Source organism: Pseudomonas sp. VS40 (assembly GCF_018587885.1).
Taxonomy (GTDB): Bacteria; Pseudomonadota; Gammaproteobacteria; order Pseudomonadales; family Pseudomonadaceae; genus Aquipseudomonas; species Aquipseudomonas pergaminensis.
In genome coordinates this window covers 57,672-163,168 of the sequence record NZ_JAGYWD010000012.1, presented here as the reverse complement: position 1 = coordinate 163,168, position 105,497 = coordinate 57,672, and the positions used below count along the sequence as shown (strand labels likewise).

The 105,497-nt window shown below is 59.0% G+C and carries 89 protein-coding genes, 2 tRNA genes, 1 other RNA gene and 2 pseudogenes (1 of these 94 only partly in view); 45 read left to right on the top strand and 49 right to left on the bottom strand.

The features are described from left to right. Positions 1-274: 274 nt before the first annotated feature. The 9 genes from msrQ to mrcB form a co-directional block, all read right to left on the bottom strand. Complete coding sequence (gene msrQ, locus KHP07_RS27125) at positions 275-895, bottom strand: protein-methionine-sulfoxide reductase heme-binding subunit MsrQ (protein ID WP_078050191.1); 621 nt, start codon at positions 893-895, stop codon at positions 275-277. Next, on the bottom strand, positions 895-1,908 hold the full coding sequence (gene msrP / locus KHP07_RS27120) for a protein-methionine-sulfoxide reductase catalytic subunit MsrP (protein WP_078050192.1): 1,014 nt from the start codon (positions 1,906-1,908) through the stop codon (positions 895-897). The genes msrQ and msrP overlap by 1 nt, the downstream gene beginning before the upstream one ends. Positions 1,909-1,971: 63 nt before the next feature. Then, positions 1,972-2,829, bottom strand: a complete 858-nt coding sequence (pssA, locus tag KHP07_RS27115; protein WP_078050193.1) for a CDP-diacylglycerol--serine O-phosphatidyltransferase — start codon at positions 2,827-2,829, stop codon at positions 1,972-1,974. 144 nt (positions 2,830-2,973) lie between these two features. Continuing rightward, positions 2,974-3,990, bottom strand: coding sequence for a ketol-acid reductoisomerase (ilvC, locus tag KHP07_RS27110; RefSeq protein ID WP_003176099.1), 1,017 nt, complete (start codon positions 3,988-3,990; stop codon positions 2,974-2,976). Positions 3,991-4,037: 47 nt separating this feature from the next. Then, a complete protein-coding gene (gene ilvN, locus KHP07_RS27105) occupies positions 4,038-4,529 on the bottom strand; it encodes an acetolactate synthase small subunit (RefSeq protein ID WP_003176102.1) in 492 nt (163 codons plus the stop codon). A gap of 2 nt (positions 4,530-4,531) precedes the next feature. Next, the gene (locus KHP07_RS27100; RefSeq protein ID WP_078050996.1) at positions 4,532-6,256 is read right to left on the bottom strand and encodes an acetolactate synthase 3 large subunit; all 1,725 of its coding nucleotides are present in this window, start codon (positions 6,254-6,256) and stop codon (positions 4,532-4,534) included. Between the two features lie 431 nt (positions 6,257-6,687). Continuing rightward, the gene (locus tag KHP07_RS27095) at positions 6,688-7,017 is read right to left on the bottom strand and encodes a YqcC family protein (protein ID WP_078050194.1); all 330 of its coding nucleotides are present in this window, start codon (positions 7,015-7,017) and stop codon (positions 6,688-6,690) included. Beyond that, complete coding sequence (locus KHP07_RS27090) at positions 7,017-7,751, bottom strand: tetratricopeptide repeat protein (protein ID WP_099490967.1); 735 nt, start codon at positions 7,749-7,751, stop codon at positions 7,017-7,019. The genes KHP07_RS27095 and KHP07_RS27090 overlap by 1 nt, the downstream gene beginning before the upstream one ends. Before the next feature lie 16 nt (positions 7,752-7,767). Next, complete coding sequence (gene mrcB, locus KHP07_RS27085) at positions 7,768-10,092, bottom strand: penicillin-binding protein 1B (RefSeq protein WP_078050196.1); 2,325 nt, start codon at positions 10,090-10,092, stop codon at positions 7,768-7,770. A gap of 118 nt (positions 10,093-10,210) precedes the next feature. Here mrcB and KHP07_RS27080 point away from each other — a divergent pair, with 118 nt between their 5' ends. The 3 genes from KHP07_RS27080 (at position 10,211) to KHP07_RS27070 (ending at position 12,671) form a co-directional block, all read left to right on the top strand. Beyond that, positions 10,211-11,767 (top strand): bifunctional aminoglycoside phosphotransferase/ATP-binding protein, encoded by a 1,557-nt coding sequence (locus KHP07_RS27080; RefSeq protein ID WP_214498357.1) that lies wholly within the window; start codon positions 10,211-10,213, stop codon positions 11,765-11,767. 93 nt (positions 11,768-11,860) lie between these two features. Beyond that, positions 11,861-12,205 carry a pentapeptide repeat-containing protein gene (locus KHP07_RS27075; protein ID WP_078050198.1) on the top strand — a complete coding sequence of 115 codons (345 nt, stop codon included), beginning with the start codon at positions 11,861-11,863 and terminating at the stop codon, positions 12,203-12,205. 193 nt (positions 12,206-12,398) lie between these two features. Further along, the gene (locus tag KHP07_RS27070) at positions 12,399-12,671 is read left to right on the top strand and encodes a TfoX/Sxy family protein (protein WP_071490018.1); all 273 of its coding nucleotides are present in this window, start codon (positions 12,399-12,401) and stop codon (positions 12,669-12,671) included. 259 nt (positions 12,672-12,930) lie between these two features. Here the strand turns inward: KHP07_RS27070 and KHP07_RS27065 are convergent, their stop codons facing one another. The 3 genes from KHP07_RS27065 to KHP07_RS27055 are packed head-to-tail and all read right to left on the bottom strand — an operon-like array spanning position 12,931 to position 15,610. After that, the gene (locus KHP07_RS27065; protein ID WP_078050199.1) at positions 12,931-13,698 is read right to left on the bottom strand and encodes a heme ABC transporter ATP-binding protein; all 768 of its coding nucleotides are present in this window, start codon (positions 13,696-13,698) and stop codon (positions 12,931-12,933) included. Continuing rightward, positions 13,698-14,735 carry a FecCD family ABC transporter permease gene (locus KHP07_RS27060; RefSeq protein WP_078050200.1) on the bottom strand — a complete coding sequence of 346 codons (1,038 nt, stop codon included), beginning with the start codon at positions 14,733-14,735 and terminating at the stop codon, positions 13,698-13,700. The genes KHP07_RS27065 and KHP07_RS27060 overlap by 1 nt, the downstream gene beginning before the upstream one ends. Next, entirely contained in the window at positions 14,732-15,610 is an 879-nt protein-coding gene (locus KHP07_RS27055) for a heme/hemin ABC transporter substrate-binding protein (RefSeq protein WP_214498356.1), read from the bottom strand. The genes KHP07_RS27060 and KHP07_RS27055 overlap by 4 nt, the downstream gene beginning before the upstream one ends. Positions 15,611-15,767: 157 nt before the next feature. Between KHP07_RS27055 and KHP07_RS27050 the strand changes: the two genes are divergently transcribed. Then, complete coding sequence (locus KHP07_RS27050) at positions 15,768-16,085, top strand: Rieske (2Fe-2S) protein (RefSeq protein ID WP_214498355.1); 318 nt, start codon at positions 15,768-15,770, stop codon at positions 16,083-16,085. Here KHP07_RS27050 and sfsA read toward each other — a convergent pair. Both sfsA and KHP07_RS27040 read right to left on the bottom strand, forming a co-directional pair. Further along, complete coding sequence (gene sfsA, locus KHP07_RS27045) at positions 16,082-16,792, bottom strand: DNA/RNA nuclease SfsA (RefSeq protein ID WP_099490971.1); 711 nt, start codon at positions 16,790-16,792, stop codon at positions 16,082-16,084. The two genes, KHP07_RS27050 and sfsA, sit on opposite strands and share 4 nt — an antisense overlap. Beyond that, positions 16,792-17,964 (bottom strand): pyridoxal phosphate-dependent aminotransferase, encoded by a 1,173-nt coding sequence (locus tag KHP07_RS27040; RefSeq protein ID WP_099490972.1) that lies wholly within the window; start codon positions 17,962-17,964, stop codon positions 16,792-16,794. The genes sfsA and KHP07_RS27040 overlap by 1 nt, the downstream gene beginning before the upstream one ends. A 319-nt stretch (positions 17,965-18,283) precedes the next feature. Between KHP07_RS27040 and dksA the strand changes: the two genes are divergently transcribed. The 15 genes from dksA to KHP07_RS26965 all read left to right on the top strand — a co-directional run bounded on the left by dksA (position 18,284) and on the right by KHP07_RS26965 (position 37,841). Continuing rightward, the gene (gene dksA / locus KHP07_RS27035) at positions 18,284-18,727 is read left to right on the top strand and encodes an RNA polymerase-binding protein DksA (protein WP_025857127.1); all 444 of its coding nucleotides are present in this window, start codon (positions 18,284-18,286) and stop codon (positions 18,725-18,727) included. An 83-nt stretch (positions 18,728-18,810) separates the two neighbouring features. Then, positions 18,811-19,698 (top strand): tRNA glutamyl-Q(34) synthetase GluQRS, encoded by an 888-nt coding sequence (gene gluQRS, locus KHP07_RS27030; protein WP_214498354.1) that lies wholly within the window; start codon positions 18,811-18,813, stop codon positions 19,696-19,698. Positions 19,699-19,760: 62 nt separating this feature from the next. Continuing rightward, positions 19,761-19,937, top strand: a complete 177-nt coding sequence (locus KHP07_RS27025) for a hypothetical protein (protein WP_003176118.1) — start codon at positions 19,761-19,763, stop codon at positions 19,935-19,937. After that, positions 19,921-22,875: a sensor histidine kinase gene (locus KHP07_RS27020; RefSeq protein ID WP_177409493.1), complete on the top strand. Its 2,955-nt coding sequence runs from the start codon at positions 19,921-19,923 to the stop codon at positions 22,873-22,875. The genes KHP07_RS27025 and KHP07_RS27020 overlap by 17 nt, the downstream gene beginning before the upstream one ends. 22 nt (positions 22,876-22,897) lie before the next feature. Next, a complete protein-coding gene (locus tag KHP07_RS27015; protein WP_034107044.1) occupies positions 22,898-24,328 on the top strand; it encodes a sigma-54-dependent transcriptional regulator in 1,431 nt (476 codons plus the stop codon). Positions 24,329-24,787: 459 nt separating this feature from the next. After that, the gene (locus tag KHP07_RS27010; RefSeq protein ID WP_157806825.1) at positions 24,788-24,961 is read left to right on the top strand and encodes a hypothetical protein; all 174 of its coding nucleotides are present in this window, start codon (positions 24,788-24,790) and stop codon (positions 24,959-24,961) included. Positions 24,962-25,036: 75 nt separating this feature from the next. Then, a complete protein-coding gene (locus KHP07_RS27005) occupies positions 25,037-26,440 on the top strand; it encodes a polynucleotide adenylyltransferase PcnB (protein ID WP_078050207.1) in 1,404 nt (467 codons plus the stop codon). A gap of 2 nt (positions 26,441-26,442) precedes the next feature. Beyond that, positions 26,443-26,928 carry a 2-amino-4-hydroxy-6-hydroxymethyldihydropteridine diphosphokinase gene (gene folK / locus KHP07_RS27000; protein ID WP_214498353.1) on the top strand — a complete coding sequence of 162 codons (486 nt, stop codon included), beginning with the start codon at positions 26,443-26,445 and terminating at the stop codon, positions 26,926-26,928. A 365-nt stretch (positions 26,929-27,293) separates the two neighbouring features. Further along, entirely contained in the window at positions 27,294-28,094 is an 801-nt protein-coding gene (gene panB / locus KHP07_RS26995; RefSeq protein ID WP_078050209.1) for a 3-methyl-2-oxobutanoate hydroxymethyltransferase, read from the top strand. Beyond that, on the top strand, positions 28,091-28,942 hold the full coding sequence (gene panC, locus KHP07_RS26990) for a pantoate--beta-alanine ligase (RefSeq protein ID WP_214498352.1): 852 nt from the start codon (positions 28,091-28,093) through the stop codon (positions 28,940-28,942). Before panB ends, panC begins: the two co-directional genes overlap by 4 nt. Positions 28,943-29,166: 224 nt before the next feature. Next, entirely contained in the window at positions 29,167-30,831 is a 1,665-nt protein-coding gene (gene pgi, locus KHP07_RS26985; RefSeq protein ID WP_078050211.1) for a glucose-6-phosphate isomerase, read from the top strand. Between the two features lie 105 nt (positions 30,832-30,936). After that, positions 30,937-32,874, top strand: a complete 1,938-nt coding sequence (gene acs, locus KHP07_RS26980; RefSeq protein WP_214498351.1) for an acetate--CoA ligase — start codon at positions 30,937-30,939, stop codon at positions 32,872-32,874. A gap of 16 nt (positions 32,875-32,890) precedes the next feature. Continuing rightward, complete coding sequence (locus tag KHP07_RS26975) at positions 32,891-33,760, top strand: oxygenase MpaB family protein (protein WP_214498350.1); 870 nt, start codon at positions 32,891-32,893, stop codon at positions 33,758-33,760. A 57-nt stretch (positions 33,761-33,817) separates the two neighbouring features. Further along, positions 33,818-34,834 carry a class I SAM-dependent rRNA methyltransferase gene (locus KHP07_RS26970; RefSeq protein WP_214498349.1) on the top strand — a complete coding sequence of 339 codons (1,017 nt, stop codon included), beginning with the start codon at positions 33,818-33,820 and terminating at the stop codon, positions 34,832-34,834. An 88-nt stretch (positions 34,835-34,922) separates the two neighbouring features. Further along, on the top strand, positions 34,923-37,841 hold the full coding sequence (locus tag KHP07_RS26965) for a DUF748 domain-containing protein (protein ID WP_214498348.1): 2,919 nt from the start codon (positions 34,923-34,925) through the stop codon (positions 37,839-37,841). Positions 37,842-38,034: 193 nt separating this feature from the next. On the opposite strand, the gene KHP07_RS26960 is transcribed toward KHP07_RS26965, so the two are convergent. From KHP07_RS26960 to rlmE, 16 genes are all read right to left on the bottom strand, one after another. Further along, on the bottom strand, positions 38,035-38,655 hold the full coding sequence (locus tag KHP07_RS26960) for a BON domain-containing protein (RefSeq protein ID WP_078050215.1): 621 nt from the start codon (positions 38,653-38,655) through the stop codon (positions 38,035-38,037). Between the two features lie 293 nt (positions 38,656-38,948). After that, positions 38,949-41,054, bottom strand: coding sequence for a polyribonucleotide nucleotidyltransferase (pnp, locus tag KHP07_RS26955; protein WP_017528788.1), 2,106 nt, complete (start codon positions 41,052-41,054; stop codon positions 38,949-38,951). 194 nt (positions 41,055-41,248) lie between these two features. Continuing rightward, a complete protein-coding gene (gene rpsO / locus KHP07_RS26950) occupies positions 41,249-41,518 on the bottom strand; it encodes a 30S ribosomal protein S15 (RefSeq protein WP_003177875.1) in 270 nt (89 codons plus the stop codon). 115 nt (positions 41,519-41,633) lie between these two features. Then, positions 41,634-42,551, bottom strand: coding sequence for a tRNA pseudouridine(55) synthase TruB (gene truB, locus KHP07_RS26945; RefSeq protein WP_025857114.1), 918 nt, complete (start codon positions 42,549-42,551; stop codon positions 41,634-41,636). 3 nt (positions 42,552-42,554) lie between these two features. Next, positions 42,555-42,950, bottom strand: a complete 396-nt coding sequence (rbfA, locus tag KHP07_RS26940; protein ID WP_016973761.1) for a 30S ribosome-binding factor RbfA — start codon at positions 42,948-42,950, stop codon at positions 42,555-42,557. A gap of 159 nt (positions 42,951-43,109) precedes the next feature. After that, positions 43,110-45,635 carry a translation initiation factor IF-2 gene (gene infB / locus KHP07_RS26935; RefSeq protein ID WP_078050216.1) on the bottom strand — a complete coding sequence of 842 codons (2,526 nt, stop codon included), beginning with the start codon at positions 45,633-45,635 and terminating at the stop codon, positions 43,110-43,112. A gap of 27 nt (positions 45,636-45,662) precedes the next feature. Beyond that, the gene (gene nusA, locus KHP07_RS26930) at positions 45,663-47,144 is read right to left on the bottom strand and encodes a transcription termination factor NusA (protein ID WP_025857112.1); all 1,482 of its coding nucleotides are present in this window, start codon (positions 47,142-47,144) and stop codon (positions 45,663-45,665) included. Between the two features lie 47 nt (positions 47,145-47,191). Then, on the bottom strand, positions 47,192-47,650 hold the full coding sequence (rimP, locus tag KHP07_RS26925; protein ID WP_003235029.1) for a ribosome maturation factor RimP: 459 nt from the start codon (positions 47,648-47,650) through the stop codon (positions 47,192-47,194). Between the two features lie 140 nt (positions 47,651-47,790). After that, positions 47,791-47,867 (bottom strand) — tRNA-Met (locus tag KHP07_RS26920). Between the two features lie 96 nt (positions 47,868-47,963). Beyond that, positions 47,964-48,049, bottom strand: a tRNA-Leu gene (locus tag KHP07_RS26915). A 21-nt stretch (positions 48,050-48,070) separates the two neighbouring features. Beyond that, entirely contained in the window at positions 48,071-48,454 is a 384-nt protein-coding gene (gene secG, locus KHP07_RS26910; RefSeq protein WP_010206600.1) for a preprotein translocase subunit SecG, read from the bottom strand. 4 nt (positions 48,455-48,458) lie between these two features. Then, on the bottom strand, positions 48,459-49,214 hold the full coding sequence (gene tpiA, locus KHP07_RS26905; RefSeq protein ID WP_078050217.1) for a triose-phosphate isomerase: 756 nt from the start codon (positions 49,212-49,214) through the stop codon (positions 48,459-48,461). Between the two features lie 66 nt (positions 49,215-49,280). Continuing rightward, positions 49,281-50,618: a phosphoglucosamine mutase gene (gene glmM, locus KHP07_RS26900; RefSeq protein ID WP_214498347.1), complete on the bottom strand. Its 1,338-nt coding sequence runs from the start codon at positions 50,616-50,618 to the stop codon at positions 49,281-49,283. Positions 50,619-50,634: 16 nt separating this feature from the next. Then, positions 50,635-51,486, bottom strand: coding sequence for a dihydropteroate synthase (gene folP / locus KHP07_RS26895; RefSeq protein WP_078050219.1), 852 nt, complete (start codon positions 51,484-51,486; stop codon positions 50,635-50,637). 8 nt (positions 51,487-51,494) lie between these two features. Beyond that, positions 51,495-53,405, bottom strand: a complete 1,911-nt coding sequence (gene ftsH / locus KHP07_RS26890; RefSeq protein WP_010562674.1) for an ATP-dependent zinc metalloprotease FtsH — start codon at positions 53,403-53,405, stop codon at positions 51,495-51,497. 200 nt (positions 53,406-53,605) lie between these two features. Then, the gene (gene rlmE, locus KHP07_RS26885) at positions 53,606-54,256 is read right to left on the bottom strand and encodes a 23S rRNA (uridine(2552)-2'-O)-methyltransferase RlmE (protein WP_010206606.1); all 651 of its coding nucleotides are present in this window, start codon (positions 54,254-54,256) and stop codon (positions 53,606-53,608) included. Positions 54,257-54,362: 106 nt separating this feature from the next. Here rlmE and KHP07_RS26880 point away from each other — a divergent pair, with 106 nt between their 5' ends. Further along, on the top strand, positions 54,363-54,671 hold the full coding sequence (locus KHP07_RS26880; protein ID WP_010206607.1) for a YhbY family RNA-binding protein: 309 nt from the start codon (positions 54,363-54,365) through the stop codon (positions 54,669-54,671). A gap of 19 nt (positions 54,672-54,690) precedes the next feature. On the opposite strand, the gene KHP07_RS26875 is transcribed toward KHP07_RS26880, so the two are convergent. The 8 genes from KHP07_RS26875 to grpE form a co-directional block, all read right to left on the bottom strand. Continuing rightward, positions 54,691-55,095, bottom strand: a complete 405-nt coding sequence (locus tag KHP07_RS26875; RefSeq protein ID WP_078050220.1) for an MFS transporter — start codon at positions 55,093-55,095, stop codon at positions 54,691-54,693. A gap of 28 nt (positions 55,096-55,123) precedes the next feature. Beyond that, the gene (gene greA, locus KHP07_RS26870; protein ID WP_003235048.1) at positions 55,124-55,600 is read right to left on the bottom strand and encodes a transcription elongation factor GreA; all 477 of its coding nucleotides are present in this window, start codon (positions 55,598-55,600) and stop codon (positions 55,124-55,126) included. Further along, complete coding sequence (gene carB, locus KHP07_RS26865; protein ID WP_010206612.1) at positions 55,597-58,818, bottom strand: carbamoyl-phosphate synthase large subunit; 3,222 nt, start codon at positions 58,816-58,818, stop codon at positions 55,597-55,599. The genes greA and carB overlap by 4 nt, the downstream gene beginning before the upstream one ends. 105 nt (positions 58,819-58,923) lie before the next feature. After that, on the bottom strand, positions 58,924-60,060 hold the full coding sequence (gene carA / locus KHP07_RS26860; RefSeq protein WP_214498346.1) for a glutamine-hydrolyzing carbamoyl-phosphate synthase small subunit: 1,137 nt from the start codon (positions 60,058-60,060) through the stop codon (positions 58,924-58,926). Between the two features lie 259 nt (positions 60,061-60,319). Continuing rightward, positions 60,320-61,126, bottom strand: coding sequence for a 4-hydroxy-tetrahydrodipicolinate reductase (dapB, locus tag KHP07_RS26855; protein ID WP_078050221.1), 807 nt, complete (start codon positions 61,124-61,126; stop codon positions 60,320-60,322). 10 nt (positions 61,127-61,136) lie between these two features. Beyond that, the gene (gene dnaJ, locus KHP07_RS26850; RefSeq protein ID WP_071489991.1) at positions 61,137-62,261 is read right to left on the bottom strand and encodes a molecular chaperone DnaJ; all 1,125 of its coding nucleotides are present in this window, start codon (positions 62,259-62,261) and stop codon (positions 61,137-61,139) included. Positions 62,262-62,577: 316 nt separating this feature from the next. Continuing rightward, entirely contained in the window at positions 62,578-64,494 is a 1,917-nt protein-coding gene (dnaK, locus tag KHP07_RS26845) for a molecular chaperone DnaK (RefSeq protein ID WP_015885931.1), read from the bottom strand. 102 nt (positions 64,495-64,596) lie between these two features. Then, positions 64,597-65,157 carry a nucleotide exchange factor GrpE gene (gene grpE, locus KHP07_RS26840; RefSeq protein ID WP_025857103.1) on the bottom strand — a complete coding sequence of 187 codons (561 nt, stop codon included), beginning with the start codon at positions 65,155-65,157 and terminating at the stop codon, positions 64,597-64,599. A 254-nt stretch (positions 65,158-65,411) separates the two neighbouring features. Here grpE and recN point away from each other — a divergent pair, with 254 nt between their 5' ends. Then, on the top strand, positions 65,412-67,085 hold the full coding sequence (gene recN, locus KHP07_RS26835; protein ID WP_214498345.1) for a DNA repair protein RecN: 1,674 nt from the start codon (positions 65,412-65,414) through the stop codon (positions 67,083-67,085). Between the two features lie 85 nt (positions 67,086-67,170). Here recN and fur read toward each other — a convergent pair whose 3' ends face one another. After that, positions 67,171-67,575, bottom strand: coding sequence for a ferric iron uptake transcriptional regulator (gene fur, locus KHP07_RS26830; RefSeq protein ID WP_003194220.1), 405 nt, complete (start codon positions 67,573-67,575; stop codon positions 67,171-67,173). A gap of 98 nt (positions 67,576-67,673) precedes the next feature. Here fur and KHP07_RS26825 point away from each other — a divergent pair, with 98 nt between their 5' ends. Further along, positions 67,674-68,201, top strand: coding sequence for an outer membrane protein assembly factor BamE (locus KHP07_RS26825; RefSeq protein ID WP_078050224.1), 528 nt, complete (start codon positions 67,674-67,676; stop codon positions 68,199-68,201). Between the two features lie 64 nt (positions 68,202-68,265). Here KHP07_RS26825 and KHP07_RS26820 read toward each other — a convergent pair whose 3' ends face one another. Then, positions 68,266-68,565: an RnfH family protein gene (locus KHP07_RS26820; RefSeq protein ID WP_078050225.1), complete on the bottom strand. Its 300-nt coding sequence runs from the start codon at positions 68,563-68,565 to the stop codon at positions 68,266-68,268. Continuing rightward, positions 68,558-68,992, bottom strand: coding sequence for a type II toxin-antitoxin system RatA family toxin (locus tag KHP07_RS26815; protein WP_025857099.1), 435 nt, complete (start codon positions 68,990-68,992; stop codon positions 68,558-68,560). Before KHP07_RS26815 ends, KHP07_RS26820 begins: the two co-directional genes overlap by 8 nt. Before the next feature lie 168 nt (positions 68,993-69,160). Here KHP07_RS26815 and smpB point away from each other — a divergent pair, with 168 nt between their 5' ends. Further along, complete coding sequence (gene smpB, locus KHP07_RS26810) at positions 69,161-69,643, top strand: SsrA-binding protein SmpB (protein WP_025857098.1); 483 nt, start codon at positions 69,161-69,163, stop codon at positions 69,641-69,643. 36 nt (positions 69,644-69,679) lie between these two features. Here the strand turns inward: smpB and KHP07_RS26805 are convergent, their stop codons facing one another. Further along, the gene (locus KHP07_RS26805; protein ID WP_078050226.1) at positions 69,680-70,447 is read right to left on the bottom strand and encodes a GntR family transcriptional regulator; all 768 of its coding nucleotides are present in this window, start codon (positions 70,445-70,447) and stop codon (positions 69,680-69,682) included. Positions 70,448-70,697: 250 nt separating this feature from the next. Between KHP07_RS26805 and KHP07_RS26800 the strand changes: the two genes are divergently transcribed. The 8 genes and pseudogenes from KHP07_RS26800 to KHP07_RS26765 all read left to right on the top strand — a co-directional run bounded on the left by KHP07_RS26800 (position 70,698) and on the right by KHP07_RS26765 (position 82,899). Further along, positions 70,698-72,392, top strand: coding sequence for a lactate permease LctP family transporter (locus tag KHP07_RS26800; RefSeq protein WP_214498344.1), 1,695 nt, complete (start codon positions 70,698-70,700; stop codon positions 72,390-72,392). 69 nt (positions 72,393-72,461) lie between these two features. Next, positions 72,462-75,272, top strand: coding sequence for an FAD-binding and (Fe-S)-binding domain-containing protein (locus KHP07_RS26795; RefSeq protein WP_214498343.1), 2,811 nt, complete (start codon positions 72,462-72,464; stop codon positions 75,270-75,272). 138 nt (positions 75,273-75,410) lie between these two features. Further along, positions 75,411-75,689, top strand: coding sequence for a PA2433 domain-containing protein (locus tag KHP07_RS26790; RefSeq protein WP_010206635.1), 279 nt, complete (start codon positions 75,411-75,413; stop codon positions 75,687-75,689). A 105-nt stretch (positions 75,690-75,794) separates the two neighbouring features. Next, positions 75,795-76,191: a transfer-messenger RNA gene (gene ssrA, locus KHP07_RS26785) on the top strand. Positions 76,192-76,365: 174 nt separating this feature from the next. Beyond that, positions 76,366-77,635 (top strand): annotated as a pseudogene (locus KHP07_RS26780) (integrase domain-containing protein). 775 nt (positions 77,636-78,410) lie between these two features. Continuing rightward, positions 78,411-81,098: a phosphoenolpyruvate carboxylase gene (locus KHP07_RS26775; protein WP_214498342.1), complete on the top strand. Its 2,688-nt coding sequence runs from the start codon at positions 78,411-78,413 to the stop codon at positions 81,096-81,098. 64 nt (positions 81,099-81,162) lie between these two features. Then, complete coding sequence (locus KHP07_RS26770) at positions 81,163-82,218, top strand: NAD(P)-dependent oxidoreductase (RefSeq protein WP_214498341.1); 1,056 nt, start codon at positions 81,163-81,165, stop codon at positions 82,216-82,218. Between the two features lie 27 nt (positions 82,219-82,245). Further along, a complete protein-coding gene (locus tag KHP07_RS26765; protein WP_099490988.1) occupies positions 82,246-82,899 on the top strand; it encodes an RraA family protein in 654 nt (217 codons plus the stop codon). A 433-nt stretch (positions 82,900-83,332) separates the two neighbouring features. Here the strand turns inward: KHP07_RS26765 and KHP07_RS26760 are convergent, their stop codons facing one another. Then, positions 83,333-83,905: a TetR/AcrR family transcriptional regulator gene (locus tag KHP07_RS26760; RefSeq protein ID WP_214498340.1), complete on the bottom strand. Its 573-nt coding sequence runs from the start codon at positions 83,903-83,905 to the stop codon at positions 83,333-83,335. Between the two features lie 138 nt (positions 83,906-84,043). Then, entirely contained in the window at positions 84,044-84,346 is a 303-nt protein-coding gene (locus KHP07_RS26755; RefSeq protein ID WP_177409492.1) for a hypothetical protein, read from the bottom strand. Positions 84,347-84,660: 314 nt separating this feature from the next. Between KHP07_RS26755 and KHP07_RS26750 the strand changes: the two genes are divergently transcribed. The 8 genes and pseudogenes from KHP07_RS26750 (at position 84,661) to KHP07_RS26715 (ending at position 92,704) form a co-directional block, all read left to right on the top strand. Beyond that, positions 84,661-85,647, top strand: coding sequence for an aldo/keto reductase (locus KHP07_RS26750; RefSeq protein WP_214498339.1), 987 nt, complete (start codon positions 84,661-84,663; stop codon positions 85,645-85,647). Positions 85,648-85,668: 21 nt separating this feature from the next. After that, positions 85,669-86,826 carry a hypothetical protein gene (locus KHP07_RS26745; RefSeq protein ID WP_214498338.1) on the top strand — a complete coding sequence of 386 codons (1,158 nt, stop codon included), beginning with the start codon at positions 85,669-85,671 and terminating at the stop codon, positions 86,824-86,826. Positions 86,827-86,836: 10 nt separating this feature from the next. Continuing rightward, positions 86,837-88,216 carry an MFS transporter gene (locus KHP07_RS26740; protein ID WP_078050243.1) on the top strand — a complete coding sequence of 460 codons (1,380 nt, stop codon included), beginning with the start codon at positions 86,837-86,839 and terminating at the stop codon, positions 88,214-88,216. Positions 88,217-88,256: 40 nt separating this feature from the next. Then, positions 88,257-89,087, top strand: a complete 831-nt coding sequence (locus KHP07_RS26735; protein WP_056858256.1) for a phytanoyl-CoA dioxygenase family protein — start codon at positions 88,257-88,259, stop codon at positions 89,085-89,087. A gap of 62 nt (positions 89,088-89,149) precedes the next feature. Continuing rightward, complete coding sequence (locus tag KHP07_RS26730) at positions 89,150-89,533, top strand: tautomerase family protein (protein ID WP_058419938.1); 384 nt, start codon at positions 89,150-89,152, stop codon at positions 89,531-89,533. Between the two features lie 222 nt (positions 89,534-89,755). Continuing rightward, positions 89,756-90,008: pseudogene (locus tag KHP07_RS26725) on the top strand (DUF6124 family protein). A 112-nt stretch (positions 90,009-90,120) separates the two neighbouring features. Further along, positions 90,121-91,146 (top strand): hypothetical protein, encoded by a 1,026-nt coding sequence (locus tag KHP07_RS26720; RefSeq protein ID WP_100492131.1) that lies wholly within the window; start codon positions 90,121-90,123, stop codon positions 91,144-91,146. Between the two features lie 124 nt (positions 91,147-91,270). Continuing rightward, positions 91,271-92,704: an ArnT family glycosyltransferase gene (locus tag KHP07_RS26715; RefSeq protein WP_214498337.1), complete on the top strand. Its 1,434-nt coding sequence runs from the start codon at positions 91,271-91,273 to the stop codon at positions 92,702-92,704. Positions 92,705-92,719: 15 nt separating this feature from the next. On the opposite strand, the gene KHP07_RS26710 is transcribed toward KHP07_RS26715, so the two are convergent. Beyond that, the gene (locus KHP07_RS26710; RefSeq protein ID WP_010206662.1) at positions 92,720-93,208 is read right to left on the bottom strand and encodes a TIGR00645 family protein; all 489 of its coding nucleotides are present in this window, start codon (positions 93,206-93,208) and stop codon (positions 92,720-92,722) included. 163 nt (positions 93,209-93,371) lie between these two features. On the opposite strand from KHP07_RS26710, the gene KHP07_RS26705 reads away from it, so the two are divergent. Then, a complete protein-coding gene (locus tag KHP07_RS26705) occupies positions 93,372-95,195 on the top strand; it encodes a hypothetical protein (RefSeq protein ID WP_099490995.1) in 1,824 nt (607 codons plus the stop codon). Between the two features lie 8 nt (positions 95,196-95,203). Here KHP07_RS26705 and KHP07_RS26700 read toward each other — a convergent pair whose 3' ends face one another. Both KHP07_RS26700 and KHP07_RS26695 read right to left on the bottom strand, forming a co-directional pair. Beyond that, positions 95,204-95,521, bottom strand: coding sequence for a PA4575 family protein (locus tag KHP07_RS26700; RefSeq protein ID WP_025859221.1), 318 nt, complete (start codon positions 95,519-95,521; stop codon positions 95,204-95,206). 318 nt (positions 95,522-95,839) lie between these two features. Continuing rightward, positions 95,840-98,278 (bottom strand): Lon protease family protein, encoded by a 2,439-nt coding sequence (locus KHP07_RS26695; RefSeq protein ID WP_078050248.1) that lies wholly within the window; start codon positions 98,276-98,278, stop codon positions 95,840-95,842. A gap of 267 nt (positions 98,279-98,545) precedes the next feature. Between KHP07_RS26695 and KHP07_RS26690 the strand changes: the two genes are divergently transcribed. From KHP07_RS26690 to KHP07_RS26670, 5 genes are all read left to right on the top strand, one after another. Then, positions 98,546-99,034 carry a DUF3015 domain-containing protein gene (locus KHP07_RS26690; protein ID WP_015885974.1) on the top strand — a complete coding sequence of 163 codons (489 nt, stop codon included), beginning with the start codon at positions 98,546-98,548 and terminating at the stop codon, positions 99,032-99,034. Between the two features lie 92 nt (positions 99,035-99,126). Further along, on the top strand, positions 99,127-100,980 hold the full coding sequence (locus tag KHP07_RS26685; protein WP_214498336.1) for an Lnb N-terminal periplasmic domain-containing protein: 1,854 nt from the start codon (positions 99,127-99,129) through the stop codon (positions 100,978-100,980). Between the two features lie 171 nt (positions 100,981-101,151). Further along, the gene (locus tag KHP07_RS26680) at positions 101,152-101,451 is read left to right on the top strand and encodes a chorismate mutase (protein ID WP_099490998.1); all 300 of its coding nucleotides are present in this window, start codon (positions 101,152-101,154) and stop codon (positions 101,449-101,451) included. Between the two features lie 126 nt (positions 101,452-101,577). Then, on the top strand, positions 101,578-101,934 hold the full coding sequence (locus KHP07_RS26675; RefSeq protein WP_214498335.1) for a hypothetical protein: 357 nt from the start codon (positions 101,578-101,580) through the stop codon (positions 101,932-101,934). A 70-nt stretch (positions 101,935-102,004) separates the two neighbouring features. Continuing rightward, complete coding sequence (locus tag KHP07_RS26670) at positions 102,005-102,502, top strand: GreA/GreB family elongation factor (protein WP_214498334.1); 498 nt, start codon at positions 102,005-102,007, stop codon at positions 102,500-102,502. On the opposite strand, the gene gdhA is transcribed toward KHP07_RS26670, so the two are convergent. Together gdhA and ettA are read right to left on the bottom strand one after the other, a co-directional pair. Next, entirely contained in the window at positions 102,499-103,836 is a 1,338-nt protein-coding gene (gdhA, locus tag KHP07_RS26665) for an NADP-specific glutamate dehydrogenase (RefSeq protein ID WP_214498333.1), read from the bottom strand. The genes KHP07_RS26670 and gdhA overlap by 4 nt on opposite strands. A 344-nt stretch (positions 103,837-104,180) precedes the next feature. Beyond that, on the bottom strand, positions 104,181-105,497 hold the 3' portion of the coding sequence (ettA, locus tag KHP07_RS26660; protein WP_025859215.1) for an energy-dependent translational throttle protein EttA. 348 nt of this gene lie beyond the right edge of the window; only the last 1,317 of its 1,665 coding nucleotides appear in the window; the start codon falls outside the window, past its right edge; the stop codon is at positions 104,181-104,183.

Sequence of the window (105,497 nt, the reverse complement as noted above, 5' to 3'; positions counted from 1 at the left end):
CACTTGCGCTTCCGATCTCTCGTTAGCGGGAGGCGAATTCTACAGCGTTACACGCTGCTGTCAACACCTCTTTTTCTCCGCTTTCGACCGAGAAGATCGAAACGTTAATAGAGCCAAACAACACTGCTCTACCAACTCCTTCTGGGCTTCGATGATCTGAAGCAAATCGCTGTCGAATTCTGCGTAACTCTTTGTTTAACAAGGAGTTTTCCGTTTCGACTGCGCCGGAAGTGGGGCGAATTATAGACTTCCAGAATCTGCCGTCAACCCCTAATTACACTTTTGTTGCAGAAAGTGGTTTTTTCGCAATAAGCCTTGGGATTCGCCGCATCACAGCGGGTATCCGCAACACCAAGAGCAACGCACCTATAGAAGCATAGATAGCCCACTCCTTCAGATCAGCTCGCACGATCCACAGCATATGCAGCAAGCCAAGCCCAAGAATCGCATACACCAGGCGGTGAAGCTTCTTCCAACGACTTCCCATACGACGCTGACTGTAACGATTCGACGTCACCGCCAATACCAACAGCAACAGGAAAGCCAACGCGCCGACAATAATGTAGGGCCGCTTGCGCAACTCCACACCCAGTTGTGACCAGTCCAAGCCAAGCACAAACACGCAATATGCAGCCAGGTGCAGCACAACATAGGCAAAGCACCACAACCCCAGTTGCCGCCGCACCGCGATCCACCCCGCCCAACCACTGAGCTTCTGCAGCGGCGTCATTGCTAGGGTGATCAGCAAAAGAATAAGAGTACCGAGCCCCAGCCGATCGACCAGCACCTTGCCCGGATCCGGCCCCAGAGCAGAACTCCACGCCTCATAGAGCCAAAACAGTGGCCATACCGCCGCCGTTATAAAGACGCCAATGCGCCAGATCGGGTAACGCATCAGTAGTTTTTCCGCAGATCGAGATCGGTATAAAGAGAGGCCACCTCATCCGAGTAACCATTGAACATCTGCGTCTCACGCACATTGGGACTGAACAAGCCGCTCGGCAGGCGACGCTCCCGGGCCTGGGTCCAGCGTGGGTGATCGACCGTCGGGTTCACATTTGCATAGAACCCATACTCATTGGCAGCAATGCTTTGCCAGGTGGTTTTCGGCTGCTCGCTCACGAGGCTGATGCGCACAATGGACTTCACACTCTTGAAGCCATACTTCCACGGCACCACCAAGCGCAGCGGTGCGCCATTCTGGTTAGGCAATTCGCGCCCATACATACCTACCGCCAGGATCGCCAAAGGGTTCATCGCCTCATCCAGACGCAAGCCCTCTACATAAGGCCAGTCGATCAAACCAAAACTCGAACGCTGCCCTGGCATGCTCTTCGGGTCCTGAAGGGTTTCAAAACGGATGTATTTGGCTTTGGAGGTCGGCTCGACCTGCTTGAGCAACGCTGAGATCGGGAAACCTATCCAGGGGATCACCATGGACCACGCCTCAACACAGCGTAGACGGTAGATGCGCTCTTCCAACTGATAAGGCTTCATGAAGTCTTCCAGGGCATAACGGCCTGGCTTCGCAACCTCGCCATCAATGACCACACTCCAAGGCTCGGTCTTGAGTGAGCCCGCATTGGCTGCCGGGTCGCCCTTGTCGGTACCGAACTCATAGAAATTGTTGTAGTGCGTTGCGTCCTTGAAGGGCGTGATGGCCTCGTCCTTAACGGTGACGGCCTGCCATTTGGTGCCTGGCAGCTTCTCGGCAAACCAGCCCGGCGCCCTGCCCGACTCAACATCGGCATAACGCGAGGCCTCGTCAGCACCGGCCCAACGCGGCAAGCTGCTGGCTGCAATACCGGCAAGCGCACCACCGAGCAGGCTGCGGCGAGAGAGGTAGAAGGATTCAGGCGTGACATCCGATTCGTGGCAATCGGACGCTTTAGGCAATTTGATTAACATGGCAACTCCGCAGCATTGGAGAACTGATGCACCAATAGACTGCGGAGTATGGGGGAAATTACATTAAGGCAATGTTTTGTCGCGGCGCAGATGCAGCAAGTACTGAACCGGCCCCGACGCGGCGTAAACCAGGAACGCCAGCAACAGGATTCGCGGCGGATCACTGAACACCACGGCGAATACCAGCACCACCGCCAGAATCGCCACGAAAGGCACACGCCCTTTCAGGTCCAGCTCCTTGAAGCTGTTGTACTTAATGTTGCTGACCATCAGCATGCCGGCGGCAGCCACCATCAAGGCAACCAGGAACGACATCTTCGAGCCCTGGATGCCGTAATCACTGAACGCCCAGACGATACCCGCCACCACACCTGCAGCAGCAGGGCTGGCCAAACCGATGAAGTAACGCTTGTCGGCGGTCCCCACCTGGGTGTTGAAGCGCGCTAGACGCAAAGCAGCGCCCGCGACATAGATGAAGGCAACCATCCAGCCGACCTTGCCCATATCACCCAGCGCCCAGGCAAATGCCAGCAACGCGGGGGCGACGCCAAACGCAACCATGTCGGACAACGAGTCGTACTCGGCACCGAAGGCACTTTGCGTATTGGTCATGCGTGCAACTCGACCATCCAGGCCATCGAGCACCATGGCGACGAAGATGGCGATTGCAGCAAAGCCAAAATACTTGCTGGCGTTCGCCGCATCGCCTGCCGCCAGCGCACTTTGGGCGCTCATGGAGTTGATGATGGAGTAGAACCCGGCAAACAGGTTCGCCGTGGTGAACAGGTTGGGCAGCAGATAGATGCCACGATGCCGGACCTTGCGGCCTTCAGCGTCATGCCCTTCTTCGACATGCTCATCGATCGGTAGCAGGCTTTCGGCGTCAGGAGCCTGGTTTGGCTCTTCGGGACGTTCGCTCATGGACTTTACCTTGCAACGGTGTGAAAAAATTCGACAAATACTTGCGGCGAGTGTTCGCCCGCAAACGATGCAGCTTTATACCAGAACCCGCCTCCCAAACGAAAAAACGCGGCCTAAGCCGCGTTTTTTCTTGATACGTACGACTTAGTTCTTGGCTTTGTCGACGATCTTGTTGGCACCGATCCACGGCATCATGGAGCGCAGTTGCTCGCCGATGACTTCGATACCGTGAGCGGCGTTGTTACGACGCTTGGCGGTCATCGAAGGGTAGCCGGTAGCGCCTTCGCTGATGAACATTTTGGCGTATTCGCCGTCCTGAATACGTTTCAGGGCGTTGCGCATGGCCTGACGGGACTCGGCGTTGATCACTTCCGGGCCAGTCACGTACTCGCCGTATTCGGCGTTGTTGGAGATCGAGTAGTTCATGTTGGCGATACCGCCTTCGTACATGAGGTCAACGATCAGCTTCAGTTCGTGCAGGCATTCGAAGTAGGCCATTTCTGGCGCGTAGCCCGCTTCAACCAGGGTTTCGAAACCGGCTTTAACCAGTTCGACGGTACCGCCGCACAGTACGGCTTGTTCGCCGAACAGGTCGGTTTCAGTCTCGTCCTTGAAGGTGGTTTCGATGATGCCGGTACGACCGCCACCGACGCCAGCAGCGTAGGACAGTGCCACGTTCTTGGCGTTGCCCGATGCGTCCTGGTAGATCGCGATCAAGTCAGGGATACCGCCGCCTTTGACGAACTCGGAACGTACAGTGTGACCCGGCGCTTTTGGCGCGATCATGATCACGTCCAGGTCAGCGCGTGGCACTACCTGGTTGTAGTGAATCGCGAAGCCGTGGGAGAAGGCCAGGGTGGCGCCCTTCTTGATGTTCGGCTCGATTTCGTTCTTGTACAGCGCGGACTGGAACTCGTCCGGGGTCAAGATCATGACCAGGTCGGCAGCAGCAACGGCGGAAGCAACGTCAGTCACTTTCAAGCCGTGGGCTTCAGCCTTGGCAACAGTGGCCGAGCCTTTACGCAGGCCAACGGTCACGTCAACGCCGGAATCTTTCAGGTTGCACGCTTGAGCGTGGCCCTGGGAACCGTAGCCAATGATGGCGACTTTCTTGCCCTGGATGATCGACAGGTCACAATCTTTATCGTAATAAACTTTCATGAGGTTCCTCTATATATCCAGGCCGTAAGGCCATTCGCTAATTTGGGTTAGATGCTGAGTACTTTGTCGCCACGGGCAATCCCGGTGACACCACTGCGTACGGTTTCCAGAATCGAGGCCGTCCCGATCGACTGGATGAAGCTGTCCAGCTTGTCGCTTGTACCGGTCAGTTGAACGGTATAAACGCTGGCGCTCACATCGACGATCTGCCCGCGATAAATGTCGGTAGTGCGTTTGATCTCGGCACGTTGGGCGCCCGTGGCCTTGACCTTCACCAACATCAGCTCGCGCTCGATGTGGGCACTTTCCGACAGGTCGACCAGCTTGACCACTTCGATCAGCTTGTTGAGGTTCTTGGTGATCTGCTCGATCACCTCATCGTGGCCAACAGTCGTCAACGTCAGGCGCGACAGTGTCGGGTCTTCGGTCGGAGCCACGGTCAGGCTTTCGATGTTGTAGTTACGTTGCGAAAACAGGCCGACAACACGAGACAGAGCGCCGGGTTCGTTCTCCAGAAGCAGGGAGATAATGTGCCGCATGATTAAGTACGCTCCGTCTTGTTCAGCCACATGTCGCGCATAGAGCCGTCTTTGATCTGCATCGGGTAGACGTGCTCGCTGGTATCCACCTGAATATCGATGAACACCAGGCGGTCCTTCATGGCGAACGCCTCTTCCATCTTCGGCTTCAGATCTTTCAAATCGGTGATGCGAATGCCGACGTGGCCATAGGCTTCAACCAATTTTACGAAATCCGGCAGCGACTCCATGTAGGAATGGGAGTGACGGCTGTTGTAGCTCATGTCCTGCCATTGACGCACCATGCCCAGCACGCCGTTGTTCAGGCAGACAATCTTCACCGGAAGGCCGTACTGCAGGCATGTCGACAGTTCCTGGATGTTCATCTGGATGCTGCCCTCACCGGTGACGCACGCGACGTCGGTGTCCGGGAAGCTCAGCTTCACGCCCATGGCCGCAGGGAAACCAAAGCCCATCGTGCCCAGGCCACCGGAGTTGATCCAGCGGTTAGGCTTGTCGAACTTGTAGTACTGCGCGGCGAACATCTGGTGCTGGCCCACGTCGGAGGTCACAAAGGCGTCGCCCTTGGTCACTTCGCACAGGGTCTCGATCACGGTTTGTGGCTTGATGATGCTGCCGTCACCCTTGTCGTAAGGGAACAGGCCGCGATCACCGCGCCATTCGTCGATCTGCTTCCACCAGCTGGCCACGGAATCCTTGTTTGGCGTCTCGCCGATGTCCTTGAGTGCAGCGACCATTTCGGTCAATACGCTTTCAACAGGACCTACAATCGGCACGTCGGCCTTGATGGTCTTGGAGATGGACGCCGGGTCAATGTCGATATGGATGATCTTGGCATTCGGGCAGAATTTGCTCGCGCCGTTGATCACGCGGTCATCGAAACGCGCGCCCACTGCCAGGATCACATCGGCGTGGTGCATCGCCAGGTTGGCGGTGTAGCTGCCGTGCATGCCGAGCATACCGACGAACTGACGGTCCGAACCCGGGAAGGCACCGAGGCCCATCAAGGTATTGGTCACCGGCAGGTTGAGCAGCTTGGCGAGCTCGGTCAACGGTGCAGAACCACCGCCCAGAATCACGCCACCACCCGAGTACAGCACTGGACGCTTGGCCGCCAGGAGCATTTCTGCGGCCTTGCGGATTTGCCCCGAGTGCCCACGGACGGCTGGGCTGTAGGAACGCAGCTTGGCTTTCTTCGGGAAGACGTATTCGAATTTTTCCGCCGGGTTGGTCATGTCTTTCGGGATATCGACCACCACAGGACCCGGGCGACCGGACTGTGCGAGGTAGAAAGCCTTTTTCATGACTTCCGGGATTTCCGACGCATGCTTGATCATGAAGCTGTGTTTCACGATCGGCCGGGAGATACCGATCATGTCGGTTTCCTGGAATGCATCGGTACCAACCATGGTGCTAGCCACCTGGCCGGAAATGATCACCATCGGGATGGAGTCCATATACGCAGTCGCGATGCCGGTAATGGCATTGGTTGCGCCTGGGCCGGACGTTACCAGTACTACACCGGCTTTACCGGTGGCACGGGCATAACCGTCAGCCATATGGGTCGCGGCCTGTTCGTGGCGAACCAGGATGTGGGTAACAGCCGGTTCCTTGAACAGTGCGTCGTAGACATGCAGCAGAGCACCACCTGGGTACCCATAGATATAGTCGACGCCTTCGTCACGCAAAAAGCGGACGAGCATCTCACCGCCAGATAAAAGCTCCACGTTGTTCACCTCTAAAACGCCAGAATACCGTCCGTTGAAAACCGACGGGTCTTAATAGGTTTACTTCTCAACAGAGCATGAGCGACGGTGGTCGCCGACTACGTCAGCACTGACTGAGCAAGTATTGGGATCGTCCCAAGTGTTGCGGGCTTTTCCCACCCAGCGCGAGGTAACGCGTTGCGGGTGTTACAGGTCGGCGCGGATGTGCGCCTCATGATCTGCTGAGCGGGCCTGCTTCTGGCAGTCCCGATACAGCGGACTTTGGATTCTTCTGTTTCAGGCCCTTCAAGTCAAGCAATAATTGCGCTTTTTTCCAACTAAGCGCATGAGAACGTAGAAGAAAGGGCTCTGAGGAGGGATAAAACTCGCCTGAATGTCGTCAAGCGGTAGAAATGTGCGCAAGACTGCCGGAAAAACCGGCAGTCAGGCAATTAACGAGCGTCGACGATCAATTGGTCGAACTTTTTCAGCGCATTACGCAAGCCAAGGCTTTCCAACGGGCGGTCGGCGTAGACCATCTCGGCCATTTCCAGGATGCCCGACGCATTGGGCAGCGGCAGGTCCTGTTCGAGGATCTGCTTCATGCGCACCAGGAATATCCATTGCAGCCACTGGTGAAAATCCAGGGTATCCACCGAAAACGGCTCGACACTGCTGAGCGCCTCGACGCTGGGGGACACATCGTCCCACCAGCCCTGCACGCGCAACTCTCGCTCAATCAGCAATAACTGTTCGGCAATGGCGGGAAAACGTGCATCCATCAGAGGCTGACCTTGGCTTTCTGGCGTGCCTGGGCAGCACCGGCAGCATCACCTTGTGCGGCACGCGCGTCGCCAATCAGCGCCCACAAGCTGGCTTGCAGGTCGGGACGACCGCTGGCCAGGGTCAAGCCACGACGAGCGAACTGCTCGGCCTGGGGCGCATCACCCTGGGCCATGCGTACCTGGGCCAGGCGATACAACACTTGCGGCTCACGCGGAGCAACACGCTGGGCACGTTCGAGACTCGACGATGCACCGTTCAGATCACCACCCGCCTGCTGTTGCTGGGCAGTGGTCAACAGGGCCAGCACCGGCCCGTCCAATTGCTCGTCAGCCGACAGGCCGCCGCCGCTGGAGGACGAGGGAATGCCACTCGGCGTCGATGGCATGTTGTAGGTTCCCTGGGTGACCGGTGCCGTCTGAATCGGCGTGGTATCGATCGGGGCGGAGTTGCTCGGCCCAGGGGTCCACGGCTCGGCGCTGATTGGCGCCGATGTGGCCGCACCACCGCCAGGCACCATCACCACTACGCCCGAATCCTGCGGCATGGCTTGTGGCTTGGCTTGGGCGGGACGATTGGTCACGGTCTGGCGGAAACCGCCATTGGCCGAGATCCGGTCGTTATTGGACACGGCCGTGCTCGAGTCCACCACGGGAATGGAGCCGCGCTGCACACTGGCGCAACCATTGAGCAAAGCCAGAGCTGTAATAGCTGGAATCCACCACTTGTTCACTTGAAACCCTCTTTGCTTAATTCATCCAGCCCTTGACCCAATCCATCACCGATTCCGCGTCAGCAGGGGCACTGCCACCGCATGCGGCGCCGGGTGGCGGTTCGCTGCCGCGAATATACGGCATCTGCACCGCGCCCGGACAGTTGGCATCAGAGCCCTGCCCGGTGTGCGGATCAATCCACGCCTGCACGATGTTATCCGGCTGCGGCATGTTCAACGGCAGCGGGTCGGCCTTGCGCATGAAGCTGGTCCAGACCTGCAGCGCACCGGTGGCACCGGTGAACGGCGTCTTGCCGTTATCGTCGCGCCCCAGCCACACCACCGCCAGCACATCCTGGCCGAAACCTGCAAACCAGCTGTCACGCGAATCGTTACTGGTACCGGTCTTGCCCGCCAATGTCAGGTTCGCCGGCAGCACGCTGTAGACCGAACGCCCGGTACCTTCACGCATCACGCGTTGCATGGCGTTCTGGATCAGGTAGATGGAGCCGGCGTCAAAACGCTGCTGAATCTGGAACGGATAGCGCTTGAGCGGCTCGCCCTCGGCGGTCAACACACTGCGGATCCCGCGCATGGGGGTGTTGAAACCACCGTTGGCGAGGGTCTGGTACATGGTCGCGACTTCCATCGGCGTCATCGCGCCAGCGCCCAGCAGGATCGACGGGAAAGCTGGGAACTCACGATTGACACCCAGCCGCGCTATCGTCTTGAGGACGTTCGGCACGCCCACTTCAAGGCCCAGTCGCGACGTAGAGATATTGTAGGAATGCGCAATCCCCTGATACAGGAACACCGTACCGTGGGAGCGACGATCGAAATTCTGCGGCGTCCACACCTGGCCATCGGCACCTTTGACTGACAGAGGGTCATCCGACAACCAACTGGTGAGCGTGTACTTGCTAGGCTTTTCCAGTGCGGTCAGGTAAACCGCAGGCTTGACCAGCGAACCAATCGGCCGCACCGCATCCAGCGCACGGTTGAACCCGGCAAAACTGGCTTGGCGACTGCCAATCATGGCCTGCACTTCACCGGTCTCCGGGTTGGTCACGACCATGGCCGCTTCCACTTCATCAGAACCTTTGCGGCCCGTCAGGCGCTTGAAGGTGTCATTGACCGACGCTTCGGCTTTCATCTGCAGGATCGGGTCGAAACTGGTGAAGATCCGCAGGCCTTCTTCGGTCAAGTCTTCATCGCGGTAATCTTCACGCAATTGGCGTTTGACCAGATCGATGAAGCCTGGGAACGAGCTGTCCGCCAGCTTGCCGCGCGTGGTAACCCCCAACGGCATCTTCTTCGCCGCAGCCACTTGCTCGGCCGTGGCAACACCCTGCTGTTCAAGCACATCGAGCACCAGGTTGCGGCGCTCCAGCGCACGCTCTGGATTGCGGCGGGGGTTGTAGTAGGAAGGCCCCTTGACCATGCCCACCAGCAACGCAACCTGGTGCAGCTTCAGTTCGGACAGCGGCTGACCAAAGAAGAACTGGCTGGCCAAGCCGAAACCATGCACCGCGCGCTGGCCATCCTGGCCAACGAAGACCTCGTTGAGGTAAGCCTCAAGGATTTCCTGCTTGCTGTAGTGCAGCTCCAGCAGCATCGCCATCATCGCTTCGGTGAGCTTGCGGGTCAGGCTGCGCTCGTTGGTCAGGTAGAAGTTCTTGACCAATTGTTGCGTCAGCGTACTGCCGCCCTGGGTCATCTTGCCACCGGAGGTGTTCACCCAGACCGCGCGGGCAATCGACTTCGGCGAGACGCCCCAGTGATGGTAGAAATCACGGTCTTCAACGGCAACCAGGGTTTCCAGCAGGTACGGTGGCACCTGATCGAGTTTGATCAGGATGCGATCTTCAAGGTTTTTCGGGTAAATTCCGCCGATCATCAGTGGCTCAAGGCGCACCACAGGCAGCTTCGAACCATTGAGGGAGGACAGCTCGGCGACGTAATCGCCAGAAAAGCGCACGCGCACCGGCTGGGCTTTTTCCAGGCCTTCATAGAACTGGAAGCCGCGGGTATTCAGGTCGACAGTGTTACCGCTGACGGCGGCCGCACCCGGGCCGTTGCTCACGGGTTCGCGGCGATAGCCCAAGGCGTCGAGCTCGGTAAGGAAGTCATCCTTGCTGAGCTTCTGCCCGGTGAACAATTCAAGCGGGCGCGCGTACACCTTGGCCGGAATGGTCCAGCGCTTGCCGGAGAACTTCTCCTGCACCACGGCGTCGAGGTACACCGCAAAGCCGGCGAGCACCACGAGGCCTACCAGGCCTAGCTTGAGCGCCCAGCCCAGCCAGGGACGCAGGCCACGGGAAGGAGGTTTTTTACGGGAACGGGGAGATCGGGTTCGAGTCATGGCGCCGGATTATACGCACTTTATTGATGATCAACATGAGCCGGACAGCGGTTTGCACGACCGGCTGCAACCGCCATAATGCCCGCCATGTTTTCCCACCGACTCCGAAGGATCGCCCGTGAGCCAGTCTCTGATCGCCGCCCTGCAAAATCCGGCTTTATACCCCCACCCGGTTGAAGCGTTCCAAGTCATCGAAACCCATATTTCCTGGGTCGTGCTGACGGGCCCCTACGCTTATAAATTGAAGAAACCGATGAACTTCGGTTTTCTGGATTTCACCGACCTGGAAAAACGCGGCCACTTCTGCAATGAAGAGCTGCGCCTCAACCAACGCCTGACCGAAGACTTGTATCTTGAAGTGTTGCCAATCACTGGCACTGCCGAGGCCCCGCAGTTGGGTGGCGACGGCCCGGTCATCGAGTACGCACTGAAGATGCGTCAGTTCCCGCAGAGCCAACTGCTCAGCACGCTGCAAGCCAACGGCGAACTGACCAGCGCGCACATCGATGAAATGGCCAAGCAGATCGCGCAGTTCCACCTCGCTGCGCCGAAAGTGCCGCAGGAACACCCGGCCGGGACTCCAGACGAAGTGATGGCACCGGTTCGCCAGAACTTCGAGCAGATCCGTCCGTTCCTCAGCGACAAGGCCGACCTGGCACAACTGGAAGCACTGCAGGCCTGGGCCGAAAGCAGCTTCGAGCGCCTCAAGCCGTTGTTCTCGCAGCGCAAGCAGGAAGGCTTCACCCGTGAATGCCACGGTGATATTCACTTGGGTAATGCCACCTTGATCGATGGCCACGTGGTGATCTTCGACTGCATCGAATTCAACGAGCCTTTCCGCTTCACCGATGTGTACGCCGATACCGGCTTCCTGGCCATGGACCTTGAAGACCGTGGTCTCAAATCCCTGGCGCGCCGCTTTATCAGCCAGTACCTGGAATTGACGGGCGACTATCAAGGCCTGGAAGTACTGAACTTCTATAAAGCCTATCGCGCCCTGGTACGCGCCAAGATCGCACTGTTCAGCATGCCGAGCGAAGCCAGCCCGGTGCAACGCGCCACCACCCTGCGCCAGTACCGCAACTACGCCAACCTGGCGGAAAGCTACAGCACCATTCCGTCGCGCTTCCTGGCGATTACCCACGGGGTGTCGGCCGTGGGCAAAAGCCACGTGGCCATGCGCCTGGTAGAAGCCTTGGGCGCCGTGCGCCTGCGCTCGGACGTGGAGCGCAAGCGTCTGTTCGGTGAACAACATGTCGAGAACACGCCACAGGCCGGTATCTACGCTGCCGACGCCAGCGCAGCGACCTACGCGCGCCTGAATGAAATCGCCGACACGGTATTGCGCGCCGGTTACCCGGTTGTGCTGGATGCGACCTTCCTGAAACGCGAACAACGCGATGCAGCCGCCAAGGTTGCCGAAGCCACCGGCGCGCCGTTCCTGATCCTGGATTGCAACGCCCCACAAGCCGTTATTGCCAGCTGGCTGGCACAACGTCAGGCGGACAAAAACGATCCTTCCGACGCCACGCTGACTGTTATTGAACAACAGCAAGCCAATCGCGACGCGCTGACCGCCGAGGAACTGCTCCTCAGTAAGCGCGTCGAAACCAATGAAAGCGGAACCCTCGATGCATTGGTGGCGCATATTCGCCAGCGCTTGCCAGGACTGTAAGAAAAATTTCTTGGTCGTGTCGCCTACTTAGGGCGCACGACCGAGCAATAGTGGCACTATAATGGCGTCATAAATCCAACAGGAGTCGCCGTCATGAGTCAGCCCAAGCTTCTTGATACTCCGCTCTACTCGCTCCTGCATAAAGACGATATTCGAGGCTTTAATCAGGAACGCCCTAAAGACGGCGTCATCGACATGCGCGGTGGCGACTTCCGTGGGTTGGACCTGCGTGAGCTGAACGCCAGCGGCGTGGATTTTACCGACGCCTATTTTCGCTCCGCCGATTTGCGCGGCCTGGATTTGCGTGACTGCCCGCTGGAAGGTGCAAGCCTGGCCCATGCACAGATCTCCGGGACCTACTTCCCGCCAGAACTGACCGCCGATGAAATCCTCATGTCGGTCAATTTCGGCACTCGCCTGCGCTACCGCACTCGCTAAATCCCTCTGCAACAGCCCCGGTTTCGCGAAAGCGTGCCGGGGACATCCCGCCTGCCTGATCTCCCCATCCTTATATGTCTTTAGGCCGATTCCGACTAAAGAACTACGCTTTTCCTACTGAGCGCTACACTCCTGTTCAGGCTTGCCTGGTCACGATACCCACCGCACCATTCGGCCGTCGCAAGGAGGCTTGATGAACGATGAGCTGCAACACCTGAAAAACCTTGGCAAGACGTCAGCACAGTGGCTGCATGCGGTGGGCATTCACAGTGCGTCCGACTTGCGTCGCCTGGGTGCCGTCGATGCGTACAGAGCTGTGCGCACTCGCGGGTTTCGCGCCTCTAAAGTGCTGCTATATGCCATCGAAGGGGCGTTGATGGATGTGCACTGGAACGATATCCCGGCCGAGCGCAAGGAGGCGCTGAACCGACAATTGGACGCGATATCGACGCGTCAGAAAAATTAGATCGCCCACAAAACCCAGCATTCACAGGCATTACGAACACCCGTTTGAGAAAACGCGGAGATCATGCAAAAACAAATGTTGACTCTCAAATGAGAATCGTTATGATTATCACAACTGGTCGCGAGATCAGCCGATAACTGAAAGACCATTGGTTCGGACTCTCAGATTATCTCCTCATCAGGCTAATCACGGTTATTTGACCCGGCTCTTGCCGGGTCTTTTTTTGCCTATGGAAAAGCCGTCTAGAGAAAAGCCGATTTCAGCGCGCAATGATCAGCGGATGCCCGCGCTCCGGGTGGGGTTGTACTAGCACATCCAGGCCAAATACAGCCTTCAGCGGCTCAGGCTGCATGACTTGCGCCGGCGTATCCAGCGCGTGGGGACGACCCGCCTCCAGCAGCAGGATACGATCACAGTAACGCGCAGCCAGGTTCAGGTCGTGAAGGATCACCAGCACCGCTGCGCCGCGATCGGCAAAGGTACGAATGGCCTGCAAGGTCGTGTGCTGATGCAACGGGTCCAGCATCGAAGTGGGCTCATCCAGCAACAATGTTTGCCCCGCTTCGCCCGGCCATAACTGCGCAAGTACCCGCGCCAGGTGCACTCGCTGTCGCTCGCCACCGGACAAGGCCAGGTAGCTGCGACCGCTCAGGTGGCTGACATCTGCCGCCTGCAGGGCCGCCTCGATAATCTCGTCATCACGCACGCGCCCGGTCTGGTGAGGCAAGCGCCCCATGCCAACAACCTCTTCTACACGGAAAGCGAAGTCCAGCGTCGAGCTCTGCGGCAATACCGCCAGGCGCTGCGCCCGCTGCGCGCCACTCCACTCGCTCAACGGGCGCTGATCCAGCCACACATTGCCGTGGTCGGGTGGCAACTCACCGCACAATGCCCCCAGCAACGTACTCTTGCCCGCACCATTGGGACCCAGCACACCGAGCACTTGGCCTGGCAGTAGATCAAGCGTGACCGCTGCCAACACCGTCTTTCGGCCGCGACAGATCTGCAAGTCTTCCACACGCAGCATCAGGCACGCCCCCGCAACAACAGGTAAAGAAAAAACGGCGCGCCGATAAACGCTGTGACGATACCGATTGGCAATTCGGCCGGTGCCAAGGCGAGGCGCGCAACCAGATCGGCAAACAACAGCAGGCTCGCACCCGCCAGGACCGACGCCGGTAACAGCACGCGATGATCAGGCCCCGCCAGCAAACGCACCAGGTGTGGTACCACCAGCCCGACGAAACCGATCATGCCCGCGGCGGCCACTGCGGCGCCTACACCGAGTGCTGTGCAGAGGACCAACTCGCGCTTGAGCCCTTCCACGTCGATACCGAGGTGATTGGCCTCTGACTCGCCGAGCAGCAACGCATTCAGCGCTTTGGCCCGGCGCGGCAACCACAGCGCCACGCCCGCACTCACGAGCAGCAGGGGCCATAACCGCGAATAGCTGGCGCCGTTGAGGCTGCCTAGGTTCCAAAATGTCAGGGTACGCAAGGTGGCGTCGTCGGCGAGGTAGGTAAACAAGCCCACTGCCGAACTGGCGAGGGCTGTCAGGGCGATGCCGGCGAGCAACATGGTCGCGACGTTGGTCTGGCCGTTGCGTCGGCCCAGTCGATAGACCAGCGCAGTAACCCCCAGGCCACCGAGGAATGCGCACAGTGACAAAAGATATGGCCCGAACGCGTCCGGCAAACCACCGAAAATCGAACCCCCGACAATCGCCACCGCCGCCCCTAGCGCGGCACCACTGGACACCCCGACCAACCCGGGGTCCGCCAAAGGGTTGCGGAACAACCCCTGCATTGCCACGCCCGACAGAGCCAACACACCACCGACGGCCAACCCCAGCAACGTACGGGGCAAACGGATCTGCCCCAGGATCAACTCGGCTTGCTCCAGCCCTTGGGCTTCGATCGGCATGCCCAGCAACCGCAACGCCGCCTTGAGCGTATCCAGCAAAGGCAAGCTGACCGGCCCCAACGCCAGCGAAAGCCAAATAGCCAATACACACAGCAGCGCCAACCCAACAAACAGCGTCTTCGGTTTAACCAGAGTGGTCATGGGGCAGGCTTGGCTTGGGACGGATAAAAGCCGGCAGACAGGTCCGCGAGACTTTGCGGCAGGCGCGGCCCAAGCCCGCCGACCAGCAGGGTGGGATCGACCTCAAACACTCGTCCGCTCTTGGCCGCCGGCGTGGACGCCAAAATCGGGTTTTCCTTGAACAGTGCGGCCCGCGCCGCATCACCGGTCAGGGCACGATCGGCAAACACCAGCACATCCGGGCTCAACCCTGCCAACGACTCCACCGAAAACGGCTTGTAGCCAGTGTGGGTCGCCAGGTTGCGCCCGCCAGCCTGTTGCAACATCCAATCAGCCGCCGTGTCTTTGCCCGCGATCAGTGGCTTGCCGCCTGCATGGCCGAGCAAAAGCAACACGCCTGGCGCCTTTTGCGTGGACTGGGCCTTGGCCACCCAGCGTTTCTGCTGGTCCAGCGCCTGCTCATATCCAGTAAACAATTCGTTGGCCTTGGCTTCATTACCCAGCAACTTGCCCAAATGCTGAAGGTTGCCTTTCAACGTCGGCAGGTCCGGCTGCGCCGAGAACATTTCCACCTGCACACCCGCGTTGCGAATCTGCGCCAGCACCGGCGGCGGGCCCATTTCCTCAGTGCCAACCAGTACCTGCGGGCTCAGACTCAGAATGCCCTCCGCCGATAATTGCCGCTGATAGCCAATGCTCGGCAACGCCTTGAGTGACGCCGGGTGTTGACTGGTGGTATCCACGCCCACCAACTTCGACTCACCGCCCAGGGACGTCACCCATTCCGACAGCGCCCCACCGGCACTCACCCAGCGTTGTGGCAGTTCAGAGGCTTGAGCCCCGTGGTTGACCAGCAGTCCGACAACAAGCGCGATAGCGCTGGCACTCAGGCGCATAACAGGGTTTCCTTCCAAGGGCAGGGCTGCTCAAGCACTCATCGATGTGACAGGAAACGCCCGCCTGGCATCGTATAAAGCGCCCGGTCAGCTAACGGGCGAAGCCGGCATTTGATAATTGTTTGCATTTGAACGTCAAGGCACTTAAAGGATTGAAATGAAGTTTCTCTGCCCCTCCGACGACCTCGCACCCAACTGCAGCCTCGGTTTTGATATCGACGGTTGCAAGCTGTTGGCCGTGCGCCGGGACGGCGTTGCCTACTTCTACATCAACCGCTGCCCCCATCGCGGCATCCCACTGGAATGGCAACCCGACCGATTTCTCGACGCCAGCGCCAGCCTGATCCAGTGCGCCACCCACGGCGCGCTGTTCCTGATCGAGAGCGGCGAGTGCATTGCCGGCCCCTGCGCCGGCCAAAGCCTCACCGCCCTGCCCGGCCGCGAAGACGCCCAAGGCCTGTGGGTCGACCTCTAGTCGATCAACACGTCCAACCGCCGGTCCACACAGATTTCTTCGGCTGTCACCCGCACACCATACGCCAGCACTTCTACCCCCGCCGCCTTGGCTTCGCGCAGGGCAGCAGCATAGCCGGCATCGATTTCAACCGCCGGGCGCACGGCGTCAATCCCGGAGAGATTGACGCAGTACAACTGCACCGCACGCACACCCTCCCGCGCCAGATGGGCCAATTCGCGCAAATGCTTGGCACCGCGCTGGGTGACTGCGTCGGGAAAAGCTGCAACCGCAGAGCCATCAAACCCCAGGGTCACACTTTTAACCTCGACGTAGGCCGCGCCGTCGGGATAGTCCAGGCGAAAGTCGATGCGGCTTTTCTCCTGACCGTATGGCACTTCACGCTTCAACGCGGTAAAGCCGTTGAGTTCAGTGATGACCCCAGCCAGCAGCGCCTCCTCGACCAGCTGATTGGCACGCGCCGTGTTCACGCACGCCAAGCGTCCCTGAGGCGTCTCGGCAATTTCCCAAGTGCCGGGCAACTTGCGCTTGGGGTCATTGGAGCGACTGAACCACACCTGCCCGCCTTCAACCATGCAATTGAGCATCGAGCCGGTGTTGGGGCAGTGAATGGTGAGGAATTCGCCGGTAACCGTTTCGATATCGGTAAGAAAACGCTTGTAGCGACGAATCAACCGCGCTTCTTCGAGGGGAGGATTAAAGCGCATCAGCCTTGCCAGCTCCGCAAGCCACGGGCGATTCGCTCTACCGCCTCCTGTAGCCGATCGAGGTTTTGCGTGTAGGCAAAGCGCACATGATGGCCCGCTTGATAGCGACCGAAATCCAGGCCAGGGGTAAAGGCTACATGCTCGGTTTCGAGGAAATGCCGGCAGAATGCGAAGGCATCACCGCCAAACGCGCTGATATCAGCGTACAAATAGAACGCCCCTTCCGGCTCGACGGCAATGCCAAACCCCAGCTCGCGCAAGGCAGGCAGCAAGAAGTCGCGACGACGGCCGAATTCGGCGCGGCGCTCTTCCAGAATGCTCAGTGTCTGCGGGGTAAAACAAGCCAGGGCCGCGTGCTGGGCCATGCTTGGCGCACTGATGTAGAGGTTTTGCGCCAATTTCTCCAACTCCCCCACTGCGGCCGGGGGCGCGACCAGCCAACCCAGGCGCCAGCCCGTCATGCCGAAATACTTCGAAAAACTATTCAGCACAAACGCCTCGTCGTCGACTTCCAGCACGCTGGCCGCGTCCGTGCCGTAGGTGAGGCCGTGGTAAATCTCGTCCACCACCAGGTGGCCATTGCGTGCCTTGATGGCGGCAGAGAGCCCAGCCAATTCGTCACGGGTGAGGATCGTCCCGGTCGGGTTGGCCGGGGAGGCCACCAACGCGCCGACGCTGTCCTGATCCCAGTGCTTGGCCACCAGGTCGGCAGTCAACTGGTAACGCACCTCTGGGCCGACCGGCACCAGCTGGGCTGCGCCCTCCACCAAGCGCAGGAAGTGACGATTGCACGGGTAGCCGGGGTCGGCGAGCAGCCAATGCTTGCCCGGGTCCACCAACAAGCTGCTGGCCAGCAGCAATGCGCCAGAACCACCCGGTGTGATCAAAATGCGCTCGGGGTCGACGTTGAGACCGTAGCGCTGCTGATAGAAACCGCTGATAGCTTCGCGCAGTTCCGGCAGGCCACGGGCCGCGGTGTAGCGCGTCTTGCCGTTGGCTAACGCTGCCTGGCCGGCCTGGATGATCGGCTCGGCGGTGGTGAAGTCCGGCTCGCCGATTTCCAGGTGGATCACATCATGGCCGGCGGCCTGCAGCTCATTGGCCCGCGCCAGCAATGCCATGACATGAAAAGGTTCGATAGCGCGACTGCGCGCACTGTAGGGCTGAGCCATTAGCCTTCCTTAACGGTGAGGACAAAATCTGGATTCTACCGAACCCGCGCCGTAAAACATGCTCTATTGCCTGCCCGGCGGCATGTGCCGGCCGGGCAAGCGCCGGCAAAACGACTAAAATCAACGTTCGAGGCAACACATACCCAGCAACGACGGGCTGATGCAGTTTGCAACCCCATTGCCGTGGGCCTCGACAACCGGGAGTGGCGCACCCCGAATCTATCTGGTAAGTTCGCCCGCTTGCAGCCGCAGGGCCGGCAGGTGTCGGTGACGTTGCAATCCTGCGCAATGGATTAGAAGAGTGAGAGGCGGTCTATTCATGTCCACCCAAGCAAAGCAACAGCAGACTCAAGGCCTCAACGGCTTCGAACCTTACGTAGAAAAGAAAGGTGAGGAGTACATGGGCGAGCCCATGCGCGAGCACTTCACCAAAATCCTGAACAAGTGGAAACAGGATTTGATGCAGGAGGTCGACCGTACGGTTGACCATATGAAGGACGAAGCAGCCAACTTCCCTGACCCGGCCGACCGTGCGAGCCAGGAAGAAGAATTCGCCCTTGAACTGCGCGCCCGTGATCGCGAGCGCAAGTTGATCAAGAAGATCGACAAGACGCTGCAGCTGATCAAGGACGAAGAATACGGCTGGTGCGAATCCTGCGGCGTCGAGATTGGTATTCGTCGCCTGGAAGCCCGCCCAACCGCGGACCTCTGCGTAGACTGCAAGACCTTGGCCGAAATCAAGGAAAAACAGGTCGGCAAGTAATCCAGCCGAGCTGAACGAATGGGGCGTGCAAACGCCCCATTTTTGTTTCTGGCGTTTACCGAATTTCCAGTAGTATCCGGCCCATGACAGCCTCTACCTATATTGGGCGTTTCGCCCCCACACCCAGCGGCCATTTGCATTTTGGCTCCCTGGTCGCCGCCCTCGCCTCCTACCTCGACGCCCGCGCCAACCAAGGCCGCTGGCTGATGCGCATGGAAGACCTCGACCCGCCGCGCGAAGAGCCCGGTGCCCAGGCGGCAATCCTGCATGCCCTGGAAAGCTATGGCTTCGAGTGGGACGGTGAATTGGTCCGACAAAGCGAGCGGCATGAAGCCTACGCCAAAGTGCTTAATGACCTGTTCAACCACGGCCTGGCCTACGCCTGCACCTGCTCGCGCAAACAACTGGAACCCTACAACGGCATCTACCCGGGCCTATGCCGCAATGCTGGCCACGACCAACAAGATGCCGCCATCCGTTTACGCGTGCCTGAGCTTGAGTACCACTTTACCGACCGTGTACAGGGCGAATTCCGACAGCACCTGGGCCGCGATGTAGGCGATTTCGTTATCCGTCGCCGCGACGGCCTCTACGCCTATCAACTGGCCGTCGTGCTCGACGATGCGTGGCAAGGTGTGACCGATATCGTGCGCGGTGCCGACCTGCTGGACTCGACGCCACGCCAGCTCTACCTGCAAGAACTGCTCGGCCTGCGCCAACCGCGCTACCTGCACGTGCCGCTGATCATCCAGCCGGACGGCAATAAACTGGGCAAATCCTACCGTTCCCCGCCGTTGACACCCGACCAGGCCACGCCTTTGCTATTGAGAGCCCTGCGCGCCCTCGGCCAGCAACCCGGTGACGAACTGTTGCACGCCAGCCCACGGGAACTGCTGGATTGGGGCATCCGGCACTGGGATGCCACGCAGATCCCGCGCACACTCACGCTGGCCGAAGCGCAATTGAGCTGAAGGCGCTTGCAGCTTGCCAAGCATCCGTTACCATCGCCGCACGTTTTTAGACAGAGGCCAACATGTACATCTATCGATTGGTCCTGCTGCTGGTCGTCGGGATCTACCTGTTCTCCCCCGCCATCATGGATTGGTGGATCGACGCCACGGGCGCCTGGTATCGCCCTTATCTGCTGTGGCTGATCCTGATCGTCGTGACTTTCATCCTGCAGAGCCAAAAAGATGCCGATGAGCTTTAGCCTCACCCAGATGCTGTTGATCAGCGCCGCCTACCTGGCCGCGTTGTTCGGAGTCGCCTGGATCAGTGAGCGCGGAATGATTCCGCGGGCGATCATTCGCCATCCGTTGACCTACACCTTGTCCCTGGGCGTATACGCCAGTGCCTGGGCGTTCTATGGCACCGTGGGCTTGGCCTATCAGTACGGTTATGGCTTTCTGTCGAGCTACCTCGGCGTGTCCGGCGCGTTTCTGCTGGCGCCGGTGCTGCTGTATCCGATCCTGAAAATCACCCGTACCTACCAACTGTCTTCCCTCGCCGACCTGTTTGCCTTCCGCTTTCGCAGCACGTGGGCCGGCGCGCTGACGACTGTCTTCATGTTGATCGGCGTGTTGCCGTTGCTGGCCCTGCAAATCCAGGCCGTGGCCGACTCCATCAGCATCCTGACCCGCGAGCCGGTACAGCATCGGGTCGCCCTGGCCTTCTGCGCACTGATCACGTTGTTCACGATTTTCTTTGGCTCACGCCACATCGCCACCCGCGAAAAACACGAAGGCCTGGTGTTTGCGATTGCCTTTGAGTCGGTGATCAAGCTGATCGCCATCGGTGGCGTCGGCCTTTATGCGCTGTACGGCGTGTTCGACGGCCCGCAACAGCTGGAACTGTGGCTGCTGCAGAACCAGACCGCCCTCGCCGCCCTGCACACCCCATTGCAGGAAGGCCCATGGCGCACGCTGCTGCTGGTGTTCTTCGCCTCGGCGATTGTGATGCCGCACATGTACCACATGACCTTCACCGAGAACCTCAACCCGCGCTCGCTGGTCAGTGCGAGCTGGGGCTTGCCGTTGTTCCTGTTGCTGATGAGCCTGGCGGTACCGCTCATCCTGTGGGCAGGCTTGAAACTGGGCGCCACCACCAACCCCGAATACTTCACCCTCGGCATCGGTATTGCCGCGAATAGCCCGGCCTTGGCGCTGCTGGCGTACGTAGGCGGGTTGTCGGCGGCCAGCGGGCTGATCATCGTGACGACCCTGGCGCTGTCGGGCATGGCACTCAACCACCTGGTATTGCCGCTGTACCAGCCGCCGGCTGAAGGCAATATCTACCGGTGGCTGAAATGGACGCGCCGCGCGCTGATCGTCGCGATCATCATGGCCGGCTATGGGTTCTACCTGTTACTGGGCGCCGGGCAGGACTTGGCCAACCTGGGTATCGTCGCGTTTGTCGCCACCTTGCAGTTCTTGCCGGGCGTGTTGTCGGTGCTGTACTGGCCGACCGCCAATCGCCGCGGCTTCATCGCCGGGTTGCTGGCGGGGATCCTGGTGTGGATCGTAACCATGCTGTTGCCGCTGGTCGGCAATCTGCAGGGCTTCTACATCCCGCTGCTGAACATGATCTACGTGCTGGATGACACCAGTTGGCACATGGCGGCGATTGCGTCGTTGGCCGCCAACGTCTTGATGTTCACGCTGATCTCCCTGTTCACCAACGCCAGCCCCGAAGAAACCAGCGCCGCCGAAGCGTGCGCGGTGGATAACGTACGCCGCCCGCAACGCCGCGAACTGCATGCGGCCTCCCCCCAGGAGTTCGCCACGCAACTGGCCAAGCCCTTGGGCGCAAAGGCCGCGCAAAAGGAAGTCGAACAGGCGCTGCGCGACCTCTACCTGCCATTTGACGAGCGCCGCCCCTACGCGTTGCGGCGCCTGCGTGACCGTATCGAGGCCAACTTGTCCGGCTTGATGGGGCCAAGCGTGTCCCAGGACATGGTGGAAACCTTCCTGCCCTATAAGGCCGGCGGCGAAAACTATGTGACCGAAGACATCCATTTCATCGAAAGCCGGCTGGAGGATTACCACTCACGCCTTACCGGTCTCGCCGCCGAACTCGATGCCTTGCGCCGCTACCACCGCCAGACCCTGCAGGAATTACCCATGGGCGTGTGCTCCCTGGCCAAGGACCAGGAGATCCTGATGTGGAACAAGGCCATGGAAGAACTCACCGGTATCGCGGCACAGCGGGTGGTCGGTTCACGCCTCAATACCCTGGGCGACCCGTGGAAAGAATTGCTGCAAGGCTTCATCAACCTGCCCGACGAGCACTTGCACAAGCAGCACCTGGCCCTCGACGGCCAGACCCGTTGGCTCAACCTGCACAAAGCCGCCATCGACGAACCCCTGGCGCCCGGTAACAGCGGCCTGGTGTTGCTGGTGGAAGACCTGACCGAAACCCAGATGCTCGAAGACAAGCTGGTGCATTCCGAGCGGTTGGCCAGCATTGGCCGACTGGCGGCGGGTGTGGCCCATGAAATCGGCAACCCGATCACCGGTATCGCTTGCCTCGCGCAGAACCTGCGGGAAGAGCGCGAAGAAGACGGCGAGATCACCGAGATCAGCGGGCAGATCCTCGAACAGACCAAGCGTGTTTCACGCATCGTGCAGTCGCTGATGAGCTTTGCCCATGCCGGCGCCCATCAGAACCAGGACGAAGCCGTGTGCCTGGCCGAAGTAGCACAGGATGCCATTGGGCTGCTGGCCTTGAACCGGCGCAATTTCGAAGTACAGTTCTTCAACTTGTGCGACCCCGACCATTGGGTCGACGGCGACTCACAACGCCTGGCCCAAGTGCTGATCAACCTGTTGTCCAACGCCCGTGACGCAACCCCTGCCGGCGGTGCGGTACGCGTCAAGACCGAGGCTTTCGAACATACGGTCGATCTGATCGTCGAAGATGAAGGTAGCGGTATTCCACAGAACATCATGGACCGATTGTTCGAACCCTTCTTCACCACTAAGGACCCAGGTGAAGGTACCGGTCTGGGCCTTGCACTGGTCTATTCCATCGTTGAAGAGCATTATGGACAAATCACCATCGACAGCCCGGCTGACACCGAAAGCCAACGCGGCACCCGTATTCGGGTGACCTTGCCGCGTCATGTCGAAGCGACGTCCGCTGTGAACTGAGACCGTCGAGAGAACTGAATCAATGCCGCACATTTTGATCGTCGAAGACGAAACCATTATCCGCTCTGCCTTGCGTCGCCTGCTTGAACGTAATCAGTACCAAGTCAGCGAAGCCGGCTCGGTGCAGGAAGCCCAAGAGCGTTTCAGCATTCCCACGTTCGACCTGATTGTCAGTGACCTGCGCCTGCCTGGCGCGCCTGGTACCGAGTTGATCAAGCTTGGCCAGGGCACCCCTGTGCTGATCATGACCAGCTACGCCAGCCTGCGTTCGGCAGTGGACTCCATGAAGATGGGCGCGGTGGACTACATCGCCAAACCTTTCGACCATGACGAGATGCTCCAGGCCGTAGCGCGCATCCTGCGTGACCGCCAGTCGGCCAGCAGTGCGCCAGCCGAACAGCGCCCGGCCGGAAAAACGGCCGACAAGCCAGGCGTCGACAACAGCAACGGTGAGATCGGCATCATCGGCTCCTGCCCACCGATGCAGGACCTCTACAGCAAGATCCGCAAAGTCGCGCCCACCGACTCCAATGTGTTGATCCAAGGTGAGTCAGGCACCGGTAAAGAACTGGTGGCCCGCGCCCTGCATAACCTGTCCAAGCGTGCCAAGGCGCCGATGATCTCGGTGAACTGCGCGGCAATCCCTGAATCCCTGATCGAGTCCGAACTGTTTGGCCACGAGAAAGGCGCATTCACTGGCGCCAGTGCCGGGCGCGCGGGCCTGGTAGAAGCTGCGGACGGCGGCACGTTGTTCCTTGATGAAATCGGCGAGCTGCCACTGGAAGCCCAGGCGCGTTTGCTGCGCGTGCTCCAGGAAGGTGAGATTCGCCGCGTAGGCTCGGTGCAGTCGCAAAAGGTCGATGTGCGCCTGATCGCGGCCACTCACCGTGACCTCAAGAGCCTGGCCAAGATCGGCCAGTTCCGTGAAGACTTGTACTACCGTCTACACGTGATCGCGCTCAAGCTGCCGGCCCTGCGTGAGCGTGGCGCCGACGTCAACGAGATCGCCAGCGCGTTCCTGCTGCGCCAGAGCGCGCGCATCAACCGTACCGACCTGAAGTTCGCCCCGGACGCCGAGCAGGCCATTCGGCATTACTCGTGGCCGGGTAACGTGCGGGAGCTGGAAAATGCGGTCGAGCGTGCGGTGATTCTGTCCGAGAGCCCGGAAATTTCCGCCGAACTGCTGGGTATCGACATCGAGCTCAGTGACTTGGAGGATGACGACTTCATCGGCCTGGCGCCTCAACAGGGCGGCGGCAGCAATACCAGCCATGAGCCGACCGAAGACCTGTCGCTGGAAGACTACTTCCAGCATTTCGTCCTTGAGCATCAGGACCACATGACCGAGACCGAACTGGCGCGCAAGCTGGGCGTAAGCCGCAAATGCCTGTGGGAGCGCCGCCAACGCCTGGGTATTCCACGGCGCAAGACGGGTGTGGCCAGCGAGAGCTGAGGGCGCGCGCCCACAGGTAACACCCACCGATGTGAAAAAACTGTTACCGCGGATATTTCGCGTAACAAAAGCCGGGGCTTACGGTAACGAAGCCCCGGCTTTTTTTGGCCCGTCAAAAACCCGAAACCACCTCAACCCCCCGGTTTTGCTGGGTGGCGCAAAAGTTGGCACGCACCCTGCTATATGCTTAGTACAAAAACAATAACAAGCTTTGTACAAGACAATAAAAATAAGACGAATCGACTCACGCATAACAAAAACAACACGGCGGAGGCGCAGCTAACTGATTCTTTTGGAGAGGCGTTGCATTTGGGGCTTGCCCCGCAACCAGGCCGAGAACAACAAAAACTGCCCTAAGGCAGAGCCTGAACTGGTTGGATCGTAGATCAGCAACACAGCGACCAAAGCAATCCGTTTGCTCTTGACTCCCGATTGGGAGTGTCATGAAGGTGAAGCTTCATGGCGAGGGCGATCAACAAAAACAAGAAGCCCGAAATCAATAATAAAAATAGAGCACGCAACTACTTCTGGGGGAGCTTCGGCTCCCCTTGTAGTTTCCGCGATTTGACCTTCCAGCAATCTCTTGAAGCTTTTGGCTTGGGGCTTGCAGCTTGTTCCTACACCATCCCCTGACTAAATGCTAGAATCCCGGCCCATCATGCGGTCATTCTTCGTTATGGCCGAACATTCCTTCAAACAGTGCATCCCATGCTGAAGAAGTTGTTCCAGTCATTCCGTTCTCCCTTGCGTCGTACGCAACACAAACGCAGCACGCCTGAAGTGCTCAATAGCAGCCAGCATTCGCTGCAACGCGCTCAATTCAGCCGTTATGCAGTGAACATCGTCGAACGTTTGCAGAACGCCGGCTACCAGGCTTATCTGGTGGGTGGGTGCGTACGCGACATGTTGCTCAATATCACGCCCAAGGACTTCGACGTCGCCACCAGCGCCACACCCGAGCAGGTACGCGCTGAATTCCGCAACGCGCGAATCATCGGTCGGCGCTTCAAGTTGGTGCATATCCACTTCGGTCGCGAAATCATCGAAGTCGCGACGTTCCGCGCAGGCCACCCGCAAAACGATGAAGAGGAAGACACTAACCAGTCCTCCCGCAACGAAAGCGGGCGCATTTTGCGCGACAACGTCTACGGCACCCTGGAAGAAGACGCGCAGCGCCGCGACTTCACCATCAACGCCCTCTATTACGATCCGGTCAGCGAGCGCATCCTCGATTACGCCAATGGCGTACACGATATCCGCAATAACCTGATCCGCCTGATCGGCGACCCGGTCCAGCGCTACCAGGAAGACCCGGTGCGCATGCTGCGGGCCGTGCGTTTCGCCGCCAAGCTGAACTTCGGCATCGAGAAACACACCGCTGCGCCAATTCGCGACCTGGCACCGATGCTGCGGGAAATTCCCTCGGCACGCCTGTTCGAAGAAGTGCTCAAGCTGTTCCTCTCGGGCTACGCCGCCGACACCTTTGAAATGCTGGTGGACCTGCAGCTATTCGATCCACTGTTCCCGGCCAGCGCCGAGGCCTTGGAATACAACCCGACGTACACCCACACTTTGATCAGCGAAGCGTTGATCAACACCGACCTGCGCATCAAGCAGAACAAGCCGGTTACCCCGGCGTTCCTGTTTGCTGCCCTGTTGTGGCCAGCCCTGCCAAAACGTGTACTGCGCTTGCAGGAACGTGGCATGCCGCCGATCCCGGCCATGCAGGAAGCCGCGCATGAGCTGATCGCCGAACAGTGCCAGCGCATCGCTATTCCGAAACGCTTCACTATGCCGATCCGCGAGATCTGGGACATGCAGGAGCGTCTGCCACGCCGCAGCGGCAAACGCGCCGACCTGTTGCTGGACAACCCGCGTTTCCGCGCCGGCTATGACTTCCTGCTGCTGCGTGAGAGCGCCGGTGAGCAGACTGATGGCCTGGGCGAATGGTGGACCGACTACCAGGACGCCAACGACAGCGAGCGCCGCGATATGATCCGCGACCTCGGCAGCAAGGGCGATGGCGCCGGCGAAGGCCCGAAGAAGCGCCGTCGCAGCGGTGCCAAGCGCAAGCGCAGCGCCGCTGATGCCTCGGGCGCAGCAGGCGAATAAACGTGGAACGCATCTACGTCGGCATGGGCAGCAACCTCGCGGCCCCGGATCAGCAATTGCGCAGCGCTCTTGACGCGCTGGCGCATTTGCCAGGCACCACCGTCGCCGGTGTCTCGGCCTTCTATCAAAGCGACTCCCTGCTCCCGGGCCAGCCGCGCTACACCAACGCGGTGGCCGCCCTGGACAGCCGCCTTGCGCCCCTGGAACTGCTGGACGCGCTGCAAGCCATCGAGAATGACCAAGGCCGCGAACGCCTTGAACGCTGGGGCCCACGCACGCTCGACCTGGACATCCTGCTGTTTGGTGATCGCTTGATCGATGAACCGCGCCTCAAGGTCCCGCACTACCAGATGCACCTGCGCGCATTTGTGCTGTACCCGTTGGCCGAACTGGCACCCGCCAGCCTGACGTTACCCGATGGCCAAACCCTCGACGACTTGCTGGCAGCCTGCCCGTTTGTCGGCCTGGAACGCTTGCCCCAAAACTGACTCGATCAATGTGGGAGCTGGCTTGCCTGCGATAGCATCGCTCGGTTTCACTGAAAGACCGAGGCGCCTGCATCGCAGGCAAGCCAGCTCTCACATTTTGTTCACCTACGCCCTCAAAATCGCTTTCCCACTTGCTGAATCGCGTCAGTAACAGCGGTAACACCGCCATCGTAACAATGCGGTAACACATCCAATTGACTTCCCGTGTCCTCCTCACGACTATAGGCGTCCCGCTGCCGCCAACCCGGCGCTAAAGGGCGCAATCCAGGCCTTATAAGCACTGCTCTCAAGACAGTGCGCCTGTATAAACGAAGACTCACGCGCGTTACTCGCTGTTTCCAAGCGCCTGAACGAGGACCCTTTTCATGCCAGACATTACCCTGACCACCTTGCAGAGCCTCAAGCTCAAAGGTGAAAAAATCGCCATGCTGACCTGCTATGACGCCACCTTCGCCCACGCCAGTTGCCAGGCCGGGGTTGAAGTGCTGCTGGTAGGCGACTCCCTCGGCATGGTTCTTCAAGGGAATGACAGCACCCTGCCCGTCACCACTGATGAACTTGCGTACCACACCGCCAGCGTCAAGCGCGGTAACGATGGTGCCTTCATCATCGCCGACCTGCCATTCATGGGTTACGCGACGCTCGAACAAACCTTCCTGAATGCCGGCAAGCTGATGCAAGCCGGTGCGCACATGATCAAAGTCGAAGGCGCGGTGTGGCTTGCCGAGTCGATCCGCCTGCTGGCCGAACGCGGCGTGCCGGTCTGCGCGCACATGGGGCTGACGCCACAGTCGGTGAACATCCTCGGCGGCTACAAGGTTCAGGGCCGCAATGAGGCCCAGGCGCGCCAGATGCGTGCCGATGCCATTGCCCTGGAGCAGGCCGGCGCGGCGATGATCCTGCTTGAATGCGTGCCGAGCGAACTGGCGGCGGAGATCACCCAGGCCGTGAAAGTGCCGGTGATCGGTATCGGCGCAGGTTCCGCCACCGACGGCCAGGTGCTGGTGCTGCACGACATGCTCGGCCTGTCGATCAGCGGCCGCGTGCCGAAGTTCGTGAAAAACTTCATGGCCGGCCAAGCCAGCATCCACGACGCATTAAGCGCCTACGTCGCCGAAGTCAAAGGCGTGACCTTCCCTGGCGCCGAACACGGATTTTCTGCATGAACACCGTAAAAACCGTACGTGAACTGCGGGCCGCTGTTACCCACGCCCGCAACGCCGGCAAGCGCATTGGCTTTGTGCCGACCATGGGCAACCTGCACAGTGGCCATGCCACGCTGGTGACCAAGGCGGCCCAGCAGGCCGACTTCGTGGTGGCCAGCATCTTCGTCAACCCGCTGCAGTTTGGCGCCGGCGAAGACCTGGACAAATACCCGCGCACCCTCGCCGCCGACCAGGAAAAGCTGCTGCAAGCCGGCTGCAACCTGTTGTTCGCGCCCACCGTTGAGGAAATGTACCCCGGTGGCATGACCGGCCAGACCCGCGTCAGCGTGCCGCAATTGTCTGAAGGCCTGTGTGGCGCCAGCCGTCCGGGGCACTTCGAAGGCGTGGCGACCGTGGTCAGCAAGCTGTTCAACATGGTCCAGCCGGACATGGCGGTGTTTGGCCAGAAGGATTACCAGCAACTGGCCGTGATCCGCGCCATGGTCCATGACCTGAACATGCCGATCCAGATCATCGGCGAGCCCACTGTGCGCGCCGACGATGGCCTCGCGCTGTCGTCGCGCAATGGCTACCTCACCGATGAACAACGGGCCATTGCGCCGGTGCTGTACCGCAGCCTCAGCCACATTGGCGCAGCCATCAAAGCCGGTGACCACGACTTCGCCAAGCTGCGTGCCGAGCAGGTGCTGCAGATCGAAGCCGCCGGTCTGCGCCTGGACTACCTCGAAGTACGCCAAGGCGTGCATTTGCGCCCCGCCACACCCGAGGACCGCGATATCGTGATCCTGGTCGCCGCCTATCTGGGAGCCACCCGCCTCATCGATAACCTGCACCTGACCCTCGTCTGACCCCTCCCCGTTGCCCTCTTCGTTGCGTGAATAAAAGTGCCGGTATAAAAAAGTACCGGCCTTAGCGCAGACAAAGCCAAGACATATCGACACGCTAGGTTTAATGTAATCGCCCTGCGCTATGGTTAGCGCTGTCCGGAACCCATTGCTTGATAAAAGACTGGACGTTCCGGGCTTAGAAGTGTCCTAAAGGCAGTCCCCGTAATAAAAGGAAACCCGCAGCGATGGCGTACTACCGCACTCCTCATGACGTTACCGCTCTGCCCGCCTGGCAAGCGCTCAATCAACATCGCCAAGCCATGCAGGATTTCAGCATGCGCGAAGCGTTCAATGCCGATCCTCAGCGTTTCTCCCAGTTCACCTTGAGCAGCTGCGGACTTTTCCTCGATTACTCGAAAAACCTGATCACCAGCGAAACCCGTGACCTGCTCGTGGGCCTCGCCAAAGAAGTCGGCCTCAAAGACGCGATCGACTCGCTGTACGCCGGCGAGCCCGTCAACTCGTCCGAAGGTCGCCCGGCCCTGCACACCGCCCTGCGCCGCCCGGTGGGCGACAAGTTGTCGGTGAACGGCGTGAACATCATGCCGGACGTGCACAAAGTGCTGAACCAGATCACTGACTTGGTCGGGCGCATCCACGACGGCCTGTGGCGTGGCTACACCGAGAAGCCGATCACCGACGTGGTGAACATCGGTATCGGTGGCTCGTTCCTCGGCCCGGAGCTGGTCTCCGAAGCCCTGTTGTCCTACGCCCATAAAGGCGTGCGCTGCCATTACCTGGCGAACATCGACGGCAGCGAGTTCCACGAGCTGACCATGAAGCTGCGCGCCGAGACCACGCTGTTTATCGTCTCGTCGAAATCCTTCAACACCCTCGAAACCCTGAAAAACGCCCAGGCCGCCCGCGCCTGGTACCTGGCCCAGGGTGGCTCGGAAGCAGAGCTGTACCGTCACTTCATCGCTGTATCCAGCAACAACGCGGCAGCCGTAGCCTTCGGTATCCGCGAAGAAAACATCTTCCCGATGTGGGACTGGGTAGGCGGTCGTTACTCGCTGTGGTCGGCCATCGGCTTGCCAATCGCCCTGGCGATCGGCATGTCCAACTTCAAGGAGCTGCTGTCCGGTGCCTACACCATGGACCAGCATTTCCAGAACGCGCCATTCGAAGCCAACATGCCAGTACTGCTCGGCTTGCTGGGTGTGTGGTACGGCAACTTCTGGGGTGCGCAGAGCCATGCGATCCTGCCGTACGACCACTACCTGCGTAACATCACCAAACACTTGCAACAGTTGGACATGGAATCCAACGGCAAGAGCGTGCGCCAGGACGGCACCCCAGTGGCGACCGATACCGGCCCAGTGATCTGGGGTGGCGTAGGTTGCAACGGTCAGCACGCGTATCACCAGTTGCTGCACCAGGGGACCCAACTGATCCCGGCCGACTTCATCGTGCCGATCGTCAGCTTCAACCCGGTGTCCGACCACCATCAGTGGCTGTACGCCAACTGCCTGTCCCAAAGCCAGGCACTGATGCTCGGCAAGACCCGCGCCGAAGCCGAAGCCGAGCTGCGCGACAAAGGCATCCCGGAAGACGAAGTGCAGAAGCTGGCACCGCACAAGGTGATCCCGGGCAACCGTCCGAGCAACACCATCGTGGTCGAGCGCATCAGCCCGCGTCGCCTGGGCGCACTGGTCGCCATGTATGAGCACAAAGTATTCGTACAGAGCGTGATCTGGGGCATCAACGCCTTCGACCAATGGGGCGTGGAGCTGGGCAAGGAGCTGGGCAAGGGCGTCTACAACCGCCTGACCGGCGCCGAAGAAACCTCGGCCGAAGATGCGTCGACCCAGGGCCTGATCAACTACTTCCGCGGTCGTCACCGCGGCTGATCCAGGTATCGCAGGGCCAACGTCCGTTTGGACGTTGGCCTTGAACCCTCCCCTTGCAGGGTGCATCTTTATCACTTGTTGCCAAAACAAGAATAAGGATCGCTCATGTTCGATATCAGCACGTTCCCCACCGCCGATGCCGTCCGCCGGGCTGCGCAACTCAGTCAGGAGGACTACCAGCGCCTCTATCGCCAATCCATCGATCAGCCGGATACGTTCTGGGCTGAACAGGCCAAAGGCTTTCTCGACTGGACAACCCCGTGGCACACCGTTCAACGCTCAGACATCAAGACCGGCGCTGCGCAATGGTTTGCCGGCGGCCAACTGAATGTCAGCTACAACTGCATCGACCGTCACCTCGCCCTGCGCGCCGATCAGCCGGCCTTCATCTGGGAAGGCGATGATCCGACAAAATCTTCAAAAATCACCTACCGCCAACTGCACCAGAACGTCAGCCGCCTGGCCAATGTGCTGAAAAGCCGTGGCGTAAAGAAAGGCGACCGGGTGTGCATCTACATGCCGATGATCCCTGAAGCCGCCTACGCCATGCTCGCTTGCACGCGGATCGGCGCGGTACATTCCGTGGTGTTTGGCGGCTTCTCGCCGGATGCCTTGCGTGACCGTATTCTCGACGCCGACTGCCGCACCGTAATCACTGCGGACGAAGGCGTGCGCGGTGGTAAACCGGTAGCACTGAAACAGAATGTCGACAAAGCCCTGGCCAGTTGCCCGAATGTGAGCACGGTGCTGGTGGTAGAACGCACCGGAGCGACCGTTAACTGGAGCGAAGGCCGCGATCTCAAGTATCAACAAGCCTTGGATGCGGCCAGCAGTGACTGCCCGCCTGAGCCAATGGACGCCGAAGACCCGCTGTTCATCCTCTACACCTCCGGCAGCACCGGCAAACCCAAAGGTGTGCTGCACACCACCGGCGGCTACCTGCTGCAAGCCGCAATGACCTTCAAATACGTGCTCGACTACCGCGAGGGCGAAGTGTTTTGGTGCACCGCCGATGTGGGCTGGGTCACCGGCCACAGTTACATCGTGTACGGCCCGCTGGCCAACGGCGCGACTTCGCTGATGTTCGAAGGCGTGCCGAGCTACCCGGACAGCTCACGCTTCTGGCAGGTGATCGACAAGCACAAGGTCAATATTTTCTACACCGCCCCTACCGCGTTGCGTGCCTTGATGCGCGAGGGCCATGGTCCGCTGGAGAGCACCTCTCGCGCCAGCTTGCGTCTGCTGGGCAGCGTCGGCGAACCGATCAACCCGGAAGCCTGGGACTGGTACTTCAATGCGGTGGGCGAACAGCGCTGCCCGATTGTGGATACCTGGTGGCAGACCGAGACCGGCGGCATCATGCTCAGCCCACTGGTCAGCGCACAGCGCATCAAGCCCGGCTGCGCTACCCAGCCGATGTTTGGCGTACAGCCCGTGCTGCTCGACGAACAGGGCAAAGAATTCAGCGGGGCCGGCAGCGGCGTACTGGCGATCAAAGCGAGCTGGCCGGGGCAGATCCGCAGCGTGTACGGCGATCCGCAGCGCATGATCGACACTTATTTCAAACCCTACCCCGGCTACTATTTCACCGGTGACGGCGCACGGCGCGACGAGGACGGCGACTACTGGATCACCGGACGCATCGACGACGTGATCAACGTGTCCGGTCACCGTATCGGCACCGCCGAGGTGGAGAGCGCCCTGGTGCTGCACGACCAGGTCGCCGAGGCCGCCGTGGTGGGGTATCCCCATGATGTCAAAGGCCAGGGCATCTACGCCTTTGTCACGCCGATGAATGGCGTGGAACCCGACGACGCGCTGAAAAAACACCTGCTGGACCTGGTCAGCAAGGAAATTGGCAGCTTCGCCAAGCCGGAACTGATTCAATGGGCACCGGCCTTGCCGAAAACCCGCTCCGGCAAGATCATGCGCAGGATTTTGCGCAAGATCGCCTGCAACGAACTCGACAGCCTCGGTGATACCTCGACGCTGGCCGACCCGAGCGTCGTAGAAGGCCTGATCGACAAGCGCCTGAACCGATAGGAGCCCCCACGTCGCCATGGAATTTATCCGCAGCCGTATCGAAAGCCAGTTGATGAGCCTTACAGGCCTGTCGCTGGGCCAACTGGACCTGGAAAACCCCAAGGGCGACCCCGGCCTGTTCGGGCCCGATTCGGTGAGCTGGCAGGTGCATGGCGACTTCAGCAGCATGCTCATCGGCGGCATCAGCGCCTTGATGCTGCAAGCCTTGCACCCACTGGCCCTGGCGGGCGTGTGGGACCATTCGAACTTTCGTCAGGACATGCTCGGGCGGTTGCGGCGCACCTCGCAGTTCATCTCGGGCACGACGTTTGGTTCGCGCAAAGACGCCGAATGGCTGATCGAAAAAGTCCGCACCATTCACCTCCAGGTCGTCGGCCACGCTCCGGACGGGCGACCTTATGCGGCCAGCGACCCAGAGTTGCTGACCTGGGTGCATGTGGCGGAGGTCAGTAACTTCCTCGCCGCTCACCTGCGCTATCGCAACCCGCAGCTTTCAGGTCGAGACCAGGACCGTTACTACAGTGAAATTGCCCTGGTGGCGGAACAGCTGGGCGCGCGGCATGTTCCGCGCTCTCGGCAGGAAATTTCAGATTATCTGGCACGTATCCGCCCACACTTGCTGTGCGACGATCGCAGCCGCGAAGTGCTGCGCTTACTCCTCAATGCGCCCTCCCCCAGCCTGCTGGCCAAGCCATTTGGCGCGTTGATGATGCAAGCCGGGATCGACCTGCTGCCGGATTGGGCCAGCGCCATGCTCGACCAACACCAAAGCCCGCTGCAACGCCAGATGATCCGTGCCGGGGTCAAACGCAGTGCGCCTATGCTGCGCTGGGCGATGCGCAACGGTTCGGTGCAACGCGCCCATCGGCGGATGGGGTTGATGTAGGCCACGGCGCATAGCTGTTAAACTTCGCGCCCTTATTTCCCCAGCAAGGCGCGCTCCATGTCTTCCCTGAATCAGGCGCTGCGCGCCGCCCTCGATCATCGCCAAGACCTGATCAATGAGCTGCACGCCCAAGGCACTGACTGCTACCGACTGTTCCATGGCAGCCAGGAAGGCGCCGGCGGCCTGACCATCGACCGCTACGGCCCGCAATTGCTGGTGCAGAGCTTCCACCAATGCCTGGAAACCGCAGAGCTGCTGGACCTGCATCAACAGGTCAACCAGTACATGGGCCTGGAACTATTGCTGGTGTACAACGACCGTTCCCGTGGCAACTCGCGCATCGACCGCGAAGACACGGTTTATCGTGCCGAGTCCGCTGCGCTGGAAGACCTGATCGGCCACGAGTGGGGCCTCAATTACCGCGTGCGCGGGCGCCATGCCGGGCAGGACCCGCTGCTGTTCCTGGATTTGCGTAACACCCGTGGCTGGGTCAAGGCGCACAGCGCCGGCAAAAGCGTGCTGAATCTGTTTGCGTATACCTGCGGCGTTGGCCTGAGCGCGGCCGCCGGGGGCGCCCGTGAGGTGTGCAACCTGGACTTCGCCGAGGGCAACTTGGCGGTCGGCCGCGAAAATGGCCTGCTGAACCCGCAACTGCCGACTATGGAATTTGTGCAGTCGGATTACTTCCCGGCGATCCGCCAATTGGCGGGCCTGCCGATCACCCAACGGCGCGGGCAGAAGCTGCCGAGTTATCCACGCCTGGAGCAGCGTCAATACGATCTGGTACTGCTCGACCCGCCAGCCTGGGCCAAAAGCGCGTTTGGCACAGTCGACTTGCTGCGCGATTACCAGAGTCTGCTCAAGCCCGCGCTGCTAGCCACCGCCGACAATGGCGTGCTGATCTGCTGCAACAACCTGGCAAAAGTCAGCATGGATGATTGGCGCGAACAGGTCCTGCGCTGCGCGGAGAAAGCCGGACGCCCCGTACGTGACTGGACAATCATGACGCCAGGCGCGGACTTCCCCTCGCAGGATCAACAGCCACCACTGAAAACCCTGATACTCCAGCTGTAAGACGTTTCTCAAAGGGCCTTGCTCTTCGGAACCGAAAACCCGTGCCATACTCCAAGGCACTCCTGTTTGACATAGATGGCGTCACCCCATGCCCAAAGGATTGATTCGCGCCGCCGGCGCCTTGTTGACCGCTCTTGCCCTGTACAGCTTGCTGGGCTTTTTGATTCTCCCCGGTATCGCGCTTCGGATTGCCAACCAGCAACTGGCCAATTACGCCACGGTGCCGGCCCGGATCGAGCGGATCGAGCTCAACCCGTTCAGCCTGGAAGTGACGGCATGGGGGCTCCAAATCGGTGAGCCCGGCAAGGAACAGGTGGGTTTCGAACGCCTCTATGCCAATCTTCAGATCGACAGCCTCTGGACCCGCGCCCTGCACCTTGCCGATGTGCAACTGGACAAGCCGAAGACCGAGCTGCTGTTCGACAAATCCGGCCAGTTGAACCTCGCACAGTTGTTCAAGCTGCCCCCCAGCGAGCCAACGCCCGCCGATCCGGATGCCAAGCCCTTCCCGTTGCGCATCGACAGCATCAAGCTGGCGGGCGGCTATGTGCACTTTCAGGACCTGCGCCCCAGCGAACCGATCGAATTCCTCTACGATACGCTCGACTTCGAACTGAAAAACCTCAGCACCTTGCCTGAAGACAATGCCGACATGACATTGGTGGCGGCCGGGCCTGAAGGTGGGCGAATCGACTGGAAAGGTAATTTCAGCCTGGTGCCGATGCTCTCCGAAGGCACGTTGAAGGTCACCGATGGCAAGATGAAAGCCTGGTGGCCCTATGTACGTGATGCGCTGCCACTGGTACTTGAAGACGGCGTGCTCAACTTCAGTACCGAGTACAAGTTCAGCCTGGCCAAAGAGACCGAGCTGAACCTCACCAACACCGCCGCCAGCATCGCGCCATTTGCCATCAAGGCGCCCGACGGTCGCCCACTGGTGCGCCTGGAACGCCTGGACGTCAGCGAGACCACGGTAGACCTGGCGAAACAGCAAGTGGTGGTGGGCAAGATCCGCAGCAACAAACTCGAAACCTGGGCGGCCCTTGAGGCTGACGGGCAACTGGACTGGCAGAAACTGTTCGCCAGCCAACCGAGCAAACCGGCCAAGGCGCCGGAGCCTGCCACCGCACCGGCCACCGCCGACTCGCCAAAAGCCGAGCCCGCCGCGCCGAGCAAGCCTTGGCAAGTACTGCTCAAGGACGTGCAACTGCGCAACTATCAGGTGCACCTGGCCGACCGCCAGGCCAAACCGGCGGTCGCGCTGGAGGTAGGCCCGCTGAACGTCGACCTGCAGAACTTCGATAGCCTTAACCAGAGCCCGTTTACCCTGAAAGTCGACTCAGGCGTGGGCAAGCAAGGCAAAATCCAGGCGACCGGCGAGGTCAACCTCAACCCGGTCAGCGCCAAGCTCAAAGTGAACACCCAGGACATCGACCTTCGGGTTGCCCAGTCCTACATCAGCCCGTTCATCCGCCTGGAACTGCGCAGCGGCATGCTCGGCAGCAACCTCGATGTAAACCTGAAAAGCACTGACCCTCTGAAACTGCAGGTCACTGGCCGCGCCCAGGTCGACCAATTACACACGCTGGACACCCTCAAGACCCGCGACTTCCTCAAATGGCAGCGCCTGGTGCTCGAAGGCGTCAACTACCAGCACGGCGACAGCCTGTCGATCGACAAGGTCAACCTGCTGCAGCCGTATGCGCGCTTCATGATCAACGATGACCGTACCACCAACGTTGATGACCTCTTGATTCCGCAAGCCGCCGACAAAGGGCCCAAGCCCGCCAGCAAGGACAAGCCCTTGGGCATTCGCATCGGCCAGATTGCGATCAACGACGGTTCCGCCAACTTTGCCGACTTCAGCCTCACCCCCAACTTCGCCACGGCGATTCAGCAGCTCAACGGTCAGATCGGCACCATTGACAGCCGCCAGGCCAAACCAGCCAGCGTTGATATCAAGGGCAAGGTCGACCGCTACGCGCCGGTCACGATCAAAGGCAGCGTGAATCCGTTTGATCCGATGGCGGCGCTGGACATTGCCACCAGTTTCAAACGCGTCGAGCTGACCACCCTGACGCCCTATTCCGGCAAGTTCGCCGGGTTCCGTATCCGTAAGGGCCGTCTCAACCTCGACCTGCACTACGTGATCACCAAGGGCCAGTTGAAGGCCGAGAACAAGGTGGTGGTCGAGCAATTGCAACTGGGTGAGAAGGTCGACAGCGCCGATGCCGTGGACTTGCCGATTCGCCTGGCGATCGCGCTACTCAAGGACAGCGACGGCAAGATCTCCATCGAACTGCCGGTAACCGGCGACCTGAATAACCCGCAATTCAGTGTGATGCCCATCGTGTGGCAGACCCTGCGTAACCTGGTGGTGCGCGCAGCGACAGCGCCCTTCAAATTCATCGGCGGGTTGGTGACCGGCGGCGGTTCGGAAGACCTTGGGAATGTGTCGTTCGCCCCAGGTTCCAGCGAGTTGAACAAAGACGCCGAAGGCGCCTTGAACACCCTGGCTAAGGCACTGAAAGAGCGTCCTACCCTGCGTCTGGAAATCGAAGGCACTGCCGCTGCCAGCAGCGACGGGCCTTTCCTCGCTGCGCAGCGCCTGGAACGTGAATACCAATATAACTACTACAAAATGCTCCAGCGCCGGGGTGACAAGGTGCCCGCACAGGCGTCGCTGCTGGTCGTCCCGGAAGGTGAAAAGGCGCCTCTGCTTGAAGGCATTTACCGCACCCGTTTGAAACAGCAACCGCCGGCGGAATGGAAAGACCTGAGCCGCGATGACCGCACAGCGAAGCTCAAGGACGGCGTGATCAAGTTCTGGAGCACCAGTGATGTGTTGCTGCGTCAACTGGGCCAGGACCGTGCCAGTACCATCAAGGACTACTTGGTGGATAAGGGCCAGCTGGAAGACGACCGGGTGTACTTCATTGATGCCAACCTGGGTCAGGCTGAGAAGGACGGACGGGTCGTGACGCCCATGCACTTGGACGCCGAATAGACCCCGCACCTCTATAGGAGCTGGCTTGTATTGGCGTGAGATTGCATCCAGCGCGAAATAGAAAAGGCCCCGACACGAATGTCGGGGCCTTTAATGACCACATCCTTGTGGCCGGTCGCATGAACCTGTGTGGTGCGTTGAGTGGATAACTAGCTCACTCTCTGCCGCCTAGTTCAGACGAATTCCTCCAGCGTTACTCTGCTTTCAGGCCGTCGGCCGATACAGCTTTAACGCCTTTGATTTTCTTGGTGATATTCACCGCGGTAGTTTTCTGAGCTTCAGTGACCGCTACGGTCGAAGACAGGGAAACTACACCTTTGTTGGTTTCGACTTTGATGTCGGTACCAGGAATGCCTTTTTCGGTTACCAGATCAGCTTTGACTTTGGTGGTGATCCAAGTATCCGAGGTGGACTCTTTAGCGCTAGCAGCTGCGCCCTTGGTTTTATCGATACCATCAGCTTTGGTTGCGCCGCCAGCCAGTAGGCCATCAGCAGAAACAGCAGTCACACCTTTGATTTTCTTGGTGATGGCTACAGCGGTCGCTTTTTGCGAATCCGAAATAGCGACGTCGGAGGACAGGGAAACCACGCCTTTGTTGGTTTCAACCTTGATGTCCGAACCAGGAATACCTTTCTCGGTCAGCAGGTCAGCTTTCACTTTGGTGGTGATCCAGGTATCCGAGGTGGACTCTTTAGCCTTGGTCACTTCACCGGCCGCCAGCGTCATAGGGGCTTGGGAAGTCTGAGCAAAGGCTACGTTAGCACCCATGGCCAGGGTCAGAGCGGTAGCAGTAGCGAGAGCGAACTTCTTCATACGAGTAACTCCTGTTTTATTAAAAGTCTGCAGTACGTAAACCTTGATGCTGCAGCGTTAACAGGGATATTGCAGGCAGTGTGCCAAGTTTGATGAGCCAATAAAACTCATATAAAACAACAAGTTATAAAAACACGTAATTTTCGGAATCGTGCAAGTTGCATGAATACCATCGTGGCTGCATGCAAGTTGCGGCTTTTGGATTCAGCTAAACGGCTGATTTCCCGCTACTTTCCAGCGCCCATAAAAAAAGGACTCCGAAGAGTCCCTTTTTCAGCTGAAAGCTCGGGGGATTAAACGCCCGAAGCCTTGGCTGCTGCTACGTCCTTGATGGACAGCTTGATACGGCCGCGGTTGTCCACGTCCAGTACCAGCACTTCCACTTCCTGGCCTTCTTTCAGAATGTCGGTCACTTTCTCAACGCGAGCGTCGCTCAGCATAGAGATGTGAACCAGACCGTCTTTGCCCGGCAGGATGTTGACGAATGCGCCGAAGTCGACGATGCGCTCAACCTTACCGACGTAGATCTTGCCGATCTCGGCCTCAGCGGTAATGCCCAGAACGCGCTGACGTGCAGCTTCAGCCGCTTCCTTGGTTTCGCCGAAGATCTTGATGGAGCCGTCGTCTTCGATATCGATCGAAGCCTTGGTCTCTTCACAGATCGCACGGATGGTCGCGCCGCCTTTACCGATAACATCACGGATTTTGTCGGTGTCGATTTTCATCGCGATCATGGTCGGAGCATTTTCCGACAGCTCGGTACGGGACTGACCAATGATCTGGTTCATCTGGCCGAGGATGTTCAGGCGCGCTTCCAGGGCTTGGCCCAGGGCGATTTCCATGATCTCTTCGGTGATGCCCTTGATCTTGATGTCCATCTGCAGCGCGGTCACACCTTTGGCGGTACCGGCTACCTTGAAGTCCATGTCGCCCAGGTGGTCTTCGTCACCCAGGATGTCGGTCAGGATGGCGAACTTCTCGCCTTCTTTAACAAGGCCCATGGCGATACCGGCAACCGGCGCCTTCATTGGCACACCAGCGTCCATCAGCGCCAGGGAAGCGCCGCAAACGGAAGCCATGGAGCTGGAACCGTTGGACTCGGTGATTTCCGACACAACACGGATGGTGTACGGGAACACGTCAGCAGCCGGCAGCATGGCCTGGACCGAACGACGGGCCAGACGGCCGTGACCGATTTCGCGACGACCAGCACCGCCCATGCGACCACACTCGCCCACCGAGAACGGAGGGAAGTTGTAGTGCAGCATGAAGGGGTCTTTTTTCTCGCCTTCCAGGGTGTCCAGTAGCTGTGCGTCACGGGCAGTGCCCAGGGTCGCAACAACCAGTGCCTGGGTTTCACCACGGGTGAACAGGGCCGAACCGTGGGTCTTCGGCAGAACGCCGACTTCGATGTTCAGCGGGCGTACGGTGCGGGTGTCGCGACCGTCGATACGTGGCTTGCCGTTAACGATGTTTTCGCGAACGGTGCGGTATTCGATTTCACCGAATGCAGCTTTGACGTCGCTGGCGGAAGGCTGGCCTTCTTCACCGGACAGCTTGGCTACAACCTGGTCCTTCAACTCGCCCAGGCGAGCGTAACGGTCGGCCTTGACGGTGATGGTGTAGGCGTCGGAGATGGCAGCGCCGAACTCGGAGCGGATAGCGCCCAGCAGTTCGGTGGCTTCCGGGGCAGCAGCCCAGGTCCAGGTTGGCTTGGCAGCTTCGGCAGCCAGCTCGGTGACAGCCTTGATGACCGCCTGGAACTCGTCGTGGGCGAACAGTACAGCGCCCAGCATCTGGTCTTCGGTCAGCTCTTTGGCTTCCGATTCAACCATCAATACGGCTTCCGAGGTACCGGCAACGACCATGTCCAGGCTCGATGCTTTCAGTTGCTCGTAAGTCGGGTTCAGCAGGTAGCCGGTGCTTTCGTGGAAGGCAACGCGGGCTGCGCCGATCGGGCCATCGAAAGGAATACCGGAAATGGCCAGGGCAGCCGAGGTACCGATCATCGCAGCGATGTCCGGATCGGTCTTCTTGCTGGTGGAAACGACGGTGCAGACAACCTGCACTTCGTTCATGAAACCTTCTGGGAACAGCGGACGGATCGGACGATCGATCAGTCGGGAAGTCAGGGTTTCTTTCTCGGAAGGACGGCCTTCGCGCTTGAAGAAACCGCCAGGGATCTTACCGGCAGCGTAAGTCTTTTCCTGGTAGTGAACGGACAGAGGGAAGAAGCCTTTGCTCGGGTCAGCGGTCTTGGCGCCAACAACGGTTACCAGTACGGTAACGTCGTCATCAACGGTAACCAGCACTGCGCCGGAGGCTTGACGGGCAATACGGCCTGTCTCGAGGGTAACGGTCGACTGACCGAACTGGAATTTTTTGATAACCGGGTTCACGGTGTCCTACCTTCTTTGTGGCTCTTGGGGAACTTGTCTTCTTGCGAAATTCTTGGGCAATGCCGGGAATCGGCCCGACGCTAGTCCAGGGTAAAACGTGTATCCAGATAAAACTTGAGGCTGGGAGCCTGCCATGGGCCAGCGGGAATCCCACTGACACACGGCAGACAACCAACCTCTAGCGCAATCGCTTATTAGCGACGCAGACCCAGGCGACCGATCAGAGTCTGATAACGACCCAGATCCTTGCCTTTCAGGTAGTCCAGCAGCTTACGGCGCTGGTTTACCATGCGGATCAGACCACGACGGGAGTGGTGATCTTTACCGTTGGCCTTGAAGTGACCTTGCAGCTTGTTGATGTTGTGGGTCAGCAGTGCAACTTGCACTTCTGGCGAACCAGTGTCACCAACAGCTTGCTGATAGTCAGCAACGATTTGTGCTTTTTCTTGAACGTCGAGAGCCATGAGGCAATCCTTTTTTCAGGAAACCACCCAAAGGGCAGTTTCAACAGGCCAGGGACAAATCCCTGTATCTAAAAATGAGTGTTGACCGTGCCTGTTAACAGCCACACTCGTTCGGTCATTCTGACCGAATCAGTCGACGCGGCGCTATGCGCCCGTCTTCGCTCACTTCACCGATACCGATAAAGCGACCGTTATGATCCTGTACCCGCACCATGCCGAACTTCGGCGCATCCGGGGCACGCACCGGCTGGCCGTTTAGCCAGTAGAACGCGCTGTGTTCCGAGAAGTGCAGCAATGGCCAATCGAGCAAACCGCTGTCCGATGGCATCAGGAAGCGATCAACCGCTTCATTGCCGCCTTCGGCGTGTACCGCTTCCAACTCTTCCAACGTGACCGTCTGGGCCAGGCTGAAAGGACCGGCCTGGGTGCGTCGCAGTTCTGCAACGTACGCGCCGCAACCGAGCTTCTCACCGATATCTTCCACCAGGGTACGGATATAGGTGCCTTTGCTGCAGTCCACGGCCAACCGGGCGGTGTCGCCTTCACAGGCGAGCAATTCCAAGCGCGCAATAGTAACAGAACGCGGTTCGCGCTCCACTACTTCGCCCGCACGCGCCAGCTTGTAAAGAGGCTGGCCATCACGCTTTAGCGCCGAGTACATCGGCGGTATCTGACTGATTTCCCCACGAAAACCGGGTAAAGCAGCTTCAATATCAGCACGACCAACGGTCACGTCGCGAACCTGCAGAACATCACCTTCGGCATCGGCCGTGGTGGTGGTCTTGCCCAGTTGCATCAGGGTTTCGTAACCCTTGTCGGAATCGAGCAGGTATTGCGAAAACTTGGTGGCCTCGCCAAAGCACAACGGCAGTACACCGGTGGCGAGGGGGTCGAGACTACCGGTGTGCCCGGCCTTTTCGGCGTTGAGCAGCCAGCGGACCTTCTGCAATGCGGCATTGGAGGTAAAGCCAATGGGCTTGTCGAGCAGGATTATGCCACTGACGTTGCGACGGATACGTTTGACCTGAGCCACCGCTTACTCCTTGGCGTCTTCAGGTGTGGACGGGTGCTGGCTGTCTTCAGCCACGGCGCGCTCGATCAGTGCCGACAGGTGCGCACCCCGCACGACGCTTTCATCGTAGTGGAAGTGCAACTGAGGAACACTGCGCAGCTTCATTTCACGGGCCAATTGCATGCGCAGGAAACCTGCCGCCGAATTGAGCACCTTGATGCTTTGCGCGATTTCTTCGCTGCTGTCCTGCCCCATCACGGTGATGAAGATCTTCGCGTGACCCACGTCACGGCTCACTTCAACGGCGGTGATGGTGACCAGGCCAACGCGTGGGTCTTTGACTTCGCGACGGATCAGTTGGGCCAGCTCGCGCTGCATCTGATCGCCGATACGCTGGGTACGGCTGTATTCTTTTGCCATGTCTTGTTACCTGTTACTGCCACACGGTGAAACCCGTGGGGTCTGAAAGCGGCAAACGCCCGGCCTGACAAAAGCCAGACCGGGCGTTGCGTTTAGAGTCCGTACGCGGTGCGGGGCATCTGCATGCCCACACGCCGCGTGGCTCCGGAAGTGCGCGAGTTAGAGGCTGCGAGCAACCTGAACCTTCTCGAAGACTTCGATCTTGTCGCCAACCTTGACGTCGTTGTAGCTCTTGACGCCGATACCGCATTCCATGCCGGCACGTACTTCAGAAGCGTCATCCTTGAAGCGGCGCAGGGATTCCAGCTCGCCTTCGAAGATAACGATGTCTTCACGCAGTACACGGATTGGACGGTTACGGAACACGGTGCCTTCGACAACCATGCAGCCGGCGATCGCGCCGAATTTCGGCGAGCGGAACACGTCACGTACTTCGGCGATACCCAGGATGTTCTCCCGGACGTCGCTGCCAAGCATGCCGGTGAGGGCTTTCTTGACGTCTTCGATGATGTCGTAGATGACGTTGTAGTAACGCATGTCCAGGCCTTCCTGCTCGACGATCTTGCGAGCGCCAGCATCGGCACGCACGTTGAAGCCGAACAGTACAGCGTTGGAAGCCAATGCCAGGTTGGCGTCGGATTCGGTGATACCACCGACACCGCCACCGACAACGCGCACTTGCACTTCGTCGTTACCCAGGCCATTCAAGGCGCCGTTCAACGCTTCGAGGGAACCACGTACGTCAGATTTGAGGACGATGTTAAGCGTCTTCTTCTCTTCCTGGCCCATGTTCTCGAAGATGTTTTCCAGCTTGCCGGCGTGAGCACGGGCCAGCTTGACTTCACGGAACTTGCCTTGACGGAACAGAGCCACTTCACGGGCTTTCTTCTCGTCGGCAACTACGCTCATCTCGTCGCCAGCGTCCGGGGTACCGTCCAGGCCGAGGATCTCGACCGGGATAGCAGGACCTGCTTCCTTGATTGGCTTGCCGTTCTCGTCGAGCATGGCACGTACACGGCCGTAGTTCGAACCGACCAGTACCATGTCGCCTTGGCGCAGGGTGCCATCTTGAACCAGAACGGTCGCAACCGGGCCACGGCCCTTGTCGAGACGGGACTCAACCACCACACCACGGCCAGGAGCCGATGGAGTCGCGGTCAGTTCCAGAACCTCGGCTTGCAACAGAACGGCTTCGAGCAGTTCGTCAACGCCGGTACCCATCTTCGCGGAGACTGGTACGAATGGTGTGTCGCCACCCCACTCTTCGGATGTCACGCCGTGAACCGACAGTTCGCTACGGATGCGATCGAGATCAGCGCCCGGCTTGTCGATTTTGTTCACCGCAACCACCAACGGAACGCCAGCTGCCTTGGCATGCTGAACGGCTTCGATGGTTTGTGGCATCACGCCGTCGTCGGCTGCAACCACCAGGATCACGATGTCGGTCGCCTTGGCACCACGGGCACGCATTGCGGTAAACGCGGCGTGACCAGGGGTATCGAGGAACGTCACCATGCCACGGTCGGTTTCAACGTGGTACGCGCCGATGTGCTGGGTGATACCGCCGGCTTCGCCCGCAGCCACCTTGGCACGACGGATGTAGTCGAGCAGGGAAGTTTTACCGTGGTCAACGTGGCCCATTACGGTCACAACCGGTGCACGGGAAACAGCCTCACCTTCAAACTTCAGGGACTCGGCCAAGGAATCTTCCAGGGCGGTGTCGCTGACCAGGGTCACTTTGTGGCCCAATTCTTCAGCCACAAGCTGGGCAGTTTCCTGATCCAGTACCTGGTTGATGGTGGCTGGAGTACCCAGCTTGAACATGAACTTGATGATTTCAGCTGCCTTGACCGACATCTGCTGGGCCAGATCGCCCACAGTGATGGTCTCGCCGATCTTCACTTCACGCACGACAGGGCCGGTTGGGCTCTGGAAACCGTGGGCGTTGCGTTTCTTCAGCTTGGCCTTGCCGCGACCACCACGACGGAAGCCATCGCTTTCTTCGTCGGTAGTACGTGGGGCAACGCGTGGAGCAGGTGCTTTCTCTTTGACCGAAGCACGATGTGGAGCGTTTTTGCGCTCGCCATCGCCACCACCACCGCGACGATTGTTATCGTCAGCACGTGGCTTGTCCGGACGACGAGGTTCGTCGCGTTTACGGGCGTCAGCAGCAGGTGCTGGTGCAGCGGCAACCGGAGCGGCCTCACGCACAGCTTCTACCGGCGCGCTAGGCGCGGCGACCGCTTCAGTGGCAGCGGGTTGCGCAGCAGCAGGCTGGCGACGCGCTTCTTCTTCGGCGCGACGCTTGGCTTCTTCTTCAGCCTTCTGACGAGCAGCATTTTCTACTGCGCGACGTTCTTCCAGTTCGCGTTTGCGCTCGGCTTCGATTTCTTCCGGGCTGCGCTGTACGAAGACTTTCTTCTTGCGTACTTCAACGCTGATGCTCTTGCTACCAGCAACACGCAGGGTGCTGGTGGTTTTGCGCTGCAATGTAATCTTGCGCGGTTCTTCCACTTTCGCCTTGTGGCTGCTCTTCAAGTGAGTCAGCAAAGACTGCTTCTCACTATCGCTCACACCTTCATCGGCGGCGGTGTGCGGCAGACCTGCCTCACGCATCTGCTGCAACAGGCGCTCTACCGGTGTTTTGACCTCATCGGCCAGTTGTTTCACCGTGACTTGCGTCATGCACTTCTCTCCTCAGGCCGCGCCTAGTTACTCGAACCAATGGGCTCGGGCGGCCATGATCAACTTGCCGGCACGATCATCGTCAATGCCGTCGATGTCGAGCAGATCGTCAATAGACTGCTCGGCCAGGTCTTCGCGGGTAATTACGCCGCGCACCGCCAGTTCCATCGCCAAATCCTTGTCCATACCCTCAAGCGAGAGCAGGTCTTCGGCCGGATGGGCGTCTGCCAGCTTTTCCTCAGTAGCGATGGCTTTAGTCAACAAACGATCCTTGGCCCGAGCGCGAAGCTCGTTGACGGTGTCTTCGTCAAAGCCGTCGATGTTGAGCATTTCTTCCAACGGTACGTAGGCAATCTCTTCCAGGCTGGTGAAGCCTTCATCTACCAGCACCTGCGCCAGGTCTTCATCGACTTCCAACTCTTCGATGAAGTTGCGCAGGATGTCACCGGTTTCAGCTTGCTGCTTAGCCTGGATGTCCGATTCGGTCATCACGTTCAGGGTCCAACCGGTCAGTTGGCTGGCCAGACGCACGTTCTGACCACCACGACCAATGGCCTGAGCCAGATTGTCTGCGCCAACGGCGATGTCCATTGCATGGGCATCTTCGTCAACGATAATTGCCGCCACTTCAGCCGGCGACATGGCGTTGATCACGAACTGCGCCGGGTTATCGTCCCACAGGACGATGTCCACACGCTCACCGCCCAACTCACCCGACACTGCCTGGACGCGCGAACCGCGCATACCGATGCAAGCGCCTTGCGGGTCGATGCGTTTGTCCTTGGAGCGGACCGCGATCTTGGCACGCGAACCCGGGTCGCGGGACGCAGCCATGACTTCGATCAGACCTTCGGCGATCTCCGGCACTTCGATACGGAACAGCTCGATCAGCATTTCCGGCGCGGTACGCGACAGGATCAACTGAGGGCCGCGGTTCTCGGTGCGGATTTCCTTGAGCAACGCACGCAAGCGCACGCCGACACGGAAGGTTTCGCGAGAGATGATGTCTTCGCGGGCCAGCAACGCTTCGGCGTTGTTGCCCAGGTCGACGATCACGTTGTCGCGGGTGACTTTTTTCACGGTGCCGGAGATGATTTCACCCAGGCGCTCGCGATAGGCGTCAACGACTTGAGCGCGCTCGGCTTCGCGAACCTTCTGCACGATGACCTGCTTGGCAGTCTGTGCAGCGATACGGCCGAATTCGATCGATTCGATCTTTTCTTCGACGACATCACCGACCTTGGCGCCAGGATGCGTTTCGGCAACCTTGCTTGGCCAGGTTTCGATGGCCGGATCATCAAGATCGGCTTCTTCAACGACCGTCCAGCGACGGAAAGTCTCATAGGCACCGGTGTGGCGGTTGATTTCCACACGCAGATCAACTTCGTCTTCAAAACGCTTTTTGGTAGCAGTGGCCAGGGCCAGCTCCAGCGCTTCAAAAATCACGTTTGCCGGTACGCCCTTTTCATTGGATACCGACTCAACAACCAGCAGTACTTCTTTGCTCATCGTACGCCTCGCCTTTCGCAAGCCATTGGATCCGCGGGATCCGCGTCTCAGTCAAAACTGGGAATAATGTTGGCCTTGTCGATCATATCGATCGGCAACAGGAATTCATGGTCTTCTACCTGCACCACGACATCCTGTTCTTCTACACCGCGCAGAAGGCCCTGAAAGTTGCGTCGCCCTTCAAAGGGAGATCGCAGCTTGATCTTCACTTGTTCACCGGCAAATTTTGCAAACTGATCAATAGTGAACAGTGGGCGTTCCATGCCTGGCGAGGAAACTTCGAGGGTGTATTCAACGGAGATCGGATCTTCAACATCCAGCACACCGCTGATCTGACGGCTGACAATGGCACAATCGTCCACCAGCACGCCGCCCTCTTTATCGATATAAACGCGCAACATTGAGTGGCGACCTTGAGCCGAAAACTCAATACCCCAGCATTCATAGCCTAGGGCCACGACCACCGGGGCCAACAAGGCCTGCAACTCTTCTAGCTTGCTCGACACCTGAACCCCCTCGTGCATGTATGTGCATGCTGTGCAAAATAAAAAAATGGGCGAAACGCCCATCCTTGAAACGCCGTCGAACAGCGGCGTTGAAAGTGTCCAGCTAACAAAAAGCCCCTTAAAAGGGGCTCCGCTAAAACTGGTTGCGGGGGCCGGATTTGAACCGACGACCTTCGGGTTATGAGCCCGACGAGCTACCAGACTGCTCCACCCCGCGACAAAGCTGGGGCGGAAGTATACGACCGATCCCTTACAGGGTCAATGTAACCTTCCACCTACAAGAAAGCCCGCAACAGCGGGCTCTCCTGATAATTGGTACCGAGAAGGGGACTCGAACCCCTACACCCTATGGGCACAACCACCTCAAGGTTGCGTGTCTACCAATTCCACCACCTCGGCAATACAGCGCTTACAACCTTCTTACTTCTGCTCTTGAGCTGGAGGTACGTCAGTCGCTGGAGTAGCCGACTTTTGCTCTTGAAGCACCGGGACATCATCAGAAGCCGGTTTTGCTTTTGGTACTTCCAACACTGCTGGGTTTGGGAGACCTACTTGAGTCAGCACATGAGCTTTCTCTTTAGCAAAGTAACCTAACCCCAAGCTGGTTATGAAGAAACCGGCGGCAAGTATAGCAGTAAACTTACTAAGAAAGGTAGAGGAACCTTGGCTTCCGAACACAGTATTTGAAGCACCTGCACCGAAAGACGCACCAGCATCCGCACCTTTACCCTGTTGCAACAAAACCAGGGCAACTACGCCCAGGGCAGCCAACAGATGAAAAACGACTACGACTGTTTCCAGCATTTTTTCAGTTTCCCGCGGCGCGACAGATCGCACCGAACTCATCTGCATTCAGGGAAGCTCCACCAATGAGCCCCCCATCGATATCCGGCATGCCGAACAGTTCGACCGCATTGGCCGCCTTCACGCTGCCGCCGTATAGAAGACGCACACCTTGTGCGACTTCAGAATTCTCTGCCGCCAACTGCGCGCGGATGGCTGCGTGCACATCCTGCGCCTGTTGCGGTGTAGCAGTCAGCCCGGTACCAATGGCCCAGACCGGCTCGTAAGCAATAACTGCCTTTGCAAACGCACCAACACCCAGCTCCTCGATGATGCTGCCCAGCTGACGCGAGACAACTTCAAGAGTCTTGCCCGATTCACGCTGCTCCAGGGTCTCCCCTATGCACAGCACTGGAATCAAGCCACAAGCCTGTGCCGCTGCGAACTTGCGATTGAGTGTCCCATCACGCTCGCCCATCATCTGACGGCGCTCGGAGTGCCCGACAAGCACATAGGAACAACCTGCATCGATCAACTGACTCGGCGAAATCTCGCCGGTCAACGCACCTTGCATCGGCTCCACCGCAGAGTTCTGCGCGCCGACCTGGATCGACTTGCCTTTCAAGCCATCAACCACTTGATTGATATGCAAGCAAGGCGGAAAAACCGCAACATCGACACCGCTAGGCAAGGCCAAGTGACGAAGGCCATTGATCAGCTCAGCGACACTGGCGCGGGTACCGTGCATCTTCCAGTTACCAGCTACCATAGTGCGACGCATGCTGTACCTCGTCGGTCAAAGTGGGCGCAGATGTTACCCAACCACATCATCACTGGCAAGCCGAATTCAGGCGCAAACTTCAGTTACCAGTTTTGCCAGGTCTTCGGCATGGCCGCGAACCTGTGTTTCGTCGTCACCTTCGACCATGACGCGCACCAGCGGCTCTGTGCCGGACTTGCGCAACAGCACGCGGCCACGCCCCGCCATTGCCAGGGTCACGCGCTCGCACGCCTCTTTGACAGCCGGGTGCTCGATCGGGTTTTCGCCGCCGGCAAACCGTACATTCAGCAGTACTTGCGGACATTTGCGCAGCGCCTGGCGCGCCTGGGCCAAGCTCTCTTCGCGACGGCGCAGCGACAACAGAACCTGCAGCGCAGCAATGATCGCATCGCCCGTAGTGGTGTGCTGGAAGCAGACAACGTGACCGGAATTCTCGCCACCCACCTGCCAGTTACGCTCGAGCAGCTCGGCGATCACATAGCGGTCACCGACATTGGCGCGCACAAACGGAATACCCAGGTCCGCCAAGGCCAATTCAAGCCCCAGGTTACTCATCAAGGTACCGACAACACCGCCTTGCAGCTTGTTACGCTCGTGCAGGTCGCGGGCAATGATGAACAAGAGGTCATCGCCATCAACGATGGCCCCGGTGTGATCCACCATCAGCACACGGTCACCGTCACCGTCAAAAGCAATGCCCAGGTCGGCATGTTCGGCAAGGACGGCGGCCTGCAATTGCTCCATGTGTGTGGAGCCGCAGTTGTCATTGATGTTCAGCCCGTTAGGCTGGGCCGACAGGACTGTAACGTCCGCGCCCAATTCCTTGAATACGCTTGGCGCCACTTTGTAGGTCGCGCCATGTGCGCAATCGACCACAATCTTCAGTCCGGCGAAATTGGTGCTGCTGGGCACACTGCTTTTGCAAAATTCGATATACCGGCCAGAGGCGTCATTGATTCGCGACACCTTGCCCAGCTTGCTGGACTCAACCACCGTCATCGGCGTATCCAGCAGCTCTTCGATCATCAACTCGATCTCGTCCGGCAGCTTGGTGCCCTGCCCCGAGAAGAATTTGATGCCGTTGTCATCATGAGGATTGTGCGAAGCACTGATCACAATACCGGCTTCAGCGTGAAAGGTACGCGTCAGGTAAGCGATCGCCGGTGTCGGCATGGGGCCTAGCAGCATGACATCTGCGCCCGCGGCGGACAGGCCAGCCTCGAGCGCGGATTCGAACATGTAACCGGAAATACGAGTGTCTTTACCCACCAGGATGCGGCAAGCGCCCATGCTCCGGAACGCCATGCCCGCAGCCCAACCTAGCTTGAGCATGAAATCAGGAGTAATCGGGTATTCGCCGACCCGACCACGGATACCGTCGGTGCCAAAGTATTTCTTAGTCATAAGTGCTCCATCATTCTTATTCGGCTGATTCTACTGCGGCAATCATGCGCACCACATCCACTGTTTCGGCAACATCATGCACACGCAAGATACGCGCGCCTTTGCTTACTGCAAGCGCTGCCAGTGCAAGACCACCGTACAGCCGCTCACCCACCGGGCGATTCAGGGCCAGCCCTATCATGCTTTTGCGCGAAACGCCGACCAGAAGGGGTCGACCAAGGGCATGCAGGGATTCCATATGTTTGAACAGACTTAGATTGTGCTGCAGGGTCTTGGCGAAGCCAAAGCCGGGATCAAGGATGATCTTTTCCGCAGCAATCCCCGCGACAGTACATTGAGCGACCCGCTCAGCGAGGAAACCGCTGACTTCGCCCACAAGATCATCATAGTGAGGATTGTCCTGCATATTGCCGGGTTCTCCGAGCATATGCATCAGGCACACCGGCAACCCGGTCGCGGCAGCAGCATCAAGGGCACCGTCGCGCTGGAGGGAGCGCACATCGTTGATCAACCCCGCGCCCAGCCGCGCAGTTTCGCGCATCACTGCTGGCGTCGAGGTGTCCACCGAGATGATCACATCCAGCTCACGCGCAATGCGCTCGACTATTGGCGCCACTCGCTCCAGCTCCTCCAAGGGAGAAACCACGCGAGCGCCAGGCCGAGTCGACTCACCACCGACATCAATCAGCGTCGCCCCTGCGGCGACCATCGCCTCTGCATGACGCAATGCAGCATCAAGCTGGCTGAAGCGGCCACCGTCGGAAAAGGAGTCAGGGGTTACATTAAGAATGCCCATGACATGTGTATGGGCCAAATCAAGAACCCGGTTGCCGCAAGGCAACCGGGTGGAGGACAACGCAGAAGTCATTTCAAACCTTAGTGGTCGGCTGCAGGGCCGCCGATCGGGGTTTCAGGGCGTTCATTCTGAACCACCGGCGGTGTGCCAGAGGTGCCCGAACCGCCTTCCCAATCGCGAGGCTCACGCGGCGTGCGGCCAGCCATGATGTCGTCGATCTGGTCGGCATCAATGGTCTCGTACTTCATCAGCGCGTCGGCCATCGCGTCCAGCTTGTCGCGGTTATCAGTCAGGATCTGCTTGGCCGTGCCGTAGCACTGGTCAATGATACTGCGCACTTCGGAGTCGATCAGCTTGGCTGTCTCACCGGAGAAGCTGGCGTTTTGACCGCCACCGCCACGACCTAGGAACACTTCGCCTTCTTCCTCGGCATACATCAGCGGGCCGAGTTTTTCCGACAAGCCCCACTTGGTCACCATGTTCCGTGCAATCTGGCTGGCACGCATGATGTCGTTGGAAGCGCCGGTAGTGACACCATCGAAGCCCAGGGTCATCTCCTCAGCAATCCGGCCACCGTACAGCGAGCAGATCTGGCTGATCAGTGCACGCTTGGAGAGGCTATAGCGATCCTCTTCCGGCAGGAACATCGTGACACCCAGCGCCCGACCACGAGGAATGATCGACACTTTGTAGACCGGGTCGTGCTCAGGCACAACGCGACCGACAATGGCGTGACCGGCTTCGTGATAAGCGGTGTTCTGCTTCTCTTTCTCGGACATGACCATGGATTTGCGCTCGGCGCCCATCATGATCTTGTCTTTCGCCAATTCGAACTCTTTCATCTCCACGATGCGCTTGCCGGTACGGGCAGCAAACAACGAAGCCTCGTTGACCAGGTTGGCCAGGTCGGCACCGGAGAAGCCTGGAGTACCACGGGCAATCACGGCCGGAGCCACGTCGTCACCCATTGGCACTTTGCGCATGTGTACTTTCAGGATCTGTTCGCGACCACGGATATCCGGCAAGCCAACCACAACCTGGCGGTCGAAACGGCCTGGACGCAGCAACGCAGGGTCCAGAACGTCCGGACGGTTGGTTGCAGCAATCACGATGATGCCGTCGTTCATTTCAAAGCCGTCCATCTCAACCAGCAACTGGTTAAGGGTCTGCTCACGCTCATCATGACCGCCGCCCATGCCGGCGCCACGGTGGCGACCAACGGCGTCGATTTCATCGATGAAAATGATGCAAGGCGCATGCTTTTTAGCCTGTTCGAACATATCGCGAACACGGCTGGCGCCCACGCCGACGAACATCTCGACGAAGTCAGAACCGGAAATGGTGAAGAAAGGCACCTTCGCCTCACCAGCAATCGCCTTGGCCAGCAAGGTTTTACCGGTACCCGGAGGACCAACCATCAACACACCGCGAGGAATGCGGCCGCCGAGGCGCTGGAATTTGCCCGGATCGCGCAGGAACTCGACCAACTCGCCCACTTCTTCTTTGGCTTCGTCGCAACCAGCAACGTCAGCCAGGGTGGTTTTCACCTGATCTTCGGAGAGCAGGCGTGCCTTGCTCTTGCCAAAGCTCATCGGCCCGCCCTTGCCGCCCGCACCGCCTTGCATCTGGCGCATGAAGAACATGAACACGGCAATGATCACCAGGATCGGGAAGCTGGCTACCAGCAACTGGGTCCAAATGCTCTGCTGCTCAGGCTGCTTGCCTTCGACAACCACGTGGTTGTCCACCAGGTCGCCGATCAGACCGTTGTCCTGGATTGCCGGACGAATGGTCTTGAAGCTGTCGCCATCGTTGCGTTTGCCGGTGATCACGTAGCCATCAACCGCTACGCGCTCGACCTTGCCATCCTTAACTTGCTGGATGAAGTCGGAATAGTTGAGGGTCTGCGGCTCGTTAGGGCTGGAGAAGTTGTTCATCACCGTCACCAGGACAGCCGCGATGATCAACCACAGGATCAGATTCTTTGCCATATCGTTCAATTAACTACCCTCTGAAGCAAGCTCCGCTACTGGCGCGCGCTTCGCATGATATTCACCGGCCTAACTTACTACATTACCTACAACACTGGCAGGCGCCGTCTGTAACCCTTTGTGAAACTTTGACTACACAATATTCGTAAAGCTTCGTGACGAAAGCGATATAAAAAAACCTATCGACTCCCTTCAAACCTTCAAAGACGCTCATCACTGGCGGCGCCTTCGATTCCGCGGAACCCCCGCGCCAACAGATACTGCTCGCGAGACCGGTCACGAGAAGAGTCCGGTTTGCGCATCTGTACCTTGTCGAACAGCTTGCGGATGTTCTTGTGGTACTCGTCGAAGCCTTCACCCTGGAAGACCTTGACCAGGAAATCACCACCCGGACGCAATACCCGACCCGCCAGATCCAGTGCCAACTCGCAGAGGAACATGGCGCGCGGCATATCAACAGCCGGTAATCCACTCATATTGGGGGCCATGTCGGAAATCACAAGGTCCACTTGCGAATTTCCTACAGCTTCCAGGATCTCGGCCAGGACAGCGTCCTGGGTAAAGTCACCGTGTACAAAGGTCACATCCGGGATACTGTCCATCTCCAGGATGTCGGAAGCGATCAAGCGGCCTTGCCCACCAATCAGACGACTGGCCACCTGGGACCAGCCACCCGGGGCGGCGCCCAGGTCGATCACGCTCATGCCGGGGCGAAACAATTTGTCCTTGTCCTGCAGCTCCAGCAGCTTGTAGCTGGCCCGGGAACGGTAGCCGTCCTTTTGCGCCTTTTTGACGTAAGGATCGTTGAAATGTTCTTGTAGCCACTTAAGGCTGGTTTTGGAACGGGCCACGGGCCACCTCGAAAAATAAAACGGGTCGTGATTAACTGGGCGGTCCCGGACTCGCTCGGGTAAACTGGCCGCCGCTTTTTACAAGATCAGACGCAGGGGTCAGATTATGCCGCTCACTCAAGAGCAGAAGAAACAGTACAAATCCATTGGCCACCATCTGAAACCAGTTCTGATTGTGGCAGATAACGGTTTGACTGAAGGTGTGTTAGCCGAATTCGAACGTGCACTGAACGATCATGAACTGATCAAGATCAAGGTCAACATCCTTGACCGCGAAGCGCGCCTGGCCGCCATTGCAGAACTGTGCAAGGTGGGCAAAGCGGACCTGGTCCAGGTCATCGGCAAGATGGCGCTGCTTTATCGCAAGAACTTCAGCGTCAACAAGCAACTGTCGAACGTACACCGCTTCAAGTAGCGTTTAAATTACAAAAGGGTCATGGGCGCGCTTCGCGTGCCCTGCCACTCCATCCCGGTGCCGGCTGCATGACCAGCACCAGGCCGGAGAACCCTAGCACAAGATAGCTGAACAGCTGCCAGCGCAACGCCTCCGGCAGCCAGACATGCACCACACAAAACATTGCGCACGCATACAGCGCCATCAACAGCAGTTGCCCGCGAATATCCCGCCATAGACTCCCCAAGCCCTCGGCCTTGACCAGCACCAACGCCTGGAGCGTCACGCACGCCGCCGCGAAACCCACCAGCAACGCGCTGAGTAATCCATCGATCTCATCGATCAGCAACGGTGCCAGGCCAATAAGGCCCAGCGCCGGCAGTACACCAATATGCAACAACCACAGGCCGCCGACCCAAAGCATCTGGGAAAGCTGCCAAAGCATGGCGCCCGCACGAAGCGGGCGCCGCCTTTCAGACGTGACGAACTTCAACGATCTCGTACTCGATTACGCCGCCTGGCGTCTTCACAGCCACCACATCGCCCTCTTCCTTAGCAATCAAGGCGCGGGCAAGTGGAGAACCGACGGAAATCTTGCCGAGTTTGAAGTCAGCCTCATCTTCGCCAACGATGTGATAGACCACACTTTCGTCAGTCTCGACGTTGGCGATTTCCACAGTCGTGCCGAAAATCACCTTGCCAGTCTTCGGAATGGTCGTCACATCGATGACCACCGAGTTCTGCAGGCGGCCTTCGATGTCACGGATCCGCGCCTCGACCATACCCTGCTGCTCGCGGGCAGCATGGTATTCGGCGTTTTCCTTCAGGTCACCCAGTTCGCGGGCCGTACCGATGTCCTGGCTCAGCTTTGGACGTACGACCTTGGTCAGATGGGCGTGCTCCTCTTCCAGGGCCTTAAAGCCCTGGACGGTCATTGGGTATTTGGTCATGCCTTCAATCCTGCGTGTAGATCCTGCAAGCGACGCACGGTCTTTTCCGGACCGAACTTGAGCGCTTCGCAGATGGCTTCGCCAGCAGCAATGGTGGTGGTGCAGTAGATCTTGTGCTGCAAGGCGTTACGACGAATGGAGTAGGAATCCGCGATCGATTGACGACCCTCGGTGGTGTTGATGATCAGCGTGACTTCGTCATTCTTGATCATGTCGACCACATGCGGACGGCCTTCCGTCACCTTGTTCACGCGACGCACTTTCAGGCCGGCAGCTTCGATCAGCTTGGCGGTCCCGGCGGTGGCCACGACTTCGAAGCCCAAGTTGATCAGATCACGGGCTACACCTGCAACCAGTGGCTTGTCGTCATCACGCACGCTGATGAAGGCAGTACCGCCGGTCGGCAGTACTTCGCTGGCGCCCATCTGGGCCTTGGCGAAAGCTTCACCGAAGGTATCGCCTACACCCATCACTTCACCGGTGGACTTCATCTCTGGGCCCAGGATCGGGTCCACACCCGGGAACTTGGCGAATGGGAACACCGCCTCTTTCACGCTGTAGAAGTTTGGAATGATTTCCTTGGTGAAGCCGATTTCCTTCAGGGTCTTACCTGCCATCACGCGGGCAGCGATCATGGCCAGGGAGACACCGATGCACTTGGAAACAAATGGCACGGTACGCGAAGCACGCGGGTTGACTTCAATGACGTAGATGTCTTCGCCTTGCAGCGCCAACTGTACGTTCATCAGGCCGACTACACCCAATTCCAAGGCCATTTTCTTGACCTGTTCGCGCATCTCATCTTGGATGTGCGCCGGCAGCGAGTAAGGCGGCAGCGAGCAAGCGGAGTCACCGGAGTGAACGCCAGCCTGTTCGATGTGCTGCATGATCGCGCCGATCACTACATCGGTACCGTCGCAGACCGCATCCACATCCATCTCGATGGCGCAGTTGAGGAAGTGGTCAAGCAGCACCGGGCTGTCGTTGGACACTTTCACCGCATCGCGCAGGTAACGCTTGAGCTCTTCTTCTTCGTAGACAATTTCCATCGCACGGCCGCCCAGTACATAGGACGGGCGCACCACCAGCGGGTAGCCGATCTTGCTGGCTGCACGGATGGCTTCGTCTTCGCTGCGCACAGTGGCGTTTGGCGGCTGACGCAGGTTCAGGCGCTCAACCATTTGCTGGAAGCGCTCGCGGTCTTCTGCACGGTCGATAGCGTCCGGGCTGGTGCCAATGATCGGAACGCCGGCGGCTTCCAAGGCACGCGCCAGTTTCAGCGGGGTTTGGCCGCCGTACTGGACGATCACGCCTTTCGGCTTCTCGACGCGTACGATTTCCAGCACGTCTTCCAGGGTCACTGGCTCGAAGTACAGGCGGTCGGAGGTGTCGTAGTCGGTGGAAACGGTTTCCGGGTTGCAGTTGACCATGATGGTCTCGTAGCCATCTTCGCGCAGCGCGAGGGCGGCGTGGACGCAGCAATAGTCAAACTCGATACCCTGGCCGATACGGTTTGGACCGCCACCCAGAATCATGATCTTGTCGCGACCCGACGGCGCGGCTTCGCACTCTTCCTCATAGGTGGAGTACAGGTAGGCGGTGTCGGTGGAGAACTCGGCCGCGCAGGTGTCAACGCGCTTGTAGACCGGGAAGATCTCCAGCTTGTGGCGATGTGTGCGCAGGTTCTTCTCGGTCACACCCAGCAATTTGGCCAGACGCTGGTCGGAGAAGCCTTTGCGCTTGAGGCGGAACATCATGTCGCGGTCGATGCTGGCCAGACCCAGGGTCTTGACCTTCTCTTCTTCCTTGATCAGATCTTCGATCTGTACCAGGAACCACGGATCGATCATGTTCATGCCGAAGATGTCTTCGACGGTCATGCCGGCGCGGAAGGCGTCAGCCACGTACCAGATACGCTCGGCGCCAGGCACGGTCAGCTCGCGTTTGAGCACGCTCATGCTTTCCGGGTTGCTCAGGTCGAGTTTCTCGTCCAGGCCGCAAACGCCCACTTCCAGGCCGCGCAGTGCTTTCTGCAGGGATTCCTGGAACGTGCGACCGATGGCCATGACTTCACCCACAGATTTCATCTGGGTGGTCAGGCGTGCATCAGCCTTGGCGAATTTCTCGAAGGCAAAACGTGGCAGCTTGGTGACCACGTAGTCGATGGATGGCTCGAAGGACGCCGGGGTCTTGCCGCCGGTGATGTCGTTCGACAATTCGTCCAGGGTGTAGCCCACGGCCAGCTTGGCAGCGACCTTGGCGATCGGGAAGCCGGTGGCTTTCGATGCCAGGGCCGACGAACGGGATACACGCGGGTTCATCTCGATCACGACCATACGGCCAGTGTTCGGGCAGATACCGAACTGAACGTTGGAACCGCCGGTTTCCACGCCGATCTCGCGCAATACCGCCAGGGAGGCGTTACGCAGGATCTGGTATTCCTTATCGGTCAGGGTTTGTGCCGGCGCCACGGTGATCGAGTCACCGGTGTGCACGCCCATCGGGTCGAAGTTTTCGATGGAGCAGACGATGATGCAGTTGTCCTTCTTATCGCGGACCACCTCCATCTCGTATTCTTTCCAGCCGATCAGGGATTCGTCGATCAGCAGCTCTTTGGTCGGCGACAGGTCCAGGCCGCGGGCGCAGATCTCTTCGAACTCTTCACGGTTGTATGCGATACCGCCACCAGTGCCGCCCATGGTGAAGGACGGACGGATGATGCACGGGAAGCCCAGGGTCTCGAGGACCGCATTGGCTTCTTCCATGCTGTGGGCGATACCGGAACGCGGGCAAGCCAGGCCGATGGACTTCATGGCCTTGTCGAAACGCGAACGGTCTTCAGCCTTGTCGATGGTGTCGGCATTGGCGCCGATCATCTCTACGCCGAATTTTTCCAGGACGCCTTCGCGCTCCAGGTCCAGGGCGCAGTTCAATGCAGTCTGGCCGCCCATGGTTGGCAGCAGCGCGTCTGGACGCTCTTTTTCGATGATCTTGGCAACGGTCTGCCACTTGATCGGCTCGATGTAGGTAGCGTCGGCCATGGCCGGGTCGGTCATGATGGTGGCTGGGTTGGAGTTCACCAGGATGACGCGGTAGCCCTCCTCGCGCAGGGCTTTACAGGCCTGGGCGCCAGAGTAGTCGAATTCGCAGGCCTGGCCGATCACGATCGGGCCAGCGCCGAGAATCAGGATGCTTTTTATGTCTGTACGTTTTGGCATGGGTTTGTCACTCAAATCCGCAGGTCAGTCGGCAAGCCGTCTTGAACAATCTTTGAAGAGCCTGCGGGGGCCACCGAAATCCGGGGCCGCCCGCAGGCCGCTCAGTCAGCGTCGCTTGGCCATCTCATTGATGAAACGATCGAACAGCGGCGCTACGTCGTTCGGGCCCGGGCTGGCTTCAGGGTGGCCCTGGAAGCTGAACGCGCTCTTGTCGGTGCGCTCGATACCCTGCAGGGAACCGTCGAACAGCGACTTGTGAGTGGCGCGCACGTTGCTCGGCAAGGTGGCTTCATCTACCGCAAAACCGTGGTTCTGGCTGGTGATCATCACAACGCCGGTGTCCAGGTCTTGCACAGGGTGGTTGGCACCGTGGTGGCCGTGCCCCATTTTCAGGGTCTTGGCGCCGGAGGCCAGGGCCAGCAACTGGTGGCCGAGGCAGATACCGAATACTGGAATCTCGGTTTCCAGCACGTCCTTGATCGCCTGGATAGCGTAGTCGCAAGGCTCAGGGTCACCCGGGCCGTTGGACAGGAACACGCCGTCCGGCTGCAGGGCGAGCACGTCGCTGGCCGGGGTTTGCGCCGGCACCACGGTCACGCGGCAACCGCGCTCGACCAGCATGCGCAGGATGTTGTACTTCACACCGTAGTCGTAGGCGACCACGTGGTAAGGCAACTCGGCAGCATCGATGGTCGCGTGGCTGTCCGTCTTCAAGTCCCAGACCGTGGAGCGCCACTCGTACTTCTCTTTGACGCTGACGACTTTCGCCAGGTCCATGCCCTTCAGGCCAGGGAAGCCTTGCGCTGCGGCAATCGCCGCCTCTTCGGAAATATTGTCACCGACCATGATGCAGCCGTTCTGCGAGCCTTTTTCACGCAGGATGCGTGTCAGGCGGCGCGTATCGATACCAGCGATCGCCACAACGTTGTTGGCTTTCAAGTAATCGGACAGCGACATCGTGTTACGCCAGTTGCTCGCAACCAGTGGCAGGTCGCGAATCACCAGACCAGCCGACCAGACACGATCAGACTCGACATCTTCCGGTGTAGTACCGGTGTTGCCGATGTGCGGATAGGTCAGGGTAACGATCTGTTGGGCGTAGGAAGGATCGGTAAGGATTTCCTGATAGCCGGTCATGGCAGTGTTAAACACCACCTCTCCAACGGTCTGACCGTCGGCTCCAATGGCTTCGCCGCGAAAAATGCTGCCATCAGCAAGGGCGAGTATGGCTGGCTTAGTCAAGAAGACCTCCCGTAAATAAAGCCTGAAAGGGCGATCGCAGGTTGTAAAAAAGCGGAGTGACGTATGGACACGTCACCCCGCTTCTTCACTGAATTATTCTGCGCGCTTTTAGTGGACACACTAAAGCTGTAGCTTACAGAAAAAGGCTTTTTTGGTCCACCGCTAATGAGCCTTAAAGGCAGGGGAATGCGACAGGGCGTCGCTTAGCGGGTAAAAACGGGGCCTAAGCATAAGCTTGAGACCCCTTTTTTGCTACTGATTAGTGCAGATCCAGCACATCGCGCATGTCGTAAAGGCCCGCCTCGCGACCTTCCAGCCAGAGCGCAGCACGTACCGCCCCCTTGGCAAACGTCATGCGACTGGACGCCTTGTGCGTGATTTCCAGGCGCTCACCCTCCGTGGCGAACAATACGGTGTGATCCCCCACCACATCACCACCGCGTACGGTTGCAAACCCGATGGTGTCACGCGCACGCGCACCGGTATGGCCTTCGCGCCCGTACACTGCCACTTTCGACAAGTCGCGACCGAGCGCATCGGCAATCGCCTCACCCATGCGCAGCGCGGTGCCCGAAGGTGCGTCGATCTTGTGGCGGTGATGGGTCTCGATGATTTCGATATCCGCTTCATCCCCGAGCACACGGGCCGCCAGATCAAGCAGCTTGAGCGACAGGTTCACACCCACGCTGAAGTTGGCTGCGAAGACGATAGGAATATCCTTGCCCGCCTCCACCAGCAACTGCTTCTGATCAAGCGTCAAACCGGTGGTGCCGATCACCATCGCCTTGCCCGCCTTGCGGCAAAAAGCCAGGTTCTTCAGCATCACATCCGGCAGAGTGAAATCGATCAGCACGTCGAACTCGTCGGCCACCTGCTCCAGGTTGCCGGACAACGAAACACCGATACGCCCCAACGAAGCCAACTCACCGGCATCCGCGCCAATCAACGTGCTGCCCGGACGAACGATCGCCGCGGTCAGCCCGGAGGCCGGCGAGCGCTGCTGCACCGCTTCGACCAGCGTCTTGCCCATGCGCCCGGCAGCGCCCATTACGGCTATACGTCGCATACTCAATTCCTTACAGGTCACCGAAGAAGCGCTTCACGCCATCGAAAAAGCCCGCGGTTTTCGGCGAGTGGGAGTCATCACCCTCCATCGAACTGCGGAACTCTTCCAGCAGTTCGCGCTGACGGCGATTCAGGTTGACCGGCGTTTCCACCGCCACACGACACATCAGGTCACCAGCGCCACCACCGCGCACCGGCGCAACGCCTTTGCCACGGATGCGGAACTGTTTGCCGGTCTGCGTGCCTTCAGGGATCTTGAGCTTGACGCGACCATCAAGGGTCGGAATCTCCAACTCGCCACCCAGCGCCGCATCAACAAAGCTGATTGGCACTTCACAGAACAGGTGCTTGCCGTCGCGCTGGAAGATCGAATGCTCGCGCACGTTGATCACCACGTACAGGTCGCCCGTAGGCCCACCCTGGGTACCCGCCTCGCCTTCGCCCGACAGGCGAATACGGTCACCGGTATCCACGCCAGCCGGCACTTTTACCGACAGCGTCTTGTACTCTTCGACACGACCTTCGCCGTGACAGGAGTCGCACGGATCGGAAATGATCTTGCCCTGGCCATGGCAGCGCGGGCAGGTCTGCTGCACCGAGAAGAAGCCCTGCTGCATGCGGACCTGACCAATACCACCGCACGTCGGGCAGGTGATGGGCGACGAGCCCTTCTTGGCGCCCGAGCCATCGCACGGCTTGCAGTTGACCAGCGTCGGCACACGGATATTGACACTGGTACCGCGCACGGCTTCTTCCAGGTTCAACTCCAGCGTGTAGCGCAAGTCGCTGCCACGCTGGGCACCACCACGCTGACCACCCCGACCACCGCCGAAGAAGTCGCTGAATACGTCGCCGAAAATGTCGGAGAAGTTCTGACCGCCAAAACCGGCACCGCCGCCGCCCATGCTTGGGTCGACACCGGCATGGCCATACTGGTCGTAGGCCGCACGCTTGTTGGGATCAGACAGGCATTCGTAGGCCTCATTGGCCTCTTTGAACATCTCTTCGGATTCTTTGCTGTCCGGATTACGGTCCGGGTGGTGCTTCATCGCCAAGCGACGGTAGGCCTTCTTCAGGTCCGTCTCGCTGGAGCCGCGCTCCACACCCAACACTTCGTAATAGTCACGCTTTGCCATAAGTCTTTGCACTCTTAAGGACGTTCAGCCAGACCCTCCTGAGCCCTGCCAAACTCGTTGAGCCCCAATACAGGCCCGGACCCAACTCACGTCAATTCAACGATCCTGGTCATTACTACTTTTAGCCAGGTACCCGGCCAAAATGCGGTATTTATTGCTCGGAAAGCAGGAGCATTCCCGATCACACCGCCAGCACCCGAACACTGTCGCATGCTGTAAAAATTCACATACCCCAGACACGCCAACGCGGGAGCAAGCTCCCGCGCGGCGACATCCTACCAGTCACCGCTTGATAGCGGTCAACCGGGCGACCAACTTACTTCTGGTCTTTGACTTCTTCGAACTCGGCATCGACAACGTCGTCATGCTTGGCTTCAGGCTCTGCCTGTTGCGCGGCACCGTCAGCTGGCTGACCTTGTTCGGCATACATTTTCTGCGCTACAGGTGCAGAGACTTTCGACAGCTCTTCGATCTTGGCTTCGATAGCGGCCTTGTCATCGCCTTTAACGGCGGCTTCCAGGGCAACTACGGCAGCTTCGATAGCAGCCTTCTCTTCAGCAGTCACTTTATCACCAGCGTCAGCGACCATTTTGCGGGTCGAGTGAACCAGTGCATCACCCTGGTTACGGGCGCCAGCCAGCTCGGCAAACTTGGCATCCGCATCAGCGTTGGCTTCAGCATCACGAATCATCTGTTGAATTTCTTCATCAGACAGACCGGAGTTGGCCTTGATGGTGATCTTCTGCTCTTTGCCAGTCGCCTTGTCTTTCGCGCCGACGTGCAGGATGCCGTTGGCGTCGATGTCGAAGGTGACTTCGATTTGCGGCACGCCACGTGGTGCTGGTGGAATCTCGGCCAGGTCGAACTTGCCCAGGGACTTGTTCTGAGCCGCTTGCTTACGCTCACCTTGCAGCACGTGAATGGTCACAGCGCCTTGGTTGTCATCGGCAGTCGAGAACACTTGGGATTTCTTGGTAGGAATCGTGGTGTTTTTCTCGATCAGCGCAGTCATCACGCCGCCCATGGTTTCGATACCCAGGGTCAGCGGGCTAACGTCCAGCAGCAACACGTCTTTTACGTCACCAGCCAATACCGCGCCCTGGATGGCAGCACCCATGGCAACTGCTTCGTCCGGGTTCACGTCTTTACGTGCTTCCTTGCCGAAGAACTCGGTCACTTTCTGCTGAACCAGTGGCATACGGGTCTGACCGCCCACTAGGATCACGTCGTTGATGGAACCCACGTCGATACCGGCGTCTTTCAGGGCGATGCGGCAAGGTTCGATGGTGCGCTGAACCAGGTCTTCAACCAGTGCTTCCAACTTGGCGCGAGAGATCTTCACGTTCAAGTGCTTAGGACCGGTGGCATCTGCAGTGATGTACGGCAGGTTCACGTCGGTCGACATGCTCGAGGACAGTTCGATCTTGGCCTTCTCGGCAGCTTCTTTCAGGCGCTGCATGGCCAGCGGGTCACCCTTGAGGTTCATGCCGCTTTCTTTCTTGAATTCGTCAACGAGGTAGTCGATCAGACGAATGTCAAAGTCTTCACCACCCAGGAAGGTGTCGCCGTTGGTGGCCAACACTTCGAATTGGTGCTCGCCGTCAACTTCAGCGATCTCGATAACCGAGACGTCGAAGGTACCGCCACCCAGGTCATAAACGATCACAGTGTGGTCGCCCTTGGCCTTGTCCATACCGTAAGCCAGAGCAGCTGCGGTTGGTTCGTTGATGATACGTTTTACGTCCAGGCCCGCGATGCGGCCGGCGTCTTTGGTCGCCTGGCGCTGGCTGTCGTTAAAGTAGGCCGGAACGGTGATCACCGCTTCGGTCACTGTTTCACCGAGGTAGTCTTCGGCAGTCTTCTTCATCTTTTTCAAGACTTCAGCCGAAATCTGCGGTGCAGACATCTTGTTGCCATTCACCTCAACCCAGGCGTCACCGTTGTCAGCCTTGGCGATTTTGTAAGGCACCATCTTGATGTCTTTCTGTACGACTTCTTCGTCGAACTTACGACCGATCAGACGTTTTACCGCATACAGGGTGTTGTGCGGGTTGGTGACAGCCTGGCGCTTGGCCGACTGGCCAACCAGGATCTCGCCATCATTTGCGTAAGCAATGATCGACGGCGTAGTACGCGCGCCTTCGGCGTTTTCGATAACTTTGGCTTTGCCGTTTTCCATGACGGAGACACAGGAGTTGGTGGTCCCCAGGTCGATACCGATAATTTTGCCCATGATTTACTCTCCCGAAACTTGAATTTGGATGCCGCAGCAGTGGTGGCTAACTGCGGTAGCACTTAAACGCTTGACTTATAGATGGGGGCCTTGCGGCGTATTTCAAGCCTGCTCATCAATAGAAGGCGAAACCGGTGCAGGCGCCTTGCTCACCACGACCATCGCCGGGCGCAACAGGCGACCGTTGAGCTGATAGCCCTTCTGGAACACTTTCAACACGCTGTTAGGCTCCAGGTCATGGCTTTCCTGCATGGCCATGGCTTGGTGATGCTCAGCGTTGAACGGCTCGCCGCCAGTTGGATCAATGGCTTCCAGCTGATAACGCTTCAGGGTGTCCTGGAACATTTTCAGGGTCAGCTCGATCCCCTCGCGCATCGGGCGGATGTTTTCGTCATCCGGGTTGGACAACTCGAGACCACGCTCCAGGCTGTCGATGATCGGCAGCAAGTCACTGGCGAATTTTTCCAGTGCGAACTTGTGAGCCTTCTCTACGTCCTGCTCAGCACGGCGGCGGACGTTCTGCAGATCGGCGGCAACACGCAAAGACTGGTCCTGCGCAGCGGCCAATTGCTCTTCGAGCACCTGCACACGAGTTGCCAGCTCATCGCCGACAGCCGAATTGGCGTCTGGAGTTTGCGTATCCTGCGTCTGTTCGTCAGCCATAGATTTCTCCTTTCAAAATCATGCGCGAACCCAACTCGCGCTTCTGTTCCGGTATATGGGGCCACAATTTCCAGGTTCAAGGGCGCAGGCGTTACCAAAAGTCTTTCCGGTGATCGGGATCAATTCCCGCCTCCACATTCCTGATTGCGCTAAAAAAGAAGCCCATTCAAGCAAATCGAGCTAAGCGCCAGGATTGTCAGCCCCAAACAAAACACTGTATAAATAACCAGACCTAAAGCCTGGGAGCGGCCGTCATGCTCGTGCACCTGTCCGTACATAACTACGCCATCGTTGAACACCTGGATCTCGAACTGGATCGCGGGATGAGCGTAATCACAGGCGAAACCGGCGCCGGCAAGTCGATCATGCTCGACGCCCTGGGCCTGACGCTCGGGGATCGCGCTGACAGCGGCGTGGTACGCCCCGGTGCGGACAAGGCCGATATCCTGGCCACCTTCGACCTCGCGGATATTCCCGAGGCAGAGGCCTGGCTGGCAGAGCGCGACCTTAATAATGACGGCCCGTGCATCCTGCGCCGAGTCATCACGGCAGAAGGTCGCTCGCGCGGCTACATCAACGGTACGCCCTGCCCACTGGGCGACCTGAAGGCCCTTGGCGAACTGCTGATAGATATCCACAGCCAGCATGAACACCAGTCCCTGCTGAAAACCGACACTCATCGCCGCCTGCTCGACGAATACGCGGGCGCGACAGACCTCGCCCGCCAGGTGCAACTTGCCGCTCAACGCTGGCGCCAGACGCGGCAGGAACTGGAACGACTCTCCAACTCCGGTGACGAGCAACGTGCTCGCCATCAACTGCTCAGCTATCAACTCGAGGAGCTGGAAAGCCTGGGCCTGGGCGAAACCGAACTGGAGCAACTCGAGCAGGAACACAAGAATCTCACCAACGCGGAAACCCTGCTGGGTATCTGCCGCCAAGTGGTAGAGCAATGCAGCGAGAGCGACTCCGGCAACGTACTCAATGCGCTGACGGCGAGCCTTAATCGCCTGTCCAGTGTGAACAACGCCTCCGGCTCCCTGAGCGAGGCCACCACCCTACTCACCAGTGCACAGATCCAAGTAGAAGAGGCCGTCGGCGAACTGAACCGCTTCCTGGATCACTTCGATGCAGACCCGGCACGCCTGCAGGAAATAGAAGAACGCCTGGACACCATCTATACCCTGGCGCGCAAACATCGAATCCAGCCCACCGAAGTGGCAACGATGCAGCAAAAACTGCTGGATGAAATCGAGACCCTTAACGCCAATGACGAATCCATCGAGCGCCTGGGTGAAGAACTTGCCTCCTTCGCCCGCCACTATAAGGAGAAGGCACGCGAACTCAGCGACCTGCGCCAGCAAGCTGCGACGAGCCTGGCCAGCGCGGTGGAGGTGGAAATCCAACGCCTGGGCATGCCTGGCGGGCGCTTCACCATTGAATTGCGCGCCAACGCCAGCAACGAACTGCAGCCCCACGGTTTGGAGCAGGTCGAACTACTGGTCAGCGCCAACCCCGGGCAGCCGCTCAAGGCCCTGGCCAAAGTGGCATCCGGCGGCGAGCTGTCGCGGATCAGCCTGGCGATCCAGGTGATAACGGCGCAAACCTCTCGGGTACCGACGCTGGTATTCGACGAAGTCGACGTAGGGATCGGCGGGCCAACGGCGGAGATTGTTGGCCAATTGTTGCGACGTCTCGGGGATCGGGGCCAGGTGCTGACGGTCACCCACTTGCCGCAAGTGGCAGCGCAGGGTCACCAACACCTGTTCGTGCACAAGGTACGCGGCAGCGATGCAACGCACACAGCCGTGTCCAAGCTGAATAAGTCGGAACGGGTGGAAGAAGTGGCACGCATGCTCGGCGGCATTGATCTGACCAAGGAGTCCTTGGCGCACGCGAAGAAAATGGTGGTGGCAGCGAGAGCTTGAGCTGACGATTTTCTCCTTATAAAAAGCACGAAGGCGACCCTAGGGTCGCCTTCAATCGTTTTGCAGAGCGAATCTGCTTCGATTTTTACTTTTTCTTACGGATGTACAACACAAGATTGTGATCAACCAAATCGAAGCCATGCTCCTCAGCAATCTTGTGCTGCAGCGCTTCGATCTCTGGGCTGGTGAACTCGATTACCTCATTGGTATCCAGGTCAACCATGTGATCGTGATGACCACCATCAGCCAATTCGAACACCGCATGACCGCCGTCGAAATTATGACGAACCACCAGCCCTGCGGCTTCAAACTGGGTCAGCACACGGTAAACCGTGGCCAGGCCAACGTCCTCGTTAGACTCCATCAGCGCCTTGTAGACATCCTCGGCACTCATGTGGCGCTGCTCAGCAGAATCGAGCATTTGTAGAATCTTGACTCGTGGCAGAGTCACTTTAAGACCGGCTTTGCGTAGTTCGCTATTTTCAACCATGGTTAGCTTTCTCGCGGATGCTGCTTCGCAGCTTCTCTTAATACGGGTATGATCGGCGTTTACGTTGTCCCAGCCAAGATAGTGGAAGTCGCCCACCGATGCAAAACACCAAGCTCTTGCTAACCAGTTTCACCTTTGTGGGACTGCTCGCACTCGCCGGTTGTTCATTCCCCGGGGTTTACAAAATCGACATCCAGCAGGGCAATGTCGTCACGCAGGACATGATAGACCAGTTACGCCCCGGAATGACCCGACGGCAAGTACGGTTTATCATGGGTAACCCCCTGCTGACCGACACTTTCCATGCCGATCGCTGGGATTATCTCTACAGCCTGCAACCTGGTGGCGGTGAACGCCAGCAGGAGCGCGTCAGTGTCGTCTTCAATGGCAATGACCAGCTTGTCAGCCTGTCCGGCGACTTCATGCCCGGCGTGAGCCGCGATGAAGCCCTGCTCGGCAAGGATAACGGCACCAACGTGACTGCCCCTGCGCAGGAAGGTGAAAAGCCGAAGTCCGAAGTACCGGCCAAGCCAGGCTCACTGCTCGACAAGATCCAGAAGGACGTCGACGGCGTGGAAACGGTTCCCGTCCCGACGCCACAACCTCTGGACACCAGCCCGCAGTAATATTGCGGCGCTCAGCAAAAAGCCCGGCATGCCGGGCTTTTTTGTTGCCTGCCATTTGGTGAGCCTAGGAATTCTGCTTGGCCAGGGCCGCCTTGGCCGCGCGCAGTCGGCGTACCTCTTTTGGGTCCGCCAGCAACGGCCGGTAGATCTCAATACGATCACCTGCCTGCACGGCACGCACCTCAGCATCCGCTACCACTTTGCCGAATATACCCAAAGGGCAATCAGCCAGATCCAGCTCGGGAAACTGCACTGCAATACCCGACGCCTGCACCGCAGCACGCAGATTCATGCCCGCCGGCACCGTCACCGCCAGCAACACCTGACGATCCACAGCGGCATACACCACCTCAATCTCAACCATGCAGTTGCTTGGCTCGCTGGCAAAACGCGTCCACCAACGTATTGGCGGCTTGGTTGAACAAAGGGCCCAAGGTTGCTCGCACGATAGGCCCGGCGTAATCGAAGGAAAGATCCAAGCTGATTTTGCAGGCCTTGTCTGTCAGCGCCTTGAATACCCACACGCCATGCAGCTGAGTAAACGGCCCTTCCTGCAAATTCATTTCAATGGATTTCCCAGGCACCAGCACATTGCGCGTAACAAAGTGCTGGCTAAGGCCGCCTTTCGCGACCCCAACACTGGCAACCATGTGCTCATCACCGCTTTCCAGCACCTCGGCCGTTGAGCACCACGGCAGGAATTCCGGGTAACGCGCCACGTCGTTGACCAGGTCATAGAGCGCCTGTGCCGGATAGGGCAACAGCGCTGAACGTTGAATATGCGTCGTCATGTGTGCGTTATTTCCACAGCTGAGCGGCAAACATCGCGAAAGAACAGCCCAATCCGCGAAAGAAAAAAACCAGAGAACTGCCCGCATTGTCCGGGATTCGTCCAACACGCTCAAGCACGCAGGTTGACCGTAGCCGACACGCTCGCAACTCCCTATAATGCCGCCCCTATGGCTAAACAAAAGAAACACCCCACAGGGACCATCGCGCAAAATAAAAAGGCGCGACACGATTACTTCATCGAACATCGGTTCGAGGCTGGTCTGGTCCTGGCCGGCTGGGAAGTAAAGAGTCTGCGTGCCAGCAAGCTGCAGCTGGTCGACAGCTATGTGCTGCTCAAGGATGGCGAGGCATGGCTGCTCGGCAGTCATATCACCCCGCTGACCACCGCGAGCACCCACGTGATTGCCGACCCGGTGCGCACGCGCAAGCTGTTGCTCAATGCGCGTGAAATCGACAAGCTCGCCGCTGCGGTACAGCAGAAAGGCTACGCCTGTGTGTGCCTGTCCTGGTACTGGAGCAAGCACCTGGTCAAGTGCGAGATCGCCTTGGGCAAGGGCAAGAAGGAATACGACAAGCGTGATACCGAGCGCGAGCGCGATTCCAACCGTGAGCTGCATCGCGCCGTGCGCAACAAGGGCAAGGAAGACTGATCCTTGCAGTGATGCAGCCGCGGGAGCTTCCCTCGGCTACATCCCCTTGCGCCGTTCCGCACGCGCCACACGCTGAACTTCCTGACGCACTTCTTCCAACACTTCCTGCACATACAGCAGGTGACGTGTTGAGACTTCCCGTGCCTGCTCGGCGCGCCCCTCGATAATCGCCAGGTACAGATCCCGGTGCTGATTGATCAGCATGTCGCGGGTTTCCGTGCGCTGCTGGTACATGCCACCAATGTTGGTGACCACGTTGCGTTTCAGCAGGTCGAACAGGCCGCGAATGGTGTGCAGCAGCACAGCATTGTGGCTGGCCTCGGCAATTGCCAAGTGAAACCGCGCGTCCGCCGCGCCCTCTTCCGCTCGACTCACTTCATCAGAGCGGGTGTAGCAATCCTGTAACGCTTCGAACGCTGTCGTAAGCCGCTCGCGATCGACTTCGGTGGCGCGCAATGCTGCGTAATAGGCACAAGAAGCTTCCAGGGTCTGACGAAATTCCAGCAGATCACGCTGAGCCTCGGGATTGTTCTCCAGCAGATGCAGCAGCGGATCACTGAAGGTGGAACCGAGAGACTCCGCCACGTAGTTACCACCACCCTGACGACTGACGAGCAAACCTTTGGCCGCCAATTTCTGGATCGCTTCACGCAAAGAAGGACGCGACACACCAAATTGCTCAGCCAAAGCGCGCTCAGCCGGCAAGCGCTCACCTGACTTCAGCGTGCCCTCAAGGATCATGCCCTCAAGCTGCTCGACGATATCGTCAGACAAACGGCGCTGACGCACCTGATCAAATGCCATAACTCACTCTCCACCATCCCGACCACCCGCCGGGCCCTCTATTCTCGCCTATCGCAGCCAATGCAGCACCTATCAGAACGCCCTCATTCCAACTGATCAGCCATTTCTCCCGCACACCTAAGACCAAAGTTTCTCGGGCGGCAAATTGACACACCCCTGCCAAGGCTTTTACTCTAGCCAACAGCAATTGTAAATTGGTATTACCAATTATCCAAGCTGACCAAACAACAACAATCAGGGGCCACCCCATATGCAAACCTGGCAACAGCTCTACAGCCCGCTCGGCAGCCTCGGCCTGTCCGCATTGGCGGCCGTCATTCCGATCGTATTCTTCTTCCTGGCCCTGGCCGTGTTTCGCCTCAAAGGCCACGTGGCGGGCAGCATCACCCTCGTGCTGTCGATCCTGGTGGCAATCTTTGCCTTCCAGATGCCAGTAGACATGGCACTGGCTGCCGCCGGCTATGGCTTTGCCTACGGTCTATGGCCGATCGCGTGGATCATTGTCGCTGCGGTGTTCCTCTACAAACTCACGGTCAAAAGCGGTCAGTTCGAGATCATCCGCAGCTCGGTGCTGTCGATCACCGACGACCAGCGCTTGCAAGTGCTGCTGATCGGCTTCTGCTTCGGCGCCTTCCTGGAGGGTGCGGCCGGTTTCGGTGCTCCCGTGGCGATCACCGCCGCGCTGTTGGTCGGCCTTGGCTTCAACCCGCTGTACGCTGCCGGCCTGTGCCTGATCGCCAACACCGCGCCTGTCGCATTCGGCGCCCTGGGCATCCCGATCATCGTTGCCGGGCAAGTCACCGGCATCGACGCATTCAAGATCGGCGCTATGACCGGTCGCCAACTGCCCCTGCTGTCGCTATTCGTTCCGTTCTGGCTGGTATTCATGATGGACGGCCTGCGCGGCGTGCGTGAAACCTGGCCGGCTGCGCTGGTCGCGGGCTTGAGCTTTGCCATCACCCAATACTTCACCTCCAACTTCATCGGCCCGGAACTGCCGGACATCACCTCGGCCCTGGCCAGCCTGATCTCCCTGACCCTGTTCCTGAAAGTCTGGCAACCCAAGCGCACCGCAGGCGCACAGATTGCCGGCGCCACTTCCAGCGCAGCTGTCACCGCCAGTGCCGGTGGTTTTGGCCTGCCACGCAACACAATTGTCTCGCCCTACAGCCTGGTGCAGATTTTCAAGGCCTGGTCGCCGTTCCTGATTCTCACCGTGCTGGTCACCCTCTGGACCCTCAAGCCGTTCAAGGCGATGTTCGCCGCGGGTGGCTCGATGTACAGCTGGGTGTTCAACTTCGCCATCCCGCACCTGGACCAACTGGTGATCAAGGTCGCACCGATCGTGACCAACCCCACGGCAATCCCGGCCGTGTTCAAACTGGACCCGATCTCAGCAACCGGCACCGCTATCTTTTTCTCTGCGCTGATCTCAATGCTGGTGCTGAAGATTGACATCAAAACTGGTCTTACCACTTTAAAAGAGACATTCTACGAGCTGCGCTGGCCGATCCTTTCCATCGGTATGGTGCTGGCCTTCGCGTTTGTCACCAATTACTCCGGCATGTCTTCGACCATGGCGTTGGTATTGGCCGGCACCGGTGCAGCCTTCCCATTCTTCTCGCCGTTCCTCGGTTGGCTGGGGGTTTTCCTGACAGGCTCTGATACATCGTCCAATGCCCTGTTCAGCTCGCTGCAAGCCACCACCGCGCACCAGATCGGCGTCAACGACACCTTACTGGTTGCGGCGAATACCAGCGGTGGCGTCACCGGCAAAATGATCTCGCCACAATCCATCGCCGTGGCCTGCGCCGCCACCGGCCTGGTAGGCAAGGAATCCGACCTGTTCCGCTTTACCCTCAAGCACAGCCTGTTCTTTGCCACGATCGTCGGGCTGATCACCCTCGCCCAGGCCTACTGGTTCACCGGTATGCTGGTGCACTAAGACCTGCACGCAATAGGGTAAGAATCGACGCCGGATACGATTCCGGCGTCAGCTATTTCTGGAGGACCGATGAGCCTGCCTGCTGCTTTCATAAGCGACATCGCACAACTGATCCCGAAAAATCGGCGTTTCGACGATCCGCTTTCCACCCTCGCTTTCGGCACCGACGCCAGCTTTTACCGGCTGATCCCACAGTTGGTGATCCGCGTGGAGTCGGAAGACGAAGTCGTTGCATTGCTGCAACTGGCTCAACGTGACCATGTACCGGTCACCTTTCGCGCCGCCGGCACCAGCCTGTCCGGGCAAGCCATCAGTGACTCGGTCCTGATCGTCCTGGGCGACAACTGGAATGGCCGCGAAATCCGTGGGCAGGGCACCCAAATCCGCCTGCAGCCCGGTGTCATTGGCGCTCAGGCGAATGCGTGGCTGGCGCCATTCGGGCGCAAGATCGGACCGGACCCGGCGTCGATCAATGCCTGCAAAATCGGTGGTATCGTCGCCAACAATGCCAGCGGCATGTGCTGCGGTACCGCGCAGAACACCTACCACACACTGGCCGGGATACGCCTGGTATTGGCTGACGGCAGCCGCCTGGATACCGAAGACGCAGCCAGTGTGACGGCGTTTCGTGAACAGCACGGGACGCTGCTTGAACGCCTGGCGACACTGGGTCGTGAGACCCGCGCCAACACTGAATTGGCGGCAAAAATTCGCCACAAATACCGTCTTAAAAATACCACCGGGCTATCACTCAATGCCCTGGTGGATTTCGATGAGCCGCTGGATATTCTCAGTCATCTGCTGGTGGGCTCCGAGGGCACCCTTGGGTTTATCAGCGCCGTCACCTACGACACCGTGATCGATCACCCGAACAAAGCGTCGGCATTGATTGTGTTTCCGGATGTCGAAACCTGCTGCAACGCAGTCACCGTCCTCAAAACCCAACCGGTCTCAGCCGTCGAACTGCTGGACCGGCGCAGCATGCGCTCGGTACAGGACAAGCCGGGCATGCCCGCTTTCGTACAGCAACTATCGGAAAATGCCTGCGCCCTGTTGATCGAATCCCGTGCGGCGTCGTCGTCCTTGCTGCACGAGCAACTGGTGCTGATCATGGCCTCACTGGCCCCATTTCCGGTAGAGAAGCAGGTCGACTTCACCGAAGACCCCACCGAGAACGCCAGACTGTGGGCAATCCGCAAAGACACCTTCCCAGCCGTCGGGGCCGTGCGCAAGACCGGCACCACCGTGATCATTGAGGACGTGACCTTCCCGGTTGAGCAACTGGCAATCGGCGTGAATCGCTTGATCGAACTGTTCGATAAACATCACTACGACGAAGCGATACTTTTCGGACACGCACTGGAAGGTAATCTGCACTTCGTGTTCACCCAAGGCTTCAACAGCGCGGAAGAAGTTACGCGCTACCAAGCGTTCATGGACGACGTGGCGCAATTGGTGGCAGTGGAGTTTGGTGGCTCGCTGAAAGCCGAACACGGCACCGGGCGCAATATGGCACCGTTTGTGGAACTGGAATGGGGCAGCGACGCCTATCAATTGATGTGGCAGCTCAAGCGCCTGCTGGACCCCAACGGTATTCTCAATCCGGACGTGGTGCTCAGCGAAGACCCGCAAATCCACCTCAAGCACCTCAAACCGTTGCCCGCCGCCGACGAGATTGTGGATAAGTGCATCGAATGCGGTTTCTGCGAGCCGGTGTGCCCCTCGAAAGGCCTTACCTTGAGCCCGCGCCAGCGCATCGTGATCTGGCGCGACATCCAGGCAAAGAAACGCGCCGGTGTCGACACCACTGAGCTGGAAGCCGCGTATCACTACCAGGGCATCGACACCTGCGCCGCCACCGGACTTTGCGCCCAGCGCTGCCCTGTAGGAATCAATACCGGCGACCTGGTGAAAAAGCTGCGTAGCCGCGATGCCGACCGTACGAAAACGGCCGAATGGCTTGCCACTCATTTCGCCACCGCACTACAAGGCGCGCGTTTTACGCTGCATGTGGCCAATGGCGCACGCATGCTGCTCGGCGCGCCTCGCCTGGCGAAGCTGTCGGCTAGCGTGACCAGGCTGTCCAAGGGGCAGATTCCACAGTGGACCAACGCCATGCCGCAGCCGGAAAAAGCCATTCGCTTCAGCCCGGCCGTGACGGACGAGCGCCCACGGGTGGTCTACCTGGCCGCCTGCGTCTCACGCGCCATGGGCCCGGCGGCAGGTGATAAAGAACAGATGTCGCTGTACGACAAGACCCGCAGCCTTTTGGAAAAAGCCGGTTACCAAGTCGTGTCTCCCGACAATCAGGATAGCCTGTGCTGTGGTCAGCCATTCGCCTCCAAAGGCTATGCCGAACAGGCCGAGCACAAACGCCAGGAGTTGATCGGCGCGCTGCTTCACGCCAGCCGTGGCGGGCTGGACCCGATCTACTGCGACACCAGCCCCTGCACCCTGCGCCTGGTGCAAGACCTGGGCGAAACGCGCCTGGATCTGTACGACCCCGTGCGTTTTATCCGTACACACCTGATGGACCGCCTCGACTTTACGCCCCAGGAGGCGCCGATCGCCGTGCACGTCACCTGCAGTACCCAGCACCTGGGCGAGAGCCAGGCGCTGATCGACCTGGCCCGACGCTGCTCCAAGAACGTAGTTATCCCGGAAGGCATTCATTGCTGTGGCTTTGCCGGCGACAAAGGCTTCACCACGCCGGAACTCAACGCCCACTCACTGCGCACCCTCAAGGATGCAGTGCAATATTGCAGCGAAGGCATCTCTACCAGTCGCACCTGCGAGATCGGCCTGAGCCAGCATGGCGGCATTGATTATCACGGGTTGGTGTACCTGGTGGACCGCGTCACCCAAGCCCGCGTCCATTAATGCTGCGAAAAAAAACAGAACCCTCGCGCGCCGGCGTAGTCATCTGCATAGGCCTCGACAATCGAGGCTCATCAGTGATGTCGCTGGCAGCCGTTGAACGCCAGCAGCGTCGAGCCCTTTTGCGCAAGGAGATACCCTATGAAGCGTTCCGCTCTTGCTGGCTTGTTCATTACCGCTGCGATGCTGGCTTCCCCCGTGTTCGCTGCGGGCGAACCCGATCTGTGCAAGATCAATCTGGACAAAATCAACAACGGTAAAGCGCTGCTCGCCACTGACACCAGCGGTAAAAGCGGCGAAATCGACACTGCCGTCTCCCAGGCCAAAGCGGCCCACGCCGCGGGCGATGACAAAAAGTGCATCGAGATCACCTCGAAGGCGCTGCAGGACCTGCAGAATAGCGAAAAAGGCGGCCAATAAGCTGCTCAGTCACGGAAGACCCCACCTTCGGGTTGGCCTTCCGTGACCGTTTGGCGTACACTGCACAGGCTTGTCACTCACCAAGAAACAACGAGTTACAAGCACGGGGCCGTTTAGGATTCGACGCCGGTCGCGAAACTTTAGGTGCATGCCGAGTTGGTAACAGAACTCGTAAATCCACTGTTGCAACTTCTTATAGTTGCCAATGACGATAACTACGGCCAGGAATTCGCTCTCGCTGCGTAAGCAGCCTTAGCCCTGAGCTTCTGGTACCTTCGGGTCCAGCAATCACCAGGGGATGTCTGTAAACCCAAAGTGATTGTCATATAGAACAGAATCGCCGTGCAGTACGTTGTGGACGAAGCGGCTAAAACTTACACAACTCGCCCAAAGCACCCTGCCCTTCGGGTCGCTGAGGGTTAACTTAATAGAAACGGCTACGCATGTAGTACCGACAGCGGAGTACTGGCGGACGGGGGTTCAAATCCCCCCGGCTCCACCATTTGATCAACTAAAGACGTCCACGGACGTCTTTTTTTGTGCCTGAAATCCAGTAAATACGGGGGTTTCAGGGCTATTGCGGGCTTTCGAGGTTTCTAGAGTTCCAGGCATTTTGGTATTCCCAATGGCATTCCCGGCTGCCCGGCACTAATCATTGGGAATACCAAAAGGTGTCATGGAGTACTTCTCATGTGCGCTCAACCCCCCCCGCCTCTCCGACCGCCAGCTCAAGGCGGTCAAACCGAAAGACAAGGATTACGTCCTCACGGATGGTGACGGGCTCCAACTGCGAGTAAGGGTCAATCGCTCGATGCAGTGGAATTTCAACTACCGGCATCCCGTCACCAAAAATCGAATCAACATGGCACTCGGCTCTTATCCCGAGGTTTCTCTTGCGCAAGCGAGGAAGAAAACCGTTGAGGCCAGAGAGCTGCTTGCACAGGACATCGACCCAAAAGCTCAGCGCAATGAGCTACAGGAAGCCAAACGAGCGGAAACGGAACACACCTTCGAGAACGTGGCCACCGCCTGGTTCGAGCTGAAGAAGGATTCCGTCACGCCGGCGTATGCCGAAGACATTTGGCGCTCCCTCACACTGCATGTTTTTCCGAGCATGAAATCAACGCCTCTCTCCGAAGTCAGCGCCCCAATAGTCATCAAGCTCCTTCGTCCGATTGAGGCCAAAGGCAGCCTCGAGACAGTTAAGCGAGTGAGCCAGCGCCTTAACGAGATCATGACCTACGGGGTCAATTCCGGAATGATCTTTGCCAACCCTCTCAGCGGCATTCGAGCGGTGTTCAAGAAACCCAAGAAAGAGAACATGGCAGCGCTACCACCAGATGAGCTTCCGGAACTCATGATGGAAATCGCGAACGCCAGCATCAAGCGGACGACCCGCTGCCTGATCGAATGGCAGCTACACACTATGACCCGCCCTGCCGAAGCGGCGACTACCCGATGGGCAGACATCGACTTCGAAAAACGCATCTGGACCATCCCTCCAGAGCGAATGAAAAAGCGTCGTCCGCACACAATCCCGCTGACCGAACATGCACTCTCGTTATTGGAGACGCTTAAGCCCCATAGCGGCCACAGGGTATGTGTTCCCGTCAGATAGAAATCCGCGCACCCACGCGAATAGCCAGACAGCCAACATGGCATTGAAACGAATGGGCTTTCAGGACCGCTTAGTCAGCCACGGCATGCGCTCCATGGCCAGCACAATCCTGAATGAGCATGGATGGGATCCGGAGCTAATCGAAGTCGCGCTGGCGCATGTCGATAAAGACGAAGTTCGAAGCGCCTACAACCTGGCGGATTACATCGAACGCCGGCGTCCGATGATGGCCTGGTGGAGTGAACATATCCAGAAGGCGGCCACCGGCAGCCTTTCGGCAACCGCGATCAATTACACCAGAGACTTCAACGTCGTACCGATACGCTGAGCATCCTAGAGCTGGCGGCACCGGCGAAAAACCGTGTAACCGTGTGGTGCAGTATGGGGACAGGCTTCACGACTATCGCAAAACCTTCCGCACGCCTGCGCTCCTAAGTCAAAGTCCCTGAGTGTGGGAAGGCTCTGCATTCCCACACTCAGGGACTCACGCTTGAATGATCTATCAGTCAACAACGACTTGCGATCTTCGCACGTGATCACCCACCGCTGAAATAGCTTGTCGATCACCATCAAGGGAGCCGCCGAGACGAGCTTTCCAGCGCCAACTGGCGTATTTAACCTCCGATAGTTTTATTTGGATCATATAAGGCTCTCGTATGGGAGCGGGGAGCAGCTGTTAGCATCGTGAAACTTTTTTCATATTCATCTAGAAAATACCTCCCCGTTCCACCAACGCTTTTTTGGCTATTTTTTCTTTCAGCTTTTTTCTCCTCGAAAAAACAGAAGCTTAAGAAAATATTGGCGTTCGAAATTAGAGCTTCATCCAATTATATTGAATAGCTCCCTATCATTTTTTCGATGCCATTTATTCCAAAAAGGTCTTTTGTCGAGAAAACGGGGGCGTGCTTTATTGCTAACAGATGTAACGAGTTGTTTCGAATTTATTGCCGCTTTTCGGTACCGACAAGGGCTTTCTGTCGGCGAACAGGTGAGTTCCGTTCGTTGTGACGCAGTGGGTTAAGCCTGGGACATTGATGATTTTGCTTGTGTCTGTTTGGCGCAATGCAAACAAGGGATTTGTACAATTATCGAGGCTTGAACCCATGAATCATGTGATCAACTCCATACTGGAAAACGCGTCAACTCGCCCCTCAATCGGCCATACCAACCCCGCGTTACTGCATGACGTTCTATGGCGAGCATTGGAGCACGCACTCAAGGCAAACATGGATGATGCTTCGCAAACCCCGCACACTCGCGCCTGCCTGAGGATCTACGCCGAAATCGATACGTTGTCGTATCTGGACAAGGCTGATTCGAAACTGGCGGCGGCTCTGGGCAAGGCGTTCTTCGAATCCCGCTCCAGCAAAGACGTCGAGGCTTTCTGGAAACTGTTGCTGATCAAGCAACTGCTGTTCGAATTGTCGGTTAGGAGTGTGGCCACCCAGATCGCTTCGCAAGCCAACCTGCCCCGTCAGTTGCTCACGCTCGACTCGCAGTTGATTGCAGCCCCATCGGGGGTAAATATCAGCCTGGGGCTGCTGTGCAAAGAGACCGACCAGCTCAAGCATTCCGTCATGCTGGTCTTGCAGAAACTGGCGCAGCACGTCGAAGACCGTGGCATGAAAAAGCCCCAGGCCACTGCGCAGCTCCTGCTGGAGTTGTACAACGCCGTGTGGTCGGGCAGTAATGGCACCGATATCGAGTCGCAGATTTTTTACGCCGACAGTGTGTATGACGCGTTACCCGACGTGCATCACGCCCTGGGCCTGGCGCCGCAGGAAAAATGGCTGACCTTGTTTACCTGGTTATACGGCGACAAAGATGGCCGCCCCTATGACACCAACCAGCACACCGAAACCCTGGTCGTGGCGCTGGAAACCGCGCTGCGCAATCGCTATATCGCTGATATAGACAGCCTGATCAAGGACGGCGGCGCACGGCATCGCCTGGAAGAGATTCGCGCACGCCTGGGCAAGGATCATCCAGAGCATTTCGAGCAGCCCGCCGAGCTGATCGAAGCACTGGGCAGCATCCGTTTTACCCAGCCGGCCGCCATTGACCGCTTGCTGCTGCGGGTGCATGCGTTTGGCTTTCACTACCTGGATATCGAGTTTCGTGAAAACGCTGAGATGTTCAGCAGCGTGGTCGATGAGATTCTTTCCAGCCAGTGGCTGGAAACCATCGGCCTGGGCCAGGGCCGGCACTATCATGAGCTGGATGAGCGTGCGCGCCAGGCCGCGCTTGAGGTCGCGCTGGAAGGCCACGAGTCCCAGGCTCCCGCTGCCCTGTGGCAAGGCTATCTGCAACGCACCGCGTCGATTTACACCAAGAAAGCCCAGCAATACGCCGGCCAGGATTACATCGCGCTGATGGAGCAGGACCCGAGCTACATCCGCATGCACGATGCGCGCAATGCGCTCGAGCGGTTTGAAATGATCGATCGGTATCGCGACCGCATGAAAATCCACGGGATCGCCGAATACACCTCGGCCCTCAGCGCGCTGGAGGTGTTGTTCCTGATGAAGGCGGCCCAGGTGCGGGACGGTATCGACATCGCCCTGCAACCCGAAGACCTGGCAGGTGCCGAGCGCACGCTGGCCACGGTGCATGAGGTGTACGAAAACCCGTTGTACCGCCAGCACCTGGCAACGCGGGGCAACCGCCAGTACATCACGTTTGGCCCCAGCGACACCGGCAAGCAAGGCGGCAAGGCCATGCACAAACTGAACATGGCGATTGCCAACCAGCACAAGCGGATCGCGGCCCGCTACGGTGTCGAGGTGGTTGTCCACGTAATCATGGGCGGGGAACACGCACGGTGTAACGGAGTGATCGCCGAGACCTTGCAGGAGTTCGGTGCGCTGGAGGGTCCGGAAACCCGCTTCATGCTGGCCGGGTGCGCGGAGATGCGCGCTAATCTGCTGACCCGCAACCAGTCCGTCAACTTCCTCAGCCAGTTGTACCGCATGCACGCCGAGCCCCAGCCGCAACCGTCCGAGGAGGTCGTTACGGGCAGGATTCAACGCTGGACTGAGGTGGTGCGCCGCTACCAGGCGACATTCTTCGAGCATCCAGCCCTGCCTTCCCTGCTGCGGGACTTGGCGCGATTCGATGTGGTCAGGGCCACCGCCAAGGGCACCAGGCCGCCTTCTCGCATCTTTAACATCAAGGTTTTCGAGTCCCGGCCAGATGCCATTCGTGCGATTCCCTGGACCCGTGCGCTGTTGGCCGGTGGGTTACACAGCGAACTGATCGGCGTCGGGCAGTTTTCGCGAGAGCCGGCAGCGCAATTGTCGACGGCGTTTAACGAGGATGAGAGTTTTCATACCTACGTCAAAGGTATGGCCTATGCCATCGCGCGGACCGACCTGAAATGCGCCTGGCTGACCTTGACCGGCAGCATCCCGGAGAAGACCAACATCCTGGCGCTGGCTGAAGCCTTGAAGACCGAAGCAGTCGGAACGGCCGAACAGCTGCTGGCCAGCCTGCACCTGGAAGTGATTGAAGGTAAGCGCTTCGTGTACAGAGCCATTACCGGCACCGAGTGGGTGGATCCATGGAAAATCAAGGAAAGCAGCTTGCTCAACCCGTGGCCTAGCCTCAAGGCAGAGGTCTACCGCAAGGAAAAGAACCTGAGAATCTATCGGTTGTTTCTTATCTACGCCAAAAGCAATCCCGAGTTCATCCAGTCTTCGTCGCTGAATGATTTCTACAGCGGGTTCCTCGCGGCCGCCAGTACCGATGCAGGTCTGGTCGATCCCACCAGCGCCCAACATTTCACTTGGTGATCAGTCCCGATACCCAGGGCAACCTGGGTATCGGCAGGCGCTACCCTCCAAGAGGATCAACTGTATGGCGTTTACTACCCTGATACTCGACGCCCCCGGGCCACCGTTGCTGTTTGAAGAAGTCGATCGCTTCCTTAACCTGGGCCTGGCCGTTACCCTCAATCTGCACTATTTCGCGGACAAGGACCGCATCCGGCAGCATTACACCACGCGCATTCAGTATGCCGAGATTAACTGCCACGACGAGCCTGACTTTATTGCTGCCGTGAATCAGGCCGGGGGTTATAGCGTATTCAAGACACGCCTGAATATCCCCTTCGGCGCTAGCCTGATTCGCGCAGCCACCTCACCCGCGCTGTCTACACCACTGCGCGCCATTGCCCAGGCAGGCACCGGGGTTAACCATATTGATCGACTAGAGTGCGAGCAGTGTGGCGTGGCGATACTCAACACGCCGGGCTCCAACGCGGCCGCTGTTGCCGAATACGTCGTGGCCCAGGCGCTGTTTCTGTCTCGCGATTTGGATTACTACAACGCCGAAACCCACAACGGCCATTGGGCAAAAGGCGCCTTGGCACCTACCTCCGAATACGCCGAACTCACGCTTGGGCTGGTGGGCACCGGCAGCATTGCCCGGCAGGTAGCACGCAAGGCTACGGTGTTGGGCATCAAGGTGATCGCCACCGGGTCGGAGCGTTTCACCGAACCGGTGGCGCGCAGCCTTGAGCTTGAACGACGAGCAAACCTGGCGCAGTTACTGGCCGAGGCGCACATCGTTTCGATCCACGTCCCGCTAACCACGCTGACCCGAGGTTTGTTCGGCACTGCCGAGTTCCGGCAGATGCGCCAAGGTTCAATCCTGATCAATACCGCACGCGGCGGGATCGTTGACGAACAGCAACTGGCAGCCTTCATGCGCCAGTTTCCCAAGCATATCAAGGCGGTCGCCATCGATACCTTTGCCCTGGAAAAGGACCGGTTCGACTCTCCACTGACCGGCATTCCCCGCGCGCAATTGACGCCGCATATTGCCGGCAATACCACCACGGCAATCAGGTCGGCATCGCGCCAGATCGTCGACAAGATCCATGCATTCAGTAACGCCGCCATCGTGCGTTAACCGACCGGACACAAGGAAGGCCATATCATGCAAACCTCTATTTTTACCCGTATCAACGCCCTGAGTTGCACCGACCTCAGCGACGCGATGGACCGCCTGAAAATCGTTTGCCAGTGCACCGACATCATGCCCCTGGATCGCACGTTCAATCTCACAGGCAAAGCCTGGACCCTGCGCTACGGTCCTATTGGCCTGGACGGCGGCTCGGTGGGGGATTACATCGACGACCTTGAGGCGGGCCAAGTGGTGGTGATCGACAACCAAGCGCGGCTCGACACCACAGTGTGGGGCGACTTGCTGACCTCTACCGCCGCCCGTAATCAGTTGGCCGGGACGGTGATTGACGGTATCTGCCGCGATGTCGACCGTGCGCTGGAGCTCAACTACCCGATCTTTTCCCGAGGTAACTGGATGCGCACCGGCAAGGATCGTGTGCGTGTCGAAGCGATCCAGGCGCCCGTGACGCTGGGCGGCGTGCGGGTACAGCCCGATGATTGGTTGCGCGGCGATGGCGATGGCCTGGTGGTGATTCCGGCCGGGTCGCTGAGCGAAGTGCTGACGGTCGCCGAAGAAATCCACCAGGCCGAAGAGCATATCCGTGCGGCTATCGAGGCGGGAGTGCCTTTGCGCCAGGCGCGGGCCGACTATGGTTACCACGCACTACAAACCCCACGTAGCTGACGATAGCGTTGACTGATGGCGAGTGTGTCTGATTGCTACCCGAAATCTATCAGCTATACGCCGGCACTTTGCGAGACATCGGTTAATGGCGACAATCTTCTGCAAAGCAAACAGCTTCAAGCACATCACGGCCGCAGAACGTCTGTAACAGGAATTGGAAAAGTCAGTATCGCTCCCCTCAGGCAACGCCGGTTTGCAAAGTTACGGATGGCGATGCGAATGAACTAGAGGAAAGCCGAGTAGTATCCTGTAGCGGACTGGATAGCGGTCGAAACTGCTTGGTTTGAGCTGAAAAAAGACTCCGCTACCAAGGCCTATGCCGAGGACATCTGGCGCTCCCTGCGCCCAAATGAACACCTCGATCATCCAGGGTGTGACAAAGGTAGGCGAGAGAGATGCAGCTATCAGACATCGCTGCACACCGCTAAAACGCTCAGCGAATCTGCTTGCCCATGTTAAATCGAAGCAACATCAACGCCGCATCGCAGGCATCGCCGGCAAAGTGGCTTTTGCTGAAGGCCTGGGCATTCACCGTGGCCCCGTCGAGCAACATCATGATGTAGGTCGCGAGGGTCTTCGCTGTATCGGGGGTGTGGTGGCGGGCTATCTCGTGTTCTACCAGCACATGCAGTTTGTGCTTGTAGTCGAGGGCGATCTCGCGGATGTCAGAGTGCTCCGGAAACTCGGCCACTGCGCGGCCGAACAGGCAACCGGCGAAGCTGGTGGAGCAGAACCACTGCCCGCGCCAATCGAAGATCGAAATGATCTTTTCTTCCAGGCTGGGCTTTTCATCCATGCGCGCTTTCAATTGCTCGATCAGATGCGCCGAGCGTTGCGTCAACACGGTTTTGACCAAGTCTTCCTTACCGTTGAAGTTACGGTACATCGTCATTCTGGCGACGCCCGACGCTTCGATGATCCAGTCAACACCTACGGGGTGGAAACCGTGCTGGGAAAACAGGCTGGTAGCAGTGTCGACGACATGCTGCTTCTTCGATACGGACAACTCGGAACTCCAGGTTCAAGTAGTTGGGATGGGCGAAAACCGTAACATTACAATATAGATCAGTCTATCTCAGTCTCCATTCGGTGTTTCGCCCATATGTCGCAAAAACTCAGGTAAAGCTCACGGTATCCCCGCCGTCTACGGCCGTATCCCGCCTTTTTGCTGGCCTTCACGCACCAGGATTTCGCGGAACCCTTCGTAGGTCATGACCGGGATGTTGGTGCGGGTGATGCGGCCGTTGCAGTGGCTGACGTGAAAGCCGTTTTCCTTCCAGAACAGCGATTTCTGGCACACCGAAATGATGTCCTCAAGCACGTGTTCCTGTGTCCTGAGGGGTTTGTCGAGCCTTTCCAAATAGTTCGCTTGCGCTTGGGCGCATTCAGCTTTGAAGGTCGGCACCCTGCGTTCCCAATGGCCGATCCAAGAGTCCATCTTGCCCATGCGTTCGTCCTCGATCACGTGAAAGGAAAGAGAGACTGGTATGTCTCTGTTGCGAGTGTTTAGTCCTCCGAAATTTATGTGTCAATATATTTCTAGTTATTGGATCCAATCATTTGGTTTATATGACGAGATTAATAAAGCGTCGTTTTTATCGAACAAGCATCTGTTATTCAAAGGTTTTTAGGACGGTTTCTGGATCGTTCTTTCGGCGTTTAGGCGAAAATTAAATTTTACTTATTGAAGTTTTGTGTTGACGGAGAACCGATTTTTTGAAAATTATGTAGAACGATCAGTATCACAAGGAGGGCGATTCCATGGTTTCCAAGATCACATTGGGTACTCAAGGGCTGCGTGTCGGCCGCATCGGCCTTGGCTGCATGGGCATGAGCCAGTGGTATGGCGCGACGGATGACAACGAATCGGTGGGTACCCTGCACCGTGCGCTGGAGCTGGGCGTGGACTTCTTCGATTCGGCCGAGGCGTATGGGCCGTTTACCAACGAGCGGCTGTTGCAGCGCGCGTTTGCCGGTCGGCGTGAAGAGGTGGTGATCGCCACCAAGTTTGGTTTTCGCATCGTCGACGGCCAGATCGTTGGCGTCGACAGCTCGCAGAGCAATTTGCAAAAGGTCGTCGAGTCCTCCCTCAAACGGCTGGGCACGGACCACATCGATGTGCTGTATCAGCACCGGCTCGACCCCACCATTCCCATCGAAGAGGTGGTAGGCGCGATGGGGCGCCTGGTTGAGCAGGGCAAGGTCAAGTACCTGGGCCTCTGTGAGGTGGGGACAAGCACGATCGAACGCGCCCATAAAACCCACCCGATATCTGTAGTCCAGGGCGAGTACTCGTTGTGGGAGCGCAATGTCGAGCAAGAGATCTTGCCGCTGCTGCACAACCTGGGGATCGGCTACGTCGCGTTCTGCCCCTTGGGCCGAGGTTTTTTGACCGGCAAGGCCGTCAGCGCCACGCACTACGACGCCAATGACTTCCGCCAGCAGGACCCGCGCTTTCGCGAGGAAAACTTCGCGGCCAATACCTTTCTGACCGAGTCGATTCTGGCGCTGGCCGCCTCCTGGTCGATGACGCCTGCGCAACTGGCGCTGGCCTGGCTGCTGACGCGCAGCCCGCACCTGGCGGTGATCCCCGGCACCAAACGAGTGGCCTACCTGGAAGAAAACGTCGCCGCCGACCACTGCGTACTCAGCGATGAGCAGCTTCAGGCGATCGAGGCCTTGCTGGGGCAGTGGGCGGTTGCCGGTGAGCGTTACGAGCAGCGAATGATGCAGTTCATCGACCGATAGGCACTGCCAGGGAGGCCAGCCATGCAACCGCACCGCTTGCTCGACGAAACGGAACAGCGCTTTCACCAGAATTTTTTGCAACATAACGGCAACACGCAGGTGACCTCGTTGCTGACAGTGCCTGGGTGTGTGGGCCCTGTGCAGGCCCGCAAAGCGTTCGCGCAATTGGTGGCGGAGTACCCGTTCCTGCACCAGAAGATTGTGCCTGTCGGTGATGACCGGTACGGGTTTGTGCCGGTCGACAATCACGTGCAGTCGTCGACCAGCACGACGCCACCGTCGCAGCGTACCGACGTGTTGCTCAAGCTTGAATTGAACCGCTTGCTGGGGGATCAAGAGGGCTGGCGCGCGTTAGTGGTTGCCGATGCCGAGATCAACCAGACCCACATTCTGCTGACGCGTAACCATGCGATCTCCGACGGCTACAGCACCGCCAGGCTGGTCAACAGCCTGGCCGGTTACCTCGGTGCGATGCCCGCGAGCCTCGATAGCCGGGTGTCGCAGGCGTTCCATATCCGCCTGAAGCATTGGCGCGGGTCACCCCTTGAGACAGGTAAAGCCAGCTACGCCGATTTTGTCCGGCTGCAGGTCAGCCACCAGGCCACAGAACGCCTGGATCAACTGCGCGCGGGGTCTGGCTTCACCACCAATGCCATTTGGGGTGGGGTGCTGGCGCACAGTTATCTGAGCTTCGCGGATGTGCCGGCGTTCGACTTGTTCACCGCGTATTCACTGCGTGAGCCCGCCAGCCATGGCCATCCGTTGACCAAGGCCTGCCTGATCGATGTGCGCAGAACCGCCTTTGCACGGCAAAACGCAGGCGTGATCGGCTGTATTGAGCGCTATGCGCAGGCGGTCGCCGAGGGCCGCGCGCAACTGGGCGCCCCCCCAGCCAGTGCGGCCAACGACGGCCCGCGACCCGCACTGGCTTTTACCAATACCGGGCCGCTCGACCGCTTCTTGACTCACCCCGCGCCGGCTGTGCTCGGTTTCTCAACCCTGGTTAACCGCTCCGGCGGCAACTACGACTTCGTCCTGCACCTGGGCAGGTTCAATGGCAACTGGCATGCGGCGCTGGCGTTCAGTTCGCTGAAAGTCGAGCGCGCTACGGCACTGGCGTTCAAGGCGCAGATCGAGGCGACCCTGGAGTCGCTGCCGGCTGCGCTCCACACCTCCTGAGGAATTGATAATGGATACTTCCAGTAATAAGAAGTTGACCCTGTTCGCCACCTGCCTTGGCTTTGTGGTGGTACTGCTCGATGTGAGCGTGGTCAACGTGGCCCTTGAAAGCTTCAAGGCCGAGTTCGCCACCGACGTGCTGCAACTGCAATGGATCGTCAACGCCTACACGCTGTTGTTTGCCTCGTTTTTGCTGACCGGTGGCGCGTTGGGTGACCGGTTTGGCCACAAGAAAATCTTCCTGTGGGGGTATGCGGTCTTTACCTTGGCCTCGCTCGGTTGCGGCCTGGCGGACACCTTGCCCGCGCTGATCGGCTTTCGCGCGCTGCAAGGCATCGGCGCGGCACTGTTGGTGCCCACTTCCCTGGCGCTGGTGCGAATTACCTTTGAGGTGCCCGCCGAACGCAGCAAGGCCATTGCCTTGTGGGCGGGCGTTGCCGGCATTGCGCTGGCCGCCGGCCCGGTGGTGGGCGGCTTGCTGATTGGTGTGTTCGGCTGGCGCAGCATCTTTTTCATCAACTTGCCCATTGGCCTGATCGGCATCGTGCTGTGCCTGATCAATGCGCCACGTATCCCGGCCAACCACAAAGGCGGTTTCGATTTGTGGGGGCAGTTGCTGGCGCTGTTTACCTTGGCCAACTTGACCTACGCGGTGATCGAGTTGGGCCGCCAGAACGGTGTCGACCTGCGCGTTGCGGTGCATGCCGTGTGCTTTGTCGGCGGCTTGCTCGGGTTTTTGTGGGTCGAGTCGCGCACGGCCCGGCCGATGGTGCCGCTTACGGTGTTCAACAACGCGGCGTTCAGCCTGGCCTCGATCCTGGGCGTGATCGTGAACTTCGTGTTCTACGGGCTGATTTTCGTGTTCAGCATCTTTTTACAGCAGGTCAATCACTACTCGGTGATCAATACCGGGCTGGCCTTTATTCCCATGACCGGGGTGCTGTTCTTCGGCAATCAGCTGGCTGCCCGCTGGCTGCCCAAGTTGGGTGAGCGGCGCCTGCTAGCGCTGGGCCTGGCCATCGCGTTGCTCGGCGTGGTGGCACTGACACCCTTCGTGGGTGGCGCGCCTTACGCCAACATCGCCGTGCAAATGTTTGTGATCGGCTTCGGTATCTCACTCACGGTGCCCACCCTGACCGCCACCGCCGTCAACCACGTCAGCAGCGATAAATCCGGCGTGGCCTCGGCCATCGTCAATGCCTCGCGCCAAGTGGGTGGCCTGATCGGAGTGGCCATCTTCAGCCTGTTGATCAACGTGACCGATGCAGCCCAGTTCGGCCACGGGTTCGCCCAAGTTATCGCCCTGTCCTCGCTGCTGTTGGCCGCGGGCTGGGCGTTGACGCTCGTGTTGTTGCGCAAGCAACCCCTGGCCGCGCAATCGGCCGCCTGAAGCAGTGCTCAATAAACCCTGGAAGCAATGGAGATTGAACATGCAAGCAGTCATGAAGACCGAGGCAAATTCCGGCTACGCGCCGCGCCAACTGGATGCCCAGCAAATCCTGGATTTTCGGGCCAATGGGTGGATGAAACTGGAAAATGTGATCAACGCCGAGACGGTGCAGATGTTGCTCCAGGAGGCCAAGACCCGCATGGGCGAGGTGGCGCGCACGGTCGATCGCAACGACCCGGGCAAGCAGATCGAGAATGCCTACCGCTGGTATGCGCGCTGGGATGAAGTCTCCAGCACCTGCCCGCAGATCAAGGCGCTCAGCCATTCGCCTCAGCTGGCCAGCATTGCGTCGCAACTGGTGGGCGAGGAAGTGCGGTTCTATTCCGACCACGTGTTCGCCAAGAACCCCGAGTCCGAGGCCGGTGGCGACACCCCTTGGCACCAGGACTTTCCTCACCATCCGCTGGATCGGCAGGGCGCGTTGAATATCTGGATCGCCTTGGTCGACCTGACGCCGGAAATGGGCACCATGCAGTTTCTCAGCCGCAGCCATCGAGCGGGCATGCTGGGGCGTTACTTCAACCGCCGCGACAACGTGACCTTGCTCGACGAGCACCCTTGGGTGCTGGACGAGTTCGAGATGTCGCCGCCCATTGCACTCAAGGCCGGCGATGCCACTGTGCACGACATGAACGTGATCCATGCGGCGCCTGCCAATAGCTCCAATGTGCCGCGCTGGGTGTATTCCACCCTGTGGCTGCCGGTGTCGGCGCGCTACACCGGCGCCTCGAACCATCGCACCGACCCGCTTGGGCTGACGCTCGACATGCCCATGGAGCACCCCAAGTTTCCCGTTATCCCGACCCGCTGACAGCCGTGTACTCCGACCGGCACTTGCCGGTCGGCGTTCTATTACATGAGGGGAAACCGAACATGCCACATGTCTATCTTGAGTACACCGCAGGGGTAGCTGACGAGGTTGATTTCAAAAGTGCCTGCCAGCGTTTGCATCGAACACTGGTCGAAGTGTCGGGGTTGCGACTGGACCTGGTCAAAACCCGCCTGGTCAGCTACGACCACGCGTTCGTTGGCGATTGTGACGAGCGCCAGCATTTCATCCACCTCAACGTCTCCACGGTGACCGGCAAGGCCGGCGACGATGAGCAGCGACGCGCGATCAGCACGGCGCTGCTTGAGGTGATGGCCGATATCTTTGCGCCTGCGCTGCTGCGGCATAAGGTGGATCTTTCTGTGCAAGTCACCGAGGTTCCGGCCAGCGGCTATGTGCGCAAGCGATCGGCGACTTTGCTGCCGTGAGTGCAACGTAACTAACGAGTGTGGTCATCCAGAGGATCGTTCAGGTGCAGGCAGTTCGCTCAAAAGTGTTTTTATAACCTTATGTCGTAAGAGTATTGGTCTTTGTAGTTTCGGGTGCGCCGGGTTCCTACACTTCCGGCCTGTCAACCCGCGTACAGCTGCCACCCATTCCTGTTTGACAGCAGGGGGCGGTAGCTCCTTAAACAGTGTGGGAGCTTCATCATGAAAAAGATCACCCCCAATCCCCCCTCCGCAACCCTCTTCACCATCGCTCCGGATATCCCCCCCCGAAACCCTGCTAATTCAAGCCAGCGAAACCCTCGCCTCACTCAACGCCATGACCACCGGCCTGGCTTTCGAACTCGAGGGCGCCCACCGTCACAAGGTGCTGGCCACCCAGCAACTGGTCGTGCTGGGCGAGTTGTTGGTTGAGCGCGTGCTGGTCCTCACCCAAGACACACAAACATTCCAGTAACAAAAAGGCCGAGACGCGTTCAGCGACTCGGCCTTTTGCTGTCAGTCTGGAATCCGCCCCCACTTGCGATTACCCTGCTCTCCTCTATCAGACAACCGGAAGTCCGATACCCGTGTTCAAGCCACTCGCCGCGCTCGCCCTCGCCTGCGCCCCTCTGCTCGCAACCGCCGCCGACCTGGCCGGTGTCTGGACGGGCACCTTGGGCAAGTCCGCGATCACCGTCTGTTTCAACGGCGCCCACGGTGCCAATGGCAGCTACTACTACCAGCGTATTCTCACGCCCATTCAGCTTACCCAAGCCAACGCCAGTGAGCCGTGGGTGGAGGACGGGCAAACCGGGTTCTGGCAGTTGGATGATCCGCAAGGCGATACGCTGACCGGCACCTGGAGCAAAGCCCTGGGCGGTAAAAGCCTGGCGTTGGTGCTCAAACGTGCAGACGCCGATGGCTGCGCCAGCGACACCTACAACAACCCGCTTGAAGCCGTGCCGCCTGCGGTAAAGGTCGAGAGGAAGACCTTCGCCGAGCACGCCTATCAAGTGAAGACCCAAGGTGGGCAGGTCATCCTGAAACTCGAAGGCGACGGGGCGGCCATCGACGAAATAAACCGCGACCTCGCGCGCATGGCCATCAACCCGGAAGGCCAGGCTGATTTCTACAGAGAGCGGCGCAATTCACTGGACCAGAGTGGCGGCACTACAACCAGCGAGATCACGGTGGAGCCGTACTACTGGTCATCGCACTGGATCACCGTGCGTTTCTATCGCTGGTCGGCAGGCTACGGGCGCGGGGGCATCAGTTGGGGCCTGCACAGTTGGAACCTGCAAACCGGTGAAAAGGTTGACCCTTGGACGTGGCTGGGAGGCCATGAGCAATGGGACAGCCCCTACTCGGGCCAGGTCAAACTGCCCGCTGCGTTCAGCGCCTGGCTTTCCAAGCAAACCACCGTCGACGAAGGGTGCCCGGCGGTGACCAGCTACTCCACCTTCGACTTGAGCTTTAACACCCAGGGCCTGCAGCTCTCGACGCCCGCGCAGGGCGATGGCTGTGATAACGAGCTGAGCTTTACCTGGGAGCAATTGGAGCCGGTGCTGACGGCCCAAGGCAAAGCTGCCGTGCCCAGTTTGAAAACGCCATAACGGCAAAATCAGCCTTACAAAAATCCAACACTCGTTCACGAAATATTCAGAAACACCAACGGATACTAGCCCATTGCAATGACCGTTCCCCCCGGACGGTCCTCCTGCCTTGGTAGCCACATTCATGACGCGTCCCGCTCCCCTGCTGTTCCTGCTTGCTGGTCTGTTGTTCTTCTTTGCCCTGGGTAACCACGAGCTGCAAGGCTCCACCGAAGCCCGCGTGGCCGGGATCGCCATGGCCATGCACCTGGACAACAATTGGGTGGTGCCCCAGTTGTTTCGTGAGCCCTTCCTGGAAAAACCACCCCTGAGCCTGTGGATCGATGCCGGGGCGATTCGTCTGTTTGGCGGCACCACCTGGGCGGTGCGCCTGGCGTCGGCGTTTGCCGGGTTGTTCAGCGTGATGCTGCTGTATGGAATGCTGCGCAGGTTCGGGCGTCCGCAGACGCTGGCGTTCAGCGCCGCCTTGATTCTGGCGACCATGGCCAGCTACTGGAGCAATGTGCGCGGCGTCGGTGAGGATTCATTGCTGACCCTCGGCGTCACCACCGCGTTGCTGGCGTTCTACCAAGCCGTACGGCCCGACAGCCAAGGTTCCAGCACAGGCGCATGGGCACTGTTTACCGCGGGAATGGTGATCGCCACGCTCAGCAAGGGTGTGCTGGGCCTGGCGATGCCAGGCATTGTGATTTTTGTGTACCTGGCCAGCACGAGCTTGATGGACAAGCGCCTGCACCTTGGCGACTGGCTCAAGCCGGCACTGTTTACTGTATTGGCGTTGGTGCCGCTGATCATCTGGCTGGGCTTTCTGTACCAGCGCGGCGGGATGCAGGCGGTGACCGAGGTGCTGCTGACCAACAGCGTCGGCCGGTTCAGCGGTTCGTTTGTCGAAGCCGGGCACTACGAGCCGTTCTACTACTACATCGCCAAGCTGCCCGAGGCGTTCCTGCCGTGGAACATCCTGGTGTACTTGGGCTTATGGCACTTTCGTAAAAGCCTGGTGCGTAATCGTTACCGCCTGTTCTTCAGCGTGTGGCTGGTGGCGCAGTTCACCTTGCTGACCCTGGCGTCGAGCAAACGCACCGTGTACCTGATGGCACTCACACCCGCCGCCGCCGTACTGGCCGCGGAGTACGCGCGGGTACTGCTGGACTGGCTGAAAACCCACCAACCCGCGTTGCACAAGCATCACACAAGCGTGGTGGGTGGCGTGTTCACCCTGGCCGTGGGTTGCTACCTGATCGCGGCCTTCTGGTTTGCACCCAAAGCCGACGTGCGCCAGTCGTTCGTGCCGGCGATCAGCCAGGTCCAGGCGTTTAAAGACGAAGGCAGGGAAGTGGTGTTGTTCCAGCCCAACGAACGTATCGCCGGCGCCAGTGTGTTTTATCTGCGGGCCTACTTGCCGATCCTGCAGACCGAGGCCGAGCTGCACAACTACCTCGGCGCCAAGCCCGGCAACATTGCGTTGCTGGACCATACCAACGGCCTGGCCACCCCGGTAAGGGTGATCAAGCAGATCTCGATCAACCGCCAGCCTTACTACTTTGTAGAGCAGTAAGGCTGGCGCAGGGCATCAGTGCTTGGTGACCTTGTCCAGGTAACCCATGGCAAACGCCGAGACCACAAAGGTCATGTGGATGATCACGTACCACATCAGGTGCTGCGGATCGACGTTTTTGGCGTCCATGAAGATGCGCAGCAAATGGATGGAGGAAATCGCCACGATGGAGGCCGCCACTTTCATCTTCAGCGACGAAGAGTCCATGGTGCCCAGCCAGTTGAGCTTCTCTTTGTTGTCATCGATATCCAGCTGCGAGACGAAGTTCTCGTAGCCGGAGATCATCACCATCACCAGCAAGCCACCGACCAGGGCCATGTCGATCAACGACAGCAGCACCAGGATCAGCTCGGACTCGGCCATCGAGAACACGCTCGGCAGCAAGTGAATCACTTCCTGGAAGAATTTCAGCGCCAGCGCCAGCAACCCCAGGGACAGGCCGAAATAGATCGGCGCCAGCAGCCAGCGCGAGGCGTACATAGCATTTTCGATAAAGCGTTCCATTGGATCTCACACAGCTTGGCTAAAAATGGCGGCGAGTATACCAGCCACTACAAGACACCTGTAACCACGAGAAAACTGACCTGTGCGGCATCTGTAAGGGAATTTTTCTGCTAGTGTCGAGCCCAATAAATCGGCTCGATGACGTCGGACAGGAAAAACTCAGATGATGGATGTGCGATCCCCTTTGGCCAGTATCGGCCTGTGCGCGGCATTGCTGCTGGCCGGCGGCTGCTCCCCCAGCGACGAGCAGAAGCAAACCACCCTCGAAGAGAAAACCGCCAAGTTCGAACAATCCCTCGACAGCATCCAGGACCCCAAGCTGCGCGACGCCGTCGCCGACCTGGGCGGTTCGCTGCTGTTACTGGAACGAGCGCGGGTCAAGCTCGCCACCAAGCCCATCGAAGCCGAGTACGGCGAAGACACCCTGGCCCTGCTCAAGCACTACCCCACGCCCCAGGCGCTGGTCGACACTTACATCAATGGCCTGTTCGTGCTGCGCAAGACGTCCCATTCCGACTACCTGACCGACTTGCAGCCGGTGTTCCCCTTCAACTTCAACATCCCCGACCAGTTCCCCTTCCCCCACGGCCTGGAATGGCAGTCGGTGACCTTGAGCAACAACAAGGTCATCCCCTTTCAACCGGAATGGTCGGAAACCGACCCTGGCATCCAGCTGAGCCCCAGCAGTTCCAACCTGACCAACCCCGACGACCTGACGGTGACCTATCCCTTCATCGACGGCATCGAGACAGAAAACAAGAGCCAGCCGCAGCCCGTGAGCCTCAAGGGCACGGTAGAAGTGGTCGCGCCCGGCAAGGTGTTGACGTTTGACCTGTCGAAAAAGGACGTGGGCCACACGCGTACCGAAGGCAATATCAGCCTCAAGCTGCTGCTCCTGGAGAAAAACTACGCCGAGATCGAGCTGACCAACAGCCAACCGCTGGCGCCCGAGGTGGGCGACGAATCGCCCAACCCGCTGCTGGTACAGGCGCGGGACAGCACCGGGCAATTCCTCACGCGTTCGGGCTCGATCAACGAAAGCAGTGCGCAAGTGGCGTTCTACGAGAAACAACTGGCCGAAATGCAAAAGCAGAAAGCCTGGTCGGACGCCTTCGAAAAACAGCTCACCGATGAACAGAAAGCCTTCGAACACAAGCAGGGCAGCCACTACGCCAAGGTGTACTTCAATGGCGTGATCGACAACCTGCAGGTCAACGTACTGGACTTCTCCACCGCTACCCGCACCCGCAAAGACCTCGACCTGCCAGTGCTGCGCTTTGACAAGAACAGCCTGCAACCCACCGTGCAGGCCTTGCCGATGCCGGTCACCGTGTATGACGACGGCGCCGCCAGTTGGCTCAAAGACGCAAGCCTGACCGAGGACCAGCTGAAAAACAGCGTCACCATCAGCCAGTCGGTCGAAGATGCCAGCGCCGCGCACATCGAATTCGACCACCCGTTCACGTTCAATGACGACCTGGTCGGCAATGAGCGCAACAGCAGTGAATCGCCGGTGACTTTCTTCACCGCCGACGAAAAAGGCGAACGTGGCGAGCCGATCGAATTGCCCACCGAAGCGTTCGAACTGAACCCGGCGCGCGGCACCCTCACCTACGACCTGAACCTGTTCCCGGAAAACCCGGCGTATGTGGTGGGCTCGATCCCGCTGTTCCTGGCGACCATCGAGAAAGCCGAGATAGACGTGGCGAAGCTGCCCAAAGGGCTGACGCTCAAGGACAACGCGCTGGTGGTCGACCAGAAGGAATTCCCCGCCGACAGCTGGCGCTTCTACGCCAAGGACGCCAGCGGCAACTACCTCAAGGAAATCCTCGGCGTCAGCCACCGCGCCGAGGAATACGGCACGGCGACGTTTGATGTGCATTATTTCTACGGCCAGCCGACGACCCTGGAAAGCTACCAGCGCACCGACCTGAGCACCGTGCAATACGGTTTCGAGGTCAAGCTGGACAAACCCGAAAGCAAATAACCGGGTGGCTACAGGGCCAACCGGTCATGCCCGCCGTTGAGCTGGCGCAGATGGGCCTGCATGTGCAGGCACCAGATCTGCGGGTCGCCCGCCAGCTCGTAACCGTGCAGGGTCAGGCTGTCCACGATGGATTCCAGAATGTTTTCCGCCACGAATGGCCCTGGAAACGGGCCTTGGGACTTGATGGTGGACGGCTGCTCACCGGTCATTCCGGCGGCAAACAACAAGGTCCACATCCCGTTATCCCCCGCGAGAGGGCGAATGGAGCATTCGATACGGGTGACCAGGCCGAAGCACTGGCGAGTAAGGCAGAGGTTGCGCGGCATGGCGGCGACCCTCGGTAGATCGGTGTTCAACCTGCGCCTGGGGCGAGGCTGTTTCTATCCAGCGACTCCTGTGGATATCCCTTGAGCACAGAATAGAAGAAAACCAAAACAAACCAAGGTTGTAGGGACCAACGGGCATCGGCCCCCAACCCTAGTCAATTTAATGACGAACTTGCCAACTATTTCTAAACACACCGCAGGCCCAATGTGGGAGCGGGGTTGCTCGCGAATGCAGCATGTCAGTCAGCATAGTTTTCTCTGACACACCGCTTTCGCGAGCAAGCCCGCTCCCACACTTGACCGCGTCACGACAAAAAATCAGGTGGGCTTGGCTTCGGCCAGGGCCTGTTGTGCCAGCTCCTTTTCGGCCTCCTTCAGGTCTTCCTCGCTGATCATCTCGGCAATAGCACGCAACCGCTCCACCACGCGCGCGTTCACCGAGCCTTCCGGGAATTGCCCCTCGGCATCCGGCTCACCCGCCGGCTCGCCCACCAGCAGGCTCAACGCTTCATCCGCCTGACGCACGGCATAGATATGAAACTGCCCGGCACGCACGGCCTGCAACACCTTTTCATCAAGCATCAGCGTGGCCACGTTGGCCTGGGGAATGATCGCCCCCTGCTCACCCGTCAGCCCGCGCGCTTCACACAGGCGGAAGAAGCCTTCGATCTTCTCGTTGACCCCGCCCACGGCCTGCACCTCACCAAACTGGTTGATCGAACCGGTGATGGCAAAACACTGCTTGAGCGGCGTTTTCGACAGGGCCGAGATCAAGGTGCAGGCCTCGCCCAGGGACGCACTGTCGCCATCCACGTAGCCGTAGGACTGCTCCAGCGCGATGCTCGCGGAAATCGCCAACGGGAATTCCTGGGCATAGCGGCTGCCCAGGTAACCTGTGAGGATCATCACGCCCTTGGAGTGGATCGGCTGGCCGAGGTTAACCTCGCGCTCGATGTCGACAATACCGCTGCCACCTGGGTACACCGTGGCGGAAATCCGCGCCGGCACGCCGAAGGCCGAATCACCGACCTCCAGCACCGTCAGCCCGTTGCACTTGCCCACTGCCGCACCCGCGGTGTCGATCAGGATGACCCCGGCGAGCATGTCGTCGAGAATCCGCGCCGACACCCGCCCAGTGCGCGTGGCCTTGGCCTTGAGTGCGCGTTCGATATGGCCGGCGTCGGTCATCTCGTCACCCGCCAGGTGGCGAATGAAATCCGCCTCGCTGACCAGTTGGAACAAGTCACCAATACGCGCCGACAAACGCCCCTGGTGCTCGGCCAGGCGTGCGCTGTAGGTCGCCAGCCGCGCCACCGCGTCCGACGTCAGCGGCGCCATGCCTTCCTCCGACGTACGGGTTTTGAGCAACTGCGCAAACTGCTCCAGGCTTTCATCGACCATCGGGATGTCTTCGTCGAAGTCCACCAGCACCCGGAACATCTCCTGGAAGTCCGGGTCGGCGTCCTGCAACGCGTAGTACAGCTGGCGCGAACCGATGATGATCACCTTGACCTGCAACGGGATCATCTGCGGGTTGAGAGTCACGGTGGCCAGGCGGCCCAGCTCGCCCAGCGGCGATTCCATTTTCAGCTTGCGCGACTGCAGGGAACGCTTGAGGGCGTCCCAGACAAACGGCTCGCCGAGCATTTTCTCGGCTTCCAGGATCAGGAAACCGCCATTGGCACGGTGCAAGGCGCCAGGGCGCAGCTGCCGATAGGTGGTGTAGAGCGCGCCCTGGTCGGTGCTGTATTCGATACGGCCGAACAGGTTGTCGTAGGTCGGGTGCGGTTCAAACACCACCGGGGCGCCACCGTTGACCGGATGGCCGACCACCAGGCTGGGGCAGTATTGCTCTTCGAGCAGCTTGCGCGCCTGGGCGTCAGTCTTGGCGTCGTCGACCAGTTGCTCGACCACGGTTTTGAGCAGGTACACCTGCATAGCCTGCAGGTAACCGCAGACGGCGGCGTTTTCCGCGTACTTTTCCGACAGCGGCGCCAGCAACGGCTGCAGGGCCAGGGTGATGGTTTCTTCGTTGAACTGGCGCAGTTGGTTGTTGGACTCGCGTTTCCACTGCGGCAGGCTCGCCAGCTCTTCGTTGAGGCGTTCTTCGAGCTCGGAAATATCCGAGTGGAAGCGCTCGCGGTCGGCTTCCGGCAACTGCGAGAACTCGGCCTCGTCCAGCGCCTTGCCGTCGAGCATCGGCGTGAATGCGATGTTGGAGCTGTCGCGGTACAGCGCCACGTCTTTATCCAAGGCAAGGCGCTCGATCACATCCAGGGCCTTGTCGTAGCGCTGGTTGAACGCCCGGTCGATGGCGCTTTTGCGCTGTTGATACGTCGGGTGCTCGAAGACCGCCGGGAAGGTGGCCACCAGGTTGTCGACCAAACCGTTGATATCGGCAATGAACGCCGCTGCCGCGCCGCCCGGCAATTCCAGGGCACGAGGCTCGCGAGGCTCATCGAAATTATTCACATAGACCCAGTCCGCCGGGGTCTGCAGGCGCTTGCCTTCGGCCTTCAGGTAACGTTTGACGAACGAAAAGCGGCCGGTACCCGGCTCGCCCATGACAAATACGTTGTAACCGGGGCGTGGCATGGCCACACCGAACTGCAAGGCTTCAACCGCACGTTCCTGGCCAAGCACACCGCGAAAGGGCTCCAAATCATTGGTGGTCGAGAAGCTGAACTGTTCAGCGGAGAAAGGGCGAGTCAGCGCTTCGGGCGCTAGACGCAAGCTGGCAGCAACAGGATCAGGCATCGGGCTTCCTTACATCAGGCGGGGCAGATGACGGCATTCTGGCTCCCGGTTACGCACCCTGGCAAGGCGCGCTTGTGGGAAAGCATAGACAGGGGATGCGTCCTACAAAAAAAACGCAACAACTCTGATTGTTTTATAAAAACACACGGAACCCTTGGAACGTGCCTAAACTCCAAACTGCGCGGGTTGGACTAATAACCGATCCCTAGGGCGCTATGAAGTGCCTGAACCCTTGTCCATTGGTTTGCACACAAAGAGAACAAAGCTATGAAACGGATCCTTCTCGGTACTCTCTTCACCGTCGTCTCCCTCAATGCAATGGCAGAAGCACCAGGTGGCCCGAACTGCGGTTGGGGCAACATGTTGTTTGAAGGCCAGCGCGGTACTCCAGCTCACTTCCTGGCCTCCACCACCAACGGTACTTCGGGTAACGCCACCTTCGGCATGACCTCGGGCACCAACGGTTGCAGCACCAACAGCGCCCTGACCTACGGCGGCAAGTCCTGGATTGCCATGAATGGCATGATGAACGAGCTGTCCGAAGACATGGCCAAGGGTAACGGCGAAGCGCTGACTACCTACGCTGTGGTACTGGGCGTTGCACCAGAAGATCGCGAGCACTTCGCTGCCGTGACCCACGAGCACTTCCAGCAAATCTTCAGCAAGGCTGACGTGACCGCTGATGACGTGCACAACAACACCATTGCTGTACTGAAAAGTGATGCCCGTCTGGCGAAATACGCTACCCAGGCTTAAGCTCGACCAGCCCGCGCCTACCAAGGCGCGGGTTTTATTTTTGGACCCGCCTCCTCCTTGGGTCTTTATTATTTCCGACTTAAGTTGCCCCTATGCTCAAACGCTTTGCCTGGATGGCACTCTTTGCCTGCGCTCCGCTGTACGCGGCCCCGCATCTTGATGATCAACGTTTGCAGCAATTGGCCAACGATCCGTTCTGGCTGTCCCTCGGCCATTACGAAGCCGGCAAGATCAGTGGCTGGCGCAGCTATGTCAGCGACAAGAAATTCTTCCTCGCAGCCGACGGTGCCCACCACCCGGATGCCGAGCTCAAGGCTACCGTTGACGCGCTCTACGCGCCGGCCAGCCTGGGTGAAAAACACGCCCAATGCGTCTACCCCGCACGTACCCGCTGGCTCAAGGATCAGTTGCACCTCACTGACCTGCCCGCCGTGGACTGCACAGAATTCAAGCAATGGTTCAAGGACGTCGCCCCCCACAGCGCGGTGATGATCTTCCCGGCGGCTTACCTCAACAGCCCGTCGTCGATGTTCGGCCACACCCTGCTGCGCATCGACCAGGCCGATGTGCAAAGCAACAACACCGCCCTGCTCAGCTATGCGATCAACTTTGGCGCCTACATCGAAGGCTCCGACAACAGCATCCTCTACGCCTGGAAAGGCCTGATGGGCGGCTATCCCGGCCTGTTCGCCCTGGTGCCTTACCAAGAGAAGCTGTCGGAATACCGCAGCCTCGAAAACCGTGACCTGTGGGAATACCGCCTCAACCTCACGCAGGTCGAGACCGAGCGCATGGTCGAGCACGTGTGGGAACTCAAGCAGATCCAGTTCGACTACTTCTTCTTTGACGAAAACTGCTCCTACCGCCTGCTGGAACTGCTGCAAGTGGCACGTCCCGGCCTGCGCCTGACCGAACAGTTCCCGCTCACGGCCATCCCGACCGACACGGTCAAGGCCGTGAAAGATGCCGGCCTGGTGGAGAAAATCGACTACCGGCCCTCCCGTGAACGCGAACTGCTGGAGCGCGCCAAGCCGCTGGACAGCGACGAGCAGCAATGGGTACTGAAGGTCAGCGACGACCAGAAGCAATTGCAAGAGCCGGCCTTCAAGGCCCTGCCCCGCGACCGCCAGGCCCTGATCATCGACGCCGCCTACCGCCTTGGCCGCTACCGCGCCAACGGCCTGGAACGCGACACCGAACGCTCCCAGCGCAGCTTCGAACTATTGCGCGCGATCAACCAGAACCCGGCGCCCGACCTCAAGATCACGCCCCCTGGTCTCCCGGAAAACGGCCATGAGTCGCGCACCTGGCAGGCCGGCATCGGCACCCGTGGCGACAAGGCCTTCGGCGAATACGGCCTGCGCATGGCCTATCACGACCTCAACGACAACGCCGAAGGTTTCCCCCTTGGCGCACAGATCGAGATCCTGCAGATGAAACTGCGCCAGTACGAAGGCAACCACTGGCAACTGCAGCAACTGGACCTGGCCACCATCCGCTCCCTGACCCCGCGCAACGCCCTGCTGCAGCCGTGGTCATGGCAAGTCACCGGCGGCCTGGAGCGGGTACCGGGCAAGCACGACGACGAAACCCTCGTCGCCCACGTCAACGGCGGCGCCGGCGGTACCTGGCAACTGGGCGACGACATGCTCGGCTTCGCCCTCGGCACCGTGCGCGTGGAACACAACAACGACTTCAACGAAGCCATCTCCCCAGCGGCCGGCTTCAACACCGGCGTGCTGTGGAAAAACCCACTGGGCAACCTGAGCCTGGAAGCCAAGGGCGACTTCTTCACCAACGGCGAAGTACGCCGCAGCATCAGCCTCAACCAGCAGTGGGAACTGTCCCGCAACCTGGGCCTGCGCCTGAGCGCACAGCGCGAGTACAGCCATTTGTCGACACCGGTCAATGAAGTGATGCTGGAAGTGAAGTGGTATCACTACTGACCGGAACCTGGCGACGATCAACAGGTGGGAGTGGGCTTGCTCGCGAATGCGCAGTGCCAGTCACTGGAAACTTGGGCTGATACACCGCATTCGCGAGCAAGCCCGCTCCCACACTGATCGCCCTGTATTCAAATACATCGCATGGCCTATCCAACCAGGAGTTCAACCAACATGGTCGTTAACTGCACCACCCTTGGAGAAGTCCGAAACAATATCGACCGCGTCGACGAGCAAATCGTCACCCTCCTGGCAGAGCGCGGCCGCTACGTGTCACAGGCGGCGCGTTTCAAGAAAGATGCTGAAAGTGTCAAGGCTGCGCAACGAGTTGAGCAGGTGATTGACAAGGTGCGGGAGTTGTCCAACGCAGCGGGCGCCAACCCCGAGGTCACGGAGCAGGTGTATCGCGCGATGATTGCGGCGTTTATCCAGCAGGAATTGGCGGAGCATTCTGCACTGCTAGGCACTGCTTAACCTGGAGAAGCCGGCTCCTGCAAATTTTGGATTTGCCCACGCCTTTCTCACCTCCCTTTCACACCGCCCCGACAAATCCCCTTCTAGACTCTCCCTATCAGCCGTGAAACGGCCAGGGAGTACGCCATGTGGCGGTCTGCGGTATTGCTGTGTGCAGTGATGTGGTTGGCCGGCTGCCAATCGACCCATGAGGAGTTGCTGGCCAAAGGTTACCCACCGGCGTTTGCCGATGGTTTTGATGATGGCTGCAGCAGTGGTCGCCAGGCGGCGGGGGTGATTACCGGGGAATTTCGCAAGAACGTGCCGCGGTATCTGAAGGACCGCCAATACGCCGAAGGGTGGGAGGATGGTTTTCGCCAATGCAAGGCCATGCGCGAGAACGAGGAGTTGCGCGATTACAAGGAGCACCACTGGGACGACCGTGATCGCGAATGGCAACAGGAGAAAGACCGCGACGCAGCCCGGGCCTATCGCTCGCAATAGGTCGCTTTCAGACATCCATCGAAACTAAAGCGCGGCGACCATGGCCCAAACTCCATAGAGGGAGAACGTCATGAGCCGAGCTTTTGTAAACGAAGACAACGCTGCCGCCCAGGCCGACCAGCCGGTGGAGCGCCAGGTCAGTGAGCAACCTAACCGCCTCACCGCGCAAGGGCTGGCGCAGTTGCAGGCCAAGGTTGCACAGTTGCAGCAGGAATACAGCGCCGAATCCGCCAGGGGTGAGCACGCTGATAAACAGCGCCAGGCGGACCTTGAGCGGGATTTGCGCTACTTCAATCAACGGGTGCAGAGCGCCCAGGTCGTGGCGCCCGTCACCTCCACCGACAAGGTGCAGATCGGCAGTTGGGTGACGTTCGCCAATGAGCAGGACGAACAGCAGCGCATTCAATTGGTCGGCGAAGACCAGGCCGATGCCGGCGCAGGCTTGATCAACTGGGGCTCGCCCTTGGGCCGCGCCTTGCTGGGCGCCCAGGTCGGCGACGAGGTGCTGTGGCAACGCCCCGTCGGCGATCAGTTGATCGAAGTGCTGCGTATCGAGGCCGAGGCTTAGACGATGCCTTGAGCCAGCATCGCATCGGCGACTTTCACGAAGCCCGCGATGTTGGCGCCTTTTACGTAGTTGATCCGGCCGTTTTCTTCGCCGTAATGCACGCAGGCATGGTGGATCGACTGCATGATGTTATGCAGCTTGCTGTCTACCTCGCCCGCCGTCCACAGCAGGCGCATGGCGTTCTGCGACATTTCCAGGCCACTCACCGCGACGCCGCCGGCATTGGAGGCCTTGCCCGGCGCGAACAGAATCCCCGCCTCGATAAAGATATCCACAGCCTCCAAGGTGGTCGGCATGTTGGCGCCTTCGGCCACGCAGATGCAGCCGTTGCGCAGCAAGGTGCGGGCGGCTTCGGCGTCGAGTTCGTTCTGGGTGGCGCAGGGCAGCGCGATGTCGCAGGCCAGTTCCCAGGGGGTCTTGCCTTTACGGAACTCCAGGCCGAAACGCTCGGCCAGTTCGCTGATGCGCCCACGCTGCACGTTTTTCAGCTCCAGCAGGGCCGACCATTGCGCTTCGGTCAAACCGCTTTCGGCGTAGAGAGTGCCTTCGGAGTCGGACAGGGAAATCACTTTGCCGCCCAGGTCCATGACCTTGCGCGCCGCGTATTGCGCCACGTTACCGGAACCGGACACCGCCACACGCTTGCCTTCGACCCGCTGACCATTGCGCTTGAGCATCTCTTCGGCGAAGTACACGCAACCAAAACCCGTCGCTTCCGGGCGGATCAGGCTGCCGCCATACGTCATGCCCTTGCCGGTCAACACCGAGGTGAACTGGTTGCTCAGGCGCTTGTACTGGCCGAACAGGAAGCCGATTTCGCGGGCGCCCACGCCGATATCACCGGCCGGTACGTCCACGTCTGCGCCGATATGCCGGTACAACTCGCTCATAAAGGCCTGGCAGAAGCGCATGACTTCCGCATCGCTCTTGCCCTTGGGATCGAAGTCCGAGCCGCCTTTGCCGCCGCCCATGGGCAACGAGGTCAGGGAGTTCTTGAAGGTCTGTTCGAAGGCGAGGAATTTCAGTACGCCCAGGTTCACCGACGGGTGGAAACGCAGGCCGCCTTTGTAAGGGCCGATGGCGCTGTTCATCTGGATACGGAAGCCGCGATTGACCTGGACCTTGCCGTGATCATCCACCCACGACACCCGGAAGGTAATCGCGCGCTCCGGCTCGCAGATGCGCTCCAGGATGCCCGAGGTCAGGTAGTGGGGGTTGGCTTCAAGGAACGGCCACAGACTACGTAGGACTTCTTCTACGGCCTGGTGGAATTCTGGCTGGTCGGGGTCGCGTTTCTTGAGGCGGGCAAGGAAGGATTCGACGGATTCGATCATGAAAAGTCTCGGCAAATTGATTGTTTTTAAATGAGATTGAGCCGGACCTTAGCAATTCACGCCGCACCTGAAAAGCGCAAAATGTCGCCTTTATGAATTTAAATGGTGCACTAGATATAAATAAACACCGTATTTCGCCCCCAAATGGGGATTTCAGCTCAAGCCGTGCACCAATAAGTCATCAGCCATCACAGGCAAGCCAGCTCCCACATTGATCGAGTCCATCTGCATCAACGCGGTCAAATGTGGGAGCTGGCTTGCCTGCGATGGGTCCACCTCGATCTCCCTGAAAAACACATAAAAAAACGGAGCCCGAAGGCTCCGTTTTTTTAAACCAACCCAAATCAGGCCAGTTTTTTGTGCCGTACACGGTGCGGCTGGGCAGCAGCGTCGCCCAAGCGCTTCTTACGGTCCGCTTCGTACTCGGTGTAGTTACCCTCGAAGAACACCGCTTGCGAGTCGTCTTCGTACGCCAGGATGTGCGTCGCGACGCGGTCAAGGAACCACCGATCGTGAGAGATCACAATGGCAGCGCCCGGGAAGTCCAGCAGGGCTTCTTCCAGGGAACGCAGGGTTTCAACGTCGAGGTCGTTGGACGGTTCGTCGAGCAGCAACACGTTGCCGCCCTCTTTCAGGGTCAGGGCCAGGTGCAAGCGACCGCGCTCACCACCGGACAGGTCCTTGACGAACTTCTGTTGATCGCCGCCCTTGAAGTTGAAACGACCAACATAAGTACGCGACGGGATTTCATAGTTGCCGATGCGAATCTGGTCGGAGCCGTCGGAAATCTGCTGGAACACGGTCTTGCTGCCGTCGAGGTCGTCGCGGCTCTGGTCCACACAGGCCAGTTGCACGGTTTCGCCGATCTCGATGCTGCCGGAGTCCGGGGTTTCCTTGCCCATCAGCATGCGGAACAGCGTGGATTTACCCGCACCGTTACCACCGATAACGCCGACGATCGCGCCTTTTGGCATGGAGAAAGACAGGTTGTCGATCAGCACACGGTCGCCATAGCCTTTGGACACGTTCTTGAACTCGATGACCTTGTCACCCAGGCGCGGACCGGCCGGGATGTAGATCTCGTTGGTTTCGCTGCGCTTCTGGAATTCCTGCGATTGCATTTCTTCGAAGCGCTGCAGACGTGCCTTGGATTTGGACTGGCGGGCCTTGGCGCCTTTGCGCACCCACTCCAGTTCTTCCTTCATGGCTTTTTCATGGGCCGATTGCTGCTTGGATTCGGCAGCCAGACGGTCGGACTTGGCTTCCAGCCAACCGGAGTAGTTGCCCTCGTAAGGGATACCGGCGCCACGGTCGAGCTCGAGGATCCAGCCGGCAACGTTGTCCAGGAAGTAACGGTCGTGCGTGATTGCAACCACGGTGCCCGGGAAATCGTGGAGGAAATGCTCCAGCCAGGCGACGGAATCGGCGTCCAAGTGGTTGGTCGGTTCGTCGAGCAGCAGCATGTCCGGGGCCGACAGCAGCAGGCGGCACAGGGCCACACGACGCTTTTCACCACCGGACAAGTGTTCGACCTTGGCGTCCCACGCCGGCAAGCGCAGCGCGTCGGCGGCGACTTCCAGCTGGCGCTCCAGGTTGTGACCGTCGCCGGCCTGCAGGATGGCTTCAAGCTTGGCCTGTTCGGCGGCGAGCTTGTCGAAGTC

Excerpts from the sequence above, each read along its gene's own strand:
- msrQ (WP_078050191.1), bottom strand. The coding sequence starts at position 895 with ATGCGTTACCCGATCTGGCGCATTGGCGTCTTTATAACGGCGGCGGTA.
- msrP (WP_078050192.1), bottom strand. The coding sequence starts at position 1,908 with ATGTTAATCAAATTGCCTAAAGCGTCCGATTGCCACGAATCGGATGTC.
- pssA (WP_078050193.1), bottom strand. The coding sequence starts at position 2,829 with ATGAGCGAACGTCCCGAAGAGCCAAACCAGGCTCCTGACGCCGAAAGC.
- ilvC (WP_003176099.1), bottom strand. The coding sequence starts at position 3,990 with ATGAAAGTTTATTACGATAAAGATTGTGACCTGTCGATCATCCAGGGC.
- ilvN (WP_003176102.1), bottom strand. The coding sequence starts at position 4,529 with ATGCGGCACATTATCTCCCTGCTTCTGGAGAACGAACCCGGCGCTCTG.
- KHP07_RS27095 (WP_078050194.1), bottom strand. The coding sequence starts at position 7,017 with ATGGATGCACGTTTTCCCGCCATTGCCGAACAGTTATTGCTGATTGAG.
- mrcB (WP_078050196.1), bottom strand. The coding sequence starts at position 10,092 with ATGACTCGAACCCGATCTCCCCGTTCCCGTAAAAAACCTCCTTCCCGT.
- KHP07_RS27075 (WP_078050198.1), top strand. The coding sequence starts at position 11,861 with ATGAGTCAGCCCAAGCTTCTTGATACTCCGCTCTACTCGCTCCTGCAT.
- KHP07_RS27070 (WP_071490018.1), top strand. The coding sequence starts at position 12,399 with ATGAACGATGAGCTGCAACACCTGAAAAACCTTGGCAAGACGTCAGCA.
- KHP07_RS27065 (WP_078050199.1), bottom strand. The coding sequence starts at position 13,698 with ATGCTGCGTGTGGAAGACTTGCAGATCTGTCGCGGCCGAAAGACGGTG.
- KHP07_RS27060 (WP_078050200.1), bottom strand. The coding sequence starts at position 14,735 with ATGACCACTCTGGTTAAACCGAAGACGCTGTTTGTTGGGTTGGCGCTG.
- KHP07_RS27055 (WP_214498356.1), bottom strand. The coding sequence starts at position 15,610 with ATGCGCCTGAGTGCCAGCGCTATCGCGCTTGTTGTCGGACTGCTGGTC.
- KHP07_RS27050 (WP_214498355.1), top strand. The coding sequence starts at position 15,768 with ATGAAGTTTCTCTGCCCCTCCGACGACCTCGCACCCAACTGCAGCCTC.
- sfsA (WP_099490971.1), bottom strand. The coding sequence starts at position 16,792 with ATGCGCTTTAATCCTCCCCTCGAAGAAGCGCGGTTGATTCGTCGCTAC.
- KHP07_RS27040 (WP_099490972.1), bottom strand. The coding sequence starts at position 17,964 with ATGGCTCAGCCCTACAGTGCGCGCAGTCGCGCTATCGAACCTTTTCAT.
- dksA (WP_025857127.1), top strand. The coding sequence starts at position 18,284 with ATGTCCACCCAAGCAAAGCAACAGCAGACTCAAGGCCTCAACGGCTTC.
- gluQRS (WP_214498354.1), top strand. The coding sequence starts at position 18,811 with ATGACAGCCTCTACCTATATTGGGCGTTTCGCCCCCACACCCAGCGGC.
- KHP07_RS27025 (WP_003176118.1), top strand. The coding sequence starts at position 19,761 with ATGTACATCTATCGATTGGTCCTGCTGCTGGTCGTCGGGATCTACCTG.
- KHP07_RS27020 (WP_177409493.1), top strand. The coding sequence starts at position 19,921 with ATGCCGATGAGCTTTAGCCTCACCCAGATGCTGTTGATCAGCGCCGCC.
- KHP07_RS27015 (WP_034107044.1), top strand. The coding sequence starts at position 22,898 with ATGCCGCACATTTTGATCGTCGAAGACGAAACCATTATCCGCTCTGCC.
- KHP07_RS27010 (WP_157806825.1), top strand. The coding sequence starts at position 24,788 with ATGGCGAGGGCGATCAACAAAAACAAGAAGCCCGAAATCAATAATAAA.
- KHP07_RS27005 (WP_078050207.1), top strand. The coding sequence starts at position 25,037 with ATGCTGAAGAAGTTGTTCCAGTCATTCCGTTCTCCCTTGCGTCGTACG.
- panB (WP_078050209.1), top strand. The coding sequence starts at position 27,294 with ATGCCAGACATTACCCTGACCACCTTGCAGAGCCTCAAGCTCAAAGGT.
- panC (WP_214498352.1), top strand. The coding sequence starts at position 28,091 with ATGAACACCGTAAAAACCGTACGTGAACTGCGGGCCGCTGTTACCCAC.
- pgi (WP_078050211.1), top strand. The coding sequence starts at position 29,167 with ATGGCGTACTACCGCACTCCTCATGACGTTACCGCTCTGCCCGCCTGG.
- acs (WP_214498351.1), top strand. The coding sequence starts at position 30,937 with ATGTTCGATATCAGCACGTTCCCCACCGCCGATGCCGTCCGCCGGGCT.
- KHP07_RS26975 (WP_214498350.1), top strand. The coding sequence starts at position 32,891 with ATGGAATTTATCCGCAGCCGTATCGAAAGCCAGTTGATGAGCCTTACA.
- KHP07_RS26970 (WP_214498349.1), top strand. The coding sequence starts at position 33,818 with ATGTCTTCCCTGAATCAGGCGCTGCGCGCCGCCCTCGATCATCGCCAA.
- KHP07_RS26965 (WP_214498348.1), top strand. The coding sequence starts at position 34,923 with ATGCCCAAAGGATTGATTCGCGCCGCCGGCGCCTTGTTGACCGCTCTT.
- KHP07_RS26960 (WP_078050215.1), bottom strand. The coding sequence starts at position 38,655 with ATGAAGAAGTTCGCTCTCGCTACTGCTACCGCTCTGACCCTGGCCATG.
- rpsO (WP_003177875.1), bottom strand. The coding sequence starts at position 41,518 with ATGGCTCTCGACGTTCAAGAAAAAGCACAAATCGTTGCTGACTATCAG.
- rbfA (WP_016973761.1), bottom strand. The coding sequence starts at position 42,950 with ATGGCAAAAGAATACAGCCGTACCCAGCGTATCGGCGATCAGATGCAG.
- infB (WP_078050216.1), bottom strand. The coding sequence starts at position 45,635 with ATGACGCAAGTCACGGTGAAACAACTGGCCGATGAGGTCAAAACACCG.
- nusA (WP_025857112.1), bottom strand. The coding sequence starts at position 47,144 with ATGAGCAAAGAAGTACTGCTGGTTGTTGAGTCGGTATCCAATGAAAAG.
- secG (WP_010206600.1), bottom strand. The coding sequence starts at position 48,454 with ATGCTGGAAACAGTCGTAGTCGTTTTTCATCTGTTGGCTGCCCTGGGC.
- tpiA (WP_078050217.1), bottom strand. The coding sequence starts at position 49,214 with ATGCGTCGCACTATGGTAGCTGGTAACTGGAAGATGCACGGTACCCGC.
- glmM (WP_214498347.1), bottom strand. The coding sequence starts at position 50,618 with ATGACTAAGAAATACTTTGGCACCGACGGTATCCGTGGTCGGGTCGGC.
- folP (WP_078050219.1), bottom strand. The coding sequence starts at position 51,486 with ATGACTTCTGCGTTGTCCTCCACCCGGTTGCCTTGCGGCAACCGGGTT.
- ftsH (WP_010562674.1), bottom strand. The coding sequence starts at position 53,405 with ATGGCAAAGAATCTGATCCTGTGGTTGATCATCGCGGCTGTCCTGGTG.
- KHP07_RS26880 (WP_010206607.1), top strand. The coding sequence starts at position 54,363 with ATGCCGCTCACTCAAGAGCAGAAGAAACAGTACAAATCCATTGGCCAC.
- KHP07_RS26875 (WP_078050220.1), bottom strand. The coding sequence starts at position 55,095 with ATGCTTTGGCAGCTTTCCCAGATGCTTTGGGTCGGCGGCCTGTGGTTG.
- greA (WP_003235048.1), bottom strand. The coding sequence starts at position 55,600 with ATGACCAAATACCCAATGACCGTCCAGGGCTTTAAGGCCCTGGAAGAG.
- carB (WP_010206612.1), bottom strand. The coding sequence starts at position 58,818 with ATGCCAAAACGTACAGACATAAAAAGCATCCTGATTCTCGGCGCTGGC.
- dapB (WP_078050221.1), bottom strand. The coding sequence starts at position 61,126 with ATGCGACGTATAGCCGTAATGGGCGCTGCCGGGCGCATGGGCAAGACG.
- dnaJ (WP_071489991.1), bottom strand. The coding sequence starts at position 62,261 with ATGGCAAAGCGTGACTATTACGAAGTGTTGGGTGTGGAGCGCGGCTCC.
- dnaK (WP_015885931.1), bottom strand. The coding sequence starts at position 64,494 with ATGGGCAAAATTATCGGTATCGACCTGGGGACCACCAACTCCTGTGTC.
- grpE (WP_025857103.1), bottom strand. The coding sequence starts at position 65,157 with ATGGCTGACGAACAGACGCAGGATACGCAAACTCCAGACGCCAATTCG.
- recN (WP_214498345.1), top strand. The coding sequence starts at position 65,412 with ATGCTCGTGCACCTGTCCGTACATAACTACGCCATCGTTGAACACCTG.
- fur (WP_003194220.1), bottom strand. The coding sequence starts at position 67,575 with ATGGTTGAAAATAGCGAACTACGCAAAGCCGGTCTTAAAGTGACTCTG.
- KHP07_RS26825 (WP_078050224.1), top strand. The coding sequence starts at position 67,674 with ATGCAAAACACCAAGCTCTTGCTAACCAGTTTCACCTTTGTGGGACTG.
- KHP07_RS26820 (WP_078050225.1), bottom strand. The coding sequence starts at position 68,565 with ATGGTTGAGATTGAGGTGGTGTATGCCGCTGTGGATCGTCAGGTGTTG.
- KHP07_RS26815 (WP_025857099.1), bottom strand. The coding sequence starts at position 68,992 with ATGACGACGCATATTCAACGTTCAGCGCTGTTGCCCTATCCGGCACAG.
- smpB (WP_025857098.1), top strand. The coding sequence starts at position 69,161 with ATGGCTAAACAAAAGAAACACCCCACAGGGACCATCGCGCAAAATAAA.
- KHP07_RS26805 (WP_078050226.1), bottom strand. The coding sequence starts at position 70,447 with ATGGCATTTGATCAGGTGCGTCAGCGCCGTTTGTCTGACGATATCGTC.
- KHP07_RS26800 (WP_214498344.1), top strand. The coding sequence starts at position 70,698 with ATGCAAACCTGGCAACAGCTCTACAGCCCGCTCGGCAGCCTCGGCCTG.
- KHP07_RS26795 (WP_214498343.1), top strand. The coding sequence starts at position 72,462 with ATGAGCCTGCCTGCTGCTTTCATAAGCGACATCGCACAACTGATCCCG.
- KHP07_RS26790 (WP_010206635.1), top strand. The coding sequence starts at position 75,411 with ATGAAGCGTTCCGCTCTTGCTGGCTTGTTCATTACCGCTGCGATGCTG.
- KHP07_RS26775 (WP_214498342.1), top strand. The coding sequence starts at position 78,411 with ATGAATCATGTGATCAACTCCATACTGGAAAACGCGTCAACTCGCCCC.
- KHP07_RS26770 (WP_214498341.1), top strand. The coding sequence starts at position 81,163 with ATGGCGTTTACTACCCTGATACTCGACGCCCCCGGGCCACCGTTGCTG.
- KHP07_RS26765 (WP_099490988.1), top strand. The coding sequence starts at position 82,246 with ATGCAAACCTCTATTTTTACCCGTATCAACGCCCTGAGTTGCACCGAC.
- KHP07_RS26755 (WP_177409492.1), bottom strand. The coding sequence starts at position 84,346 with ATGGGCAAGATGGACTCTTGGATCGGCCATTGGGAACGCAGGGTGCCG.
- KHP07_RS26750 (WP_214498339.1), top strand. The coding sequence starts at position 84,661 with ATGGTTTCCAAGATCACATTGGGTACTCAAGGGCTGCGTGTCGGCCGC.
- KHP07_RS26745 (WP_214498338.1), top strand. The coding sequence starts at position 85,669 with ATGCAACCGCACCGCTTGCTCGACGAAACGGAACAGCGCTTTCACCAG.
- KHP07_RS26740 (WP_078050243.1), top strand. The coding sequence starts at position 86,837 with ATGGATACTTCCAGTAATAAGAAGTTGACCCTGTTCGCCACCTGCCTT.
- KHP07_RS26735 (WP_056858256.1), top strand. The coding sequence starts at position 88,257 with ATGCAAGCAGTCATGAAGACCGAGGCAAATTCCGGCTACGCGCCGCGC.
- KHP07_RS26730 (WP_058419938.1), top strand. The coding sequence starts at position 89,150 with ATGCCACATGTCTATCTTGAGTACACCGCAGGGGTAGCTGACGAGGTT.
- KHP07_RS26715 (WP_214498337.1), top strand. The coding sequence starts at position 91,271 with ATGACGCGTCCCGCTCCCCTGCTGTTCCTGCTTGCTGGTCTGTTGTTC.
- KHP07_RS26710 (WP_010206662.1), bottom strand. The coding sequence starts at position 93,208 with ATGGAACGCTTTATCGAAAATGCTATGTACGCCTCGCGCTGGCTGCTG.
- KHP07_RS26705 (WP_099490995.1), top strand. The coding sequence starts at position 93,372 with ATGATGGATGTGCGATCCCCTTTGGCCAGTATCGGCCTGTGCGCGGCA.
- KHP07_RS26700 (WP_025859221.1), bottom strand. The coding sequence starts at position 95,521 with ATGCCGCGCAACCTCTGCCTTACTCGCCAGTGCTTCGGCCTGGTCACC.
- KHP07_RS26695 (WP_078050248.1), bottom strand. The coding sequence starts at position 98,278 with ATGCCTGATCCTGTTGCTGCCAGCTTGCGTCTAGCGCCCGAAGCGCTG.
- KHP07_RS26690 (WP_015885974.1), top strand. The coding sequence starts at position 98,546 with ATGAAACGGATCCTTCTCGGTACTCTCTTCACCGTCGTCTCCCTCAAT.
- KHP07_RS26685 (WP_214498336.1), top strand. The coding sequence starts at position 99,127 with ATGCTCAAACGCTTTGCCTGGATGGCACTCTTTGCCTGCGCTCCGCTG.
- KHP07_RS26680 (WP_099490998.1), top strand. The coding sequence starts at position 101,152 with ATGGTCGTTAACTGCACCACCCTTGGAGAAGTCCGAAACAATATCGAC.
- KHP07_RS26675 (WP_214498335.1), top strand. The coding sequence starts at position 101,578 with ATGTGGCGGTCTGCGGTATTGCTGTGTGCAGTGATGTGGTTGGCCGGC.
- KHP07_RS26670 (WP_214498334.1), top strand. The coding sequence starts at position 102,005 with ATGAGCCGAGCTTTTGTAAACGAAGACAACGCTGCCGCCCAGGCCGAC.
- gdhA (WP_214498333.1), bottom strand. The coding sequence starts at position 103,836 with ATGATCGAATCCGTCGAATCCTTCCTTGCCCGCCTCAAGAAACGCGAC.